The sequence below is a fragment of the Bacteroides caecimuris genome, from assembly GCF_001688725.2.
Lineage (GTDB): Bacteria > Bacteroidota > Bacteroidia > Bacteroidales > Bacteroidaceae > Bacteroides > Bacteroides caecimuris.
In genome coordinates, this window is the sequence record NZ_CP015401.2 from 288,357 (window position 1) to 403,699 (window position 115,343).

The following is a 115,343-nucleotide window of genomic DNA, read 5'->3' on the forward strand; positions in this document are numbered from 1 at the left end:
CCTATATGGTTGTCAGCACAGGATTATTGTATTGAAGGTGAGGCGCCGGGTATGGATGGTATGATGATATACCTCAAAGAATACAAAAAGGCACCGATTGATTCGGCAACTGTTGTCGACGGTAAGTTCAGACTTCAGAACAAACTCTTGGAAGTGAAACCGATGATAATCAGCGTGGGCAGGACGCTACAGCATATTTTGCTGGATGAAAATCCCATTTACATTACATGTACTACTGTTTCGCGGAAGGCGGGGGATAAGGTTATTCCTTCTGTCCTCCTTTCTGTGAAAGGAGATGCCGATCAGCATTTGCTGCAGCGAATGAATCAGGTATTGCAAAAGGAAATGCTTGTTATGCTGGCGTTGTCTCTTTCGGGTGAAGAAAAGGACAAGGCTACAAAGGAGACTTTGAATGCGTCTTTTATTCAGGCGAAAGAAGAAAGTAAACAGTTGTATGACAGCATTGTGAACCATAATAAAGATAGTTATGTGAGTGCATTGGTTATTCATGAACATCTATCTAAGGAACGTTCCATTGAAGAACTCGAAATGCTCTATCTACAACTTTCCGATCGTGTGAAGAATGCCGCTCCTGGACAAAAATTGCAACAAGCTTTGGTTTCGATGCGGACAACTGGTATAGGGCAGACTGCTTCTGATTTCACTTTGCAAACTCCTGACGGAAAGGAACTCACCCTTTCCTCTTTGCGCGGTAAGGCGGTATTGCTTGACTTCTGGGCTTCTTGGTGTGGTCCGTGCATTCGTGAAATTCCTGGTGTGAAAAGAGTCTATGAGAAGTATCACGACAAGGGATTTGAAATTCTTTCTGTTTCGTTGGATAATAAAAAGGAGAACTGGACGCAAGCTATTGAGAAGCATCAGTTGCCATGGCTTCATGTATGCTCTCTGAAGGGATGGCAATGTCCGGTAGCCAAGTTATATAATGTATCCGGTGTTCCCATGATGCTGCTTATTGATGCAGAAGGGAAGATTGTAGCGAATCAGTTGCGTGGAGAAAAGATGTTGGATGAGGCTGTCGGGAAAATTTGCAAATAATGTGAGTGCACGTTAAAAATATTGTTCTGGATTCGTGTTGGACGAGGACGGTCGACACGAATCTAGTTGTGATAGTTGGTGGGGATGTGATGTCTATAAGGAAAATACATACATGATGAGTGGGCTCCGCAAGAAACATTGTAAGGAAAAAAACGATGTAATTTTACATACTCTGTTGTGCTTTTCGTATATTTGCAACGAAATCTGATGCCGTTGACATCACTAACCTTTTAATATTACACAATTTATGAAACCAACTTTATTTTTATTGGCAGCCGGTATGGGTAGCCGTTATGGAGGCTTGAAGCAATTAGACGGACTGGGTCCTAATGGCGAAACTATTATGGATTACTCAATCTATGATGCTATCAATGCCGGATTTGGCAAACTTGTATTTGTAATCCGCAAAGATTTTGAACAAGATTTCCGTGATAAAATTATTTCCAAATACGAAGGTCACATTCCTTGCGAACTGGTATTTCAATCAATCAACGATCTTCCAGAAGGCTTTACTTGCCCGGCAGACCGTACCAAACCTTGGGGTACTAACCATGCAGTGATGATGGGCGCTGATGTGATTAAGGAACCGTTTGCAGTGATCAACTGCGATGACTTTTATGGTCGCGATTCTTTCCAGGTAATGGGTAAATTCCTTTCTGCTCTTCCTGAAAATTCAAAGAACGTTTATTCGATGGTAGGTTTCCGTGTAGGAAATACATTGAGTGAAAGCGGTACGGTATCTCGCGGTATCTGTAGTACAGACACTAAAGGATTGTTGACATCTGTAGTAGAACGTACAAAAATCCAACGTATGGACGGTGAAGTGAAGTACATTGATGACAATGGCGAATGGACAGCTACTCCTGACACTACTCCGGTTAGTATGAATTTCTGGGGATTCACTCCTGATTACTTCGCTTACAGCCAGGAATTCTTTAAGGCTTTCCTTAGCGATCCGAAGAATATGGAAAATCTGAAGAGCGAGTTCTTTATCCCATTGATGGTAGATAAATTGATTAATGACGGAACTGCAACGGTTGAGGTGCTCGATACTACCAGCAAGTGGTTCGGTGTTACTTATCCGGAAGACCGTCAGAGCGTAGTAGACAAGATTCAGGCATTGGTTGATGCCGGTGAATATCCTGCTAAGTTGTTCTAAAGAAGAGCTATTGATTAAGATAGAGAGCAGTCATTCATAAGAATGACTGCTTTTTTGTTTTTCATAACGTATCATACTAAGTAGTATCTAATAAATATTCAGTATCTTTGCAGTCCAAAATATTATAAATCAGAAGCAGAAGTGATTTCAGTAGAAGGATTATCAGTAGAATTTAATGCGACGCCGCTTTTTGAGGACGTCAGCTATGTAATTAATAAGAAAGACCGCATTGCGCTGGTCGGCAAAAATGGTGCCGGTAAATCAACCATGCTGAAGATATTGGCAGGTTTGCAGTCACCGACACACGGAGTGGTAGCTACTCCGAAAGATGTAACTATAGGATATTTGCCACAGGTCATGATTCTTTCCGACAACCGGACGGTGATGGGAGAGGCAGAACTGGCATTCGAACATATATTTGAGCTTCAGGCGAAGTTGGAACGGATGAATCAGGAATTGGCGGAACGGACAGACTATGATTCGGAAGAATATCACCAGTTGATAGACCGTTTCACGCATGAAAACGACCGCTTCCTGATGATGGGCGGTACGAACTTTCAGGCGGAAATCGAACGGACACTTCTCGGATTGGGATTCAGCCGGGAAGATTTGGAACGCCCTACTTCGGAATTCTCCGGTGGATGGCGTATGCGTATCGAATTGGCAAAATTGCTTTTACGACGCCCAGACGTGCTTCTGCTCGATGAGCCGACCAATCACCTCGATATAGAAAGTATCCAATGGCTGGAAAACTTTTTGTCTACACGTGCCAATGCTGTCGTATTAGTCAGCCACGATCGTGCGTTCCTGAATAACGTAACTACCCGTACCATCGAAATCACCTGCGGTCAGATTTACGACTACAAAGTGAAGTACGATGAGTTTGTAGTCCTGCGCAAAGAACGCCGTGAACAGCAACTCCGTGCTTACGAAAATCAGCAGAAACAAATACAGGATACGGAAGACTTTATCGAACGCTTCCGTTATAAGGCTACTAAAGCCGTGCAAGTACAAAGCCGTATCAAGCAACTGGAAAAGATAGACCGCATCGAAGTGGACGAAGAAGATAATTCCGCCTTGCGTTTAAAATTCCCTCCAGCCAGCCGTAGCGGAAACTATCCTGTAATTTGCGAAGATGTGCGCAAAGCGTATGGTAGCCATGTCGTTTTCCATGATGTCAACCTGACTATCAACAGGGGAGAGAAAGTGGCTTTCGTTGGGAAGAACGGAGAGGGTAAGTCTACCTTGGTGAAATGTATCATGGACGAGATTGATTTCGAAGGCAAACTAACGATCGGACATAATGTACAAATCGGTTATTTTGCGCAGAACCAAGCACAAATGTTGGATGAGAACCTGACTGTATTTGATACCATCGACCGTGTAGCCACAGGAGATATCCGTCTGAAGATACGTGATATACTGGGAGCTTTCATGTTTGGAGGCGAGGCTTCGGATAAAAAGGTGAAAGTCCTTTCCGGAGGAGAACGTACGCGATTGGCAATGATTAAACTTCTGCTGGAACCCGTAAACCTACTGATTTTGGACGAACCGACCAATCATTTGGATATGCGTTCGAAAGATGTTTTGAAGGAAGCTATCCGCGAATTTGACGGAACTGTGATTCTTGTCAGCCACGACCGTGATTTTCTGGATGGACTTGCGACTAAAGTATATGAGTTTGGTGGTGGACTTGTAAAAGAACACCTCGGAGGCATCTATGAATTCTTGCAAAAGAAAAAGATAGATAGCTTGAACGAGCTTCAGAAAGGAGCAGGATTGTCGGCTTCTCCTACGGCTTCAGCTAAAGGTAATCAACCCGAAACCGTTCAGCCTTCGGAGAATAAGCTCTCTTACGAAGCCCAGAAAGAACTAAATAAGAAGATCAAGAAACTCGAACGCCAGGTGGCGGACTGTGAGGCTTCGATAGAGGAAACCGAATCCGCGATTGCTATCGTAGAAGCGAAGATGGCAACCCCCGAAGGAGCTTCGGACATGCAACTCTATGAACAGCATCAGAAACTGAAGCAGCAGTTGGATGTCATTGTTGAAGAGTGGGAGCGGGTTTCTATGGAACTGGAAGAAGTGAAAAACTAAAATAAAATAATTATTATATTGAATATGAAAGTAACCAAGTATTTACCAATTCTTGCCGTATGCCTTATGACAACAGGATGTAACAGTAAGAAAGAGGCCGTGCTGACGTCCGGTATCGACCTTGCTAATCTGGATACCACGGCTATGCCGGGTACAAGTTTTTATCAATATGCCTGTGGAGGTTGGATAAAAGACCATCCGCTGACAGACGAATATTCACGTTTCGGAACATTCGACATGTTGCGCGAAAACAGCCGCGAGCAATTGAAAGCACTGATTGCCGAACTGGCTGCGAAGACAGATAACGCTCCGGGCAGTGCCGCTCAAAAAGTGGGCGACCTTTACAACATCGCAATGGATAGCGTGAAGCTGAACCAGGAAGGTGTAGCTCCGATTAAGGCTGAACTGGAAGCTATCGACGCACTCAAGGATAAGAACGAAATCTATGCATATATTGCTGAGAGCCAGAAGAAAGGCATCCGTCCTTACTTCACCATGTTTGTAAGTGCGGATGATATGAACAGTTCCATGAATATGGTGCAGACCTATCAGGGCGGTATCGGAATGGGACAGCGTGACTATTATCTGGAGGATGACGAGCAGACTAAAAATATCCGTAATAAATATCAGGAACATATCGCCAAAATGTTCCAGCTGGCAGGTTATGATGAGGCTACTGCACAGAAAGCTGTGAAAGCGGTGATGAATATCGAAACCCGCTTGGCGAAAGCCGCTCGTTCACAAGTGGAATTGCGTGACCCTCATGCCAACTATAACAAGATGGATAGGGCGACGTTGAAAAAGAACTTTCCTACTTTTGACTGGGATACTTATTTCACCGTTTCCGGTTTGAAAGATTTGGAAGAAGTAAACATTGGTCAGCCTGCTGCCATGAAGGAAGTAGCCGATGTGATTAATACCGTATCACTGGACGATCAGAAACTGTACCTCCAATGGGGATTGATAGATGCCGCCGCTTCTTATCTGAGCGACGATTTTGAAGCACAAAACTTCGACTTCTACAGCCGGACAATGTCTGGCAAGAAAGAAATGCAACCTCGCTGGAAACGTTCCGTGAGCACTGTAGATGGTGTACTTGGCGAAGTGGTAGGACAGATGTATGTAGAGAAGTACTTCCCGGCTGCCGCCAAAGAACGTATGGTTACATTGGTGAAGAACCTGCAAACTTCTTTAGGAGAACGTATCAAAGGTCTGGAATGGATGAGTGAGCCGACCAAGGAGAAAGCTTTGGAAAAACTGGCTACCTTCCATGTAAAGATAGGTTACCCGGATAAATGGAAAGATTACTCCGCACTGGAGATTAAAAACGATTCTTACTGGGCAAACATCGAACGTGCCAGCCAATGGGATTACAATGAAATGATTGCCAAAGCCGGCAAGCCGGTCGACAAGGACGAATGGTTGATGACTCCTCAAACAGTGAACGCTTATTATAACCCGACTACCAATGAAATCTGTTTCCCGGCAGCTATCCTGCAACCTCCGTTCTTCGATATGAATGCAGACGATGCTATGAACTACGGTGCAATCGGCGTAGTAATCGGTCATGAGATGACTCATGGATTTGACGATCAGGGACGTCAATATGACAAAGACGGAAACCTGAAAGACTGGTGGACAGAAGAAGATGCTAAAAAGTTTGAGGAACGGGCACAGGTGATGGTTAACTTCTTTGACAGTATTGAAGTGGCTCCGGGCGTACAGGCTAACGGTCAATTGACTTTGGGAGAAAACATTGCCGACCACGGCGGTCTGCAAGTTTCCTACCAGGCATTCAAGAACGCGACAGCTGCCGCTCCTCTCGAAACTGTTGACGGATTTACTCCCGAACAGCGTTTCTTCCTTGCCTACGCTAATGTATGGGCAGGAAATATCCGTCCGGAAGAAATTCTCCGGTTGACCAAACTCGACCCTCACTCGTTAGGCAAATGGCGTGTAGACGGTGCACTTCCTCAAATCGGAACATGGTATGAAGCATTTCATATTACCGAGCAAGACCCGATGTTCGTTCCTAAAGACAAACGTGTGTCTATCTGGTAATAGTTTTTGAATAGAAACCTGCTTTGCGAAGAAGCGTTGATTTTTCATATAGGAGAGTCAACGCTTTTTTTTATTAATTCACACCTTATTTATTACGTACGATAAACAATATTTCGTAACTTTGCACACCAAATACTTAATAAGCAATTCAATGTCAGAGTCTAAAAGAATAAAAACAGCATTGGTATCTGTATACCATAAAGAAGGTTTGGACGAAATTATTACCAAACTTCATGAAGAGGGAGTAGAGTTTTTGTCAACAGGCGGAACTCGTCAGTTTATTGAATCATTGGGATATCCTTGCAAGGCAGTGGAAGATTTGACCACTTATCCTTCTATTCTTGGTGGTAGAGTAAAGACGTTACATCCGAAAATTTTCGGAGGTATTCTTTGTCGTCGCGGTTTGGAACAGGATATGCAACAGATTGAAAAATATGAAATTCCCGAGATAGATCTGGTTATTGTTGATTTGTATCCGTTCGAAGCTACCGTAGCTTCCGGTGCATCTGAAGCAGACATTATTGAAAAAATCGATATAGGCGGAATCTCACTGATTCGTGCCGCTGCCAAGAACTATAACGATGTAATTATCGTAGCTTCTCAAGCTCAATACAAACCATTATTGGATATGTTGATGGAGCACGGCGCTACTTCTTCGCTTGAAGAACGTCGCTGGATGGCCAAAGAAGCATTTGCCGTTTCTTCTCACTACGATTCGGCTATTTTTAACTATTTCGATGCCGGCGAAGGTTCTGCTTTCCGTTGCTCTGTTAATAGCCAGAAGCAGCTTCGTTACGGTGAAAACCCACATCAGAAAGGTTATTTCTACGGAAATCTGGAAGCAATGTTCGACCAGATTCACGGAAAAGAGATCTCTTATAACAATCTTCTCGACATCAACGCAGCCGTTGATCTGATCGACGAATTCAATGATCCCACTTTCGCTATCCTGAAACATAACAACGCTTGCGGATTAGCTTCCCGTGCTACAGTTTTGGAAGCTTGGAAAGACGCATTGGCAGGTGATCCGGTTTCTGCTTTCGGTGGTGTGTTGATTACGAATGGTATCATCGACAAAGAAGCTGCCGAAGAAATCAACAAGATTTTCTTCGAAGTGATTATCGCGCCGGATTATGATGTGGATGCACTCGAAATCCTAGGACAGAAAAAGAACCGCATCATCCTCGTTCGTAAGGAAGCTAAATTGCCTAAGAAACAATTCCGCGCTTTGCTGAATGGCGTATTGGTGCAGGATAAAGATACTAATATTGAAACGGTAGCCAACCTGAAAACCGTGACAGACAAAGCTCCTACTCCGGAAGAAGTAGAAGATATGTTGTTTGCCAACAAAATTGTAAAGAACAGCAAATCCAACGCCATCGTATTGGCAAAAGACAAGCAACTTCTTGCAAGTGGTGTAGGACAGACTTCACGTGTAGATGCATTGAAACAAGCAATTGAAAAAGCCAAATCATTCGGTTTCGACCTGAATGGTGCAGTAATGGCTTCCGATGCCTTCTTCCCATTCCCCGACTGTGTGGAAATTGCAGATAAAGAAGGTATTACGGCGGTTATCCAACCGGGAGGCTCGGTAAAAGACGATTTATCATTTGCTTATTGCAATGAGCACGGTATGGCGATGGTGACTACCGGTATCCGTCATTTTAAACACTAAAGCGATTTACTATTTGACAATTTACAATTTACTATTCAGCCGTTCGGCAATATGGATTTGATTGTCAGATAGTAATAAGTATGTATCAAATAGTAAATAGTAAATTTTCAAATAGTAAATAAAAGAATGGGATTATTTTCTTTTACACAAGAGATAGCAATGGACTTGGGCACAGCCAATACTATCATCATCACGAACGGGAAAATCGTGGTGGATGAGCCTTCGGTTGTAGCTCTGGATCGCCGTACGGAAAAGATGATTGCCGTGGGGGAAAAGGCGAAGATGATGCATGAAAAAACCCACGAAAACATACGTACCATCCGTCCGTTGAGAGACGGAGTGATTGCCGACTTCTATGCCTGCGAGCAGATGATGCGCGGTTTGATAAAGCAGGTGAATACTCGCAACCATTTGTTTTCACCTTCTCTTCGCATGGTGATTGGTGTTCCTTCGGGAAGTACGGAAGTCGAACTCCGTGCTGTCCGTGACTCTGCGGAACATGCCGGCGGTCGTGATGTTTATTTGATTTTCGAACCGATGGCTGCGGCAATCGGTATCGGCATCGACGTGGAAGCTCCGGAAGGAAACATGATTGTTGATATAGGTGGTGGATCTACGGAAATTGCCGTTATCTCTTTGGGAGGTATCGTTTCCAACAACTCCATCCGTACAGCCGGTGATGACCTGACAGAGGATATTCGCGAATATATGAGCCGTCAGCACAATGTGAAAGTCAGCGAGCGTATGGCAGAGCGTATCAAAATCAATGTAGGCGCTGCTTTAACCGAACTGGGTGATGATGCTCCGGAAGATTATATCGTTCATGGTCCGAACCGTATCACAGCTCTTCCGATGGAAGTGCCTGTATGCTATCAGGAAGTAGCTCACTGTTTGGAGAAATCAATTTCAAAGATCGAGACTGCTATCTTGAGTGCATTGGAAAATACACCTCCTGAACTGTATGCCGATATTGTGCACAATGGTATCTATCTCTCTGGAGGTGGTGCATTGCTTCGTGGACTGGATAAGAGATTGACTGATAAGATCAACATTCCTTTCCATATTGCGGAAGATCCTTTGCATGCGGTTGCCAAAGGTACAGGAGTGGCATTGAAGAACGTAGACCGTTTCTCTTTCTTAATGAGATAAACTGGGGATGAGGAATTTATTAAACTTCCTTCTGAAATACAATTACTGGTTCCTCTTTATCTTATTGGAGGTAGCCAGTTTTGTTTTGTTATTTCGGTTCAATCGTTATCAGCAGAGTGCATTCTTCACTTCTGCCAATACGGTTGTGGGGGCGGTTTATGAAGTTTCGGGAGGGATTTCCTCTTATTTTCATCTGAAATCGGTCAACGAAGATCTGTTGGATCGCAACATGGTGCTCGAACAGCAGATTACTAATTTGGAAAAAGCATTAAGAGAGCAGCAGCTCGATTCTATGGCAATCAACAGCATCCGGCAGGTGCCGCAAACGGATTATCAGTTGTTTAAAGCGCATGTGATAAAGAACAGTTTGAATCTGGTTGATAATTATATTACGCTCGATAAAGGTTCCTCTTCCGGTATTCGCTCCGAAATGGGAGTGGTGGACGGTAATGGGATTGTAGGGATTGTTTATGAAACATCTCCTTCCTATTCGGTGGTGATTTCGGTACTGAACAGTAAGTCGAATATCAGTTGCAAGATTATCGGCAGTGATTATTTCGGCTACCTGAAATGGGAACATGGAGATTCGCGCTATGCTTATCTGAAAGACTTGCCTCGTCATGCAGAGTTTAATTTGGGAGATACAGTCGTTACCAGTGGTTTCTCCACCGTCTTTCCCGAAGGTATAATGGTGGGGACGGTAGATGATATGGCCGACTCTAATGACGGACTTTCCTATCTGTTGAAAATCAAGTTGGCTACTGATTTCGGTAAGTTGAGTGACGTTCGGGTGGTAGCCCGGACAGGTCAGGAAGAACAGAAGAAACTTGAAAACAAGGTGATGAAAGAATGATTATTACTTACATACATAGAATTGGATGGTTTATCGGCTTGGTACTTCTTCAGGTGCTAATCCTTAATAGTGTACATATTGCCGGTTATGCTACTCCTTTTCTTTACATCTATTTTATCCTGAAATTCAGCTCCGGCACTTCCCGGAATGAACTGATGTTGTGGGCTTTTTTCTTCGGGCTGACCATTGATATATTTTCCGATACTTCGGGAATGAATGCGGCAGCTACCGTGTTGCTAGCCTTTCTCCGTCCCTCTTTGCTTCGTCTGTTCATGCCCCGTGATAATCCGGACAGTCTTATTCCCTCTTTCAAGACGATGGGAATCAGTCCTTTCTTAAAATATACTACTGCAAGTGTTTTTGCACACAGTCTGGCATTACTCTCCATTGAGTTCTTCTCATTTACCAGCATCTGGCTGTTACTGCTGCGAGTGCTTCTTTGCACTATTCTGACTGTAACCTGTATCATAGCTATAGAAGTGATTAAGAAGTAACGATGGCAAAAGATTATATCTTAGAGAAGCGCAAATTTGTAATCGGAGGCATTGCTATCTCCATTGTTTTGATTTATCTGATACGTCTTTTTGTATTACAGATTACGACCGATGACTACAAAAAGAATGCTGACAGTAATGCTTTTCTGAATAAGATCCAGTACCCCTCGCGTGGCGCTATTTATGACCGGACCGGTAAACTATTGGTATTCAACCAGCCGGCATACGACATAACAATCGTGCCAAAGGAAGTAGAGAATCTAGATACACTTGATTTATGCCAATCGCTGAATATCACCCGTGCACAGTTCCTCAAAATAATGAGCGACATGAAAGACCGTCGCCGCAATCCGGGATATTCCCGCTATACCAACCAGTTATTTATGTCGCAACTTTCAGCGGAAGAATGTGGTGTCTTTCAGGAAAAGCTGTTTAAGTTTCGTGGCTTTTATATCCAACGGCGTACCATCCGTCAATATTCGTACAATGCTGCCGCTCATGCTTTGGGAGATATCGGAGAAGTCTCCGCAAAAGAAATGGAAGCGGATGAAGAAGGATACTACATTCGTGGGGATTATGTCGGCAAGTTAGGAGTCGAGAAATCGTATGAGAAGTATCTGCGTGGCGAGAAAGGGATTGAGATTCTGCTTCGCGATGCACACGGGCGTATCCAGGGACATTATATGGATGGTGAATATGACCGTCCTTCCGTTCCCGGCAAGAACCTGACATTGAGTCTGGATATTGACTTGCAGATGCTGGGCGAACGTTTATTAAAGAATAAGATTGGAAGTATCGTGGCTATCGAACCGGAGACCGGAGAAATCCTTTGTCTGGTATCCTCTCCCAATTATGACCCGCATTTGATGATTGGCCGCCAGCGTGGTAAGAACCATCTGGCCTTGCAACGTGATATAACCAAACCGCTTTTGAATCGTGCCCTGATGGGGGTGTATCCTCCGGGATCTACTTTCAAGACAGCGCAAGGACTGACATTCCTGCAAGAAGGAATCATAGCCGAACAGAGTCCGGCATTTCCTTGTTCACATGGATTCCATTATGGAAAACTGACAGTAGGCTGCCATACTCACGGATCTCCCTTGCCACTGATTCCGTCTATTGCCACATCGTGCAACTCCTATTTCTGTTGGGGACTGTTCCGTATGTTTGGCGACCGTAAATACGGTTCGCCGCAAAACGCCATTACGGTCTGGAAAGACCACATGGTTTCGCAAGGATTTGGCTACAAATTGGGAGTTGATTTGCCGGGAGAGAAACGGGGCTTGATTCCGAATGCGCAGTTCTATGATAAAGCCTATCGCGGACATTGGAACGGACTGACAGTAATCAGTATCTCTATCGGACAGGGGGAAATTCTATCCACTCCTCTTCAGATTGCTAACCTGGGGGCAACCATTGCTAACAGAGGGTATTTTGTAACACCGCATATTGTAAAGGAAATACAAGACAATCAGTTGGACAGCATCTATCGCGTACCACGCTATACCACTATTGAGAAAAGACATTATGAATCAGTCATACAAGGGATGCGTGACGCAGCTACCGGAGGAACTTGCCGTATGCTGTCAGGGATGGTTCCGGATTTGGAAGCCTGTGGAAAAACGGGTACTGCGCAGAACCGCGGACACGACCACTCGGTATTTATGGGCTTTGCACCGATGAACAAACCGAAGATAGCTATTGCCGTCTATGTAGAGAACGGCGGATGGGGGGCTACTTACGGGGTTCCTTTTGGCGCACTGATGATGGAACAGTATTTGAAAGGCAAGCTCTCGCCGGAGAATGAGTTGAGGGCGGAAGAATTTAGTAACAGAGTGATAGTATATGGTAACGAGGAACGATAGTTTGTGGAAAACGCTGGACTGGGTAACGATTTTTATTTATCTGCTCCTGATTGTTGGCGGATGGTTTAGCGTCTGCGGAGCCAGTTATGACTATGGTGAACGCGACTTCCTCGACTTCTCGACCCGTGCCGGCAAGCAGTTCGTGTGGATTATCTGTTCCTTCGGGCTCGGATTCGTGCTATTGATGCTGGAAGACCGTATGTATGATATGTTCGCGTACATTATATATGTGGGGATGATTCTCTTGCTCATTGTTACCATCTTCATAGCGCCGGACACTAAAGGATCACGCTCCTGGCTTGTCATGGGACCTGTGAGCCTGCAACCCGCCGAGTTTGCCAAGTTCGCTACTGCCTTGGCGTTGGCCAAATACATGAATTCATATTCATTCAGTATCAAGAAAGAAAAGTGTGCCTTTATCCTGGGATTCATCATTCTTCTCCCGATGTTATTGATTATCGGTCAGCGGGAGACTGGGTCTGCATTGGTTTATCTTGCTTTTTTTCTGGTTCTTTATCGTGAAGGAATGCCGGGAGTAGTGCTTTTTGCGGGCGTATGTGCGGTAATCTACTTTGTGGTCGGCATTCGTTTTGATGAGATTTTTATCGCCGATACTCCTACACCGCTTGGAGAATTTATCGTATTACTATTGATCTTATTATTTGCCGGTGGCATGGTGTGGGTGTATCGCAAGAAATGGTTTGCTACCCGCAATATCATTGGTGGAAGTTTGGCTATATTACTGATTGCTTATTTAATATCCGAATATTGGGTACATTTTAGCCTCGTTTGGGTGCAATGGGCGCTTTGTATTGTGGTGATAGGTTATCTGATTTATTTGGCATTAAGTGAGCGGAAACGTACTTATTTCCTGATTGCCTTGTTTACAATCGGTTCTATCGGCTTCCTGTATTCCAGTAATTATGTATTTGATAATGTGCTCGAACCGCATCAGCAAGTCCGTATCAAAGTAGTGCTCGGGCTGGAAGAAGATTTGACCGGTGCCGGATACAACGTGAATCAGTCCAAGATTGCCATCGGTTCCGGTGGGTTGACAGGAAAAGGGTTCCTGAATGGTACGCAAACAAAATTAAAGTACGTGCCCGAACAAGATACCGACTTTATATTCTGTACAGTGGGTGAGGAGCAAGGATTTGTCGGTTCGGCTGCTGTTCTGTTGGCTTTCCTTATTTTGATTTTACGATTAATCTTCCTGTCCGAACGGCAGACTTCCAACTTTGGGCGGGTTTATGGATATTCGGTCGTCAGTATTTTCCTTTTCCACTTATTTATCAATATTGGTATGGTGCTGGGGTTAACTCCAGTTATCGGTATTCCATTGCCTTTCTTCAGCTATGGAGGTTCCTCTTTATGGGGATTTACGATATTGCTGTTTATCTTCTTGCGCATTGATGCGGGACGTGGCAGAAGACTCTAATCTTACTGCCTCTCAATACGGATGCCTACATCGCTCAAGCCTTGTAACTTTTCATCTTTCATTCCGTTGATCACTTTAATCGTGTAATTTCCGGAGTGCAAGGGGAGGACGGACTTGATGAAAGTTTCCGATTGGAAAATGCTTCCCCATCCGTGTCCCATCCATCTTCCGGTAGAGTCAGCCAGGCTGAAAGCTATCGTGTCAGTGCGCCATACCGTAGAATCCTGTAGATTCTGACTGATAAATAAATGGAGGTCATGATAAGGATATCCGATACTGTTGCGGACTTCCGCAAAAAGCCGGAGAGTAGTCGGCACACTGTCAGTTATGGGAATCTGAAAAGAGAGTGTATCACTCTTTCCCCATCCCTCGTTGGGAAGGGATTGATAAGAGTGATACACCGTATGTTCGTTGCAGGCTGTCAGTAAGCAAGCACTGAATAGACTCAATATACTATTCTTGAGTAGACTTTTCATTAGTTGACTGTTTCTCCTGATTCTGATTTCTTTCCGGTCTGGAAGGACGCTCGTGGTTGGGACGACGTTCTTGACGTTCTTGACCTTGTTGTTCACGTTGACGGTCTTGTTGCTGCGGACGTTCCTGATTCGACCGTTCCTGTCCTTGTGGACGTTCCTGATTTGAACCTCTTTCCGGACGTCTGTTTTCGTTGTTCCGTCCCTGGTTCTGTCCTCTGTTCCGGTTGTTGTTATTGTTATTTCTCGGTCGGTTGTCTCTTTCCCCTCTGTTGCCGTTTTCTGACTGCTGCGGGCGGTTTTCATTCTCCCGTTGCGGTTGTTGCGGACGATTGCCACCTTCCGCTTGCTGTTGCGGGCGGTTCCCGTTATTATTGTTTCCTTTTTTCTTCTTTTTATTATTCCGGTTAGCGTTATTGCCGCCCTCTTTATTATTCCGGTTGCGGTCGAAGCGGGTAACACTTTCCTGTTCCAGCAAGTCAACTGGTTTTCTCGGTTCCGCTTTCTTTTCTTCTTCGAGCAAACTGTCCGGTTTCATCCCTTTCTTATTCATGGAGATTACTTCAAACGCACGTTTGCCGCTGATGGTGACCAGGTTGGCTGGGAAGTTTTTATCCGTAGAGTAAGAAACCTGATTACTTAGAATGTCCGCTTTGAAGAAATAGAAAGTACCATCTTTCGTTTCTAGCTCTATCTCTCTTGATGGGAGACGTTTTTGAGCTTCCACATAACAGTCCACTTCGTAGTTCAGACAGCATTTCAGTTTAGCGCATTGTCCGGCAAGTTTCTGCGGATTCAATGAGATATCCTGAAAACGGGCTGCACTGGTAGAAACAGAGACGAAGCTCGTCATCCACGTAGCGCAGCAGAGTTCGCGTCCACAAGGACCGATTCCGCCGATGCGTCCTGCTTCCTGACGGGCACCGATTTGTTTCATTTCGATACGTACGCGGAATGCTTCGGCCAATACTTTAATCAGCTGCCGGAAGTCTACCCGCTCATCGGCGATATAGTAGAAAATAGCTTTGTTGCCATCCCCCTGATACTCCACGTCTCCGATTTTCATATTCAGATTGAGATTCAACGCAATCTGACGCGCACGAATCATCGTAGCGTGTTCTTTGGCTTTGGCTTCGTTGAACTTTTCCATATCTACTGGCTTAGCTTTCCGATAGACACGCTTGATTTCCGTATCTGCCTTGAAGTTTGCTTTCTTCATTTGCAGCGGAACGAGCCGGTCGGTCAATGTAACCACTCCGATGTCATGACCGGGAGCCGCTTCAACGGCAACGATATCTCCTTTTTCCAGTTTAATCTTGTTGCTGTTCCGGAAATATCCCTTCCGGGTATTCTTGAATTGCACTTCCACCATGTCACTCTCTTCCGCATTGCCCGGAATGTCCGCCAGCCAATCGTAGGTGTTCAGCTTTTTATCTTGTCGGGAGCATCCTTTGCAGCAAAGGCCGCCGCTTCCATTATGAAGTTTATATTCCATAAGTTTATATATTTATTATTGCTTCAACAGTACAATCATTTTCAGCGAGAAGTCGAAGAATACCATTTTAGCATTTACGTTCTGTTCTATATGTAGTTGCGCTTCGCTTAATTCGTCCATGATGCCCATCACGTTTCGTTCGTTGACAAAAGGAGCAAAGCGGGTTGCAAAATTCTGTTCATTAATCGTCATATACGTCAGGTCGCGCTGGTGCAGGTTGAAGATAAAATTTTCCCGAATCATGCGTTGGCAATATTCCAGGAAGTTCTTCTGACGTTCACGTCCCATGCCCGCCACTTGCTCGCTCCACATTTTCATCTCCCTGATTTTCCGTTGGTAAGACAACCGCATCAGGCTGACAAACAAGTCAAAAAACAACTGGTTCTCTTCATTCAAATGAACCGTTTCGAGTGCCTTGATAAAATTCCCGTTTGCCAGATGGGCAATGGAAATACTGGCGGCAGGCAAAATGTTATATTTCGTCTGTAATACCCGGTCGATACTGGCTTCATCAATCTTCCGTACATTCATGCGCTGGGTACGGCTTAGGATAGTGGGCAGAATCATGTCCGGTGCTTCCGATACTAATAAGAAAACCGTTTTCTCGGGCGGTTCCTCAAGCAACTTCAGCAGTTTGTTGGCACATACCGGATGCATTTTTTCCGGCAACCATACAATCGTAATCTTAAATCCTCCTTCGCTGGATTTCAGGCTAAGTTTTTTTAGGATTTCGTCACTCTCTTTGGCGTAAATCAATGCCTGTGAGTTTTCCGCATCCATCTCTCCCAACCAGTGATTGAGGTTAAAGTAAGGATGATTGATAACAAACGACCGCCAGTCGGCAATATAATCATCGCATACTTCCTTTTTCCCTTTTGCGCTTTTCACGATAGGGAATACGAAATGTACGTCGGGATGCACCAATTTATTGAATTTCACGCAGGACGGACACGTTCCGCAGGCATCAGTCTTTCCCCGATTAGTGCAACTGATGTAACGTGCGTATGCAATAGCCAACGGCATTTTCCCGACCCCTTCCGGTCCGCAAATCAGCTGGGCATGTGGAATACGCCCCTCATTCACTTCCTGAATGAGCCGTTGCTTGATTTCTTCTTGTCCGATTACGTCTCTGAAAAACATATCAATAAATGATTTTGGCTACTTCTTTGATACTGTCTACTGCTCCGATAGAGTAGAAATGAATACTCGGCACTCCATGAGCCATCAACTCCTTGCATTGGGATACACACCATTCGATGCCTACCTGCTCGGCTTCCGCGTCATTCTTGCACTTCAACGCTTCTTTCACCAAGTCTTCCGGCAAGTCCACTTTGAAAGTCTTTGGAACCATGCTTAGTTGAGACAGTTTCTTGAACGGCTTGATTCCCGGAATGATAGGTATATTGATACCTGCCGCCTTCGCCTGCTCTACAAACTCAAAATATTTCCTGTTATCGTAGAACAACTGTGTCACGGCATATTCCGCTCCGTTCTCCACTTTTTTCTTCAGCCAGTAAAGGTCTGTCTCGATATTAGGCGCTTCTTCGTGTTTCTCCGGATAACAAGCCACCCCGTATGAAAACGGTGTATTGCTGACTTTCATCTCCGAACCATCCACAAAAATGCCTTTATTGAAATTATTGATTTGTTCCTGCAACTCGATAGCATGATGATAACCGTCGCCTTCCGGTGTAAATGCCGACTCATGTTTCGCTTTGTCACCACGCAATACCAGCAATTCTGTGATATTCAGAAATTGCAGGTCGAGTAGCACATACTCGGTTTCTTCACGTGTGAATCCGCTGCACAGAATATGCGGGACTACTGTAATATTGTATTTATTCTGGATGGCGGCAGCCACGGCAACCGTTCCCGGACGCCTTCTCAAGCGGTTTCTCTGAAACAATCCGTTACCGAGGTCTTTATACACGTATTCGCTGCGGTGGGTAGTGATATTGATATATTTCGGGTCAAATTCCCGAAGCGTATCGATTGTCTGATATAACTTTTCTATTCCCGTTCCTTTCAGCGGTGGAAGTATCTCGAAAGAAAAAGCGGTTTTCTTGTTGCTATGTATTAAATCAATTACTTTCATTCTTTTTTGCTAATGTTCGTTATCTATTTGGATTAAACGTGCATATTGGGACAAAAATACGAAAAAAGAAAGATTTCTTCTTGATTTACTCTAAAATAGTTTTGTTTTTATCGTACTATTATAGATAAAAGAGGAAATATCCCCTATAAGATATGCCTTCTCTTATCTAATCATTATATATCAGAATTTATTTTTCGATGCAGAAGTATTAATAACATGAGTGCTACCTTTGATATGGCAGAAAAGTTGATAGCAGCATTTTCTGTTTTCCTGCCATCATCTTCTCTAAATCCTATATTCAATACCTAATGCAGGTTATTTTCAACTTCCCAGTGTGACCTAACTGATTTGAGTATGGTAATTGGCTCAGGTTCCAATAAGCCTTATGAAGATGTAATACTTATTGGGCGTTTGCTCTGGTTATGGAGTTGCTTTCTTAATCCTCCCACAGGAATTATTTCCCTTTTTTGCCCTCATGCTCTCATATCTCCTCCCAATCCCTTTATTCATCGTGCTTTCCGCTATTAGGGCAAGTATGATAGCATAGTGAGGGCAGGCGTTTGCCCTCACTATCCGAATTTCCCTTTTTTGATTCAATCCGTTGATTGATAATGATATATGTCGTTTTTGCACCTCTGCAAGCACTCCTCTGTTTTTGGGGCATTTCGCGTTTTTTTTATCGCTTGAATGCCTGATATATGCCTCAATTGCCGGCTTTTGCCAAGTATAGTTATATCGTATCCGCCCTCTTCCTTTTGCTTGTTTCCATATACCGTGTATTAGTCCCACATATTGTGGGAAAATATTCCCGGGCGCTTGGGAAAAGTTTCCCTACTGCTTGGGAAAATATTCCCTATTAATTGGGAACAAATTCCCATAATATGCGGGAATACTTTCCCACAATATGTGGGACCACCGGAACTAACGGATCTCTTCAATCAACAATCCGTTGTCTTATCTACCTTTTTTCTCTTGTTTATCCCTTTCGCTCTATTCTTTTCATGTGTGCGATTCTTCGCATGCGCACGCGTGTACCCGCATGCAATATAATAATGTGCATTTCCTTTACCGCTTCCTATTCAATCCTTTTATGATAAAGAAAACATGTTCTACAACATCATTCTCTTTCAGCACTTTAGCAAAATCCTTCAAAAAAACTTCGAAAAAAGATCCTGATATATTTGGAGTATATGTGAAAAGGGCCTACTTTTGCACCCGCTTTCCAAGAGAAGAAAGCCTTGTAAGATTGACTTAGTGAAAAAGCGCGTCTTGGTCTTCAACATAAGAACAAAAAAACTTCGAAAAAGTTTTGGAGGATATAAAATAAAGTTCTTATCTTTGCAGTCCGATTCGTAAAGAAAGCGTCCTTTGTTTCTTTTCTTTTATACATTCTTTCCCTTTCGCAAAGAGAGCCTGAGAAATGAGTAAAAAGAAAAAATGAAAAAAACTTCCGAAAAAGTTTGGCGGTTAAAAATAAAGCGCTTACCTTTGCACCCGCTTTTGAAACGAAAGCGACAAGTTCTTTGAAATATTGATAAACAATACAAGTAGTACAAGTAAAAAATAGAACCGTCAATACTTGTCTTAATGTAGCAATGCATTATGAGACACAGGTACTTGAAAAGAGTCAATGAATTTACGGCGTCCTGAACAGAGCAAAAGACATCCTAACGGATGATTAAAGATACTTTTACAATGAAGAGTTTGATCCTGGCTCAGGATGAACGCTAGCTACAGGCTTAACACATGCAAGTCGAGGGGCAGCATGGGAGTTTGCTTGCAAACTTCCGATGGCGACCGGCGCACGGGTGAGTAACACGTATCCAACCTGCCGATAACTCGGGGATAGCCTTTCGAAAGAAAGATTAATATCCGATAGGATATCAAGGTCGCATGATCTTGATATTAAAGAATTTCGGTTATCGATGGGGATGCGTTCCATTAGTTAGTTGGCGGGGTAACGGCCCACCAAGACGACGATGGATAGGGGTTCTGAGAGGAAGGTCCCCCACATTGGAACTGAGACACGGTCCAAACTCCTACGGGAGGCAGCAGTGAGGAATATTGGTCAATGGACGAGAGTCTGAACCAGCCAAGTAGCGTGAAGGATGACTGCCCTATGGGTTGTAAACTTCTTTTATATGGGAATAAAACAGGGTATGCATACCCTCTTGTATGTACCATATGAATAAGGATCGGCTAACTCCGTGCCAGCAGCCGCGGTAATACGGAGGATCCGAGCGTTATCCGGATTTATTGGGTTTAAAGGGAGCGTAGGTGGATTGTTAAGTCAGTTGTGAAAGTTTGCGGCTCAACCGTAAAATTGCAGTTGAAACTGGCAGTCTTGAGTACAGTAGAGGTGGGCGGAATTCGTGGTGTAGCGGTGAAATGCTTAGATATCACGAAGAACTCCGATTGCGAAGGCAGCTCACTGGACTGCAACTGACACTGATGCTCGAAAGTGTGGGTATCAAACAGGATTAGATACCCTGGTAGTCCACACAGTAAACGATGAATACTCGCTGTTTGCGATATACGGTAAGCGGCCAAGCGAAAGCATTAAGTATTCCACCTGGGGAGTACGCCGGCAACGGTGAAACTCAAAGGAATTGACGGGGGCCCGCACAAGCGGAGGAACATGTGGTTTAATTCGATGATACGCGAGGAACCTTACCCGGGCTTAAATTGCACCTGAATAACGTGGAGACATGTTAGCCGCAAGGCAGGTGTGAAGGTGCTGCATGGTTGTCGTCAGCTCGTGCCGTGAGGTGTCGGCTTAAGTGCCATAACGAGCGCAACCCTTATCTTTAGTTACTAACAGGTTCTGCTGAGGACTCTAGAGAGACTGCCGTCGTAAGATGTGAGGAAGGTGGGGATGACGTCAAATCAGCACGGCCCTTACGTCCGGGGCTACACACGTGTTACAATGGGGGGTACAGAAGGCAGCTACCTGGCGACAGGATGCTAATCCCCAAAACCTCTCTCAGTTCGGATCGAAGTCTGCAACCCGACTTCGTGAAGCTGGATTCGCTAGTAATCGCGCATCAGCCATGGCGCGGTGAATACGTTCCCGGGCCTTGTACACACCGCCCGTCAAGCCATGAAAGCCGGGGGTACCTGAAGTACGTAACCGCGAGGAGCGTCCTAGGGTAAAACTGGTAATTGGGGCTAAGTCGTAACAAGGTAGCCGTACCGGAAGGTGCGGCTGGAACACCTCCTTTCTGGAGAGATGCCGTAATGATGGCTTTTTCAAGGTTCTGTTTTTGTACTACTGGTACTTGTTTATTTATAAGATATAGATCAACCATCTATAGAAGTATAGATAGAGATAAACAAGAGAAACAAGAAGCCGAGTCTAACGCACAGGTAGACAAGGTTGAACTAGTCCTATAGCTCAGTTGGTTAGAGCGCTACACTGATAATGTAGAGGTCGGCAGTTCAACTCTGCCTGGGACTACTCCGAAACTCTTTTGGGGGATTAGCTCAGCTGGCTAGAGCATCTGCCTTGCACGCAGAGGGTCAACGGTTCGAATCCGTTATTCTCCACAGTCTCTGAAAAGAGAAACGATCTTTGACATGATGTACAAGAAGTAAAATAAAAAGTAAGAGCTAAAAGTATATATCAAACCGTACGTGTCCGGGTATGCAATATTGGCGGCCGGAAGCGATTCCACACCAATACCAATACACGGACAGAACGTTTGAAAGAAAGTAAGCAAGGGCGCATGGCGGATGCCTTGGCTCTCGGAGGCGATGAAGGACGTGATAAGCTGCGATAAGCTCCGGGGAGGTGCAAATAACCTTTGATCCGGAGATTTCCGAATGGGACAACCCGGTGTTCTGAAGGAACATCATCCATCCTAGATGGAGGCTAACGCAGGGAACTGAAACATCTTAGTACCTGCAGGAAAAGAAAATAATAATGATTCCCCTAGTAGTGGCGAGCGAACGGGGATTAGCCCAAACCAATGTTGTTACGGCAATATTGGGGTTGTAGGACCACGATGTCGCAAGAAGTTTAGTGAGAAGAACCCTTTGGAAAATTGGACCATAGACGGTGATAGTCCTGTATTCGAAGCTAAACGAAGCGTAGTGGTATCCTGAGTAGCGCGGGACACGAGGAATCTTGCGTGAATCTGCCGGGACCATCCGGTAAGGCTAAATACTCCCGAGAGACCGATAGCGAACCAGTACTGTGAAGGAAAGGTGAAAAGCACTTCGAACAGAAGAGTGAAATAGTCCCTGAAACCGTGCGCCTACAAGCGGTCGGAGCTTCGTAAGAAGTGACGGCGTGCCTTTTGCATAATGAACCTACGAGTTACTTTTTCCGGCAAGGTTAAGCATCTTGAGATGCGCAGCCGAAGCGAAAGCGAGTCTGAACAGGGCGCCCAGTCGGAAGGAGTAGACGCGAAACCAAGTGATCTACCCTTGGTCAGGTTGAAGGTTAGGTAACACTAACTGGAGGACCGAACCGATAAGCGTTGAAAAGCTTCCGGATGAACTGAGGGTGGGGGTGAAAGGCTAATCAAACTTGGAGATAGCTCGTACTCCCCGAAATGCATTTAGGTGCAGCCTCGGGAATTACTACTGTGAGGTAGAGCGACTGATAAGATGCGAGGGCTTCACCGCCTATCAAGTCTTGATAAACTCCGAATGCGCAGTAGTCCTATCCCGGGAGTGAGGGCATGGGTGCTAAGGTCCATGTCCTAAAGGAGAAGAATCCGGACCATCAGCTAAGGTCCCGAAATAATTGCTAAGTTGAACTAACGAAGTCAGATTGCTAAGACAGCTAGGATGTTGGCTTGGAAGCAGCCATTCATTTAAAGAGTGCGTAACAGCTCACTAGTCGAGGAGTTTGGCGTGGATAATAATCGGGCATGAAGCAATTTACCGAAGCTATGGGATGTGCAAACATCGGTAGGGGAGCATTCCACTCCGCGTCGAAGGTGAAGCGTGAGCTTTGCTGGAGCGTGTGGAAAAGCAAATGTAGGTATAAGTAACGATAAAGGGGGTGGGAAACCCCCTCGCCGAAAGACTAAGGTTTCCTGATCAACGCTAATCGGATCAGGGTTAGTCGGGTCCTAAGGCTCAGCCGAACGGTGATGCCGATGGCAGAACAGGTTAATATTCCTGTACTACCTTTCAGAGTGACGTGGAGACGGAGCAGTGACAGCGCCGCGGACTGACGGAATAGTCCGTTGAAGGGTGTAGATTTTGATCTTTGCAGGCAAATCCACAAAGAGAGTCGAACCTGATAGTATACCAATTCCTCCGGGAAACGGTAATAGCGCGTGTAAACATACTCCCAAGAAAATCCGCTAAACTTAATCTTTAAGGTACCCGTACCGCAAACGGACACACGTAGTCGGGTTGAATATACTAAGGCGCTTGAGTGATTCACGGTTAAGGAACTAGGCAAACTGACCCTGTAACTTCGGGATAAAGGGTCCCAACGAGAGTTGGGCGCAGAGAATAGGTCCAGGCAACTGTTTAACAAAAACACAGGGCTGTGCCAAATTGAAAGATCACGTATACAGCCTGACACCTGCCCGGTGCTGGAAGGTTAAGAGGAGATGTCATCGCAAGAGAAGCATTGAATTGAAGCCCCAGTAAACGGCGGCCGTAACTATAACGGTCCTAAGGTAGCGAAATTCCTTGTCGGGTAAGTTCCGACCTGCACGAATGGTGTAATGATCTGGACACTGTCTCAACCGTGAGCTCAGTGAAATTGTAGTATCGGTGAAGATGCCGATTACCCGCGATGGGACGAAAAGACCCCGTGAACCTTTACTATAGCTTAACATTGAATTTGGGTAATTGATGTGTAGGATAGGCCGGAGACTTCGAAGCAGGTACGCCAGTATTTGTGGAGTCGCTGTTGAAATACGGCCCTTTGATTATTTGAGTTCTAACTCTTGGATAAGAGGACACTGTTTGGTGGGTAGTTTGACTGGGGTGGTCGCCTCCAAAAGTGTAACGGAGGCTTCTAAAGGTGCCCTCAGGACGATTGGTAACCGTCCGCAGAGTGTAATGGCATAAGGGCGCTTGACTGGGAGACAGACAGGTCGATCAGGTAGGAAACTAGAGCATAGTGATCCGGTGTTTCCGCATGGAAGGGACATCGCTCAAAGGATAAAAGGTACTCCGGGGATAACAGGCTGATCCCTCCCAAGAGCTCATATCGACGGAGGGGTTTGGCACCTCGATGTCGGCTCGTCACATCCTGGGGCTGGAGAAGGTCCCAAGGGTTGGGCTGTTCGCCCATTAAAGTGGCACGCGAGCTGGGTTCAGAACGTCGTGAGACAGTTCGGTCTCTATCTATCGTGGGCGTATGAAATTTGCGTGGCTCTGACACTAGTACGAGAGGACCGTGTTGGACTGACCTCTGGTTTACCAGTTGTGCCGCCAGGTGCATCGCTGGGTATCTAAGTCGGGATTGGATAAGTGCTGAAAGCATCTAAGTACGAAGCCAGCCACAAGATTAGATTTCTTAGGGTCGTCAAAGACGATGACGTTGATAGGATGCAGGTGTAAAGGTGGTAACATCATAGCCGAGCATTACTAATTGCCCGTCCACTTTCTTTCAAATATGTACCGGTTGGGTATATACGTTTAGCGGATTATTCTTTCGCGAATAATACTTTATATTTTACTTTTCATCATGTCATAACCTTATTCAGGTGGTTATAGCACGAGGGTTCCACCTCTTCCCATTCCGAACAGAGAAGTTAAGCCTCGTCACGCCGATGGTACTGCGTAACAGTGGGAGAGTAGGTAGCCGCCGTTTTAAAGAAGAATCCCCTTGATTCAGGAATGAGTCAAGGGGATTTCGGCGTTTATGCACTTTTCTGAAAGGCTGCTTTGGAGATGCAAAGCACATAATAGCTATTAAAAAAGTGAATATTTACTGATAATTTGTATGTTATGAGGATATTTATTTGTATCTTTGTCGCCCGAATTGTAAGCTAACGATTTAAAAAGAGAGAAGCTTTGGGAAAATTTGATAAATACAAAATTGACTTGAAAGGCATGCAAGCAGACTCTGCTAAGTATGAGTTTGTATTGGATAACCTTTACTTCGCTCACATTGATGGTCCTGAAGTTCAGAAAGGAAAGGTCAATGTTACATTGACTGTGAAAAGAACCTCTCGTGCTTTCGAACTGAGTTTCCAAACTGACGGTATGGTATGGGTACCATGCGACCGTTGTCTGGATGATATGGAGCTACCTATCAGTTCTTCTGATAAACTGATGGTAAAGTTTGGTCATGAATATGCAGAAGAAGGTGACAACCTGATTGTGATTCCCGAGGAAGAAGGGGAAATTAACGTTGCATGGTTCATGTATGAATTTATTGCACTGTCTATTCCGATGAAGCATGTACATGCTCCCGGTAAGTGTAATAAAACGGTAACTAGTAAATTGAACAAGCATTTGAAAACAAATGCGAATGAGGATAGCGATGATACTTTCGACACAGGTGGAGATGACATCGTAATTGAGGAAGAAGTGGAGGAACAAATTGATCCTCGCTGGAATGAATTAAAAAAAATATTAGATAATAATTAAAGTTTTAAGAAAATGGCACATCCTAAGAGAAGACAATCAAGTACGAGACAAGCGAAGAGAAGAACTCATGATAAGGCAGTAGCTCCTACATTGGCTATTTGTCCGAATTGCGGTGAATGGCACGTTTACCACACAGTATGTGGCGCTTGTGGCTATTACAGAGGTAAGCTTGCTATTGAGAAAGAAGCAGCTGTATAATTAGTACAGTTATACTGAAAACAGCCTGAGGGTAAAGCTCTCCGGCTGCTTTAAGTATTATAATATTGCTAATTTAAAATAGGTTTGATGGAAAAAATAAATGCAGTAATCACAGGAGTCGGCGGGTACGTTCCCGATTATATCTTAACTAACGACGAGATATCAAAAATGGTGGATACCAACGACGAATGGATTATGACTCGTATCGGAGTAAAGGAGAGACGTATTCTGAATGAGGAAGGATTAGGTAGTTCATACATGGCACGTAAAGCTGTCAAACAGTTGATGAAGAAAACTGGTGCTAATCCTGATGACATTGATTTGGTTGTTGTCGCTACCACTACTCCTGACTATCACTTCCCTTCTACAGCTTCTATTCTTTGTGATAAACTCGGACTGAAGAATGCGTTTGCTTTTGATTTGCAGGCTGCTTGTAGCGGTTTCCTGTATTTGATGGAGACAGCTGCTAATTTCATCCGTTCGGGAAGATATAAGAAAATTATCATTGTCGGTGCCGATAAGATGTCGTCAATGGTTAACTATACAGATCGTGCTACATGTCCTATCTTTGGTGACGGTGCTGCTGCCTTTATGGTGGAACCGACTACGGAAGATTACGGAATCATGGATTCGATACTGAGAACAGATGGCAAAGGATTGCCTTTCCTCCACATGAAAGCTGGTGGTTCGGTTTGTCCTCCCTCTTATTTCACGGTAGACAATAAAATGCACTATTTGCACCAGGAAGGAAGAACAGTGTTTAAATATGCTGTATCCAACATGTCGGATGTATCTGCTGCTATTGCAGAAAAGAATGGTCTGACAAAAGATAATATCAACTGGATTGTTCCGCATCAGGCGAATGTCCGTATTATCGAAGCCGTGGCTCACCGTATGGAGGTGCCAATGGATAAAGTGTTGGTAAATATTGAACATTACGGTAACACCAGTGCTGCTACTCTTCCTTTGTGTATCTGGGATTATGAAGATAAACTCAAGAAAGGTGATAATATCATTTTCACTGCATTCGGTGCCGGATTCACATGGGGCGCAGTTTACGTGAAATGGGGTTATGACGGAAAAAAGGAATCGTAACGTAAGTTACCGAACTATAATACTCAAAAACGCATCCTATTTCGATTCGATGCGTTTTTTTGTCTCAACCAATAAAATGAAGAGAAATGCATAAAGCAGGTTTTGTAAACATTGTAGGAAATCCGAATGTCGGAAAATCGACATTGATGAATGTCTTGGTGGGTGAACGTATTTCGATTGCTACCTTCAAGGCGCAGACAACTCGTCACCGGATTATGGGAATCTATAATACGGATGAAATGCAGATTGTTTTTTCCGATACTCCGGGAGTATTGAAGCCCAATTATAAACTACAGGAGTCGATGCTGAATTTCTCTACTTCGGCATTGACGGATGCGGATATCTTGCTTTATGTGACTGACGTGGTGGAGACACCGGATAAGAATAGTGAGTTTATGGAGAAGGTGCGTCAGATGACGGTGCCCGTGCTCTTGCTCATCAATAAGATAGATCTTACAGATCAGGAAAAACTGGTAAAACTGGTGGAAGATTGGAAAGAACTGCTTCCCCAAGCCGAAATTATTCCGATTTCTGCTACATCAAAGTTCAATGTGGACTATGTGATGAAACGAATCAAAGAACTGTTGCCCGATTCTCCTCCTTATTTTGGAAAGGATCAGTGGACAGACAAGCCTGCCCGTTTCTTCGTGAATGAGATTATCCGGGAAAAGATTTTGCTCTACTACGACAAGGAGATTCCTTATTCGGTAGAAGTGGTTGTAGAGGAGTTTAAGGAAGAGCCGAAGAAGATTCATATTCGTGCGGTGATTAACGTGGAACGTGATTCGCAGAAAGGAATTATTATCGGTAAACAGGGCAAGGCGTTGAAGAAGGTTGCTACTGAGGCTCGCCGCGAACTGGAACGTTTCTTTGGAAAAACTATTTTCCTTGAAACGTATGTGAAAGTGGATAAGGATTGGCGTAGCTCGGATAAGGAGCTGCGTAATTTTGGTTATCAGTTAGATTAAGAGTATTCATGCGACTGTGATAGTCGTGAAAAAACAAGGTATTGAACTATGGGTAATTTAGTTGCAATTGTAGGACGTCCGAATGTGGGCAAGTCTACCTTATTTAACCGTCTGACGAAGACTCGTCAGGCTATTGTGAATGAAGCAGCGGGTACAACCCGCGACAGACAATATGGCAAGTCCGAGTGGCTGGGTCGTGAGTTTTCCGTGGTGGATACCGGCGGATGGGTGGTCAATTCGGATGATATCTTTGAAGAGGAAATCCGCAAGCAAGTGTTATTGGCAGTGGATGAAGCGGACGTTATTTTGTTCGTTGTGGATGTGATGAACGGAGTGACTGATCTGGATATGCAGGTAGCGGCTATTCTGCGCCGTGCTAATAGTCCGGTGATTATAGTTGCCAATAAAACGGATAATCATGATTTACAGTATAACGCTCCTGAGTTTTATAAACTAGGATTGGGCGATCCGTATTGTGTTTCTGCCATGACAGGAAGTGGTACGGGTGATTTGATGGATTTGATTGTCAGCAATTTCAAGAAGGAGTCTTCTGAAATCTTGGATGATGATATTCCTCGTTTTGCTGTGGTAGGACGCCCGAATGCAGGAAAGTCTTCCATTGTAAATGCGTTTATTGGGGAAGAACGTAATATCGTGACAGAGATTGCAGGAACTACCCGTGACTCGATCTACACTCGTTACAATAAATTCGGATTTGATTTTTACCTGGTAGATACGGCAGGTATCCGTAAGAAAAACAAGGTAAATGAAGACTTGGAATATTATTCGGTGATTCGTTCGATTCGTGCTATCGAAGGTTCGGATGTTTGTATTCTGATGTTGGATGCAACGAGGGGTATTGAAAGCCAGGACCTGAATATCTTCTCTCTGATTCAGAAGAACCAGAAAGGATTGGTAGTCGTGATTAATAAATGGGACTTGGTGGAAGATAAATCAGTGAAAGTGCAGAAGACATTTGAAGAAGCTGTCCGTTCACGTTTTGCTCCGTTTGTCGATTTCCCGATCATTTTTGCTTCTGCATCGACCAAGCAACGTATTCTGAAAGTGCTGGAAGAAGCACGTAATGTATATGAGAACCGGACGACAAAGATTCCGACAGCTCGTTTGAATGAAGAAATGCTTCCGTTGATCGAGGCTTATCCGCCTCCCTCAAATAAAGGTAAGTATATCAAGATTAAATACATCACACAGCTGCCAAATACGCAAGTGCCTTCATTTGTCTATTTTGCCAACTTGCCGCAGTATGTGAAGGATCCGTACAAACGTTTCCTCGAAAATAAGATGCGTGAGAAATGGAATCTGACAGGTACTCCGGTTAATATTTATATTCGACAGAAGTAAAGTTCACCACAGATTAACACAGATTTCCACAGATTAAAAATAAAATACGGGCTAATCAATTTACAAGTTTTGTATCATTTGATTAGCCCGTATTCTTTATGAAATATCTGTGGAAATCTGTGTTAATCTGTGGTGAACCTATTTCTCCAACTGGAAATCTTTTCTGCGTAAAACGAAACTGTTACTCAAGTATTTTTCGCGCACAATCTGATTCTCCGATAATTCTTCCGGTGTTCCCTGGAAAAGAATCTTTCCTTCGAACAGTAGATAGGCGCGGTCGGTGATACTAAGTGTTTCCTGTACGTTGTGGTCGGTAATCAGGATTCCGATATTCTTGTCTTTCAACTTCCAAACAATTTGCTGGATATCTTCTACGGCAATCGGGTCTACACCGGCAAAAGGTTCGTCAAGCATGATGAATTTGGGGTCGATGGCAAGACAACGGGCAATCTCCGTACGGCGGCGTTCACCTCCGGACAACTGGTTACCTTTGTTTTTGCGTACCTTTTGCAGACGGAATTCTGCTATCAGGCTTTCGAGTTTCTCCTTTTGATATTCTTTGGGCTTGTTAGTCATTTCCAGTACGGCGGCGATATTATCTTCCACACTCATCTGGCGGAAAACGGAAGCTTCCTGTGCAAGGTAGCCGATTCCTGTTTGCGCCCGTTTGTAAACCGGATATTTGGTAATCTCCAGGTCGTCGAGGAAAATACGTCCTTCATTCGGAGTAATCAGCCCTACAGTCATATAGAATGAAGTTGTCTTACCGGCACCGTTCGGTCCCAGCAAACCTACAATCTCACCTTGCTTCACATTGATGGAAACGTGGCTCACAACGGTTCGTTTACCGTACTTCTTAACCAGGTCTTCCGTGCGGAGCACCATCTTGCTTTCTTCCATATTCTAGTTATTTTGCGGCAAATGTAGTAAAAATAAGCTGAAATAATGTACATTTGCAGACAAATAGTGTGAGTTATGATAAAAGCATTGAGAACCGTCGGAAGATATTTCATGCTGATGGGACGGACTTTTTCCCGTCCTGAACGTATGCGTATGTTCTTCCGGCAATACCTTAACGAGTTGGAGCAACTAGGTGTGAACTCCATCGGCATCGTGCTGCTGATTTCGTTTTTCATCGGCGCGGTTATTACCATCCAGATCAAGTTGAATATCGAAAGTCCGTGGATGCCTCGCTGGACAGTGGGGTATGTGACACGTGAAATTATGTTGCTGGAATTTTCTTCCTCCATCATGTGTTTGATTCTTGCGGGAAAAGTAGGATCGAATATTGCTTCGGAATTAGGAACGATGCGGGTGACGCAGCAGATTGACGCGCTCGAAATTATGGGTATCAATTCGGCAAACTATCTGATTCTGCCTAAGATTACGGCGATGGTAACTGTGATTCCTATTTTAGTGACGTTCAGTATCTTTGCCGGAATTATTGGTGCTTTTTGCACCTGTTGGTTTGCCGGGGTGATGAATGCGGTCGATCTGGAATATGGATTGCAATATATGTTTGTGGAGTGGTTTATTTGGGCTGGTATCATCAAATCCCTCTTTTTCGCGTTTATTATTGCAAGTGTGTCTGCTTTCTTCGGATATACGGTAGATGGTGGATCGATTGCTGTGGGAAAGGCTTCTACGGATGCCGTAGTATCCAGCAGTGTATTAATTCTGTTTGCGGACTTGATATTAACTAAACTTTTGATGGGATGATTGAGATTAAAGGACTTTATAAATCATTTGATGATAAAACGGTATTGAGTGATATCAATGCTGATTTTGAAAATGGAAAGACGAACTTGATTATCGGTCAGAGTGGCTCCGGTAAGACGGTATTGATGAAGTGTATTGTAGGATTGCTCACTCCAGAGAAAGGGGAAGTCTTGTATGACGGACGTAACCTTGTCTTGATGGGGAAGAAGGAGAAAAAGATGCTTCGCAAGGAGATGGGGATGATTTTCCAGAGTGCGGCTCTGTTTGACTCGATGACGGTGTTGGACAATGTGATGTTTCCGTTGAATATGTTTAGCAATGATACTTTGCGTGAGCGTACCAAACGGGCGATGTTCTGCTTGGATCGTGTGAATCTGGGGGAAGCGAAAGATAAGTTTCCGGGAGAAATCAGTGGGGGGATGCAGAAGCGTGTGGCTATTGCACGTGCGATTGCCCTGAATCCGCAATATTTGTTTTGTGATGAACCCAACTCGGGACTTGATCCGAAAACGTCATTGGTGATTGATGATCTTATCCACGATATTACTCAGGAATATAACATGACGACCATTATCAATACGCATGATATGAACTCTGTATTGGGAATTGGCGAGAAGGTGATTTATATTTATGAAGGACATAAAGAGTGGGAAGGAACAAAAGATGATATCTTTACCTCAACCAACGAACGGCTGAATAACTTTATCTTTGCTTCAGACTTGCTCCGTAAGGTAAAGGACGTGGAAGTGCAGGGAATGGAAGGGTAATAAAAAACTTCTGTCATCGGGTGACAGAAGTTTTTTTATTAGCTATATTAGCGTCGGCAATTAAGCTCTAGGTCTAGCTTCTTTAACTACCATTGTACGGCCCATGTATTCAGCTCCGTTTAATTCAGCAATAGCTTTTGCAGCTGCAGCGTCGTCTTCCATTTCGATGAAAGCGAATCCTTTCGATCTGCCTGTTTCGCGGTCCATAATAATTTTAACTGATGACACTGCTCCGTAATCCTCCATCACTTGTTGCAGATCTCCTTCCTTAACGCGGTAGTTAAGGTTTCCAACATAAATGTTCATAATGAAAATGATAAAAAATAAATAAATGAATAAATAAAACTCTCTGGACAGATGGTTACTAATAAAAAGATTAAAACGACAGAGAGTTTACAAATGCGTTTCGTAACGGAAGTAAAAACCTTGTAATCAAATCGAGAAACTAATGGTCCATCAATCCGCAGCAAAGAAAAGAATAATTTTTGGATTAATCATCTTTTTGGAAGGTTAATTTGCGGATTATCAGAAAAAAAAGTTCTGTCCTTTTCTCTTGAAAGAAAAGAAAGAACCAAATAATACTTCAAGAAAGTTCTCATATTGGGTATCTGCAAGTGAACTTGTAGTTACACTTGCTAAATCAGGCTTTTCAAGGCTGACTTTTATCTTCTACTTGCTTCCTTCACTATACTAAAGGGCAGAAACTTGCTAGGCTCAAACAGTCTGCCTTTTTGATGCTCCGTTATGGGCGCTCGCTTGACGGAGAAAAATGGACCGGGGAGCTGCAGCGTGGTTGTTGCTAATGGTTTAATGTTGTTTATATATGCGGAATGGATGAAATAATTAATAAGAGATGTGTGAAAGATGGGTGGTGTTGCTGAAAATAAATCTGCAATGTCTTTTGAAATTTGAAAGATTAGCACTAATTTTGCACCCTCTTTGAGTATAGAACAAAGTATAAATCAAATAAATAATTGTCAGAATGAACGTTTCATTACAAAACATTGACAAAGTAAGCGCAGAGCTTACTGTAAAGCTTGAGAAAGCAGATTATCAGGAGAAAGTAGACAAAGAGTTGAAATCACTCCGTCAGAAGGCACAGATTCCGGGATTCCGTAAAGGTATGGTGCCGACAAGTCTTATTAAAAAGATGTATGGTAAATCGGTGATTGCAGAAGTTGTCAATAAGACATTGCAAGAAGCTGTTTACAATTATATTAAAGAGAATAAGGTGAATATGTTGGGCGAGCCGTTGCCTAACGAAGAAAAGCAACAGAATATTGATTTCGATACAATGGAAGAGTTCGATTTCGTGTTCGATATCGCTTTGGCACCTGAATTTAAAGCAGAAGTAAGCGCTCAAGATAAAGTAGATTATTATTCTATCGAAGTTTCTGAAGAAATGGTCGACAACCAGGTGAAGATGTACACTCAACGCACTGGTAAGTATGATAAGGTAGACGCTTACGAAGATAATGATATGTTGAAAGGTCTGCTGGCACAGTTGGACGAAGAAGGCAATACAAAAGAAGGTGGTATTCAGGTAGAAGCTGCAGTATTGATGCCTGCTTATATGAAGAATGACGATCAGAAAGCTATTTTTGCTAACGCAAAAGTAAATGATGTATTGGTGTTCAATCCGAATGTTGCTTATGACGGACATGCTGCTGAACTAGGTTCTTTGTTGAAGATCGACAAGGAAATTGCGAAAGACGTTAAGTCTGACTTCAGCTTCCAGGTAGAAGAAATCACTCGTTTTATTCCGGGTGAATTGACTCAGGAAGTGTTCGACCAGGCGTTCGGCGAAGGTGTTGTGAAGACTGAAGAAGAATTCCGTGCTAAGATTAAAGAAGAAATCGCAGCAAGATTTGTTGCTGACAGCGATTATAAGTTCCTGATCGATATTCGCAAAGTGATGATGGAAAAAGTAGGTAAGTTGGAATTCTCTGACGCTCTGCTGAAACGTATCATGTTGTTGAACAACGAAGAAAAGGGCGAAGAATATGTTGCTGAAAACTATGATAAGAGTATTGAAGAACTGACTTGGCACCTGATTAAGGAACAGTTAGTTGAAGCAAACGATATCAAAGTTGAGCAGGAAGATGTTCTGAAGATGGCTAGAGAAACAACGAAGGCACAGTTTGCTCAATACGGTATGTTGTCTATCCCTGATGATGTGCTTGACAACTATGCACAGGAGATGTTGAAGAAGAAAGAAACTATCAATAACCTGGTAAGTCGTGTTGTAGAAGTGAAGTTGGCTGCTGCTCTGAAAGCGCAGGTTACTTTGGAAAACAAGAACGTTTCAATCGAAGAATTCAATAAGATGTTTGAATAATCATTCGGTTGAATAGAATATAAAGTCACAGAAACACAGAGTTTTTATAAAATTATAACTCTGTGTTTTTTTGTGTCTCTGTATTCTTTTTCGTTTCTTTGTACTTACGTTTATTTTAATTTATAAGAAAGGAACAATTAAATGGATGATTTTAGAAAATACGCAACCAAGCATTTAGGAATGAATGGCATGGTATTGGATGATGTGATTAAATCGCAGGCCGGGTATTTGAATCCCTATATTTTGGAAGAAAGACAGTTGAATGTTACTCAACTCGATGTTTTTTCCCGTTTGATGATGGACCGCATCATTTTCCTCGGTACACAAGTAGATGACTATACAGCGAATACGCTTCAGGCACAGTTGCTGTATTTGGATTCTGTTGATCCGAGTAAGGATATCTCTATCTATATCAACTCTCCGGGCGGAAGTGTATACGCCGGACTGGGTATTTATGATACGATGCAGTTTATTTCTAGTGATGTTGCTACAATCTGTACAGGTATGGCAGCTTCAATGGCGGCAGTATTGCTTGTTGCCGGTGCTGAAGGTAAACGTTCTGCGCTGCCTCACTCACGTGTGATGATTCACCAGCCGATGGGTGGTGCGCAAGGACAAGCATCGGACATTGAAATCACAGCTCGTGAGATTCAGAAATTGAAGAAAGAACTTTATACGATCATCGCCGATCATTCGCATACTGATTTTGATAAAGTATGGGCGGACTCTGACCGCGACTACTGGATGACAGCTCAGGAAGCGAAAGAATACGGTATGATTGATGAGGTATTGATTAAGAAATAAAAATGGCTGATTCAAAGACAAAGAAAAGGTGTAGCTTCTGTGGACGGTCGGAGAATGAAGTCGGATTCCTGATTACGGGAATGAATGGCTATATCTGCGACAGTTGTGCTACCCAGGCTTATGAGATCACTCAAGAAGCATTGGGCGAAGGCAAGAAAAGTGCGGGTGCTACCAAACTCAATTTAAAAGAACTGCCCAAACCGGTAGAAATCAAGAAATTCCTCGACCAGTATGTGATCGGACAGGATGATGCGAAACGCTTCCTTTCCGTATCGGTCTATAACCATTATAAGCGTCTGTTGCAAAAAGACAGCGGGGATGATGTGGAGATTGAAAAGTCGAACATTATTATGGTAGGTAGTACCGGAACTGGAAAGACGTTGCTTGCACGTACGATTGCCAAATTGCTACATGTGCCGTTTACTATTGTAGATGCTACGGTGCTGACAGAGGCTGGTTATGTAGGCGAAGATATCGAAAGTATTTTAACCCGTTTGCTTCAAGTGGCAGATTATAATGTGCCTGAAGCAGAGCAGGGTATTGTGTTTATCGACGAGATCGACAAGATTGCCCGCAAAGGAGATAACCCTTCTATCACTCGCGATGTGAGCGGTGAAGGTGTACAGCAGGGATTACTGAAATTACTCGAAGGTTCTGTTGTGAACGTACCTCCCCAGGGTGGTCGTAAGCATCCGGACCAGAAGATGATTCCGGTAAATACCAAAAATATTCTCTTTATCTGTGGCGGTGCTTTTGACGGTATCGAAAAGAAGATCGCCCAACGGTTGAATACACATGTCGTAGGTTATACGGCGTCGCAGAAAACAGCGACGGTGGACAAGAATAACATGATGCAGTACATCGCTCCGCAGGATTTGAAGTCATTCGGACTGATTCCCGAAATTATCGGTCGTCTTCCGGTACTGACCTATTTGAATCCGTTGGATCGGGATGCGCTTCGTGCTATCCTCACCGAACCGAAAAACTCTATCATCAAGCAGTACATCAAACTGTTTGAAATGGATGGTATCAAGCTCACATTTGAAGATGCTGTCTTCGAATATATCGTCGATAAGGCGGTAGAATATAAGCTGGGTGCCCGCGGTTTGCGCTCTATTGTGGAAACAATCATGATGGATGTCATGTTTGAAATCCCTTCAGAGGACAAAAAAGAGTATAAGGTGACGCTGGATTATGCAAAGATGCAACTGGAAAAAGCGAATATAGCACGACTGCAAACTGCTTAAAATCAGAGAGTAAGACAACGAAAGATGATCGTAACTGTATTTTCTTAAAAATATTAGTCGCATTTTGCTTGGTAATTACGAAGTTGTTTATAACTTTGTTTGGCTCTCTTGAAGGAGGGAGCCTACTAAAGTTAAACCATGAACTGAATAAAACAACCTAAGTTAAGATGGCAAGGAAGATTAATTTAACAGATGAACTGAAGAAGTATTTCGGATTTAACAAGTTCAAGGGAAACCAGGAAGCGATCATTAGCAACTTGCTCGATGGTAAAGATACCTTTGTACTGATGCCTACCGGTGGCGGGAAATCTTTATGCTATCAGCTACCTTCGCTCTTGATGGAAGGTACGGCAATTGTAATTTCTCCGCTTATTGCGTTGATGAAGAATCAAGTGGATGCAATGCGCAATTTCAGTGAAGAAGATGGCATCGCCCATTTTATCAATTCTTCATTAAACAAAGGAGCGATAGACCAAGTGAGGTCGGACATCCTTGCCGGAAAGACAAAATTGCTATATGTGGCGCCGGAATCGCTGACGAAAGAAGAAAATGTAGAATTTTTGCGTTCGGTGAAGATTTCGTTCTACGCAGTAGACGAAGCTCACTGTATTTCTGAATGGGGACATGACTTCCGACCGGAATACCGTCGAATTCGCCCTATTATCAACGAAATAGGAAAGGCTCCGTTGATTGCGTTGACCGCAACAGCGACACCAAAGGTACAGCATGATATCCAGAAAAATCTGGGAATGGTAGATGCTCAGGTCTTCAAATCTTCGTTCAATCGTCCAAACCTATATTATGAGGTACGCGCGAAAACCGCCAATATCGACCGGGATATAATCAAGTTCATCAAGAACAATCCGGAAAAATCAGGTATTATCTATTGTCTGAGCCGGAAAAGAGTGGAAGAACTTGCCGAAATCCTTCAGGCGAACGGCATTAATGCGCGCCCGTATCATGCGGGGATGGATTCGGTAGCGAGAACCAAGAATCAGGATGACTTCCTGATGGAAAAGGTGGATGTCATTGTGGCTACTATCGCTTTCGGTATGGGAATAGACAAACCCGATGTACGGTTTGTGATTCACTATGATATTCCGAAGAGCTTGGAAGGATATTACCAGGAGACAGGACGCGCCGGCAGAGATGGAGGCGAAGGTCAGTGCATAACCTTTTATACAAACAAAGACTTGCAGAAACTTGAGAAGTTCATGCAAGGAAAACCTGTGGCAGAGCAGGAAATTGGCAAGCAGCTTCTGTTGGAAACCGCTGCTTATGCCGAATCTTCCGTATGCCGGCGCAAGACGTTGCTGCATTATTTCGGCGAAGAATACACGGAGGAGAATTGTGGAAATTGTGACAACTGTTTAAACCCTAAGAAACAAGTGGAGGCTCAAGAATTATTGTGTACCGTGATTGAAGCGATTATCGCGGTGAAAGAAAATTTTAAAGCAGATTATATAATAGACATACTACAAGGCAAAGAAACTTCGGAAGTACAGGCGCATTTGCATGAAGACCTTGAGGTTTTCGGTTCCGGTATGGGTGAAGAAGACAAAACATGGAATGCGGTGATTCGCCAGGCTTTGATAGCGGGTTACTTGAGCAAGGATGTGGAGCATTACGGACTCCTGAAAGTGACAGAGGCAGGACATAAGTTCCTGAAAAAGCCGAAATCATTCAAGATTACCGAGGATAATGACTTTGAAGAGGTAGAGGAAGAGGCACCGGCACGTGGCGGGGGCTCTTGTGCGGTAGACCCGGCTCTCTACTCAATGTTGAAAGACCTGCGGAAGAAACTCTCGAAGAAACTGGAAGTTCCGCCTTATGTAATATTCCAGGATCCGTCTTTGGAGGCAATGGCTACTATCTATCCGGTAACACTGGACGAACTGCAAAATATCCCCGGCGTAGGTGCCGGAAAAGCAAAACGCTATGGTGAGGAGTTCTGTAAACTGATTAAGCGCCATTGCGAAGAGAATGAAATAGAGCGTCCTGAGGATTTGCGTGTACGTACCGTTGCCAATAAGTCAAAGATGAAGGTGGCTATTATTCAAGCTATTGACCGCAAAGTGGCGTTGGACGATATCGCTCTTTCCAAAGGTATCGAATTTGGTGAACTCTTGGACGAGGTAGAAGCTATCGTCTATTCGGGAACCAAACTGAATATTGATTATTTCCTGGAAGAAATTATGGATGAAGATCACATGCTCGATATCTACGATTATTTCAAGGAATCTACCACAGATAAGATTGATGATGCGCTTGATGAATTAGGCGATGACTTCACTGAAGAGGAAGTTCGCTTGGTACGTATTAAGTTCATCTCTGAAATGGCTAATTAAAAAAGCGAAAAAAACAGGCGTGCAGGTATGCAGTTTTGAATAAAAACTGTATATTTGCACGCAATAATTTTTAAACGCATAGCCCTATGTCATTTATTGCTGATAAGATTGTAATGGATGGGTTGACTTACGACGATGTATTGTTGATCCCCGCTTATTCTGAAGTTTTACCGCGCACTGTCGACCTCTCGACAAAGTTTTCAAAAAACATTGAGTTAAAAATTCCTTTTGTGACGGCTGCCATGGATACGGTTACCGAAGCGAAAATGGCTATTGCCATTGCTCGTGAAGGCGGTATCGGTGTGATTCACAAAAATATGTCTATCGAAGAACAGGCAAGACAAGTCGCTATCGTGAAGCGTGCCGAAAATGGTATGATTTATGACCCTGTGACGATTAAAAGAGGTTCTACTGTTCAGAATGCATTGGACATCATGGCGGAATACAAAATCGGCGGTATCCCTGTGGTGGATGATGAAGGTTACTTGGTGGGTATTGTCACTAACAGAGATTTGCGTTTTGAAAGAGATATGACAAAACATATCGACCTTGTCATGACGCCGAAAGAAAAATTGGTGACTACAAACCAGTCTACCGACTTGGAATCTGCTGCTCAGATTCTTCAGAAACACAAGATTGAGAAACTTCCGATTGTGGGAATGGATGGAAAGTTGATTGGCCTTGTCACTTATAAGGATATTACAAAAGCTAAAGATAAACCGATGGCTTGTAAAGATGCCAAAGGCCGTTTGCGTGTAGCTGCCGGTGTAGGTGTGACTGCCGATACGCTGGACCGTATGCAGGCTTTGGTGGATGCGGGTGCGGATGCCATCGTTATTGATACGGCTCACGGTCACTCTATGTTTGTTATTGAGAAACTGAGAGAAGCGAAGAAACGTTTCCCGAATATTGATATTGTAGTGGGTAATATTGCTACCGGAGCAGCAGCAAAAGCTTTGGTAGAAGCAGGAGCGGATGCTGTGAAAGTAGGTATCGGTCCGGGTTCTATCTGTACTACTCGTGTAGTTGCCGGTGTAGGTGTTCCACAGTTGTCTGCTGTATATGATGTGGCGAAAGCGCTGAAAGGTACAGGCATTCCTTTGATTGCCGATGGCGGTTTGCGTTATTCGGGCGATGTGGTAAAAGCGTTGGCTGCCGGTGGATATAGTGTTATGATCGGATCATTGGTTGCCGGAACAGAGGAATCTCCGGGCGACACAATCATTTTCAATGGTCGTAAATTCAAATCCTATCGCGGTATGGGATCGTTGGAAGCGATGGAGAACGGTTCGAAAGACCGCTACTTCCAGAGTGGAACAGCTGATGTGAAGAAGCTCGTTCCGGAAGGAATCGCAGCGCGTGTACCTTATAAAGGCACACTCTTCGAAGTGGTTTATCAGTTGTCAGGTGGTCTGCGTGCAGGTATGGGATACTGCGGTGCTGCTAATATTGAGAAACTTCACGACGCTAAGTTTACCCGTATTACCAATGCAGGTGTAATGGAAAGCCATCCGCACGATGTGACGATTACCAGTGAATCGCCTAATTATAGCCGTCCGGAATAACATATATAAACGGTGAACTGTTAATGCTAACGGTGAACGGTGAACACGCTGTGTCAATCAGCAGATGTTTGCTGCTCACCGTTCGTTGTTTTTTCACCACTCGCTGGTTTTGATGCTTGTTATTGTTGTTGGGAAAATAAGAATTGATGATGAAAAGAAGTCTGTTGTTTGGGTGTATTTGTTTCTTCGCAGTTTTGGTCTTTGCTCAGGAAGATCCTGTGTTGATGCGTGTCAACGGGAGAGACATATCCCGTTCGGAGTTCGAATATTCCTATCGGCACAATGCGGTTGGCGAAGACGGTAATCTTTCTCCAAAGGAGTATGCGGTGCTTTTTGCTCGATCCGTGCAGATGGTCGAAGCGGCAAAAGCTGTCGGACTTGATACGACTTCCGCTTTTCGCAAGCAACAGGAAGTTGCGCGTGCCAGACTGACGGAATCTTATCTGATAGATAAACCGACGTTGGATAGTTGTGCTCGTGTCTTGTATCAGAAGATGGGACTAAAAGCACGTCCCGGACAAGTACAGGTCATGCAGATTTTTAAATACTTGCCGCAAACGATTACCTCCCGTCATCTGGAAGAGCAAAAGACCCGTATGGACTCTATCTACCGGGCTATACAAAATCAACCCGGACTGGAGTTCTCCCGTTTGGTGGAAAAATATTCGGATGACAAGCAGTCCCGTTGGATAGAAAGTTTGCAGACCACCACCGAATTTGAAGATGTAGCTTTCGCTCTGTCGAAAGGCGAAATATCCCAGCCGTTCTTTACTCCTGCGGGAATTCATATCCTGAAAGTGACAGACCGGAAAGATATGCCTGCCTATGAGGAAGTTGCCGATAAACTGACAGAACGTATGCGGAGCAGGGAGATATTGGATAAAGCTACCGAGAAAGTGGTGGAACGGTTGAAAAAAGACTGGCGATATACTCCGAACCAGGCAGGTATGGAAGAACTGTTAGCAATAGGAAAGACAGGACAAACATTGTTCACCATTGACGGACAGAGCTATACCGGAAATTTGTTTAAGCGGTTTGCCGCTTCTCATCCGCAGGCTGTCAAACGCCGGCTCGATGCTTTTATTGCCAAATCGTTATTGGATTATGAAAGCAAAAACATAGATAAAAGGCATCCCGAAATCCGTTATGCCCTACAGAAATCCAATGGGGAGTATCTCATAAAAGAGGTGACACGGCAGAAAGTAGATTTGCCCGCTATGAATGACCGTGCCGGGTTAGCTACTTATTTCAAGTTTCACTCATCCGATTATCGTTGGGATAGCCCGCGTTATAAAGGAGTGGTTCTTCATTGTGCAGACAAAAAGACCGCTAAACAGGCGAAAAAAATGCTGAAGAAACTGCCGGAAAATGAATGGGTGGATAAACTTCGGCAAACATTTAATGCATCCGGTACGGAAAAGATACAGATTGAACAAGGGATTTTTGCCGACGGAGATAATAAATATGTAGATAAACTGGTTTTCAAGAAGGGCGGATATGAACCCGTGATGTCTTATCCTTTTACCATTGTGTGTGGCAAAAAACAGAAGGGGCCGGATGATTATCGGGAAGTAATAGACTGCGTCCGGAAGGATTATCGAATCTATCTTGACACGTACTGGACACGGGAATTGAGGGAGTCCGGTAAGGTTGAAATAAACCAAGAGGTTTTAAAAACAGTTAATAATAACTGATGTAACCGATTATTCACTATCTTCGTACCTTAAATAAGTAGATTTCAGTTGCCAATGCGAATATTAGTCCTCTTACTGATTACCCTTCTTACTTGTGGAGCGTGCAAGGAACAGCGCGACCACAAAGGAAAGACTCCTTTGGTAGAGGTGGACGGTAACTTTTTATATAAAGAAGATTTGATGTCCGTGCTTCCGGTCGGATTGTCAAAAGACGATAGTATTCTCTTCACCGAACACTATATTCGTAGTTGGGCGGAAGAGATTTTGTTGTATGAAAAAGCTGCGAACAATATTCCCGATAATGTGGATGTAGACAAATTGGTGGAGAATTACCGGAAGGCGTTGATTATGCATACGTATCAGCAGGAGTTGATTAATCAGAAATTGACGAGGGATATTCCCGAACAGGAGATTGCGGAGTATTACGGGAAGAACAAGGAACTGTTTAAATTGGAAAGCCCGTTGATAAAGGGACTGTTTATAAAAGTACCTCTGACGGCTCCACAGTTGAACAATGTCCGTAGATGGTATAAGTCGGATAAGCAGGATGCTGTGGAAAGCCTTGAGAAATATAGTTTGCAGAATGCGGTGAAATACGCATACTTCTACGACAAATGGGTGTCGGTGACAGATGTGCTGGACCTGATTCCGTTGAAAGTGGAAGCGCCGGAAGAATATGTGAACAAGCACCGGCAGGTAGAACTGAAAGATACGGCATTTTATTATTTCCTGAATGTGAGCGACTATCGCGGGGCAGGAGAGGAAAAACCGTATGAGTTTGCCCGGGCGGAAGTGAAAGACCTGCTGGTCAATCAGAAGCGGGTGAGCTTTATGGAACAAGTGAAGAGTGACCTGTATCAGCAAGCGGCAAGCAAGAAGAAGATTATATATAATTATTAAATACAAAGAATGAAGAAGTTTGTGAACTTTAGATTTGTTGTTACCCTTATCCTGGCAGTGTTTGCTAATGTGGCAACTTATGCACAGGACAATGTGGTTGATGAAGTAGTTTGGGTAGTAGGTGACGAAGCTATTTTAAAATCAGATGTAGAAGAGGCACGTATGGATGCCCTGTATAACGGACGCAGATTCGACGGCGACCCTTATTGTGTAATTCCCGAAGAAATTGCCGTGCAGAAGCTGTTCTTGCACCAGGCAAAGTTGGATAGTATCGAAGTTTCCGAAGCGGAAATCATACAGCGTGTAGATATGATGACCAATATGTATATCCAGCAGATTGGTTCTAAAGAAAAAATGGAAGAGTATTTCAACAAAACCGCGACACAAATTCGTGAGACATTGCGTGACAATGCACGTGACGGACTGACGGTGCAGAAGATGCAGCAGAAACTGGTAGGGGAAATCAAAGTGACTCCGGCAGAAGTGCGCCGTTACTTCAAAGACCTTCCGCTGGACAGTATCCCCTATATCCCGACACAGGTGGAAGTGCAGATTATCACTCTGCAACCTAAAATACCTATTGCGGAAATTGAAGATGTGAAGAAAAGGCTGCGTGGCTATACGGATCGTGTGACAAAGGGAGAAATCGACTTCTCTACATTGGCGCGTCTCTATTCGGAAGATAAAGCGTCTGCCATCAAAGGTGGTGAGTGCGGATTCATGGGCCGTGGCATGATGGACCCGTCTTATGCGAATGTGGCATTCAGCTTGCAGGACCCGAAGAAGGTATCCAAGATTGTAGAGTCGGAATTTGGTTACCACATCATCCAGTTGATTGAAAAACGTGGCGACCGTGTCAATACCCGCCATATCCTGTTGCGTCCGAAAGTGTCAGAAAAAGAACTGACCGAAGCTTGTGCACGTCTCGATTCTATCGCAGATGATATCCGTGCCAGCAAATTCACGTTCGATGAAGCGGCTGCTGTTATCTCACAAGATAAGGATACCCGCAACAACCATGGTATCATGGTGAATATCAACGAGAATTCAGGTGTTACTACTTCCAAGTTCCAGATGCAGGACCTTCCGCAGGACGTAGCTAAGGTGGTAGACAGGATGAACGTAGGCGAGATTTCAAAAGCCTTTACAATGATAAACGAAAAGGACGGAAGAGAGGTATGTGCTATCGTGAAATTGAAAGCGAAAATCAACGGTCATAAGGCTACCATTGCAGAAGACTATCAGGACTTGAAGGAAATCGTGATGGATAAACGCCGTGAAGAGATGCTGCAGAAGTGGATTCTGAACAAGCAGAAGAATACGTATGTACGTATCAATGAAAACTGGCAGAAATGTGACTTCAAATACCCGGGTTGGGTGAAGAAGGATTGATGTTTAACAGCTTGACTTTATATGCTGAGACAAAATAAGAAAGATAAACAACAAGACAGGCATAGATGGCTTCTTATAGGCTTTCTATGCCTGTTTGGTGTATGTCTCGTGGCGCAAAACCCCGGGAAACCATCGGATAACAAGAAGCAGCCGGAGAATAAAAAAACGAAAGTTTATTTGCTCCACGCTGACGAAGGTCAGGCGGACAAGTTGGCACGTCCTGATGTGCAAGTGCTGATTGGCAACGTGCAGATGCGTCACGACAGTATGTATATGTACTGCGACAGTGCCTTGATTTTCGAGAAAACCAACTCTGTGGAAGCCTTCAGTAACGTGCGTATGGAGCAGGGCGACACCTTATTTATATACGGTGATTACCTTTTCTACGACGGAATGGCGCAGATTGCGCAACTCCGTGGAAACGTGAAGATGATAAACCGCAATACAACTTTGCTGACGGATAGTCTGAACTACGACCGTCTCTATGACCTCGGCTATTACTTTGAGGGAGGAACCCTGATGGACGAGGAGAACGTATTGACTTCCGACTGGGGGGAATACAGTCCTGCGACGAAGCAGTCAGTGTTCAACCACGATGTGAAACTCGTTAATCCCAAGTTTGTATTGACTTCTGATACTTTGAGGTATAATACGGACAACAAAATTGCCGTTATCCTCGGTCCTTCAAACATTGTAAGCGATAATAACCACATCTATTCCGAACGTGGATTCTATAACACAATGACCGAACAAGCCGAACTGTTAGACCGTTCGGTACTGACCAACCAGGGGAAAAAACTGGTAGGTGACAGCTTGTTTTATGACCGTATCAACGGCTATGGCGAAGCGTTCGACAATGTGAAGATGATGGACACTATCAATAAGAATATGCTGACGGGCGATTACTGTTTCTATAACGAATTGACGGATTCCGCCTTTGCCACCAAACGGGCGGTTGCCATTGATTATTCGCAGGGAGACACTCTCTTTATGCATGGAGATACCTTGCAGATGGTATCCTACAATCTGAATACCGACTCTTTGTTCCGCCTGATGAAGGCTTACCATAAAGTACGTATGTACCGCACTGATGTGCAGGGCGTATGCGACTCGCTGGTTTATAACTCGAAAGACTCCTGTATGACCATGCACGTCGACCCTATTCTTTGGAATGACGGCCAGCAGCTATTGGGCGAGCAGATTAAGATTTATATGAACGACAGCACCATCGACTGGGCACATATCATCAACCAAGCGCTCACGGTGGAAATGAAAGATTCCATTCATTACAACCAAGTGTCCGGCAAGGAGATGAAAGCCTATTTCGTAGATGGCGATATGCGGCATATCGAGGTGGTGGGCAATGTCCAGACCGCTTTCTATCCGGAAGAGAAGGACAGTACGATGACCGGATTCAATTGTCTGGAAGGCAGTGTGCTCCATCTTTACATGAAAGACAAGAAGATGGAAAAGGGACTGTTTGTCGGCAAGTCCAACGGAACGATGTATCCGATGGATCAGATACCAGCCGACAAACTGCGTCTTCCTACCTTTGCGTGGTTCGACTATGTCCGTCCACTCAATAAAGACGATATTTTCAACTGGCGGAGCAAGCGGGTAGGGGAAACCCTGAAACCCACCACCGACCGGCGACCGAAAACAGAAAAGCGAAACTTAATTAATATGAAGTAGTATGGGAATGTTTAATTCGATGAGGAAACCTCGTGGCTTTAATCATCAATACATTTATGTAGACGAGCGCAAGGAAAAGCTCGCCAAGATGGAAGAGAAGGCAAGGCGAGACTTGGGCATGCTGCCGGAGAAAGAATTTAATCCGGAGGATATTCGTGGCAAGTTTATTGAAGGAACCACTCACCTGAAACGGAGAAAGGCAAGTGGACGCAAACCGGCCTCTTTCGGAATCATATTGATTATCATTGCTTTCCTTTTGTATTTGTGGCATTATTTGGCGACGGGAAGCTGGTCGTTTTAATTTTTTTACTGGACTATGAGCGATATTATTCATTTGTTACCTGATTCGGTAGCCAACCAGATTGCTGCCGGCGAAGTGATACAACGTCCGGCATCTGTTATCAAGGAGCTGGTGGAGAATGCGATTGATGCAGATGCGCGGAATATACATGTATTGGTGACTGATGCGGGTAAGACCAGCATCCAGGTCATCGACGACGGAAAGGGAATGTCCGAAACGGATGCCCGTCTTTCCTTCGAGCGCCATGCTACTTCCAAGATACGTGAGGCTGCCGATTTGTTTGCTTTGCGCACGATGGGCTTTCGCGGAGAAGCCTTGGCTTCCATTGCCGCAGTGGCTCAGGTGGAACTGAAGACACGCCCGGAATCGGAAGAATTGGGTACGAAACTGGTGATAGCAGGCTCTACGGTAGAGAGCCAGGAAGCTGTTTCCTGCTCTAAGGGAAGCAATTTCTCCGTGAAGAACTTATTCTTCAACGTGCCTGCCCGCCGTAAGTTCCTGAAAGCGAATTCGACCGAACTGAGTAATATCCTTGCTGAGTTTGAATGTATCGCCCTTGTCCATCCGGAAGTCGCTTTCTCGCTCTATAGCAATGATTCCGAGCTTTTCAATCTCCCGGTATCCCCATTGCGCCAGCGCATTATGGCTATTTTCGGTAAAAAGCTCAATCAGCAGTTGCTCAATATAGATGTGAATACCACTATGGTGAAAGTCTCCGGATATGTAGCCAAACCGGAAACGGCTCGTAAGAAAGGCTCCCATCAGTATTTCTTCGTCAACGGACGTTATATGCGCCATCCTTATTTCCATAAGGCAGTGATGGAAGCCTATGAGCAGTTGATTCCTGCCGGTGAGCAGATTTCCTACTTTATCTATTTTGAAGTAGATCCGGCTAACATTGATGTCAATATCCACCCGACTAAGACTGAGATCAAGTTTGAGAATGAACAAGCCATCTGGCAGATACTCTCAGCCTCGGTAAAAGAGTCACTGGGGAAGTTCAGCGCTATTCCTTCCATTGATTTTGATACGGAAGATATGCCCGATATTCCGGCATTTGAACAGAAGACAACTTCCGAGCCGCCCAAGGTGCATTATAATTCGGATTATAATCCGTTCAAAGTGTCTGCCGGAGGTAGTGCAGGCGGTGGTTCGTACAGCCGTTCAAAAGTGGAATGGGAAGACTTGTATGGCGGCCTGACGAAAGCCAGCAAGATGAATAACCCGATGCCGGAGCCTGAGATGGAGTGGGAGGATTCTGCCGTCAGTGAAGGAACGCCGGTTATGGAAGAAAAGGTGGAGATGGTGACCTCTATGGCTTCTCCCACTTTATACGCCAGCGAGCCTGTGATAGAAAAAGGAAACCAGCATTTGCAGTTCAAAGGACGTTTTATTCTGACTTCCGTAAAATCCGGTTTGATGCTTATTGACCAGCACAGGGCACATATTCGGGTGCTTTTCGACCGGTATATGATTCAGATTCAGCAGAAACAAGGCGTGTCGCAAGGCGTTCTTTTCCCCGAAATCTTGCAATTGCCGGCCTCGGAAGCGACTGTGTTGCAAAGCATTATGGAGGATTTATCCGCAGTAGGTTTCGACTTGAGCAATTTGGGTGGCGGAAGTTATGCTATCAATGGTATTCCGTCCGGTATCGAAGGGCTGAATCCGGTCGAATTGTTGCGTAATATGCTACATACGGCGATGGAAAAAGGGAACGATGTCAAGGAGGAAATACAGAATATATTGGCCTTAACGTTGGCGCGTGCGGCGGCAATCGTCTACGGGCAGGTGTTGGGCAACGAAGAGATGGTCAGTCTTGTAGATAATCTTTTTGCCTGTCCCTCACCGAATTATACTCCGGATGGGAAGACCGTTCTGACGACAATCAGGGAAGAAGATATCGAACGTTTATTCAAATAAAGCAAATAATTTCATCTTTTTCTAAAACCTTTTAGTTTGGTTCGTGTTATTTAATTAGTTCAACAAAGAAAAAGATTTAATAACCACTTAACTATTAGGTATATGAAAAAAATTCTGATGTTGCTGGCTTTTGCCGGTGTTACGTCTGTCGCTTCTGCGCAGCAGACTATGACGGTAACTGAATACGACGTGATTCAGGTACAAGATAAATATCAAGTGCTAACCAACCCGTTCTGGAGCAACTGGTTTTTCTCTGTAGGAGGCGGTGCCCAGGTGTTGTATGGCAATAATGACCATATCGGCAAGTTCAGAGACCGCGTGGCTCCTACATTCAACGTCTCTGTCGGCAAATGGCTAACTCCGGGATTCGGATTGCGTATGCAATACAGCGGATTGCAAGCCAAGGGGTTCACTATGAACGAAACGGCTAATTATGTAGTCGGCGGTTCGAGAGAAGACGGTTCTTACAAACAGAGATGGGACTATATGAACCTTCACGGTGATTTGATGATTAACCTGAACACGCTTTTCGGTGGATATAATCCGAACCGTGTATATGAAATTATCCCTTATATCGGTGCCGGCTGGGCTCATTCTTACTCACGTCCTCACACCGATGCCGCTACTTTCAACGCAGGTGTCATCAACCGTTTCCGTCTGTCGAATGCTGTTGACTTGAATATTGAATTGAGTGCAACAGGTTTGGAAGGTAAATTTGACGGCGAACATGGTGGCAAACGTGATTATGACGGTATCCTCGGTGCTACGATCGGTATAACTTATTATTTCCCGACCCGCGGATTCCAACGTCCTACGCCACAGATTATCTCTGAACTCGAATTGAATCAGATGCGTAACCGGATGAATGCGATGGCAGCCGCCAATATGCAGTTGCAACAGCAGTTGGCCAATGCACAACAGCCGGTCGAAGTAGAGGAGGCTGAAGCAGTAGTCGTCACAGATTCTAACATCGCTCCGCGTACCGTATTCTTTAAGATTGGTTCGGATAAATTGTCTCCGCAAGAAGAGATGAACTTGTCTTACCTTGCCGGCCGGATTAAAGAATTCCCGGGCACTACCTATACTATCAACGGATATGCAGACTCTGCAACAGGCAGTCCGGAATTCAATCAAAAATTGAGTTTGGAACGTGCACAGGCTGTTAAGGACTTGCTGGTTAAGAAGTATGGAATTCCTGCTGATAACTTGAAGGTTGCTGCCGGTGGTGGCGTCGATAAGTTCGGTCAGCCGATTCTGAACCGTGTTGTGCTAGTAGAAACTGCAAAGTGATAAAGTGATTTCAACATTCAGCGATTCTCTGTAATCGCTTGCTGTAAAGGAAAAGCGGCTGAAAGCAGACCTTAAAATAGATGGTCTTCGCTTTCAGCCGTCTTTTTTTTACTTTGTGCCAGCTTATCTGACAGGCTGGTAGTCTCTGGATTTTCCGTAAAATCCGGGAGCGGGCACATATATCGGTTGGTTGGATATGCCGATATTCAGTAGCTTGCCTTCCTTGCGGAGCCGGCGGATATGAATCATGGCTGTGGAGCGTACCATCCCTGTGATACCTTGAAAGTCGGAACGTTGCATAATCTGATGGTCGGTGAAATACTCTTTCAGTCGCATGTCTATCTCTACTTCCGATAATTTGGCGGAATGTTTGACCCGCTTCATTTGCTTTATTTTTACAGTTCCGACAGATTGTTTCAACCTTTTGTCAGAACGGAATTGTATCGCTTTCAGTCTCACTTTCGAATTCTTGCGGGGAGTATCTGCGGATATTTCTTCGGTGGCGGTCAACGTAGGGTAGAAATAACCGATACCGTTCAGGTGTACCTGTCTTCCTTCGTCAAGTTCTTCTCCCATTACTTGCGAGAGAGCGTCCAATACGGCAGTCACGCCTATTTCGTTCAGTGTGCATCGCGACTGAATTCTGCTTCTGGGTTCATCCGTATCTACCTGTCCGTTGGCGATGATGCGCGGATGGAATCTTTTCTACTTATCTCTGTGGGTACGCGGCTTTCATACATGGCTTTTGGGAGTTGCCGTCCAATGGTCGGGAAAAACAGGGATTCATGCCAATAGTGTAGCTCTCATCCTCGTAAGTTCGGAACAGGGGCGGTTGAAGTCTACTTTCTGCAAGTCGTTGATGCCTGCGGCTTTGCGGCATTACTATATGGATAATCTCCAACTGACTTCGGAAGGGAAGGCAGAGCGTCTGATGTCGGAGATGGGATTGATCAATCTTGATGAATTTGATAAATATGCTGCGAGTAAGATGCCCTTATTGAAAAATCTGATGCAAATGTCGAGCCTGCATATTTGTAAGGCGTATCAGAAAAACTATCGTGACTTGCCGCGTGTCGCTTCGTTTATAGGCACTTCCAACCGCTATGATTTGTTGACTGAGCCTACGGGCAGCCGTCGTTATCTTTGCGTGGAAGTCATAAAACCTATTGACTGTGAGGGTATCGAGCATGCGCAACTTTTTGCCCAACTGAAAGCTGAACTGGAACAGGGGATTCCTTATTGGTTCACTAAAGAACAGGAACGCGAACTGCAACGGCACAATGTGGATTTTTATCATGCTTGCCCTGCTGAGGATGTTTTTAACTGGAAGAAGAATGTTTATACCTATTCGCCGCTGACGGGTTTGTTTTCATAAGGCAAGCATCTCCATGAAACTGAAACGGCTGAAAACTGTATTTTTTAGAGCCTGTTTAAATTCTCTTCAGTCATAATTTTATAGCTGATATTTCAACTTACCCCGGCTCTTCTTGTCGCGTCCGTCTGTAGTTGTCGGAAGGGGTATTAACAGTTGCGCTCTTGGCTATTAATAGAAAACTTCCCGCCCATTAAGTCTAAAGTTCCTTCGGACAGGAAGGAAACTTTCTTTTCATTCGATGCAAACTATAAACGCAAGCTTTGATTATATAATTGCAAGCTTCGTTTTTATAATCAAAGCCTTTGTTTTTATAAACGAAGCTTGCGTTTATAGATTACGGTTAACGAAAAATAAGTTTATATGCTGATAATAAGAAGTTTACAATTAATGAAAGAGAACTTTTCTATTAATGAATGAAAAGTGGGTTATTAAGAGCCTGCTCCGAGTTTTGCCCGACACAGTTCTGAGAGTTGCTTTCGAGTATATTTTCTGTTGTTGTGAGCAGCATGACGGAGACTATGTGACGAATAAAAACTGGTCGGTAAAGCCTATCTAACATAATCTCAGGAAAATTTAAACAGGCTCTTACTTTTGCGGTTCGCTTTCAGCCGGAATGCCGATGAATAAGAGGTTTCAGAGCGCCTGAAGAGGCTGAAGGCGAAATCTTGCAGAAGAAGTCGTTTTCGGCCGCAACTATCATGCTTGTTGGAGAAAGGCAGTCCTGCCCGTACTATATGCTCACCTATTGGAGTGTTTCGGAACCTTCCGGATATGTACCTTTAGCTCTGGAACCGAAGATTAGGACTTTTTCCATGTTGGCATGTTGGCGAAACACACTAAATAAAATTTAAACAGGTTTTAAATGATTTTTTTGAAAAATATCCCTTAATTTGTATTGTGGTTAAAATATCTATATTTATATTTGCAAAATCAATATTGTTCACATAGGGATAGTTTTTATTTTAATGTGATGGATATTTTGAGAAGATATAGCTTTATTGTTAGATTAACTACAAGTTTATAGAATGAATTGTAAAGTTGCATTATACGTGAGTACAAGAGTGAAGGATTTATTTTATTCACGTTTATTAATTAAAAAGAGAGACTCTTTTTAATTAACCGGTAAATGCGGCTTGTCTCGGATTTCTTACCGAACTTCGATTTTTCCCCCTGTTAAAAACCCGACAGTCTTTGGTGTACAACCCAAGTATTGATTAATTATTAAATTTATTTCTTATGCAGAAAAAGAACTACAAAAAGGGCATGAAGTGCTATTCTTTGTTGCTGCTTGGAATGATGCTGTTTTTCGTAGGCAGTGTTGCTAATGCGCAAAAACAAGTGGATTATCAGACAACAAGAATCACTGTTAAGGCAACGAATGAAGCTGTGGAGCAAGTGCTTAATAAAGTAGGAAGCCTTGCTAATGTACGCTTCTTTTACAATCATTCGGAATTGGATTTTCTTAAGAACGTGACGATTGATGTGAAAGATATGGAGCTGAGGAATGTGATTTCTGTCATTTTTGCAGAACATCCCGTCAGCGTTGCTTACCAGCCTAACCGCACGATTGTGTTGCGTAAAGCTGTAAAGCAACAGAAGGACATGCAAAAAGTGTCAGGTGTAGTAATCGATGCCCAGACCGGCGAACCTCTTGCCGGCGCCAGTATTGTGCTGAAAGAGCAGAAGGGCGTAGGTGTGACTACCAATATAGACGGACAGTTCCATATCGAGATGCTTCCGGGCAGCGCCACTGCCTTGCTGTTCTCCTATGTGGGTTACCAGCAGGAGGAAGTGCGGCTTGCCAACCGTGACTTGAGCAAACTGAAGGTGAAACTGACACCGATGGCGAACGAGATAGAAGGTGTTGTGGTGACCGGTATGGCTCCCCGTAAGGCGGCGGGATTTACCGGACGTTATGTGACGGTGAAGGCGGACGATCTGAAACGCATAAATCCCAACAACCTGTTGGAAGCACTTCAGGTCTTCGACCCCAGCTTTCGCATCGTAGACCAAAACCAGTACGGCTCCGACCCGAACCGCTTGCCTGAGTTTAATTTGCGTGGTGACGTGCAGTTGGGTTCCAGCAGTGCCAGCTCTTTCAATATGATGATGGGCGACTATTCCAATCGTCCCAATATGCCGCTTTTTATCCTCGACGGTTTCGAGACTTCATTGCAACGTATCGTAGACATCGACCCTGAGCGTATCGAATCCATTACGATTCTGAAAGATGCGGCGGGTACTACCCTCTATGGCTCAAAGGCTTCCAACGGCGTTATCGTGTTTGAAACGAAGAAACCCGCTCCCGGAAAACTGAACATCAGCTACAGTGCCAATATCGGTATTTCCGTGCCTGACCTTTCGGACTACGATTTGATGAATGCTTCGGAAAAATTGGAGTATGAACGTGCTGCCGGACTCTTCAATTCGGTGAGCCTGATGAACTATTACAATGAAAAGAAAAAAGAAATTCTGCGCGGAGTAGATACATATTGGTTGTCGCAGCCGCTTCGTACGGCAGTGACACATCGCCACACGCTGCATCTCGAAGGCGGCGATGAAGCGGTTCGCTATAGCTTGGGTGTGAACTACGGCAATCAGTACGGTGTAATGAAAGCCTCCGACCGCGAGAATATGGGATTGTCTTTCAATCTGCAATACCGCTATAAGAACTTGAATATCAGCAATTCTCTTTCTATCGAAAACACCGAAGGAAACAACTCTCCTTACGGGGCTTTCTCAGCCTACAGCAAGATGAATCCCTATTATCGCCTGACCGACGAAAACGGTAAATACCAACGTATCATCGAGACGAAGCCCATGCCTTCGGGTACCGCGCAGCAGGTGATTACGAACCCGCTCTACGATACGCAGTTCCCATACAAGGACATGAACCGTAACTTTAGCGTGATTGACAATTTCTCTTTGGAATATTTCCTGTTGGAGAATCTGCGTGTGCAGGGACAACTCTCCTTTACCCGTTCAAACGGCCGTAACGAGCAGTTCCGTTCTGCCAACCATACCATGTTTGCTAAGGAAGAGGACATCACCAAGCGCGGTTCCTATGAACGCAACCTCGGCGAGTCCACCAGTTGGGACGCCAATGCTTCTGTCAACTACAACCTCGTTCGCGACAAGCACGGACTGTTTGTCAGTGTGCGCTGGAACGTATCCAACCGTGTGAGCGACGGTGTAGTGCTCTCGGCAAAAGGATTCCCCAACGACAACATGACCGACTTCTTGTATGCACATAAGATGGAAGACCGTGTATCCGGTAGCGAGAGTACACAACGCAGTGTGGGCGTACTCGGTTCGCTCAACTATATGTACGACCGTCGGTACTCCGTAGACGTGAATGTGCATGGCGACCTTTCCTCACAGTTTGGTAACGATACGGGAATGGCACCTTTCTGGTCTACCGGTTTGCGTTGGAATATGCACGAAGAGAAATGGCTGAAAGGCACCCCCGTCTCCAACTTGGCACTCTATGTCAACATCGGTACCACCGGTTCGCAAAGCTACTCGCCCTATCAGGCAAAAGAGACTTATTCCTACTCCGACCTGATGTTCCCTTATCCCTCCGGCGATACGTTGGGAGCGCAGCTTATGGGATTGGGCAATCCTTCTTTGGGATGGTCGAAAACCACCAGCAAGACAGCGAGTGCGGAATTGGGCTTGTGGAACGGCAGACTGAACTTTACAGGTTCTTACTACCATAATTATACGGATGCGATGTTGCTGGAGAACAACGTACAGCCTTCTACCGGTTTTGCTTCCGTTACCCGCAACGTGGGTGCCGTGTTGAATGAAGGCGTAGAGTTCTCTCTGAGCAGTCTGCTGATTAATGATTACAAGCGTCAGATTCAGTGGTCGGTAGGTATCAATGCTGCCCACAACCGCAACGTTATCAAGAAGCTATCCAACGAACTGAAGAAGATGAACGAGAAAAACCTGAGCGAACGCAACGGCACGCCGCCTGTCTATGAAGAAGGACAGTCTACCTCCGTGATTAAGTTGGTTCCTTCGTTGGGTATCGACCCTGCCACGGGTAAGGAGTTGTTCCTCACACGCGACGGAGAGAAAACCTTTGTGTGGGATCCCAAAGACAAGATTGCCGTAGGAGATACGGAACCGAAGATTCGTGGTGCCATCAGTTCTTCGCTCACCTGGAAACAACTGACAGCCGGATTGGCTTTCACCTACCAGTTGGGAGCCGACCGCGTGAACGAGACATTGATTAATAAAATCGAGAATGCCGAAATATCCAACAACGTAGACCGCCGTGCGGGGGGACCCGACCGTTGGAGCACGACAAACCGTTATGCCAAGTATAAAGGAATGGGGCTGTATAGCCAGAACACCCCGTCCAGCACACGTTTCTTGCAGAAATACAATGAATTTGCGTTGAACTCCATCTCTGTGGGGTATCGTCTGGACCCGAAACAAATCAAATTCCTGAAAACTTGCCGCGTGGCGAGTATGTCGCTCACGGCTTCCATGCAGGATATTTTCCATTTTTCTACAGTGAAACAGGAGCGAGGGCTGGATTACCCCTATGCAAGAAGTTTCAACCTGTCTGTGTCTTTATTGTTTAACTAATCGAGGGAGAAAATATGATAAAGAATATAATTATAGGGATGAGTATGGTACTCTTTGCTGCCGGCTTTGCCGGTTGTGCCGACTGGGTGAATGTGACCCCGAAAGACCAGGTGGAGAGCGATAAACTGTTCAATAGCGAACTTGGTTACAAGAGTGCCCTTATAGGTATCTACGCACGTATGACGCTGGACGAAACATACGGTAAGAGCATGACATACGGTTCGGTGGAATTCCTGGTGCAACGGTACGACAACTACGGAAGCAATATCCCCACCGAAGAACAACGCGCACAGCGCTACGACTACAAGAAGAATGAAAGTGCCAAGAATATGGTGAACGGTCTGTGGGTAAACCTCTTCTGCACCATCGGCAACATCAATAACCTGCTGCAAAACCTTGAAAACGGTGGCAGGAACATCGTCACCACCGACGGATACTGGACATTGATGAAAGGGGAAGCCTTAGGGCTTCGCGCGTTTCATTACTTCGACCTGCTCCGTCTCTACGGCCCTATCTATAGCGAAGACCCGGAAATGGCGTGTCTGCCCTGGCGTACGGAGTTTAACGACGAAGCCAAGTCATTGCTGCCCGCCAGTCGCATTGCCCAGAACATTCTGCACGATTTGGAGGAAGCGGAAGAACTGTTGAAAGACGACAACCTCCACTACCAGAACAATCTTGACGATGTATTCTTGGGATACCGCAAGCATCGCATGAACAAGATGGCGGTGAAAGCCTTGATGGCACGTGTCTATTTATGGATTGGCGACAAAGCCAATGCGGCGTTGAAGGCTAAGGAAGTGATTGACGGATGCGGCTTTACGCTTGCAATGGACAATACCAAAGATGTTTCTCTCTACGAAGAGACGATTTTCGGATTGGGACGCGACGATATGGAGACGAAAGTAAAGAACGACTGGGCGGAACTGACCAGATATGCCAACGAGCTTTATATATCCAACGACAACTGCGACCAGGTATTCAACAAGCAGAACATAGGTATTAATGACATCCGTTACAAAAACGGATACGGATTCATACATGGAGAAAACGGAAGAATGTGCCGCAAGTATCTGGGACGCGAAGTGGAATATAAAGAGAAGATTCCTTTGATTCGTTTGTCGGAAATGTACTACATCCTGGCCGAAAGTGTCAGTCTCGAAGAGAGTGTCACCTATATCAACCTGGTGCGCAACGCACGCGGAATCTCGCGTTCCAACAATCTGGTAGCCAATGACGCCTACGACGAACAGGCCCGCCGGGATGCATTGAACGAAGAGTATCAGAAAGAATTCTTCGCCGAGGGACAGTGGTTCTATTTCCTGAAACGTCACAACTACCGTACGTTCTGGCGTTGTCCCAGCACGATACCGTCTATGACAAAATATTATGTGTTGCCTACGCCCGACGACGAGATTGAATACGGAGTGGGAGCACAGGAATGATTTTGGTTTCATTAAAATGAATAAGCAATGAGAAAAAATATATATCTATTTTTATTGGCAGGACTGTTCACCGCTTGCGGAGAAGACGATTTGATTCGTTACAGTCTGGAAAAGGATGGCCTGCAATTCTACACGGGTGAAGACAGTAAACTGATTCCGGGTGATGCTTCGGATTTGGACCGCATTTTCAATTTCGCCACCGCCACCTATCAGGAAAGGAAAAAAGGCGACGAACGCGAAGAAACCTATTACTATGGTGACAATCTGGAGGCGTACACATACGAGAAAATCTATATGCAGATCCAGGGATTCCCTTCTCCCGATGAGCGCCCTTATAAGTTGAAAACGATAAAACTGGAAGATGAAGAGAGTGATTTTGTTCCCGAAGTAATCTTTGAGCCTTACTATAGCGTGGCTCCCGAACAGGTGAGGGATACCATCAAGTTCACCATTGTGCGCCCGAAGAACGAACGGGGCGAATTTATGCGCGGCACTTATCGTTTCGGTATTACGATTGATACGGAAGACAATCCCTTCTTTCAGGAAGGGGTGACGGAGCAGAACGTGCTCGAGGTAACACTGAAAGACATCTATGAGAAACCCGACGACTGGGATGCACGCGAAGAGTGGTTGGGAGCTTTCGATGAGGAGAAGTATGCGTTTATGCTGACCTATTCACAACGTCCGTTTGTGCGTAGCAACGATTATATGTGGAACAAGACCGATAAATACAACCAGGAGTTGGTTGCTTATCTGAAGGAGCATCCCGAAATGGCGACACGCTTTGCCACTGAGATTCCCGATATGCCTAAGACTGTGTGGTGGAAAGGAGATGTCGAAACAAACTTATTGGGAGCTTATTCCCGCGAGAAGTTTGACTTCATACGGAGCGTCATGGGCGAGGAAGAGTTGTTGGAAAACGATAAACTTGTCTATTGGAATCTTATTTTCCGCGAAAAAGTGGCGGCGGATGCCGGCTATGAGTTCCCGGTCAATCAAAGTCGTGCCGGATGGTGGAACAATCAGGCCTTGGGCGAATGGGCTGTTGACAAGCAGGAGTTTGTGACAAGAACAATTTTTGAAACTTGCAAGTTGAACAATGTGCCCGAAGATGCATGGGAATATGTGCCTTCCGTAATACGTTTGAATATAGATGCTTATAATACGGCTCATCCCGGTGCTCCGTTGGGCTTATCGTTTCCCGAAGATAATTTGGTGCCCGAATGGTGGGAAATGCGTCAGGAATTGTTTGGCGAATTTTCTTCAATCAAAAGAGATGTGATTGTAAAGGCACTGTTTGAATATAACAGAGATACTTCTTGGGAACCGGTGAAGGGTATTCCTCAGTTAAAGAATCCTCAACTTACCAATGCCAATTTCTCATTAGGTTATATGCCAAAGATTAAAAATGCGATTGCAGCTTACAACAAAACACATCCGGACACCATGATTGAATTGCCGATAGTAAAGCCTGCATGGTGGAATCAGTCGTTCTTGGGTGATGAATATAATGAGAAAAAAGAAAATTTTGTGAAGGGAGTTATGTCTCAGTATGGGTTTTCTGGTACTCCAAATCAACAGACAGTGTGGAATCAATGGAATATCATATTCCGGTATGAAGCGAAGCGGGGAGGAGATGAGGATATTGTATTCCCGGTACTGGACGAATCTCTAATTAAGCCTTCTTATTGGGATAAATATAAATATTTGGGTGAGTATTCCGAATCGAAATTAGTGTTTACATGGATGACGCTTTTACCAAAATGTTATGGTAGCGTAGATGAGTATGCACTACGTAATGGGTATTGGCACCCATATACTCAAGAAGGTGTATATAAAGTATTGGTAGAGGCTTATAATGCAAACTACACAACATTTATGAATCGTTATGCATCATCCAACCCCGAACCGTTTGAATATCCGGCAACTTTCCCCGGTAACTAATAAACTTGAATGATATGAAAAAAAATATTCAGATATGGCTATTGGCAGCCCTCCTCCTGATGGGGGGGCTTGCCGGATGTTACAATGATAAAGGTAACTACGACTATAAAGAAATCAACGAGGTGGAATGCTCCATCAAGGCAGCCATCAAAGGAGGAAATGAAATTGTGATTAACGAAATGGGGAGCAGCCGTTGCAAGCAATCTCCTATTGATGTAGTAGTTGTCTATACTCCTGTCATTTCGCAGACGATGGCTCAGAATGAGGAGAATCTCGTTTATGAGTGGAAAGTGACCAAAGCAGGCGAAAAGGCTGTTCTTATTACAGACAAAGTATTGGAATTGGAGTTTCCTGCCAATACAGCGACTTCTTACAGCATTGTGTTTAGCGTGACCGATGAACTTACCAATGTAAGTTTCTACAAATCTTTGAGTATCAGTACATCGCAACCTTATATCAACAGCTGGTTTGTATTGAATGAAAAAGAAGGTGTACAACAGTTGTCGGTAATAGAAGAACCCGATTCTGTGAATTCCATCATCTCTTTTGACGGATATGGCGATTTGGGTCTTTCCAAGTCGGAAGATATAAAAGTAATCCGCGATGCAACGCATTTGATTTACTCTCCTACGTTAGACCGCAAGAATGCCGTAAATCCGGAAATTCTGCAACTGATGTCAAAAAATGGTGTTTGGCGGACAAAACCCAGTACGCTCTCCATGACTGCTATGAAGTTGCCGAGTGTGGTAGAGGCCAACAAACTTTCGCTGGTGAATGGTATTGACGGAAGCGTGGCGTGTCTTTCTACCGTCATTGTGGACGAACGTGGACAAATGCACTATTGCTACGATGGTGAAACATATGAGATGATTGAACCTTACAAAACCCCTTATAGCACGGGAGTGCTTGGTCATAATTTGGGCGAATCCGGACAGATTGCCATATGGGACAATGAAGAAATGGCATTTGGATACGCAGACATCAGAGGTGGCAAGGCTGAATTGAATTTTATCTATCAGTATGTAGAAGGGCTTAATGACACGGAGATTGTGTGGATGGGACCTGAGTATGGTGATGGAGACGAGAGTAAGAATTCATTGGGTATCGCCATCGCCCGTCACAAGGATACGCAGGATTACGTCGTTTACCACTTAGGACGGAATGATGATAAAGAGTATGCAGTGACCCGCAGCGATGCTATCGGACAGTTGGTGGGCGGCAATGCGGTTTCTCAGTTTGCCACAGCACCGTATGCGTTCCTACAACAGTTCTTCTACATTTCAGGAAGCAAACTTTATCGTTGCAATGTCAGCAATGGTGAGTCGGTGGAGATTTATGATGCGGAAGGTACGATTTCAAAGATGAAATTCAGAATCTTGAATGAGAACATAGGGCGTCCTCACGAAATGCGTATGTTGGGTATGGCTGTAGAGAAAGAAGACGGCACATGGGAGTTGCATCAGATTGAACTTACCATTGCCGGAGACTTAAAGGAAGATAGCGTGAAGAAATTTGCAGGGTTCGGAGCCATCAAAGACTTCTGTTTCTCATTCCGTAATACAGCATCTAATTAAAAAGAATAAAATTTAGTGTGATTATGAAACGTACATTATTATATAGCTTACTGTTGCTTGCGTTGACTGCTTGTCAGGATTACATCACTCCGGAAGTGCCCAAAGATGATTTGTCTTCATGGATGAACGAGGAAGGGCTTGTGAAAGGAGAGGTCTATGTGAAGTTCAAGCAACTGGACAAAGATTTGCAAGTAGTGGCTACTCGTAGCGGTGAGGTGGAAACCGGCAACAAAGATTTGGATGCCGCCGCCGTGAATATAAAGATGCAGCAGATGGAACGCCTGTTTCCTGCCGGAAAGTATGAGAAGCGCACCAGAAAGGCAGGATTGCATCTGTGGTATAAAGTGAAGTTTGACGAAGCCGTCAATGTGGGACAGGCAGTGGATGCTTTTTCCGCATTAGACAATGTGGCTTGCGTGGAGCCTGTGGGCAAGTTGGTGCCTGTTGCGGTGAATCCGCCTAAGGATACTTATTTCGGTTCTCAGTGGTATTTGCACAATACAGGTCAGATTGGTATGATGGAAGGTGCGGATATCAAGATTCTGGATGCTTGGGAACTGACTTCGGGAAGCTCGGATGTGATTGTGGCTGTGATTGATCAGATTGTCGATTTTAGACACATGGAATTGAATCAGTGTATGTGGCGAAATGACGAGGAGGATGAAGATGGCTATGTAGACAACGATGGCAACGGCTATGTGGGCGACTACTATGGATTGGGAGTAAACAACAATACCATTCTCAGCGATGATAAAAGTCATGGAACACACGTAGCGGGAATAATCGGTGCATCTACAGTTACCAATAATTATTTCGATCCTAATGGTATTGCAGGTATAGCCGGCGGTGGTTATCCGATGTACAATCAGGGAGTCCGCATCATGACCTGTGACTTTTCTTATGGCCCTGCCGCCATTAAATATGCGGCGGATATGGGAGCGGTGATTTGCAATAACAGCTATCATGTCGGTACAGGGCAGGCAACCATACAGGCTTTTCAGGAGGCTGTCGACTATTTTGTGGAATATGCAGGTTGTGATGAAGACGGCAATCAGGTAGGTCCGATGAAAGGTGGCTTGGTGATTGCGGCTGTTGCCAACGACGGCGTGAAGAAGGATGCGGTAATTCCCGCCTCTTTGAATCATGTGATATCCGTAGCCAGTGTAAATCCCCGTTTTCAGAAGAGTAGTTTCTCCAACTACGGTTCGTGGGTGTCTATCTCGGCTCCCGGCGGTGGTGGTGATGAAGTTCCAGCCGAATACGATTGGAATACTTGGGCAATCTGGAGTACGGTGAACAATAACGCTGTCAAACCTATGGTCGGCACCTCTATGGCTTCGCCCGTAGTGGCGGGAGTAGCAGCGTTGGTGGTCTCTTACTTGAAAGACAAGGAAGGCGGACTCACTGCCGAAGAGGTGAAACATCGCCTGTTGCAGAATGTCACTCCCATTGCAGAATACAATCCCGAATACGAAGGAATGATTGGCACAGGTTGTGTCAATGCGTACGGTGCTTTGACGGGAGCCATGAACTGGCCGCCTGTTATCAAGCTGGTTTCGGAAGGACTGGATATAGAGACAGATAAAGTACTTTACTACGACGAAGAAGTGAACTACGTGTTTGAACTGAGCGACAAGGAAACCGATACAGCCGGCCTTACCTATGAGGTGGACGACCCTGCCGGTATCTTTAAGCAGACTTTCGCAGATGGAAAACTCACTCTTTCCCTGCACAACAAGGATATTCAGCCCGGTTCGTACAAAGTCTCCCTCTCCGTGACCGACCAGGGAGTCGGAGGAGAAGAGCACCTCAACGTACAGACTACCACTACCGCTTTCACCGTTCGCCTGTTACCCGAAGTACACAAGGAAACAAGCATCGAAAACACGAACACCGAACTGACGATTGGTGCAAGCGCCACCTTCAGTGGCAAGGTGACCGCACGGATATACGACACGCTCGGCAACTTGGTGCTCGAACAAGTGACGAATATCTCGCTCAGCTCTCCCGGCAAAATCGATATCTCCGGATTGAGTGGCGGTATGTATGTCGTGAAACTGACGTGCAACAATAAAACGATTACTAAGAATATCATAAAACTGTAAGAGTATGAAAAATATAAGATATGGCTTGATGATGTTGCTCTTGTGCGGAGCAACCGCTACCTTTGGACAGGGTGATAACGGAGCGGCTTTGTTTCCCGAACTGACGCCCGATGTGCGCGGTGTAGGAATGGGCAACAGTGGGGTGGCTTCTTCGGCAAACGCATTCTCCATTTGGAGAAACGCTGCCAAGAATGTTTTCTCGGACCGAAAGGCGGAAGTGGCCTACAGTTTTACGCCCTGGATGCGCGAATTGGCTTCAGGCAGCAATCTGCACGCTCTGGCAGGCTATTACGGGTTGGACGACAAGCAGGGAATCCAGGCGGGTTTCCGCTACATCAACCGTCCGGATGTGGAGCGTGCGGGTGCGGTCTATACTCCCAAAGACTGGAGTATTGACTTGGGATATGCACGCAAACTCACCGAAGGACTGTCCGTAGGTGCAACGGCACGCTTCGTACGTTCCGCTCTTTTCGACAATGCAGCGGCAAACGGAGTGGCTTTCGACCTTGGCGTCTATTACCAACAAGCATGGCGCAATAACGACGACGCCCGTTGGAGTTTGGGTTTGCAGGCTTCCAACTTCGGTACGAAAATGGATTACGGATACGGTAAGTATAAGCAGCCCGCCAAAGTGAATGCCGGAGGAGGTGTTGACTATGCATTCAACGACAACCACCGTCTGCAAGGCACGCTCGAAGTGGGCTACCGCGTATGGCCCGGCGGTTGTTGGGAGGGTGCCGTTGGAGCGGAATACACGGCGTTCAAGCTGTTTTCTGTACGCAGCGGATACCACTATGGAGAAGAAAACAACCGTATGCAACGCTACGGTACCATCGGCTGCGGCGTGCATTACAGTATGCTACGTGCCGACTTTGCCTTTATTATTCCTGAGAAAAACAGCTTCCTCAAGAATACATGGCAGGTGTCGTTGGGAGTAGCCTTCTGAACTGGAGTTGAACTAAGAAATAATGAATAGATTAATGTATATGATAAGAAGAATTTTAATAGGATGTGTTTGTCTGTTGTGCAGTGTCGCATGGGAGACAGTGCAAGCTAAAAAAACTGTGTTAAGTGCCGAAATCTACGGCTATCGGGCAGAGATGGTCTATTTTGACTGTTTCCAGACCCCGTTGCTCCGACAGGAGTTTCATACCAATCCGGGCGAGGAGCATATTTACTCGTTTGATACAGAACGGATGGTGACGTTTGCCATCAACGGCAAAACAACCGTTTTATTGATGCCGGGCGACAGCCTGCACGTCAACCTTCGTTACGAAGGCAAGCAGGTGCAGGCTGTGGAGTTCAGCGGAACGGCAGAAGCGGTAGCGCAAAACCGCCTGTTGCGCGACATCGCTCAGTTGAAACGCACCATGCGCTATAAATCACAGCTTCTTGCTTGCATCGCTGTAGATGTGAAGCCGAAAGAGCGTTTCGAAGCATCGCGGGTACTGTTGGAGCAGAGCCGCAAACTGTTGGAGAAAGCCGGCAAGGAGATTCGTCCCGAAGTGAGCAGCTACATCTTGGCAGACATTGAAGGAAGTGTATATAATTCGTTTATGGAATATCCGGTGATGTATGCCGAAACCCGTCGTTTGCCGATTGAGAAACAGGAAATCGGTGACTATTGGTCGGTAATGGACGGCTATAGCTTGCGCACGGACAAGAACGCCTTGCAGTCTCTGGATTATATCGGGATGCTGATGCGCTATATGTTCTTCGTTAATGAGAAGAAGGCGCACGAGTCGGGTACAACCTACACGCGTCCTACTTCCTTCGAAGAGGGATACCGCGCGTATGCCGCATTCTATACGGGCGATGTAAGGGATGTGGTGCTTTATACGATTATCTGCAACTTTATTCGTAACGGAAAGAATCTCGACCGCATAGATGATGTAGTGAAGGAGTATAAGAAGAAATACAACCGGAACAAGGAATATATACATATTATAGAAACACTTTTACAATAAATAGGGAATGAAAAATACATTAGTGGCAACGTTGCTTTTGGCAAGTTGCGGATATCTGTCGTATGCACAGAACAATGTGATTGTGAAAGGACAGATTAAAGGAGTGGAATCGGGGCGCCTGTATATGCTGGCGCCGGTTTCCGAAAACCGGGTGGATACGTTGGGCACTGCCCTTTTCCAAGCCCCCGATTTTGTATTGGAGGGTAGGTGTGACGAACCGGTGGTGGCACATATCGTTGTTGAGAACTATTCGGGGGGATTTCCATTCATGGCAGAGCCGGGCGGTTCGTACACTGCTTTGCTTACCAATGGGCGGGAGGCCTACATCCGAGGCGGTAAGTTGCAGGATGCTTGGACGGGATACTTGAAGTATTCCACCGAACAGCGTCAGAAGATAAGCGCTATGAAGCAAAGACACCAGACGTTGGTTGCCGAAAATAAATACAGAAGTGCCAGTGCGCTGAACGATTCGATTCTACTTTTGGAGCAACAGGCAAGAAAAGAGACTTACGACTTTTTGGGGCAGCATGATGACCTGATTACAGCGCATACTTACCTGGAGAATGCACAGATGCGCGATGCAGGCGCCGAGCAATGCCGTAAAATGTACGAATCATTGGGCGAAGGTGCCAAGCAGACGCCCAGTGCCCGTATCTTGAAAGAACGTTACGAACGGATGGAGCAGACGGAGAAGGGGAGACTTGCCCCCGACTTTACGCTGACTACTCCGGAAGGCATGGAAGTGACGCTGAGCAAGGTAGCTGGAAAGGTGAAGATTCTTGATTTCTGGGCTTCGTGGTGTGGACCGTGCCGCCTGAACAATCCCGCTCTGAAAAAGGCTTACGAGGAGTATCACGATAAGGGACTGGAGATTATCAGCGTATCGCTTGACAACAAGCCGGAACGTTGGAAGGATGCTATTGCCAAAGATGGACTGACGTGGATAAACGTCTCTTCATTGAAAGGATGGAAATGCGATGTGGCACGGCTTTACAGTGTGAGCGCCGTTCCCGCCATCTTTATTCTCAACGAAGAAAACCGTATTGTCGCTACCAATCTGAGAGGAGAAAAACTGGCTAAATATTTGGAGGATAACTTAAAGTAACCGTTTTTTCCGGTTACTTAGAAAAACAGATAAAGCATTTATTTTTATATGAGAAGAATAATAGTTTCGGTTGCCGTTGGAATGTTGGCAGGTGTTGGTTGCCTGGCACAAAACGGCGACAAGTATGTCATTACTGGTGAAATGACGCGTGATTCGTTACGTTTCACCCCGCAAGCGGTCCGCATGGTTTATCTGGCGTGCCAGTCCGACGGCAAGGAAGTCAGACTGGATTCTGCCGTTGTAAAGAATAAGACCTTCCGTTTCGAGGGTAAGGCTCCCCGCTTTGTGGAAGCTGCCTATCTTTCCGGATTCGATAACGGAAGCGTGCAATTATTGCTCGAACCGGGCAACATTACGGTGCAGCCTTTTGATGCCCACTATCCTGTGTCGGCAAAGGTAAGCGGTACGCCCAGCAACGATGTGATGAGCGGCTACTATGCGGTACGTGGGAAAGATGTGCAGGAATCGAAAGTCCGCATGAACAATCTGTTCAATTCGCTGCCCGAAGAGGTGAAGAACAATCCGGAGCAGCGGATGGACTATCATGGCTCTGTGTTCAATATAAACACCGTGATGCAGAAAGTGGTGGCGCTGGAATACCTACGCAGTCACCTCGACAGTGAAGCGGCTTTGTTTATCATCAAGTATGACATCTATCACCTGTTTCAACCGAAAACGATTGAACGTACGTTGATGCGTGCCGTCTCTTCACGGTTGAGGCAGCATCCTGTCTATCGTGAGTTGGAGAATAAAATCAAGGCAAGCAATCTCAAGGTAGGCTCGCCGGCGCCCGACATCGCAGGAGTGACGCCGGAAGGCAAGGAGATATCCCTTTCCGACTATAAAGGCAAGTATGTATTGTTGGATATCTGGGCTTCGTGGTGCGGACCGTGTCGTCGCGAATTTCCTTATTTGAAGCAGGCGATGACAGCTTCGGAGGCAAACGATAAATTTGTGATACTCAGCTACTCTATCGACAGCAAAGAGCCTGATTGGGTGAACAGCATCGAAAAGAATGAGTTGAAACACAAGAACTGGATTCACTTTTCTACCTTGAAAGGATGGTCGTCCGATGCCGTGTCGCTGTTCAACGTGCAGGGTGTTCCCCACACAGTTTTGCTGAATCCGAAAGGAGAAGTGGTGGCTTTCAATCTGCGTGGCGAAGAGATGCTCAACAAGGTGAAGCGAATTATTGAGGGAGTGGAAACGTATGAATAAAAAACGAATAAAAAGAGGAACGAGAATGTTACGCAAGTGCTATATAGCCGCAGCCTGCCTGATAGCTTGTATGGGTGGGGTGCAGGCACAAGAGAATACGTGTGTCATCAAAGGACGTATGCTGAAAGATTCGCTGCGCCATACGCCGCAACGGATACAGAAAATTTACCTGACGCAGATGGACGAGTACGAACGCATGATCAATGTCGATTCCGTGAAGCCGGTGAACGGTACTTTCACCTTTACACGTTCTCTGAAACAGGGCGAGCCGGAATTGCTTTATTTACTGACCGGCTTCGACAACGGCAACGTGCAACTGTTTGTGGAGCCGGGTACGGTGGAAGTGCGTATTCCGGATGCCGCTTTTCCCGCAGGAGGAATGGCAAAGGGAACACCGACTAACGACCTGTACAACCAGTATAAGGAAATCCGCCGACTTTGTATCAAGGAGCAGACCGACACCTTGAACGTGTGGCAGGAGAAGCATGGAGAGTCGTTCAATCAATGGATGAGCCGACCCGAAAATCAGGAAGAGTGGGTACGTGTCGGTGCGGCGGCAATGGTTGCCGCTTCCGCAGCGCAACTCCGTTTTCTGCTCGAACACAACGATTCGCCGTTGGTGCCTTTGATGCTGGAGAAAGAGGTTTACCCGACATTGAGCAAGGCCTACGTGCAGCGTATGCTGAAATCCTTGTCGCCTAAGTTGAAGAAGCACCCGTATTACCGTTCGTTCAGCAACGTAGTGCGTGCGCAGGAGTTGAAAGTAGGCGGCGAGTTGCCCGACATCACGCTTCCTCTTGTTGAAGGCGGACGCAAGACGCTGGAAGATTTCAAAGGAAAATATGTGTTGCTGGACTTTTGGGCTTCGTGGTGCGGTCCCTGTCGCCGGGAGATTCCCTACCTCATACAGTTGTACAATGAAACGCAGGCCGACCGTGACCGTTTTGTGATTGTCAGTTTCTCTTTGGACAACAAAGAGAAGGACTGGAAGAACGCTATCCGCACGCATCAGATGGACAAGGAGGAGTGGGCACACGCTTCCGATCTCTTGGGATGGGGTTCGCCCGCCGCCCGTATGCTGGGAGTGACGGCAGTGCCCAAGACCATCCTGATTGACCCCGAAGGAAGAGTCATTTCCTTCTCCCTGCGTGGCGAGGAAATGGTGAGCCGTGTGAAGCAGATTTTAGCAGGTGCCCCCGCTTTCGGCGAAGGTGACGGCAAGGAAGAGGAGAAGAAATAAGCATCTTCGTGCACACCCCAAAAGACAATTTCATGAAGAAAATAATTGCATATATATGTATTTGTTTGGCCTCACTGACCGTTGCACGCGCACAGTCGGCGGCGGTCGGCGGGCAAGAGACGCTGCCTGTCGACTCGGCGGTGCTCATAGGCAGGCTGCCTAACGGGATTACCTATTATATCCGCCACAACGGCGACCAGCCCTGCCGTGCAGGCTTTTACCTGATTCGCAATGCCGGTTCGCTGTTGGAGACGGACGAGCAGAACGGATTGGCGCATTTCCTGGAGCATATGGCTTTTCAGGGAACGAAGCATTTTCCCGGCAAAGGTATTATTTCGGGACTGGAGAAACACGGTGTGGCGTTCGGGAGCAATATCAACGCCTATACGTCGCACAATGAGACTGTTTACCAACTCACCGACGTGCCTACGCAAAGCGAATCTTTGCTGGACACCTGCCTGTTGATACTGCACGACTGGTCTTACTACCTGTCGTTGGAAGAGAAAGAGATTGACGCAGAACGCAAGGTGATTGTCGAAGAGTGGCGCACCCGCCGAACGTCAACGGTGCGGATGCAGGAAAAGACAAACCAGGTGCTCTATCAAGGCTCGCGGTATGCCGACAGGGATGTCATCGGAACACTGGACGTCATTCAGCACTTTGCTCCACAGGCATTGCGCGACTTCTATCACCGATGGTATCGCACCGATTTGGAAGCGATTGCCATTGTGGGCGATTTCGATGCGCGCCGGATGGAAGAAAAAGTGAAGAAGCTTTTTACTGCCATTCCTGCCGTGAAGAATCCGGAGCCGCGTCCGTTCTTTTCGATACCCGACAACGATACTCCCCGTTATGTGCTGGCAACGGACAATGAAGCTGCCCGCTCTTCGTTGGGGCTGTCCATCCGGATGAACGACACTCCGGCGTGCGAACGCAATCGCGTGGCTTATCTGCGCGAGAGTCTGATTATCTCGTTCTTTAATTCGATGATGCGGACGCGTATCGCGGAGCTGGCACGTCGTCCGGATACGCCGTTCCGTCATGCGGAGATTGCCTACGGAGATTTGGTGCGCGGATATTGTGCATACAACGTTAATGTATCTCCCCGTCCCGGACAGGAAGCCGCAGCATGGGAAGCGGCAATGACCGAGAATGAACGGGTGAAACGTTATGGCTTCACGCCCGAAGAACTGGAGCGTGCCAAGAAAGATATGCTCACAGCACTGGAGAACGGACGCAGGAAGGGCAAGGCAAACAGCCGTTATGCGCAAGAGATACAGGCCCATTTTCTGGAAGGACGACCGCTTCTCAGCCCCTCCGACTATTACCGTTGGGTGAAACGCCTTGTTGCCGACATCACGGTAGAGGAGGTTTCTGTCAGGGCGAAGAAGTGGAACAGCCCGAAAAACCGGACATTGCTGGTAGTGGGCTCAGCTAAAGAGAAACACTTGTCGCGCGAGGATATGACGGCTATCATGGAACGCGTGGAGCATTCCAGTCAGATTCGTCCTTATGCGGTGAATACCCCTTCGGGCGTTCAGCGCAAACTGCTGGATGATGCAGAGCTGCAGGGCGGACAGATTGTGAAGGTGCGTTCCCTGGAGCGTTTTGGTGCCGTGGAGTGGACTTTGCAGAATGGCGCCCGCGTGGTGTTCCGCCATAGTGCGAGCAATAAAATCCTTGTCTCCTCCTATAGCAACGGCGGAACCTCTGTCTACGAGGATACCGACCTGCTACCCGCAGCCGAGAATGCCGCAACGATGGTATCTTCGTTCGGCGTGGGCGACTTTACGCCCGACGAACTGCGGACACTGCTGACCGGTAAGCGGGTGGGATGCAAAGTGAACATCACTCCATGGGATGAGGCTATAGGAGGCTCCTCCGTTGCGGAAGATTTCGAGACGCTCATGCAGTTGATTTACCTGCGTTTCGAGAAACCCCGGTTCGACGAAGCATTGTTTGCTACGCTGATGCAGCGCAACTATGCAGCGTTGCAGCAGTATGCCGAACAGCCGCAGACGGTGATGAAGGACTCGCTCCAACAGATTTTGCACAATTACAGCTCCCGTTTCCCGGCTTTCAATAAAGCATACTTGGATAAGATTACGTTGGAAAGATTGAAATATGTCTATTCTGACCGTATCAAGGACGCCAGCGACTTCGTGTTCTTTATCATGGGCAATCTGAAAGAGGAGAACGCCCGACAGATGGTGGAGAAATACATCGGTTCTTTGCGCTCCGAACATCGCAAAGAGAAGCGTACTCTGCACCGCGAATTGCCGGCAAAGGGGAAGGTCGTGAAAAACGTCCGGCTCAACTGGGAGACCCCAAAAGCCACTGTCGTCACCAATTTTTCAACGAAGCTGAAAAATACGCCTTACCATAACATCTGCCAAAGCCTGTTGCGCGGCATCTTGCAGTTGCGCTATACGGAAAACATCCGCGAGAAGGAGGGGGGCACATATGGAATCAATATCAATGCTACTTCGTCCCGTCTCCCCGAATCGCGTTACTCTTTTACCATGATATTCGACTGTGCACCCGAGCGGGAAGCCCATTTGAAGTCGTTGGTACACGCCGAAACGGAACGTCTTGCCGAAGAGGCACCTGGGCAGGATGAGTTTGCAAAGGTGGTTGCCAATCTGCGGAAAAACGACGAACAGTCGAGAAACTCTGACGCATATTGGATGGCTGCCCTTGCCGCTTATTATACGGAAGGTATCGACATCACCGCCCCCGAAAATTTTGACAGGATATTGGAGCGGTTGACGCCTGCCGATATACATAAGTTCGCCAAGAAGATGTTTAAGGAGTCGTATGTGATAGACCTGACGTTCCAGTCAAAGTGAAAGATACAGCGCTATGGAAATAATATGAAGATGCGAATTTAGGGCAACATTCTAAAAAAAGAGGAGATTTTCTCCTCTTTTTTTGTAATCACTTACTTTATTCCATCCAAATCTCCCTGTATCTTGCGAATTCTTCGTATATTTGTGATATTGAATCAAATACAAAATACTATGGGCGATTTTAATAGTGTATATCCGTTACTCGGTATAGTGATACTTATTGTTTTGCTATGTCGGTTTGATGGTCGGTTCACGAAGATAGAGAAAGAGCTTGATGTAATAAAAAAGCAGATGGACGCTCTTCTGAAGGGGCAGGCGAAAATGGCTGCTGGTGATAGGGAATCAAGTGAGGAGACGCCTGAAAAAGTAGTAGCAGAAGTCCTGCCGGAAGAAAAATTGGTTGAAGAAGAGTTGGTTGTTCGCGAACCGAGTACAATGGTTGAGGCTGTGGTTGCCAATAAATTGCGAGATGCTTCGGAATCTGTTCAAGAATCTGTTCAGGAAGAAATTATTGAAAGTATCCCAGTGATGGATACGGTTCGGGAAGAGTCTGCAATGTCTCCAGAACCGATTCGTGTGGCACCGATTGCTCCGAAACTACCAAAGAAACAAGTCAACTACGAGAAGTTTATCGGTGAAAACCTGTTTGGAAAGATTGGTATTCTCATATTTGTGATAGGGGTGGGCTTCTTTGTGAAGTACGCTATTGACAAGAACTGGATAAACGAGACTTTCCGTACGGTGCTTGGTTTCCTGACCGGGGCGGCATTGCTGGTTGTTGCCGAACGCTTGCAGAAGAAATATCGTACATTCAGTTCATTGCTTGCCGGTGGAGCGTTCGCCGTGTTCTATCTCACGGTTGCTATCGCATTCCATTATTATCATATCTTTTCGCAGACTGTAGCGTTTATCATTCTGATAGCCACTACTATATTTATGTCTGTTCTTTCTGTGATATATGACAGGCGTGAGCTGGCAGTTATTGCGCTTGTAGGAGGATTTCTAGCACCTTTTATTGTAAGTAGCGGCGAAGGAAGTTATCAAGTTCTGTTTACTTATGTGAGTATATTGAATTTGGGAATGTTCGGGCTTTCCATCTACAAAAAGTGGAGCGAACTTCCGATAATCTCATTTGTCTTTACTTGTCTGATAATGGCTAGTTTCTTGTTGTTGAGCTATTCTTCCCGTTCTACGGTCATTTCGGGACATTTGCTGATGTTTGCCACTCTGTTCTATTTTACCTTTTTGCTTCCGGTGTTTTCCATTCTTCGTGGAGAGAAGATACAGGCTATGAGCCGCGGACTGGTATTTGTCATCATCACTAATAATTTTGTCTATCTGCTTTCGGGAATTCTTTTCCTAAAGAACATGGGACTGTCTTTTAAGGCGAGCGGTCTGTTGAGCCTGTTTATCGCATTCGTTAATCTGGGGCTGGTGCTTTGGTTATGGAAGGATAGGAAAGCATATAAATTCCTCGTGCATACCACATTGGGGCTTGTGCTGACATTTGTCTCCATTACAGTCCCGATTCAACTGGACGGAAACTATATTACTTTGCTTTGGGCATCGGAAATGGTATTGTTGTTGTGGCTTTATGTCAAGTCGAAAATCAGGGTATATGAGTCTGCGGCCAAAGTCCTGGTAGGACTCACTTTCGTTTCTTACTTGATGGATGTGTATAGCGTGATGTTTGAACATCATTCTTTGGATACAATTTTTCTGAATAGTTCATTTACCACCTCTTTGTTTGTGGGATTAGCTACAGGAGCATTCGCTTTATTAATGGAGCATTATCATTCCTTCTTCTCTACGGCACGCCGGCTGAAATACAGTTTCTGGAATCCTTTCATGCTTATACTTTCCGTAATCATACTTTATTATACATTTATGATGGAATTCAATTTGTATTTTGAAGGGGCAACGAGAAGCGGAGCGATGTTCTTGTTTACCGCCGTATTCATTTCGGGCATTTGCTATGCTTTCAGAAAACGATTCCCGATAACCAAGCACCTCACTTCCTATACTTTGGCTATCGGAATGAATACGCTTGTATATATTCTGAATATATGGTGTGACCAATGGGAGAACATGGCTTTCACTCCTGCCGTGTTGCGATGGCTGACGGCTGCTTTCGTGATAGCAAACATATATTACGTGGCACGTCTGTACTATACATCAATCGGCATAAAATCCCGCTTCACCGTATATCTGAATATTCTTGCCACACTCCTTTGGCTGACAATGGTACGTTCTTTCCTTTGGCAAGTAGGTGTAGACGATTTCAGTGCCGGACTATCACTCTCATTAAGCATTGCCGGTTTCGTTCAGATGGGATTGGGAATGCGCCTGCATCAGAAAGCGATGCGTATGGTAAGCCTTGCGACTTTCGGAATAGTTCTGCTCAAACTCGTATTAGACGATTTATGGGCAATGCCGACTATTGGCAAGATTATCGTATTTATCATTCTGGGATTGATATTGCTGATCCTTTCGTTCCTTTATCAGAAACTAAAGGATGTGTTGTTCAAGAATGACGAGGAAGAAACAAACTGAATCTTTGAAAATATTCGATAAGAAAGAGGCTGCCTAAAAAGTCGGTTCTATCTTCATTTTCCTCCTTCCCGAAGGAGGGGAGTTAGAGTTACTGACGACTTTTTAGACAGCCTCTTTACTTTAGCTCTTTATTATGTTTATTTCTAAACGAAATGTTTTACTCCTGAGAGAAACGCTTTACCTGCTCTTCAATCAATTCTTTATCATCAAAGTAATTAATCTTCATTGCTTTCTTTACGTCAGCCAACGTGTCTGCAGCAGTAGCTCTGGCTACTTCGCATCCTTTCTGAAGCATGTCATATATAGCTGGAATGTCTTTGCTGAACTCTTTACGACGGTTGCGAATCGGTTCGAGAATTTCTTGCATGATAGAGTTCAGGAAGCGTTTCACTTTTACGTCGCCCAGTCCGCCGCGTTGATAATGCGCTTTCAGTTCTGCCAGATTCGGATAATCCGGTAAATAACGTTCGAAATGTTCGGGGAGGCAGAAAGCATCCAGATAAGTAAATACCGTATTACCTTCAATCTTTCCCGGATCTTGTACGCGGAGATGTCCCGGGTCGGTATACATACTCATGATTTTCTTTTGGATTTCTTCCGGTTCTTCCGAAAGGTAGATGCAGTTTCCGAGCGATTTACTCATTTTAGCTTTACCGTCAGTTCCCGGAAGACGCAGACAAGCTGCATTGTCCGGCAACAGGATTTCCGGTTCTACCAATGTCTCACCATATATATAGTTGAAACGGCGAACGATCTCACGAGCCTGTTCGATCATTGGTTCCTGATCTTCACCCACGGGGACAGTCGTTGCGCGGAATGCTGTAATGTCCGCTGCCTGGCTGATGGGATAAGTGAAGAAACCTACGGGAATACTTGCTTCAAAGTTACGCATCTGGATTTCCGATTTCACAGTCGGGTTACGTTGCAGGCGGGATACGCTGACAAGGTCCATATAATAGAAACTAAGTTCGCATAGTTCCGGTATTTGCGACTGGATGAAAATCGTAGCTTTAGTCGGATCAATACCACAAGCCAGATAATCAAGAGCAACTTCGATTACATTCTGACGCACCTTTTCCGGATTGTCTATATTGTCTGTCAATGCCTGCGAATCGGCAATGAAGATAAACATCTTACTATAATCACCTGCGTTTTGCAGGTCAACTCTGCGTTTCAACGAACCTACATAGTGACCGATATGAAGTCTTCCGGTAGGACGGTCGCCCGTCAATATGATTTTTTCTTTTCCCATATTTATTACCTTATTATATAATGGCGACAAAGATAAGGATAAAAACTGAAAGAAACATCAAAATGCAGTTACTTCATGATTTGTGCCTGCTTCAGATAAGAATGTAATCATTAAAAGCCAATGGAAAAACGATTGTTTCATTAACACGGTAAATTATTTCAGTAAAAAAGTGAACGTATCTTTTTGTCATGTGCAAAATATGTCGTTAATTTGCACAAATTCTGAAGTCAACAATGAATCAACAGGAAATTAGAAGCAAGTATTATTTACATTCGGATGTTCTTCATCCCGAAACGAAAGTCTTCTTCTCTTATTTCCAAAAACGATATTTTAGTTCTTTGGTAATGCGTTAGTCCTTTTTTGAGGGTAACGCATTTTTTTTATAAACGAACTTAGGAATAACAACATATTATAACAACAAAAGAAATGGAAAAGGAAATCAAGAAAGTTCTCGTTTTGGGTTCTGGAGCACTCAAAATCGGACAAGCCGGAGAGTTCGACTACTCAGGCTCACAAGCACTGAAAGCTTTGAAAGAAGAAGGTATCAGCTCAGTATTGGTAAACCCGAACATCGCAACTATTCAGACTTCTGAAGGTATTGCCGATAAAGTGTATTTCCTTCCCGTGAATACTTATTTCGTTGAAGAAATTATCAAGAAAGAACGTCCCGATGGTATCCTTCTGGCATTCGGTGGACAGACTGCATTGAACTGTGGTGCTGAACTTTACACACAAGGTGTTCTTGATAAGTATGGAGTAAAAGTACTTGGAACTTCGGTAGAGGCTATCATGTATACAGAAGATCGTGATCTGTTTGTGAAGAAGCTGGACGAGATAGAAATGAAGACTCCGGTCAGCCAGGCAGTAGAAAACATGGAAGATGCCATTGCTGCTGCACGCAGAATTGGTTATCCGGTCATGGTGCGTTCTGCTTATGCGCTGGGTGGTCTTGGTAGCGGTATCTGTACCAATGAAGAAGAGTTCCTGAATTTGGCAGAGAGCTCATTTGCTTTCTCCAAACAAATTTTGGTAGAAGAGTCGTTGAAAGGCTGGAAAGAGATCGAGTTTGAAGTGATTCGTGACGCTAACGACCATTGCTTTACAGTAGCCAGCATGGAAAACTTCGATCCGCTGGGGATTCATACCGGCGAATCAATCGTGGTAGCTCCTACCTGCTCGCTGGATGATAAAGAACTGGCTTTGTTGAAAGAACTTTCTATCAAATGTATCCGTCACCTCGGTATCGTGGGTGAATGTAACATCCAGTATGCTTTCAACTCTGAAACGGATGATTACCGTGTGATTGAGGTGAATGCTCGTTTGAGCCGTTCTTCCGCTTTGGCTTCCAAGGCTACCGGTTATCCGTTGGCATTTGTTGCCGCTAAAATCGCTTTGGGTTACTCGCTCGACCAGATTGGTGAGATGGGAACCCCGAACTCTGCATACGTAGCTCCACAACTTGATTACTATATCTGTAAAATCCCCCGTTGGGACTTGACGAAGTTTGCCGGTGTGTCTCGTGAAATCGGTTCAAGCATGAAATCGGTGGGTGAAATCATGTCTATCGGCCGCTCTTTCGAAGAAATCATTCAGAAAGGCCTTCGTATGATCGGGCAGGGAATGCATGGCTTCGTAGGTAATGACGAATTGCACTTTGATGATCTTGATAAAGAACTTTCTTGTCCGACTGACTTGCGTGTCTTCGCTATCGCACAAGCAATGGAAGAGGGTTACACCATCGAACGTATCCATGACCTGACAAAGATCGACTCATGGTTCCTTGGCAAACTGAAAAATATCGTAGACTATAAAGCAAAACTGTCCACCTATAATAAGGTAGAAGATATACCTGCCGATGTAATGCGTGAAGCTAAAGTGTTAGGTTTCTCCGACTTCCAGATTGCCCGTTTTGTTCTGAATCCAACCGGAAACATGGAGAAAGAAAACCTTGCCGTACGTGCTCACCGCAAATCTATGGGTATCCTCCCGGCTGTGAAACGTATCAATACAGTTGCTTCCGAACATCCGGAACTGACCAACTATTTGTATATGACTTATGCGGTGGAAGGTTATGATGTGAATTATTATAAGAATGAAAAATCAGTAATAGTACTTGGCTCGGGTGCTTACCGTATCGGTAGCTCTGTAGAATTTGACTGGTGCTCGGTGAATGCGGTTCAGACTGCCCGCAAACTGGGTTACAAGTCTATTATGATTAACTACAACCCTGAAACGGTTTCTACTGACTACGATATGTGCGACCGTCTCTACTTTGACGAACTTTCGTTCGAACGTGTGCTTGACGTAATTGACCTCGAACAACCTCGCGGTGTGATTGTCTCGGTAGGCGGACAAATCCCGAACAACCTGGCTATGAAACTTTATCGCCAGTCGGTTCCTGTATTGGGTACTTCTCCGATTTCTATCGACCGTGCCGAAAACCGTAACAAGTTCTCTGCTATGCTTGACCAATTGGGTATCGACCAGCCGGCATGGATGGAACTTACCAGCCTTGAGGAAGTGAAGGGTTTTGTTGAGAAAGTTGGTTATCCGGTATTGGTTCGTCCTTCTTACGTTCTTTCGGGAGCTGCAATGAATGTTTGCTATGACGATGAAGAACTGGAGAACTTCCTGAAGATGGCGGCCGAAGTTTCTAAGGAATATCCGGTGGTTGTTTCCCAATTCCTTGAAAATACGAAAGAGATTGAATTTGATGCCGTTGCACAGAATGGTGAAGTGGTAGAATATGCAATCTCCGAACACGTAGAGTTTGCGGGCGTTCACTCCGGTGATGCTACGTTGGTATTCCCGGCACAGAAGATTTACTTTGCAACAGCTCGTCGTATCAAGAAGATCAGCCGTCAGATTGCCAAAGAACTCAATATCTCCGGTCCGTTCAATATCCAGTTCCTGGCCCGTAACAACGAGGTGAAGGTTATCGAGTGTAACTTGCGTGCTTCTCGTAGCTTCCCGTTTGTTTCTAAAGTACTGAAACGTAACTTTATCGAAACTGCTACTCGTATCATGCTGGACGCTCCATACTCACGCCCGGACAAGTCGGCGTTCGATATTGACTGGATTGGTGTGAAGGCTTCGCAGTTCTCTTTCTCGCGTCTGCACAAGGCTGACCCTGTATTGGGTGTAGATATGTCTTCTACTGGTGAAGTGGGATGTATCGGTGACGATTTCTCGGAAGCATTGTTGAATTCAATGATTGCTACCGGATTCAAGATTCCTGAAAAATCGGTGATGTTCTCTTCCGGTGCAATGAAGTCGAAAGTAGATTTGCTAGACGCCAGCCGTGTGCTGTATGCTAAGGGATATCGGATTTATGCAACTGCCGGAACAGCAGCTTTTTTGAACGCTCATGGGGTAGAAACGACTCCGGTTTACTGGCCGGATGAGAAGCCGGGTGCGGAGAACAACGTCATGAAGATGATTGCTGACCATAAGTTTGATTTGATCATAAACATTCCGAAGAATCACAGCAAGCGTGAGTTGACGAACGGTTACCGTATTCGTCGCGGTGCAATCGATCATAACATTCCGTTGATTACCAATGCTCGTTTGGCAAGCGCCTTTATCGAAGCATTCTGCGAATTGAAACTGAATGATATTCAGATTAAGAGCTGGCAGGAATATAAATAAAAACAGTTTTAGCTGTCTATTAGATAAGGAGAACTCCCTCTTTGGCTTGTCCAAAGAGGGAGTTTCTTTTTTATTAGTAAATATAGCACATCAGAGTGTGTGCTATATAGGGCGTGTTTTGGTTATTAATAAATGATTCAAGTTAATTATTGGTTGAAACTAAGTAGAATCTGTCTATCCATCAGCAAGAGAAGCGATTTATTTCTTTACTTTTGTTTCTTGAAAAGATAAAATCAGATAAAACAATGTTAGTACTTCTATCTTGTGCCAAGACTATGAGTGAGACTTCAAAGGTGAAAGTACCTTTGACGACAGTTCCACGATTTCAAAAAGAAGCTTCCGGGGTTGCTTTGCAGATGTCACAGTTTTCGGTGGATGAACTGGAACGCCTGTTGCGTATAAATGCCAGGATGGCGGTGGAGAATTATAAGCGTTATCAGGCTTTCCATGCAGAAGGCACATCGGAACTGCCCGCTTTGCTGGCTTATACCGGAATTGTATTCAAGCGACTGAATGCAAAAGATTTCTCGAAAGAAGAATTTGAATATGCGCAGGAACATCTGCGGTTGACTTCTTTCTGTTATGGGTTGTTGAGGCCTTTAGATGTCATTCGTTCCTACCGCTTGGAAGGAGATGTAGTGTTGCCGGAACCGGGTAATCAGACCATGTTCTCTTATTGGAAATCCCGTCTGACGGATGTCTTCATCGAAGATATAAAGAAAGCGGGAGGCATACTCTGCAATCTGGCTAGCGATGAGATGAAAAGTTTGTTCGATTGGAAGCGTGTGGAGAGAGAAGTACGTGTCGTTACTCCCGAATTTCAGGTGTGGAAGAACGGGAAATTAGCTTCGATAGTGATCTATATCAAGATGTCCCGTGGTGAAATGACGCGGTTCATTCTGAAGAACAGAATCGAAAATCCGGAGGATTTGAAAAGCTTCTCCTGGGAAGGATTCGAATTTAACGAATCTCTTTCGGATGAAAGGAAGTTTGTATTTACTAACGGTAAAGAAATATAAAGTATGACGGAAGTAGAAAAGATGCGTAGCAGCCAGTTGGCTGATATGGCTGCGCCGGAATTGCAGCTGCGTTTTGAACATGCCAAGAAGCTGCTGGCGCATATGCGGGGAATGAGCACTTGTGATGCGGGGCATCGGGAATTATAGGAAGATCTGGTACCGGAGATTCCTGAAACTTCAATAATCTGCCCGCCTTTCCATTGCGACCATGGAGACGGAATTAAATTGGGTGAACATGTATTTGTGAATGCCAATTGCACTTTCCTGGATGGAGGATATATTACGATAGGCGCCCATACGCTGGTTGGACCTTGTGTACAGATTTATACGCCGCATCATCCGATGGATTATCTGGAAAGAAGAGGCTCTAAGGAATATGCTTATCCGGTGACGATTGGCGAAGACTGCTGGATTGGTGGCGGTGTTATTATCTGTCCCGGTGTGACGATTGGCAATCGCTGTGTGATAGGGGCGGGGAGTGTTGTGACGAAAGATATTCCCGACGACAGTGTGGCAGTCGGGAATCCGGCACGTGTTGTTCGTAAACAGGTTGTTTAACGTTTGACCGGAAAAGTTATTTCCCGGATTTAAGCGTTCCTGCGTTACTATCTTTGTTGGGAATTCGTTTTCCTGGATCAGTCTAAAAATCGGGGGGCAGTTTGGAAGTCTGGATAGTGTGCTTCAGGGCGGTCTATATCACCATAATTTATTCATGTCTGCACGGTAATGAATTTCTTTGTATTCATTGCCAATGTTAAGAATCAGCCTTCTTATTGCCGATAAGCTAGCGTTTTCTTGTATACTTTATTTCTATTTATTAACCGCCGACTATAGTTGTCCGCTTGGCTGACTATAGTCGTCTGATAGGACAACAACCGTCGGCTAGGTGGACAACTCCAGTCGGCTTCTTAGATGCAAGCTGCTCTATTTGCTAAGATTGACAATACTGATGCGAAGGTTACGGGCTGTGCAAGTGCCAAACTGTGGGGATTGTGAAGGCGTGAAGGGCGTGAAGAAAAGACTTTTCTTTATTTGTTCACAGTAAACACCTATCAAACAGATATTTACTATCCGTGAAGAATGTGAAGGAGAAGTTGCAACAGAAATTTAACATGCCTACAGGGTTTCGGACTAACCCGTTTTCCTGCAGATTCTATTTTAATTATTAATGATAGAAAAAAGAGGTGCGGCTATCTTTATTTGGTTCTGTTTATTAAATGAACCGGAAGAAGTGAAAGTGGCAAGAAAAAAAGTTTTTATTATTATTTGTTGATAATCAGAGTGTTTCTTTGTTTGATAAAAACTTTCTTGAAAAATAATACGTGAAAAGTTTGCAGAATTCAAAAAAAGCCGTACCTTTGCATCGCTTTTGAAACGGAAGTGTACGGGCGTTTAGCTCAGCTGGTTCAGAGCATCTGCCTTACAAGCAGAGGGTCGGCGGTTCGAATCCGTCAACGCCCACACGAAAAAAACGAAACACTTCCGGCTCATTAACAAGGGCGTTTAGCTCAGCTGGTTCAGAGCATCTGCCTTACAAGCAGAGGGTCGGCGGTTCGAATCCGTCAACGCCCACTACAAAAAAAAGAGTCTTACGAAGAAATTCGTGAGACTTTTTTTATTTCTTACCTCTTTTATACAAACTTTCTTTCTCCTTTTACCTTATAACTCAGGAAAAAGAGTTAATTTTGCAACCTGATAATTATCTAAGAAAACGTATGGAACTTGATGTATTAACGGCCATATCCCCGATTGATGGTCGATATAGAGGCAAAACTAAAGCTTTGGCAGCTTATTTCTCTGAATTTGCACTGATTAAATACCGTGTACAGGTAGAGGTGGAGTATTTTATCACCTTGTGCGAACTTCCTTTGCCGCAATTGAAAGGAATCGATAGTAGCGTGTTTGAAACTTTACGGAATATCTACCGTAACTTCTCCGAAGCAGACGCACAACGCATTAAAGATATCGAAAGTGTAACTAACCACGATGTGAAAGCCGTAGAATACTTCCTGAAAGAAGAATTTGACAAGATGGGCGGAATGGATGACTACAAAGAGTTTATTCACTTCGGACTGACTTCTCAGGATATTAACAATACGTCTGTTCCTCTTTCTATCAAAGAGGCATTGGAGCAGGTTTATTACCCGTTGATTGAAGAGCTGATTGCACAGTTGAAAATGTATGCGACAGAATGGGCTAATATTCCGATGCTTGCTAAAACTCACGGTCAGCCGGCTTCTCCTACCCGTCTGGGCAAAGAAGTGATGGTATTCGTTTACCGTCTGGAACGCCAGTTGGCAATGTTGAAAGCCTGCCCGCTTACCGCTAAGTTTGGCGGTGCTACCGGAAACTACAATGCGCATCACGTGGCTTATCCTCAGTATGACTGGAAACAATTCGGCAACCGCTTTGTAGCGGAAAAACTGGGACTGGAGCGCGAGGAATATACTACGCAGATTTCGAACTATGATAACCTCTCTGCTGTTTTTGATGCTATGAAGCGCATCAATACCATTATGGTAGATATGAACCGTGACTTTTGGCAGTACATCTCTATGGAGTACTTCAAGCAGAAAATCAAAGCCGGAGAAGTGGGTTCAAGCGCCATGCCACACAAAGTGAATCCGATTGACTTTGAAAATGCAGAAGGTAACCTGGGTATTGCAACCTCTATTTTGGAGCATCTGGCTGTGAAACTTCCGGTTTCCCGTTTGCAGCGTGATTTAACCGACTCAACAGTGTTGCGTAATGTCGGTGTACCTTTCGGGCATATCGTGATTGCCATCCAAAGTTCTTTGAAGGGATTGCGTAAACTGTTATTGAACGAACCGGCTATTTATCGTGATTTGGATAATTGCTGGAGCGTGGTAGCAGAAGCTATTCAGACCATTTTGCGCCGTGAGGCTTATCCGCATCCGTATGAAGCTTTGAAGGCTTTGACCCGGACTAATCAGGCGATTACAGAAAGTTCTATTAAGGAATTTATCGAGGAACTGAATGTAAGCGAAGATATTAAAAAAGAGTTAAGAGCGATTACTCCCCATACTTATACGGGGCTTTAATTGTTTACTTATATAATAAACGTGTTTTTTTAATAGGCCGTGAGGCCAAAGTCTAATTTTATTCGAATAAAAAAATGAGCACAGAAAACGAAGAATGGCGCGAAAATTCTTTCAATGAAGAGAATTTAGGTGCCGGCCGTGATGGTAACAGGTCTTACAACAGAGAAGGTGGTGACCGTCCGTATCGCCCTTCTTACAACCGTGAAGGCGGGGATCGTCCGTATCGCCCGCGATTTAATGTCAACAATGAAGGAGGTGAACGCCCGCAGCGTTCATACGGTGACCGCTCTTATGGCGACCGTCCCCAACGTCCTTCTTACAATCGTGAAGGTGGAGATCGTCCGTATCGCCCGCGATTTAATGTCAACAATGAAGGAGGTGAACGCCCGCAACGTCCTTACAGCCGCGAAGGTGGTTCTTATGACCGTCCTCAACGTCCTTCTTACAACCGTGAAGGTGGTGACCGTCCTTACCGTCCCCGCTTCAATAGCAGCGAAGGTGGTGAACGTCCGTCTTATGGCGATCGTCCTCAACGTCCTTCCTACAACCGTGAAGGTGGCGACCGTCCTTACCGTCCTCGCTTTAATAACGGCGAAGGTGGTTCTTATGACCGTCCCCAACGTCCTTCTTACAACCGTGAAGGTGGTGACCGTCCGTATCGTCCCCGTTTTAATAGCGGCGAAGGTGGCGGCTATCGCAGCAACAACGGTGGTGGAGGTTATCGTCCGAGATATAATAACGATCGTCAAGGAGGATATCGTCCTCGTCCGCGTACCGGCGATTATGATCCGAACGCTAAGTATAGCTTGAAGAAACAGATCGAGTACAAGGAACAGTTCATTGATCCGAATGAACCGATTCGTCTGAATAAGTTCCTGGCTAACGCAGGTGTTTGCTCCCGTCGTGAGGCTGATGAATTTATCACAGCAGGTGTGGTTTCTGTAAACGGTGAAGTGGTAACGGAATTGGGTACGAAGATCAAACGTTCGGATGTGGTTAAGTTCCATGACGAACCGGTAAGCATCGAACGCAAGGTATATGTATTGCTGAATAAACCGAAAGATACCGTTACTACATCGGACGATCCGCAGGAACGCCGTACAGTAATGGATTTGGTGAAAGGCGCTTGCAACGAACGTATTTATCCGGTAGGACGTCTGGACCGTAACACGACTGGTGTACTGTTACTGACGAATGACGGTGATCTGGCTTCCAAGCTGACACACCCGAGATTCCTGAAGAAGAAAATTTATCATGTTCATCTGGACAAGAACCTGACTAAAGCAGATATGGAGCAGATTGCAGCTGGTATCCAGTTGGAAGATGGCGAAATCCATGCAGATGCAATCAGCTATACAGATGATTTCAAGAAAGACCAGGTAGGTATCGAAATTCACTCCGGTAAGAACCGTATCGTTCGCCGTATTTTCGAATCACTGGGTTATAAAGTAGTAAAACTCGACCGTGTGTTCTTCGCCGGACTGACCAAAAAAGGTCTGCGTCGCGGAGACTGGCGTTACCTGTCGGAAGCAGAAGTAAACTACCTCCGCATGGGTTCGTTTGAGTAATAAGTCAATAAATAACAACTTGACAGAGGACGGGGAAAGAAAGCAGGAAAGAATTCATCCTGTATTTGAGACCTCGTCTTCTTGTATCTAAAAAGAAAAAGTTAAATGGAAAAGATTGGTAGAACAAAAATTGTTGATCTGTTGAAGCGCACGGATATCGGCGCTATGGTCAATGTGAAAGGATGGGTTCGCACCCGTAGAGGTAGCAAACAAGTAAACTTTATCGCACTGAATGACGGTTCTACAATAAATAATTTGCAGATCGTAGTAGATTTGGCTAATTTCGATGAAGAGATGCTGAAACTGATTACCACCGGCGCTTGTATCAGCGTGAACGGAGAAATGGTAGAATCAGTGGGTTCCGGACAGAAAGTGGAAGTTCAGGCTCGTGAAATCGAAGTGCTGGGTATTTGTGATAATACATATCCATTACAGAAGAAAGGCCACTCTATGGAATTCTTGCGCGAGATTGCTCACTTGCGTCCGCGTACCAATACATTCGGTGCAGTGTTCCGCATCCGTCACAACATGGCGATTGCTATTCACAAGTTCTTCCATGAAAAGGGCTTCTTCTATTTCCATACGCCGATCATTACGGCTTCCGATTGTGAAGGTGCCGGACAGATGTTTCAGGTGACTACCATGAACCTGTATGACTTGAAGAAAGACGAGGGAGGTTCTATCTCATACGAAAATGATTTCTTCGGTAAGCAGGCGAGTCTGACTGTTTCCGGTCAGCTGGAAGGTGAATTGGCAGCTACTGCCTTGGGAGCTATCTACACATTCGGTCCTACGTTCCGTGCCGAAAACTCCAACACTCCCCGCCACTTGGCAGAGTTCTGGATGATTGAGCCGGAAGTGGCTTTCAACGACATTACAGATAACATGGACTTGGCAGAAGAGTTCATCAAATATTGTGTGAAATGGGCGTTGGATAACTGTGCGGACGATGTGAAGTTCCTGAACGATATGTTCGATAAAGGCTTGATTGAACGTCTGCAAGGTGTATTGAAAGATGATTTCGTACGTTTATCTTATACAGACGGTATCAAGATTCTTGAAGAAGCTGTTGCGAAAGGGCATAAGTTTGAATTCCCGGTTTATTGGGGCGTCGACTTGGCTTCCGAACACGAACGTTTCTTAGTGGAAGAACACTTCAAACGTCCGGTGATTCTGACTGATTATCCGAAGGAAATCAAGGCCTTCTATATGAAGCAGAACGAAGACGGTAAGACAGTGCGTGCCATGGACGTTCTTTTCCCGAAAATTGGTGAAATTATCGGTGGTTCCGAACGTGAAGCCGACTATAACAAGCTGATGACCCGTATCGAAGAAATGCATATCCCGATGAAGGATATGTGGTGGTATCTGGATACCCGTAAGTTTGGTACTTGTCCTCACTCTGGTTTCGGATTAGGATTCGAACGTCTGTTATTGTTTGTAACAGGTATGGCAAATATCCGTGACGTGATACCGTTCCCACGTACACCAAGAAATGCTGATTTCTAATATTTCGGTATATTTATGTAAAACTCGCATAATCTTCAGGTTATGCGAGTTTTTTTATGCTCTGAATTGCTGTATTCTCAAAATAAATCTTTATATTTGGAAATACGCATTCGAGAGTGTTAACTAAAATAATACAACAATGAAAAAGCTCTATTTCTTTACCATGCTTTCAATAATGTTGTTAGCGGTAACAGGTGCGACGGCCCAGAAGAAAACCAAATTCAAAGTGGCCGATTTGAAAGGTATTTGGCAGCTCTGCCATTATGTATCCGAGTCTCCCGATGTTCCGGGAGCGTTGAAACCCAGTAATACATTTAAAGTATTGAGTGATGACGGACAAATCGTTAACTTTACCATTATTCCCGGTGCGGATGCGATTATTACTGGATATGGTACTTATAAACAACTCACGGACGATTCTTATAAGGAAAGTATCGAGAAGAACATTCATCTCCCGATGTTGGACAATCAGGACAATATTTTGGAATTTGAGATTAAAGACAATGATTATCTTCATCTGAAATATTTTATCAAAAATGATTTGAATGGAAATGAGTTGAACACCTGGTATTATGAAACCTGGAAGAGGGTGGAGATGCCGGCTAAATTTCCGGAAGATATTGTGAGATAATTTCCAACGCACATGTGAAGGAAGGGTGTAAAATCGATATATAGAGGGGTGGCAGATAGATATTACTATGTAAATATCCACCTGCCACCTGTTCTTTTAGTATGTGAGGTAGGAGCTATCGAGAAAAAGGTAGCCGCTCAAACTGACGAATCCATTGCGGTATAATGTTTTTAGGATAGAACCTTTGTATGCTGGCAAATGAATTCTTTTGAAGTTCGGTTCTAAGATTGTCATTCTGCATTAACTCTACCAGGCGGTTAGCGTATTCTTCTTGGCGAAAAGTAGGAATAAGGACGCCGTTATTCATGATGATGTCCGTAACTCCGGCGCTACAATTATAGGCAATTGGAACACAACCGTAGCTCCATGGTAGAGAGAAGTCCGTGCACAATGAATTTGCCGGGCGAACTCTGCATAACTGATACCGCGTTCATCTACTTTCTGCTGTATGAGTTTTCCAATATAGATGTCTTTAAATTTAGATTCCACAGTTTTTGTGCTTGTAATGTGCCTGCACCAGTTTCCCTGTGGCAGCGGGCTTTCCATTGTTAAAAAGCGTGAGGAACTCTATACTGTTCATCAAGAAACGTGGTATCGCCAAACACCAGACTGATAAATGAACTGAATAAACACCCCACGCTGATAGTATATATGTGTGCACCCTTGCAAAAGGGTGCAGATACATACAACAACGGAAGCATCATACTGTTCCATCCTTTATCAGTCGAAATTTTGGCGATTTTCGTTTTTTAGGATGAAGCTGATAACGCTTTCTTTTCTTATTATAATAATGTATGCCTGTCCGGGAAGTTTGTCGCTTTTCCGTTCAGACTCTGCAAATATATAAAAGAAAACTGAACAGTATGATATAAAAGGGCGTTTATTCGTGCAAAAGGTATTGAGAAGACTCTCAATAAAATAGGCGACTGGAAAAATATACAAAAATAGTTTGCCAATTCAAAGAAAAGCCGTACTTTTGCAAGCCGATTATTATCACAAAATGATAAGAGATTAATTCATAGCAAGTTAGTATTCCTTTGTCCGGGGAAGACTAATGAGTGGTGAAGAATTTTTAGTAGTAACATTTAAAAACAAAATTAGAGTGGATACTTTAAGTTACAAGACCATTTCTGCAAACAAAGCGACTGTAACCAAAGAATGGGTTATCGTTGACGCTACAGACCAAACATTAGGCCGTCTGGGAGCAAAAGTTGCAAAATTGCTGAGAGGAAAGTACAAACCAAACTTTACTCCTCACGTAGACTGCGGTGATAACGTTATCATCATCAATGCAGACAAAGTAAAACTGACTGGTAACAAATGGAATGACAGAGTTTATTTGTCATATACTGGTTATCCTGGTGGTCAGAGAGAAATGACTCCTGCCCGTTTGATTGCAAAACCGAACGGAGAAGAGAGATTACTGAAAAAAGTAGTGAAGGGCATGCTTCCTAAAAATATCCTGGGAGCTAAATTGCTGAACAACTTGTATGTTTACGCTGGTAGCGAACACAAACATGCTGCACAGAACCCGAAAATGATTGATATTAATTCATATAAATAAGATATAATGGAAGTAGTAAATGCATTAGGCAGACGTAAACGTGCTATTGCACGCATATTCGTAAGCGAAGGTACAGGAAAGATTACTATTAACAAGAGAGACCTTGCAGAGTACTTTCCATCAACTATTCTTCAGTATGTTGTAAAACAACCATTGAACAAGCTGGGTGCTGCTGAGAAGTATGACATCAAGGTGAACTTGTGTGGTGGTGGTTTCACTGGTCAGTCTCAGGCATTGCGTTTGGCAATCGCTCGTGCACTGGTTAAGATGAACGCTGAAGATAAAGCCGCTCTTCGTGCAGAAGGCTTCATGACTCGTGACCCTCGTTCTGTTGAACGTAAGAAACCGGGACAGCCGAAAGCTCGTAGAAGATTCCAGTTCAGCAAGCGTTAATGTGCTGCCTGATAGAGGAATATGTTTAGTATCTAAACTACTGGGACTCTGCTCGTAAGACTACCCAGCGGTTGGTTTAGAAAAAACAAAAAAGAAAGTAAACGATTTAAAGAAAAAACAAGATGTCAAGAACAAATTTTGATACATTATTGGAGGCTGGTTGCCACTTCGGACACCTTAAGAGAAAGTGGAACCCTGCAATGGCTCCTTATATTTTCATGGAACGCAATGGTATTCATATCATTGACCTCCACAAAACAGTTGCAAAAGTAGACGAAGCTGCTGAAGCTTTGAAACAGATTGCCAAATCTGGCAAGAAAGTTCTTTTTGTTGCTACTAAAAAACAAGCTAAACAAGTTGTAGCTGAGAAAGCTCAATCTGTTAATATGCCTTATGTAATCGAACGCTGGCCGGGTGGTATGTTGACTAACTTCCCGACTATCCGTAAGGCTGTGAAGAAAATGGCTACTATCGATAAATTGACTAACGATGGTACTTATTCTAACCTTTCTAAGAGAGAAATTCTTCAGATTTCACGTCAACGTGCGAAATTGGATAAGACTTTGGGCTCTATCGCTGACCTGACTCGTCTGCCGTCTGCATTGTTCGTTATCGACGTAATGAAAGAAAATATCGCAGTTCGCGAAGCTAACCGTTTGGGTATCCCTGTATTCGGTATCGTTGATACTAACTCTGATCCTTCAAACGTAGATTTCGTAATTCCTGCTAACGATGACGCTACTAAATCTGTAGAAGTTATCTTGGATGCTTGCTGCGCTGCAATGATCGAAGGTTTGGAAGAAAGAAAAGCTGAAAAGATCGATATGGAAGCTGCTGGTGAAGCTCCTGCTAACAAAGGCAAGAAGAAATCAGTGAAAGCTAGACTCGACAAGTCTGACGAAGAAGCTATTAACGCAGCTAAAGCTGCTGCTTTCATCAAGGAAGACGAAGAGGCTTAATATATAAAATGTGCCAATTTGCTAATGTGCAAGAGTATATTTATACGCTTGTATCTTGATTGGCAGATTGGCACATTTTTTTGTTTCGAAAATTATTATTCATTTAAATAAAGGAAATTATTATGGCTGTAAGTATGGCTGATATTACCAAGCTGCGCAAAATGACCGGAGCTGGTATGATGGATTGCAAAAATGCGTTGACTGAAGCTGAAGGCGATTTCGACAAGGCAATGGAAATTATCCGTAAGAAAGGACAAGCTGTTGCTGCTAAGCGTTCGGAACGTGAAGCTTCTGAAGGTTGCGTTTTGGCTAAAACTACTGGTGACCGTGCTGTTATCGTTGCTTTGAAGTGTGAAACTGACTTTGTGGCTCAGAATGCTGATTTTGTGAAACTGACTCAGGATATTCTTGATCTGGCCGTGGCTAACAAATGCACTACTTTGGATGAAGTAAAAGCATTGCCGATGGGTAACGGTACTGTACAGGATGCAGTGACTGACCGTAGCGGTATCACAGGTGAGAAGATGGAACTGGATGGTTACATGACTGTAGAAGGTGTATGCACTGCTGTTTACAATCACATGAACAGAAATGGTCTTTGCACGATTGTTGCTTTCAACAAGGAAGTGAACGAGCAGTTGGCTAAGCAAATAGCTATGCAGATTGCTGCCATGAACCCGATTGCAATTGATGAAGATGGCGTTTCTGAAGAAGTAAAACAGAAAGAAATTGAAGTTGCTATTGAGAAGACAAAAGTAGAACAGGTACAGAAAGCTGTAGAAGCTGCTCTGAAGAAAGCTAACATCAACCCGGCTCATGTGGACAGCGAAGAACACATGGAAAGCAACATGGCTAAAGGATGGATTACAGCTGAAGATGTAGCTAAAGCAAAAGAAATCATTGCTACTGTTTCTGCAGAGAAGGCTGCACACTTGCCTGAACAAATGATTCAGAACATCGCGAAAGGTCGTCTGGGCAAGTTCTTGAAAGAAGTTTGCTTGCTGAACCAAGAAGATATCATGGACGGTAAGAAAACTGTAAGAGAAGTGTTGGCTGCTGCTGATCCTGAACTGAAAATTGTTGATTTCAAGCGTTTCACTTTGAAAGCTGAATAATCAATCAGATTTAAATTCTATGATGTGTCCTTAAAAACGGAACACGTTTAACTTAATAGAGATATTTAATAAGACTCTCTATTGGAAGATACAAAAAAGGCAACTAATTCATAACGATTTAGTTGCCTTTCCTTTTTATATTTTGGGATATTCCTCAAGAAATTGCCATGTATAACATAACGCACATCTTTAAAATATTTAGTTACAAAATGCTGTTTTGTTTAACCGCCTATACCTTTTGTTTTAGAGTATCCTTCTTTGATGAGCAGCTCTATGATTTTGGTTTTGAAATCTCCTTGCACCATAATCTCTCCGTCTTTAGCCGATCCGCCTACTCCGCATTTGCTTTTCAGTAGCTTGCCCAACTCTTTCAAGTCGTTTTCCGTACCTATAAATCCGGTAATTAATGTGACCACTTTACCGCCCCGGTTCTTTTTGTCAATGGAAACTCGCAGGTTTTGTTTGTTTTTGTCGAGAGTAACTTGCTCTTCATCGTTATCCATTTCATAGCCGAAGTCTGGATTCGTAGAATATACTACGTTTAGTCTATCTTTCCAATCATTATTTTTCATACTCGTCATTTTTTATCCTTTTCAAAAGTATTAAACTTATGGAAAAGAGCAAAATTTGAACCTCTTTTCATTGTTTTGTTTAATCTCTATTAAGGTTTTCTGTTATAGGATTGTCAGTCTCAAAAAAGATTGTACTTTTGCAAAATACCAAACTTAGTAAGAAGTATGAGCACATCTATACGAAAAGAGGCGGATAAAGTGCCGGAGCCTACCTTGCGCAGACTTCCCTGGTATCTGTCTAATATAAAACTAATGAAAGAAAAAGGAGAGCAGTACGTCTCTTCTACACAAATCTCTAAGGAAATAAATATTGACGCTTCTCAAATCGCCAAAGACTTGTCCTACGTCAATATCTCAGGGCGCACAAGAGTAGGGTATAACATTGATGCGCTGATTGAGGTGTTAGAGAGCTTTCTTGGATTTACCAATATGCACAAAGCCTTCTTGTTTGGTGTAGGTAGCCTGGGGGCTGCCTTGCTTCGGGATTCAGGTTTACATCATTTCGGGCTGGAGATTGTGGCAGCTTTTGATGTGAATCCGGAATTGGTGGGAAAAGACCTGAATGGTATTCCTATTTTTCACTCCGATGACTTTGAGGCAAAGATGAAAGAATACGATGTAAATATCGGTGTGTTGACCGTGCCTATTAATATTGCTCAGGAAATTACAGATAAGATGGTAGACGGAGGCATAAAAGCCGTATGGAACTTTACTCCTTTCCGAATCCGTGTACCCGAGAATATTGTGGTGCAGAATACGTCTTTATATGCTCATTTGGCTGTTATGTTTAACCGATTGAATTTTAACGAGAAATAATGAAGATTATTGCAGTAGGCATGAACTACGCCCAGCATAACAAAGAACTGGGACATACACAAGTAAATACGGAGCCGGTGATTTTTATGAAGCCTGATTCTGCTATTCTGAAAGATGGCAAACCGTTTTTCATCCCCGACTTTTCCAGCGAGATACATTATGAAACGGAATTGGTAGTCCGTATCAACCGATTGGGGAAAAATATCGCTCCCCGTTTTGCTAACCGCTATTATGATGCTGTGACAGTCGGTATCGACTTTACAGCCCGTGACCTTCAACGAAAGTTCCGTGAGCAGGGGAACCCCTGGGAGCTTTGTAAAGGTTTTGATTCATCGGCTGCTATTGGGACTTTTGTTCCGGTAGAGCATTATAAAGATATTCAAAATTTGAACTTCAATCTGTTGATCGACGGTAAAGAAGTACAGCGTGGCTGTACAGCAGATATGCTTTTCAAGATAGATGATATTATCGCTTATGTCAGTCAGTATGTAACGTTGAAAATCGGTGATCTACTCTTTACGGGGACTCCAGTCGGTGTAGGTCCTGTTAGTATCGGACAGCATTTGCAAGGTTATCTGGAAGAGGAAAAACTGTTGGATTTCTATATTCGTTGATCTTTTTTATTCAATTAGTACTCATTAGTTATACAAAATATGAAGATAAGAGTAGGCTTTGGCTTCGATGTACACCAGCTGGTCGAAGGGCGTGAATTATGGCTGGGCGGTATTCTTTTGGAACATACCAAAGGATTGTTGGGACATTCGGATGCTGATGTATTGTTGCATGCGGTTTGCGATGCTTTGTTAGGGGCAGCGAATATGCGTGATATCGGCTATCACTTTCCCGATACGGCTGGAGAATTTAAAAACATAGATAGCAAAATACTGCTGAAGAAAACAGTGGAATTGATTGCTACCAAAGGATATAAAGTGGGTAATATCGATGCAACCATTTGTGCCGAACGCCCGAAGTTAAAGGCACACATTCCTTTGATGCAAGAGACGATGGCAACTGTCATGGGAATTGATGCGGATGATATTTCCATTAAGGCGACTACTACTGAAAAACTGGGTTTTACGGGTCGCGAAGAAGGTATATCAGCCTACGCTACCGTATTGATAGAGAAGATTTCTTAACCCCTAAAACAAATAAATATGATTCGGCTCTTAAAAATTTACTTAACACTTGTCTTTTTGTTGGTAACGACTTTTTGTATGGCTCAAAAGAGTGAACTGAAATTTAGTAAAGATGGTAAATTCAAAATTGTGCAATTTACCGATGTGCATTTTAAATACGGCAACTGGGCTTCTGATATCGCTTTGGAACGCATAAATCAGGTGCTTGATGATGAACGCCCGGATTTGGTGATTTTTACCGGCGATGTTGTTTATTCTGCTCCGGCAGATTCCGGAATGTTGCAGGTATTGGAACCGGTAGTTAAACGCAAACTGCCTTTCGTGGTCACTTTTGGTAATCATGACAATGAACAGGGAATGACACGGGAACAGTTATATGATATTATCCGTAAAGTTCCCGGAAATTTATTGCCTGACCGGGGAACAGTCTTATCGCCGGACTATGTATTAACCGTGAAATCGTCTTCTAATGTTAAGAAGGATGCAGCTTTGCTTTATTGCATGGATTCTCATTCCTATTCTCCTTTGAAAGATGTGAAGGGATATGCATGGCTTACATTCGATCAGATAAATTGGTATCGCCAGCAGAGTGCAGCTTATAAAGCGCAAAATGGTGGACAGCCTTTGCCGGCTCTTGCCTTTTTCCATATTCCTCTTCCTGAATACAATGAAGCTGCCCGTTCAGAAAATGCGATTCTTCGCGGAACTCGTATGGAGGAAGCTTGTGCACCTAAATTGAATACGGGAATGTTTGCGGCAATGAAAGAAGCGGGTGATGTGATGGGTATGTTTGTAGGACACGATCATGATAATGATTATGCAGTGATGTGGAAAGGTATTCTTCTGGCTTATGGACGCTTCACCGGTGGAAATACGGAATATAATCATTTGCCTAACGGGGCCCGTATCATCGTATTAGATGAGGGGGCTCGTACATTTACGTCCTGGATTCGTCAGAAAGACGGAGTGGTGGATAAAATTTCTTATCCAGCAAGTTTTGTCAAGGACGATTGGACTAAACGTTGAGGCTTGCGAACTTCACATGGCTAAGGCGCGTGTACTTTGAACCATAGCTTTCGTATTGGCGTGATACTTTCGCCGATGCAATGTAGATAATATCCCCCAGTCGGTATTCATGTTCTATCCCTGATAGAGTGCATGAAACCGCACTGGGATTTTTTGATGGAATACTTATAATAACCAGGTTTCCACTGGCATTGGTTAAAGTCAGTATTTGCTTGACAAAAAACTGTGGGGTAGTGCCGTTCACTCTTGTTTTGTACGGATCATCTTCCAGTCGTACGCGTGTGACTTTTAATTTTAAGTCAGTCAGTTTTTCCCCTAATTCTCCTAGATAGCGGCTTGATGAACGTTTCTCTCTTGACTTTCTGATCATGATATCCAAATGTATGGAATGATAAGCCTGTGCTATCTTAACGAAACGTTCCTGTTTCGGTATTTTAGGGATGAACTTGTAAGCTACCCAACTTAAATAGGCAGGATCTATCTTCAAAATTTCATGAAGAAAATGTCCGCGATATTTTCCGAAGAAGATGAGGTCGTCACCGTTACTCTGCATTCTTTTCTCATTGTAATCCATGAGAATAAGACAACGCCTTGAATAATAAAACATTGTACTGGCGATCCGGAGGGATTCGTTAATGTCCGGTGACAGGTCATGTATATAAAGAATGGATTGCTTTTCGGGCAGGGGAGAGTACAGCCAAAGGGAATAGTTTGGTTTCCCCGGTCGGGGCAACACCACTAAGTAGACTCCTGCCTCTTTAAAAGGGGCTCTGCCTCGGTTGTACTCATTCAATTTGGCATACAATAAGGCTTCTTCGTTTTCGGAAATGCCCGGTAATCTAGGGTTAGCCATAATTGTTCTCGCTTTTGGTTATTTCAAATATAAGGATTTTCTTTCAGAAAAGCAACTTTTCTCTTTGAAATCTCGTACATTTGTAACCATGTAAATTTTCAAAATTCGAATGAAAGAACGAAATAAGAGAGTATTGGTAGGTATGAGTGGTGGTATAGACAGCACCGCTACTTGCTTGATGCTGCAAGAACAAGGATATGAGATTGTAGGAGTTACCATGCGTGTGTGGGGAGATGAACCGCAGGATGCCAGGGAGTTAGCAAAACGGATGGGGATTGAACATTATGTGGCAGATGAGCGTATTCCTTTTAAAGAGACCATCGTCAAAAACTTCATAGACGAATATAAGCAGGGGCGTACACCAAATCCGTGCGTGATGTGCAATCCGTTGTTTAAGTTCCGGGTTCTGACGGAGTGGGCGGATAAGTTGAATTGTGCATGGATAGCTACCGGGCATTATTCGCGATTGGAAGAGAAAAACGGAAATATTTATATAGTAACCGGAGACGATGATAAGAAAGACCAGTCGTATTTTCTTTGGAGATTGGGGCAGGATGTGCTGAAACGTTGCATTTTCCCGTTGGGAGATTATACGAAGGTGAAGGTTCGTGAGTATCTTGCGGAGAAAGGGTATGAGGCAAAGTCGAAAGAAGGAGAAAGTATGGAAGTCTGCTTTATTAAGGGAGATTACCGTGATTTTCTTCGTGAGCAGTGCCCCGAACTGGATAGTGAAATCGGACCGGGATGGTTTGTAAACTCTGAAGGAGTAAAACTGGGGAAACACAAAGGAGCACCTTATTATACGATTGGTCAACGAAAAGGACTGGAGATTGCTTTAGGAAAGCCAGCTTATGTGTTGAAAATCAATCCGCAGAAAAATACAGTAATGCTTGGAGATGCCGACCAATTGAAAACTGAATACATGTTGGCGGAGCAGGATAAGATTGTGGATGAACGGGAACTGCTCGGGTGTGAGAATCTGACGGTGCGGATTCGTTATCGCAGTCGTCCGATTCCCTGTCAGGTGAAAAGATTGGAAGACGGACGTTTGTTGGTACGTTTCCTCGAAACGGCTTCGGCCATTGCTCCCGGACAATCAGCTGTGTTTTATGATGGAAGACGGGTGCTGGGAGGAGCTTTCATCGCGTCCCAAAGAGGAATCGGGCTGGTGATTATAGAAAATGAAGAATTATGATTGATTAAAATAGAAAGATAACTTATGAAGAAGTTTATAGTATTGATTCTCGCTCTAAATATGTATTTGGGGGTATCTGCCCAATTTACTCCGGGAGATACCTTAAAATACCGGATTAGTCTGAAAGACAAAGCGGCTACGGACTATTCTTTGCAGAAACCGGAAAAGTATTTGTCTAAGAAATCTATAGAACGGAGAAAGAAACAGGGATTGCCCATTGATTCTACAGACTTACCGGTTTGCAGGGAGTATGTAGATGCCATACGAAAAACAGGTGTTCATGTACTTGTGACTGGGAAATGGGATAATTTCGTCACTGTTTCTTGTAATGACAGTACGTTAATCAGCGAAATAGCCGGATTCCTTTTTGTACGTTCTACGGAAAGAGTGTGGAAAGGTGTCACACAAAGAGCGTTTAAAAGAGACTCATTGATAAATAAACCGTTGCGCACCGATAGCCTTTACGGTCCTGCAATCACGCAAGCGGCTATGAGCCGCGTCGATCTCCTGCATGATGCCGGCTTTAAGGGGCAGGGAATGACCATTGCCGTGATTGATGCCGGCTTCCATAATGTGGATAAGATTGATGCCATGAAAAATATCCGTATCCTCGGTGTGCGTGACTTTGTGAATCCGGAGGCAGATATTTATGCAGAAAGCAGTCATGGAATGTCTGTATTGTCCTGTATGGCTATGAACCAGCCGCATGTGATGATTGGCACTGCTCCTGAAGCTTCTTATTGGTTGCTGCGTAGTGAAGACGAATATTCGGAAAATTTGGTAGAGCAGGATTATTGGGCGGCAGCTATCGAGTTTGCTGATAGTGTAGGAGTGGATTTGGTGAATACATCGCTTGGTTACTACTCATTTGATGATTCTACGAAGAATTATAGACACCGTGACTTGAATGGTCATTATGCGCTGATGTCCCGGGAAGCTGCGAAGGCTGCCGATAAAGGAATGGTAGTTGTGTGCAGTGCCGGAAATTCGGGTGCCGATTCGTGGAAGAAGATTACTCCTCCGGGAGATGCGGAGAATATCATAACTGTAGGAGCTGTAACAAAAAGAGGAGAACTGGCGCCGTTTTCTTCGGTCGGAAATACGGCTGACGGACGTGTGAAGCCGGACGTAGTGGCTGTCGGTTTAAATTCGGATGTGATGGGAACGGATGGAAATCTTCGTCGCGCCAATGGAACCTCTTTTGCTTCTCCGATTATGTGCGGTATGGTAGCTTGCTTATGGCAAGCTTGTCCGAAGCTGACGGCAAAGCAGATTATTGATTTGGTACGTCAGTCAGGTGACAGAGCTGATTTTCCAGATAATATATATGGATATGGTATTCCCGATTTGTGGAAGGCATATCAATCAACTCAACGTTAACTGTTCTTTTTTATGGATTCTCTTTCCCTTTTAGAACTGAATTCACTCATCCGCCGTAGTCTGGAGCAATGCCTGCCCGATGAATATTGGATACAGGCAGAGTTGAGCGATGTCCGTTCCAATACGACAGGGCATTGTTATCTGGAATTTGTGCAGAAAGATCCTCGTAGTAATAATCTCGTAGCCAAAGCACGGGGAATGATTTGGAATACTATCTACCGCCTACTGAAACCCTACTTTGAGGAAAGCACCGGACAACTATTTACCTCCGGTATTAAAGTGCTGGTGAAAGTAACTGTTCAGTTTCATGAATTATACGGTTACAGTTTGACGGTGCTTGATATTGATCCTGCTTACACGTTGGGAGATATGGCTCGCCGTCGTCGGGAAATATTATTGCAGTTGGAAGAGGAGGGAGTTTTGACGTTGAATAAAGAACTTGAAATGCCGATTCTTCCTCAACGTGTTGCTGTTATTTCTTCGGCTACTGCAGCCGGATATGGAGACTTCTGCCATCAGTTACAGCGCAATCCGGGCGGATTCTATTTTTATACAGAACTTTTTCCGGCTTTAATGCAAGGCAATCAAGTTGAAGAATCTGTATTGGCAGCTTTAGACCGTATCAATACCCGCATCAATGAATTTGACGTAGTGGTCATTATTCGTGGCGGTGGGGCTACTTCCGATTTATCCGGTTTTGATACTTATCTACTAGCAGCTGCATGTGCGCAATTTCCATTACCTATCATTACCGGTATTGGTCATGAACGCGATGATACAGTGCTTGACTCTGTGGCTCATACCCGGGTAAAGACTCCTACGGCTGCTGCCGAACTTCTGATTCATCAGGTAACGGAAGTTGCAGAGCATCTGGAAGAATTATCTGTACGTCTTCAACAGGGAACTTATATGCTTCTTGATCAGGAACAACGAAGGTTGGAGGCACTCCAAATCCGTATTCCCAATCTTGTTCACCGCAAACTTGCGGATGCTCGTTTTTCTTTGCTGGCAGCAAAGAAGGATTTATCACAAGTAGCGAAAGCATTGTTGGCCCGTCAGTCTCACCGATTGGAACTTTTGCAACAGCGAATAGCAGACGCCTCTCCGGATAAACTCTTGAGCCGGGGATACAGTATTACAATCAAAGACGGGAAAGTGGTGACGGATGCATCTTCGCTGAAACCGGGAGATTGCTTGACAACCCGGTTGCTGAAAGGAGAAGTACAATCTGTGGTGGAAAAGTAACTATCCGTTGACTGTGTATTTGTAAGAACATTCATTATTAACCATTAAATATCAATCATCGTGGCAGGAAAAAAAGAAACATATTCCCAAGCAATGGAACGTCTCGAAAAGATCGTTCGCCAGATAGATAATAACGAACTGGATATTGACATTTTGAGTGAGAAAATAAAAGAAGCCAATGAAATTATTGCCTTTTGCAAGGATAAATTGACAAAAGCTGACCAGGAAGTCGAAAAATTATTGCAAGAAAAGAGGCTATCTGAAGAATAAAAGTTATTTTTGCGTTTCAATGCAATAGAAAAGAAATTAATACATAAAATATGAAAGAAATAGACTGGGCGAATCTGTCATTCGGATACATGAAGACAGATTACAATGTGAGAATTAACTTCCGTAATGGTGCATGGGGAGAATTAGAGGTTAGTAGTGACGAACACCTCAATTTGCACATGGCGGCAACCTGTTTGCACTATGGTCAGGAAGCCTTTGAAGGACTGAAAGCATTCCGTGGAAAGGATGGTAAAGTGCGTATTTTCCGTTTGGAAGAAAACGCTGCCCGTCTGCAATCTACTTGCCAAGGAATTCTGATGGCAGAACTTCCGACAGAACGATTCAAAGAAGCAATTTTGAAGGTTGTAAAATTGAATGAACGTTTTATCCCTCCTTATGAAACCGGTGCTTCTCTTTACATTCGTCCGCTGTTGATCGGAACAAGTGCTCAGGTAGGTGTACATCCTGCTGAAGAGTATATGTTTGTTGTGTTCGTAACTCCGGTAGGTCCGTATTTCAAAGGTGGTTTCTCTACCAATCCGTACGTTATCATTCGTGAGTTCGATCGTGCCGCTCCTCATGGAACAGGTATTTATAAAGTAGGTGGCAACTATGCAGCCAGCCTTCGTGCTAACAAGAAAGCACACGATCTGGGTTATTCCTGCGAGTTCTATCTTGATGCGAAAGAAAAGAAATATATCGATGAATGTGGTGCTGCCAACTTCTTCGGTATTAAAGATAATACTTATATCACTCCAAAATCGACTTCTATTCTGCCTTCTATTACCAATAAGAGTTTGATGCAGTTGGCAGAAGATATGGGTATCAAGGTGGAACGCCGTCCGATACCGGAAGAAGAATTGGAAACATTTGAAGAAGCAGGTGCTTGTGGTACTGCCGCAGTAATCAGCCCGATTCAGCGTATTGATGATTTGGAAAACGGAAAATCATACGTTATCTCTAAAGACGGTAAGCCGGGACCTATCTGTACGAAATTGTACAATAAACTGCGTGGAATCCAGTATGGTGACGAACCGGATACACATGGCTGGGTGACGATTGTGGAATAACCGTATATAATGAAATAACACATTTATTAATAAATTAATATTATTCACTATGTTAAAACAAAATTCAGAACTACGTGCTGAGGCACGTCAGGCACTTCAAGGTAAGTGGCCTATGGCAGCTGTTGCTGCGCTTATTTATTCAGTTATTGCTGGTGGACTTTCCGCTATTCCTTTTATCGGTGGATTGTGTTCTTTGTTTGTCGGCCTGCCGCTTGCATACGGTTTGGCCATTGTGATGTTTAGCGTGTTCAAAAACAGAGAAAAGGACATCGATTTTGGAATACTGTTCGAAGGCTTCCAGGATTACAGCCGTATCTTTGTAACTAAGTTTCTCCAGCAACTTTACACAGCATTGTGGGCTTTGTTGTTGGTTGTTCCTGGTATCATCAAGTATTATTCTTATGCAATGACGGACTATATCTTGAAGGAAGAGCCGGAAATGAAAAACAACGCAGCTATCGAGAAGAGTATGGCTATGATGGAAAACAACAAGATGAAACTGTTTATGCTTGATTTGAGCTTTATCGGTTGGGCAATTCTTTGTTGCATCACTCTCGGTATCGGCTTCTTTTTCCTAATACCTTACATGCAATCAGCGCGTGCTGCTTTCTATGAAGATCTGAAAGCACAACAGGGAGGAAATGTTGAAGCAAAGGTTGAAATGTAATCGACAAATAAATTCAGCTATATGTAAGAATGGAGCATGGAGAAATCTGTGCTCCATTTCTTTTTGTGGGTTACGTCAAAATCAGTACCTTTGCGACCTAATCAGGATTGATATGGGAAAGAATAAATTAGAAAAGTTTGCCGATATGGCGAGTTATCCACATGTGTTCGAATATCCTTATTCGGCAGTAGATAACGTGCCTTTTGACATGAAAGGGAAATGGCACAAGGAGTTCTTTAAAAATGACCATCCGATAGTGCTTGAACTGGGCTGTGGACGTGGTGAATATACCGTCGGACTTGGTAAGATGTTTCCCGAAAAGAACTTTATAGCAGTAGATATTAAAGGTGCCCGCATGTGGACGGGGGCAACGGAATCATTGCAGGCAGGAATGAAGAATGTAGCTTTTCTGCGCACGAATATCGAAATCATCGAACGTTTTTTTGCGGAAGGCGAAGTTAGCGAGATATGGCTGACTTTCTCCGACCCACAGATGAAGAAAGCGACCAAACGACTGACTTCCACTTATTTCATGGAAAGATACCGCAAGTTTCTGCAACCGAACGGTATTATCCACCTGAAAACGGACAGCAACTTCATGTTTACCTATACAAAATACATGATTGAGGCAAACCGTCTTCCCGTTGAATTTATGACCGAAGATTTATATCATTCCGATTTGGTAGATGATATTCTCAGTATCAAGACTTATTATGAACAACAATGGCTCGATCGTGGTTTAGCGATTAAGTATATCAAATTCCGTCTTCCGCAGGAAGGTCTACTGCAAGAACCGGATGTAGAAATAGAACTCGATTCTTATCGTAGCTACAATCGTAGCAAACGTAGCGGATTAAGTACAAGTAAATAGTTTTGTGCAGAAACATCGCCCTAAAAGTGAACTGACGCTTCATCGAATGGTGATTTTAAATTGTAAATAGTAAATTGTCAAATAGTAAATAAAATGACTCTCTATCCTAAATTGATATTAGATGCATTGGCAACGGTGCGTTATCCCGGTACGGGAAAGAATCTGGTGGAAGCGGAGATGGTTGCCGATAATCTCCGTATTGATGGCATGACTGTCAGCTTCTCATTGATCTTTGAGAAACCGACTGATCCGTTTATGAAATCAATGTTGAAGGCTGCGGAAACAGCTATCCATGCATATGTCTCTCCTGATGTGCAGGTAACGATTACAGCGGAAAGTAAACAAGCTGCCCGCCCGGAAGTTGGCAAGCTCCTTCCGCAGGTGAAGAATATAGTCGGCATATCTTCCGGTAAAGGTGGAGTTGGCAAGTCTACGGTGTCCGCGAATCTGGCTGTCGCTTTGGCTAAATTAGGTTATAAAGTAGGTTTGCTTGATGCTGATATTTTTGGTCCTTCTATGCCGAAGATGTTTCAGGTGGAAGATGCACGCCCTTATGCTGAACGTATCGACGGTCGTGACATGATTATTCCGGTAGAAAAATATGGGGTGAAATTATTATCTATCGGTTTCTTTGTCGATCCGGATCAGGCAACTTTGTGGCGTGGTGGAATGGCTAGTAATGCGTTGAAACAGTTGATTGCTGATGCAGCTTGGGGAGAGTTGGATTATTTTCTGATAGATCTTCCTCCCGGAACCAGTGATATTCATTTGACAGTTGTTCAAACACTGGCCATGACGGGGGCGATTGTTGTCAGCACTCCGCAGGCAGTGGCTTTGGCAGATGCCCGTAAGGGAATCAATATGTTTACCAATGATAAGGTGAATGTACCTATTCTTGGTCTGGTTGAGAATATGGCATGGTTTACTCCTGCCGAACTTCCCGAAAACAAATACTATCTCTTCGGTAAAGAAGGAGCCAAGAAGCTGGCTGAAGAGATGAATGTTCCTTTGTTGGGACAGATACCTATCGTACAAAGCATTTGCGAAGGGGGAGATAATGGTACACCTGTTGCATTGGACGAGGATTCTGTTACTGGACGTGCTTTCTTATCATTGGCTGCGAGTGTTGTCCGCCAGGTAGATCGCCGTAATGTTGAGATGGCTCCGACTCAGATTGTGGAAATGCATAAATAGGTTAAGTCTGGCGTCATTAAAATTAGGCACGGCTAACACGGATTTTACAGTTCCAATTAACTAAAAAACGTGAAATCCATGTTAGCCGTGCCTAAATAATATAAAGATGATGATTGAATTGTTTTGACGTCTTATATAAATATATTATTTCTTCAACGCTTCCATCAATTTCTTTTTCATTGTATCTGTGCCTGGGAATCCTGTTTGTTTGAAGGTTGTATTCCCTTCGGCATCTATTACGAAATAAGTCGGTACTCCTTGGATATTGAATTTGTCCATTAAATATTTCCATTGATCGTTGGTCACACGGAAATGTTCTCCGTGGATATCGGGTATCATATTCTCCCAAGTTCCTTTAGGCGAATTTTCTCCTGCTACGTATAAATAAAGAATATCTTTATCTTTCAATTCTTCTTTCATCGGAATCATAGCTTTGTTAGCCATTCTGCAGGGACCACACCAAGTTGCCCAAAAGTCCACTAACAATACATGTCCTTTGAATTTGGAAATAATGGTGGAAAATAGCTCCTCGTTGCTTACTTCACCTACTTCATTGATTTGGTATCCGGTTTTCTGTTTGTTCAGTTCTATCTTCTTGAGCAATTTCCTGTTAAAATCTGTCAGCATCTCTTTGTAGGCAGGTGAGGGCAATGCTTCAAGTGCCGCTGTTTGTTCGGTGGTTAGCGGTGTGAAATCTTCAATGGAGCGGTAGTACCTGCATGCTTCCGCCATCTGAAATAGAATTCCCTGATTAGTACCTAGATGTTGCTCTAAAAGATCTTTTCTGGAAGCGAACACACCTATCCCGTATGCATATTCCGGTGCGTATAAATCTGCCGGTGAGTTAAGAACAAGTTCTTTGAATACATCGAAATAATTATCCGGAAATTCTATTTTGGTATTCATGTAGTATTCTTTTGTCTGCTCCTTGTTTAGCTTCTGGCTGGCGACATGTGCACGCATCAGTATATCCTTGGCCATAAAAATTCCGATGCCTGTGGTTATATCCGTATTGGCTTTTAGAACTTCTTTTGCAGCAAGGCTGAGGGGGGGCTTCTTCTATTTGTTTATGAATGTCACGTCGTTTCTCTACAAAATAGTTTTTTACTCCGTCAATGTCTTTTCCGATTACCTCGTTCACAGTTTCTCGCGGGTTGCTAACCAAATTGGTTTGGATGGAATTGTCCATCAGTTCTTGTTGCAATTCAGCCAGATAACCACTGTAATAAGCCTTTTTCCCATACGGTTTGCTGTCTTTTTGCAAGTGTGATTGTTGGCGTGTACATTCGGCTGTATTGATGATAATCGAAATTTCTTTACCGGGAGCCAGGAGACATGGAATTTGGGCAAACGGGAAAACAAGTGTAGCCGGAGTTATCGTAATCACATCTGTTTGAACTTGAAAAGTTCCATCTTCATTGATGTTCACTTCTTCTGCGAAGTTCAACCATCTGACCGGGTCATTCAGATGCAATTTGCCTGATGCCGGCATATCTGCCTTAAAGTCGAGCACTCTTCCTTTTAATGTGGCTTTGGCATATGTGAGTTCCGGTGTCGGCAATTGAGCTTTCTTGTTGATTTTGTGGATTATCGCATCTTTGGGTAGTGGAGTTTTGCGGAAATTTTTCTCATTGAGTTGTATTCCCCATATCTTGTATGCTCCGTCAAAATCTCCTTCGGAGAAATCCAGGCTGGTCACATTTTCCGGTATTGGCGGAAATAGGAGCTGAAACTCCGCTTCTCCTGATTCCGGCATCCAGAATTCCTTGTCGAGTGTAATTCCAACTCCCTTTCGGATAGGGTAAAGCGTTCCATTATTGTCTTTCAGGAAACTCCCGGTTGCTATTTTTATCCAGTATTTGGGTCGATAGTAAGCTTTCACATATACAGTGGTCACTGTGTCACTCATGACAATTTTGTCAACTTCGATACTGTTGGAACTCCAGGCAAGAAGAGGAGGACGTTCGATAACTCTGTCTTTGGCTTGTACAGTGCATACTGTGCAGAGTACCAAACCGATAATCCATGCGAATCTTTTCATATGAATAGTGTTTTGTTGCTAACAAATATAAGGATATTTTTGTAACTATCTTTACGGAAAGAGAAAAAAATGCTTTTTTTCCGGTATTGATGAAAGAAATGTCCGGCACCGGGGAAGGGTGTGTTCGGCACCGGGGAACGCCCCTTTCCCCACCGATGAGGAAAGGGTACGGCACTGGGGGATAAATTTACTGTAGCCGGAATACAATAGGAAGGGTATATTCTACGGCAACTGCTTGTCCGCGTTGCTGTCCCGGTTCCCATTTTGGCATATTACCCACTACACGAATGGCTTCTGCATCCAAAGAAGGAGAAACGCTACGTAGTACTTTTATATCTGACAAGCTGCCATCTTTTCCGACAACCATCTTTATGATGACTCTGCCTTGCTCCTTGTTCTTTTGTGCAATAGTCGGATATTTAATGCTTCTGGCAAGATACTTCATCAGCCCGGCTGTTCCGCCAGGGAATTTGGGCATTGTTTCTACTACCTTGAAAGTAGGTTCCGTATCTCCTGTTTCAATACCTACTGCATCGGGAGTTGAATCCTCTTTTAAGCCATAGCCTACTACGACTACTTCTTCCAAATCAGACTGCTTTATTTCTTCTGCTTTAGCGGGTTCGGGATCGGTTAGTCTGAAGGCAACGGGAACTGTGAATCTGACATTTACTGCTTGTCCTCTCTGCTTGCCGGGTTTCCATTTTGGCATGGCAGTAATTACACGTATGGCTTCCTTATCTAAATAGGGGTCTACACTCCGAACTACTTTTATGTTATCTATACTTCCGTCTTTTTTTACTACGAAACATACAATCACACGTCCTTGTGTGCCTTTTGCGTGTGCTTCAGCCGGATATTTGATGTTTTGTGAAAGATATTCCATCAAGGCTTTCATTCCTCCGGGGAAATCCGGCATTTCTTCTACAACTTCAAATATGACGGAATCCGGTACAATCTTGCTATGAGTCTCCAGTGTCTCTTGTGCCTTTTTCTCCTGCGGGAGAATGATTTTTTGAATTTCTTCTGCAGGAAGTTCGGGAATAGTCGCTATTTCGGGTTTCGAAGTGACTTGTGTCGTCGCCTGTCCCATTACTTCCTTGGCGAATTTCTCTGTGGTACGTGCCACCATTTCGATGTTGCTGACAATCATCAACAGGGCAGCCAAGGGGAGAAACATCAGATATTTAGTTCTCCCTATTTCTTTTGTTCTTCGTTTATTCATCATTTTAATACGATTTTTGAGTGGTAAAACATTGAAACTATTTGATAAATTTGCTGCAGCCTTGTGATGTGCCAGTCCCAACAAATGGTACTGGTATGATTTACTATCATGTCCTGTCTCCAATACCCGGTGGTCTGCCATGTATTCGAGATTACTTCTGACTTCACGTTTCATCAGCCAGATAAACGGGTTGAACCAGCAGAATGTACACATTAGTTCACTGATTAATACGTCTACCGAATGATATTGGCGGGCGTGTGTTTCCTCATGGGTAATGATTTCGCTGATTTCGGACTCCGTATGCGACTGTGGATAAATGAATATCCATCGGAAGAAAGAGAATGGACCGTTTACTTTCTTTAAAAGATGTACGCGTGTCCCTTGTATAGTGCTTTTTGAACACTGGATGTGCAATCGTATGATACTGCCTAACTGTAGAAGGAAACGTGTTGCCAGGAATAATACCCCGCTCCAATAGATGATTTTCATAAAGAGTATGGTTAATTCTTGCCAATTCATCGTAGGTTCTTGTTGTGGGGTAACAGTTTGCTCTGGAAGTATTATTGTCGCATAAAGATCTGCCATTGCCACCATTGGCTCATGAGTCTTGATCCATCCTTGAATATTCAATAAAGGATAAAGCAAGGAGATGGCAAAGAAGCTCAGCAAAGCTATCCGACGCCAATGGAAGAAGGTGTCTTTATGGAAAAACAGCCGATAGAATGCGTAGAATAGAGCTATCGCTACATTTATCTTTAGAAAATAGGTTAATTCCGGAGTCATAGTAATGAATATTTTCTATTAATCTTCTTTTCCTTTTTCAATCAGGTCGATGATGTCTTTGAGATCATCGGTCGAAATCTTTTGGTCCTTAGCAAAGAATGAAACCATTTCTTTGTAAGAGTTCTCAAAGTAGTTACGAACTACGCCGCTCATAAAATGGCGTTTATACTCATTTTCGCGAATGGCGGGAGTGTATTGGTAGGTATTACCCACACGTTTCGGTGTGATGTATCCTTTTCGCTCGAGGTTCTTCACGATGGATGCCACTGTGGTATAGGGAGGTGCCGGTTGCGTATATTTTGCAACAATGTCTTTTACGAAACAGCATTGTAACTCCCAAATGTAGATCATTACTTCTTCTTCTTGTATAGTCAACTTTTCCATGGATATGTTGTTTAATTACGAATACTTCGCAAATCTACGAATATTTCGTAAATATACAATAATTAGTGTATTAATAAATGTAAATGCATGATTATTGTAAGAATGTTTTGATTTAATATTTATGCTGAGAATAGTTAAACACAAAAAATGCTCGGATAAGCACTATTTTTGCTTTAATAGTCACATTTTAATAACCTTTATGCTAAAACCAGATAGTTGTTCGTTTTTTTATTTAAAATAAATGAAATATATTTGCCTGTACAAAACAGACGTTAAATGTGATATGGTGCGTTTCGATACGCTGGTAAAGTTCGGAAAATTCCCCGCACCTGGTAACAAAACTATTACCTAACAATGCTGACCGTAGGGAAGAGGGAGGCAAATTAAAAAAATAAATGATATGAAAAAAGGTTTGATTTTTGTGCTATTCGCACTTGTTTCTATCGTTTCTTATTCTCAGATTTCTTGGAATGCCAAAGTTGGTATGAACATGAGTAACTTTACCGGAGACTCTGAGACTGATATGAGAATTGGGTTTAATGTTGGTATTGGTATGGAATACCAATTTACTGGTATGTGGTCTATTCAACCTTCTCTGATGTTTACTCAGAAAGGAGCTAAAATGGATGAATTGAAAGCTAATCCAATGTATTTGGAAATTCCAGTAATGGCTGCTGCAAGATTTGAAATTGCTGACAATCAGAATATTGTGGTGAAAGCAGGTCCTTATTTCGGATTTGGTATTGCTGGTAAATATAAAGCAGGCGGTGAAAAAATTGATTTCTTTAAAGATACTAAAGATGAAGATGGAGATATCTTGATGGAAGGTGCAAAGAAATTTGATGCTGGACTTGGTGTAGGTGTCGCTTATGAAATTAATAAATTCTTTATTGATTTGACTGGAGAATTTGGTTTGGCTAAAATTTATGATGGCGATGGTGCTCCGAAAAACATGAACTTCTCTATCGGTGTAGGTTATAAATTCTAATCGAATTACACTCTCTTTATAATATCTCTTTAAAATCCCTCGTCCTATACTCTCTTTGGACGGGGGATTTATATCTATCAATCACTTACCTGCTTGGATAAGTTTTCTTTCTCTTTTAATTCTTTATACCTCTCTATCGCATGTTTGCGGCTCATAAGTATTTGCCAACGATATACCCAACAAGTTGTGAGGAAGTAGATACCCGCCTGTAGCCATAAAGCTTTATATTCAAAAGCCACTTCACTCAAAGTTGCTCCCATATTATTGATTTTCACAAAACCATTGATTCCGAAAGTAGACGGGAATATGTAAGATACATACTTCCAGAACGGAGGAATCGCAGCCCCCGGCCAGGAGATTCCTGAGATAAATAGCAAAGGAACAGATGTGAATACAAAAATCAGCATACACGTTTCCCGGTTACGGATGGCAATGGATGTTGTCATAGCAAAGAAAATGCAAGCTGCCAAGTAGGGCACAACGAATAATGCCAATGAACCTGGTTGTCCGATTTGGTTGAGGCTAAACAATCTTGGAACCACAAAAAGTACATAGAAAGCTACCAATATATAAACCAAGAAATAACTCAATCCTTTTCCTAATACAATCCGTAGCGTTCCGTTATAATGCCGGTTGATAGGAACAAGGTCTTTGAATCGGTTATTTTCACGGGCAGTTCCGGCAGCAAGACCGATGCCGAGCAATAACGTTTGCTGAATGATTAATACCAGTACCGCAGGAATCAGGAAAGCGGCGAATCCGGCAGTAGGATTGAATATCGAGATCTCCTCATATTCTATCGGATAAGCAGTTATCTCATCCTGCCGGTCGGTTGTGTTTCCGCTACGGGCAATCTTGATGTCCTTGTTCATATCCAGAGAAACGGCGGTATTGGCTATCAGCATGGATTTATAATAAAGTAATCCGCTCATATCACAATAGATGCTGACTTGCGTCTGCTTTCCTTTGGCAATGTTATCACAGAAATCCGAAGGAATGTAAATGATGCCATACGCACGCCTGTTCTTCAGCATTTGTCTGGCTTCTTCCATATCGGCACAGTAGGAGACGATTTGAATATCGGGCGTAGCATCTACCTTGCGGAGATATTCGCGGCTGAGAGATGAATGGGAATCGTCCACCACAACAGCGGGAACTTCACGCACTACTTCATTGTCGTAGATGAAGCTATACAGCAATGGATAGCCCAATGGGACGAGTATGAAGAATATCAGTACCCCCTGGTCGCGGAAAGTTGTCTGAAACTCCCGCTTCCAAATATAAAACAGGTCATTGATGCCTTGGGCTATCTTGTCTTTTAATTTTATATCTTTCATTTAGGGTATGTATTTATAGTAAACCAATGCTTCTTTCAAGCGGTGAACCACCAGGAAAGGAAGCATCATGAATATTAATAATGCCATATAATTGCTCCACGAGTAAGCCATACCGTATCCGTTGAGTGCCTGGTCTACATAAATCAGGAAATAATGGCGCAACGGGAACAGGTTGCTTAAAGCCTGCAAGACAGGGTGCATGGCCATCACCGGAAAAGAAAAACCGGAAATGGAGAACGATATAACTCCCCATAGTGAGGCGAAACTCAATCCGAGTCGCAGCGTGGGCAGAGTTCCTATCATGACGATGCCGCAACACTGTGATGCCAGTACAAGGCATAGCGTGGCGAATATCATAGGAAAGATACCGCTATTGCAAGGGAAATGCAGGAGTCTGTATAGATATACATTATAAAATATACCCATAATGAAAAAGACTACCGTATGCGGAAGTAATTTTCCTGCCAATGCAATATAAATAGAGTTATTACTCATGCGCAGCCATTCACGGGCGGTGCGGTCTTTGATTTCCACACCGATAGAGTAAACAGTGACCATGAATATGAGCAACATGAGCACTCCCGGTATCAGCGTGTTGCATAGATATACCGAATAATTCAACCACGGATTGTTCAACGGGTGCGTGTCTATCACGATAGGTTGCAGAAATCCCATCGCCTGGTCCTCGGTCGCTCCTTTGGCATATAGGGCGGTACGTGCGGCCGATCCGGCTGTAAGTTCTCCCATCATTTTCATATCTCTGAAAAGCAGGGAGCCTGCAATCAGGTAGGAATAATTGGTGTAGAACGAAATTTTGGGTTGCCGCTGGCTCTGTGCTTCCGACGACAAGCCTTTGGGGATATAAAAGAACCCGTAGATTTTTCCTTCCTGCACGGCAATCCGTGCATCCGCGACATTGCTATAATGGGCGACGACACCTGTCTGCGAAAAAGCATCCAGGTTGCGCACGATATTGCGTGACGTAGACGAATTATCCATATCCACCACACCGGCAGGAAGATTCTTCGGCAGTCCCGTGTCCATTAAAGTTGTGAAAAAGATATAGCAGAAAAGAGGAGCGATAACCATACAGAAGAGATAAAGCGGTCGTGATGTCAACCGCAGGCACTCCCTGTGCATGACCTGCCACAATGCTATATATTTCTTTTCTTTCTCTTTCATGATTACTTATCAATGACAACCGACATCCCCGGGCGGAGATTCTCTACTTTTTGCATCGGCGATGCTTTCACCTCGAATGTTTTCAAGTCAAACTGACCGGTCGTTTTAGTAGCCTTCCAGGCTGCGTAGCTGCCCAGGTCTTTCATATAATATACTTTCAGTTTGATTGCTTTATTATCCAGTGCAGGAACGATTGCTTCAAATTCCGTTCCCATAGTCAGATTTTTAAGCAGATCCTCGCGTACATTGAATGTTACCCACATATCATTAAGTTCGGCAATATTCATGATAGGGGCACCTGTGCCTACCAGTTCTCCTACTTTCGGGAAAATCTCGGAAACCTCTCCGGCAGCCGGAGCGATAAGATACGTTTCCTTAATGTAAGATTCTACTTCGGCAACAGCTCCCTTGGCACGGTTCACAAGAGCTTCCGCAGCCATTTTGTCTTCACGCTCGGCTCCGTTCTTAGCCATGGTGTATTGTGCTTTTGCCGCTTTTTCGGTTGCGATGGCGGCATCCCGTTGCGCGGTTACTTCGTCCAGTTTTTGTGCAGGCATCACTCCCTGTTCATACAGATTCTTCACTCTTTTGTATGATTTTTCGGCGATGGTGACTCCGGCTTGTGCCTTCTGCCACATCTCATAAGCGGCCTGAATCTGTTCCTGGCGTGCTCCTTTGATAGCTTTCTCGTTCTGTGCTTGGGCAGCAGCTTCGGCGGCGCGTGCCTGTTCCATCTTCGCCACTACATCCGGCGCTTCCAGAATAGCCAGTGTGTCGCCGGCATTAACTTGTTGCCCCTCCTTTACGCGGAATTCCAGAATACGTCCCGGGACTTTACTTGAAACACGATATTCGGTAACTTCCGCCTGTCCTTGAATGATTTCGGGACCTTTACGAAGCATGAAGAAGCCAACGACTGCAACGATTGCAATAACTCCAAGTAGAGTAAGGAATGCAAGCAGCATATTGCTGTTTTGTGATTTTATAGGTGCCATATGATTTATGAATTATGAATTATGATTTATGGATTGTGAGTTGGTTAGGGATTGGGTTGTTTCTGATTGGGTTCTTTACTTTATTTTTCTGCTTTTTATTTATTTCAGTGTTCCCAGAGATTTCTTCAGATAGATTTCTGTTAACTTCACATCTATTTGTGCGTCAATCTTTTCTGAATGAGCGGACAGCCATGCTGTTTGTGCTTCAAGAACATTGCTGGTGGCAATCACTCCCTCTTTAAAACCAAGCGTTGCATAGCGCAGATTCTCTTCCGCTTTTTCCATGTTTTTGGAAGACATAACCAGTTTCTTACCTGCTTCCTTTACCTTGAAAGCGGCTTGATTGACTTGCAACTCTATTTTTTCGCGTGCGTCCTGAAGCTGGTATTGTGCAATGCGGGCTTCGGCTTTTGCTGCTTTGGTTTTATAAATACCTTCTCCCCAGTGCCATATAGGTATCTGTACCATCACTCCCACATTCCACATGCCTTTGAATTTGTTTTCAAAGCTATTGAAGACAGAAGGATTGGTTACCATATAATTCCCCATCAATGCGATGGAGGGAAGATGTTCGGCGCGGGTTACGTTTACTTTCTGTTTGTAAATCTGTGTTGCTAATTCGAGACTACGTATTTCCGGACGATTCTCATAAGCGGTAGACAAATCGAAATGAAGGTCTGTTGTCAGTAATGGAATATCTTCCATATTTTCATCTGCCAGCGTGATGGGGGAGCTAAGATCAATGCCACATAGTTGACACAACAGCATTCGGGCAAGGCTCAATCCGTCTTCCACTTTGGTGAGTGTCATTTCCGCTTCATTAACCTTGACGCGTACAGACAGACCGTCCGCTTTGGTGGCTACTCCTTCATGAATCATTTTTTCTACATCACTGTCCAGCTGTTGCAAAAGCTTTAAATAACCTTCCGCCAGCTTCTTCTTATTAACCAGTGAAATAACTTGCCAGTAAGCTTGGTCTGTACTCATGATTACTTCCTGCATACCGCCATGGTGTTGTTGTTGAGCCAATTCTTCGGCATACTTTGTTATTTTGTTGTACGCCCGGATTTTTCCACCCATGTATAAAGGCTGTGTCAATGTAATGGCACCTGCATAGACATTTCTCGTATCTGTACGGAGCGCATCCACTAAAGAGTTTCCCGCTTGGTCGAGAGCCGGCAGAGCCGCTCCTAGTTTTCCGCTTAGGGAAGCAATAAGTGGTGCCAATTTTGGATGTGCTGTTGCAATCTCGGTTGCAGCTTGTTGGATAGGACCTGCCAGATTAGTTCCTAATCCAGAAAGCACAGCTTTTTGGTCATTATTTAATAATGAAAACTCTTTCTGGTTTCTCATGTAAGCTCCGGTTGCCGAGAAATTGGGCAGATAATTCGTAAATGCGGCTTTCCGTTGATAATGGGAGGCATTTATTTTCTCATTTCTAATCAACAAATCTTTGTTGTTGGCAAGAGCTAATGCGCGGCAACTATCCAGACTTAGAAAGTTTTGCGCTTTTCCTATGAAAGTGAGGCTTAGCAGAATTGTCAGAAGAAATACTTTTTTCATCGCATCTTGCATATTAATAAGGTGATACTTCTTTTTTAATAACCCGCTTCTTATGTAAATTGTTTATTGAAGGAGTCTTTTTTTGAACTTGTTTACTTAAACAATAATTGCATAAACAACGATGCAAAAGTAGTGCTTTCTTTGAAAATGCAAAAAGAATTAGCTTTTTTTTAATGCTTCTGTTTGAAAAATATGTTATACTTGCATTCGGAAATATGATAAACATACCGTAATGTTATTAAATCTGACAGAAGAACAAATTGCCCAATTGGCGCCGGATGCGGCTTCAGTGAAGGCAGGAAAAGGTTTGGCGAGCCGGGCCAAATGGTTGCTTTTGGAGTATAGTGACCGTGCCATCTGGGGGCATTGTCAAGGAAGTGGACAAACACCTTATCAAACAGTTGTTGATATAAAGGATATTGCATTTAGATGTTCTTGCCCCAGCCGTAAGTTTCCATGTAAACATGCTTTGGGACTTTTATATATGTATGCGTCTTATTCCGAATCTTTCAAGCAGGCAGAGGAACCGGATTGGGTGGAAACATGGCTTTCCAAACGTAAAGAGAAGGAAGAAAAGAAAGAGCGGAAAGAAAAAAAGACGGCAGCTCCGATAGATGAGGCGGCGCAGGCCAAGAGACAGGCTGTGCGTCATCAAAAAGTGTTGGGAGGGATTGAAGACCTTCAGATATGGATGAAAGACTTGTTGCGCAACGGGTTACTCAACGTTCCGGAGAGAGCCTGCACCTTGTTTGAAGCTATCTCGCGGAGAATGGTTGACGCACAGGCATCAGGGCTGGCAGGCAGGCTGAGGGGACTTCGGGAGTTGAATTACTATTCGGAGGACTGGAAATTCAAACTGACAGACAAACTGAGTAAAATATATCTGCTTGCGGAAAGCTATAAACATTTGGATAATCTTCCGGCTGACTGGCAATTCGAAATTCGTACTCAAATAGGATATCCGCAATCAAAGGAAGAGGTGATGGCGGGAGAACCTGTCGAAGATCAGTGGATGGTACTGCATACAAGAAGTAATAAGGTGAACGATTTGCGAACCGATGTTTTCTGGTTGTATGGAAAGGCGAGTCGCCGGATGGCGGTGTATGTTTATTTTATGGTTCCGGGAACGCTGCCGGAGTTTACGATTCTGTCCGGTGGTACGTATCAGGGCCCATTGTACTTTTACAAAGGAGTTGCCGCTTTACGTGCATTGCCCAAAGAACTGCAACGGTCGGACGAAAAATTCCAGCCTTCTTGTTGTCCCGACTTGGAAACTGCCACACAATATTATAGAACGATCGTCCGGACCAATCCTTTTGTGGAGGAAGTCCCTTTATTGGTAGATAATGTCAGATTGATGACAGCCGGCAATGCACAATACCTGCAAGATGCCGAAGGACGTGTCATGCCGGTACATGTGGACGAAAACATTCGTATTGATATTCTTGCTACTACCGGTGGAAAGCCTTTTGCTGCTTTCCTGCTGGCGGATGTTACTTTTTGGGAATTGAAAACTATTTGGTATCAATCTGAATATTATTTTTGGAAAGATGAACGTAACTGACCAACTGATTAATATAGCATTATTAGGGACTGCTACTCGTGAACTGATAGCAACGGATTTGCCCGAAGAATTGCAAGACAGCTTGCGTGACATTCAAGAGAAAGCGGAAGATGCGGAGACAGCTTTTTATCAACTGTCGGCTTTAGGTTTCGCTTTCAGACGTGCCGGATTGAAGGCATACTTGTTGAAAGACCCCGTGTCCGTATCGGAAGCTCCCGAAGAGAGTAAAGCCTGCTTCTCCCGCGAAGTGGGAGAACTGTTGACTTCCCTGCATAGTAACCGGAACTCATATCTCTTATTATATGCATATCGTAAAGCGATAGCTTTCGATAAGTTGTTGCCGCCGGTTTATCTGCCAGCTTTATTGCAAAGGGCTTTTGACCGAAACAATCCTAAGCGGCACGAAGAGCAACGTTGGTTGTCGGAATTGTCGGGGCGTAGAGGGCGTTGGCTGCTTTCGGAAATGGGACTTCCCGCATGGGGAGAACCGGGAAATGAAAGTTGGGAGACGGCTTCCCACGAAGAACGGAAACGGATGTTGTGTCGTTTGCGGCAGGAACAGCCCGAACAAGGACTGGCTTTATTGCAGACAGAGTTGAAGAATGAATCAGCCGCTCATCGCGAGGAGTTGATTCGGTGTCTGCGTATAGGATTGACCAAAGCGGACGAGGCTTTCTTGCAGGAACTTCTTTTGAAGGACAGAAGTGGCAGTGTCAAAGAGACTGCCCGCCGATTGTTGTGCAGCTTGCCGGATTCGGAACTGGTGAAAACCTATCAGGAGTTGTTGCGTGGGAAATTGCATTTTAATTTTCTTTCAGGGTGGTCGTACGATAAGATTGAATATACGCCGGAAATGAAGAAATTAGGATTTGAAGAGGTCAGTGCCAATAAAGACGAAAAAGATGATCGCTTCTTGTTGAGGCAATTGGCAGAACGGGTGCCACTAAGTTTTTGGAGTGAGTTCTACGACTGTACACCGGAAAAGGCAGCGGGTAAATTGGCGAAGAAACCTCCTTTTCAGAAATTGTTTGATCTTTCAAGTCCGATTCTGAATTTCGGAGATTCCGTATGGGCTTATTACACATTGAAAGAAAATGCGGAAGAAGATATGAGCCTTGCGTTAGCGGGGTTGCTTTCTCCTTCTCAGCGTGAAGAAATAGCATTTCAGACAATCAAAGGCGGACTGATTCCGGATAGTTGGTTTAATGAAGACGGC

The 115,343-nt window shown here is 44.3% G+C and carries 83 protein-coding genes, 4 tRNA genes, 3 rRNA genes and 5 pseudogenes (2 of these 95 cut by a window edge); 75 read left to right on the forward strand and 20 right to left on the reverse strand.

The window, feature by feature from the left end; genetic code table 11:
* The 10 genes from A4V03_RS01035 to rodA form a co-directional block, all read left to right on the forward strand.
* Positions 1–1,056, forward strand: the 3' portion of a protein-coding gene (locus tag A4V03_RS01035; protein ID WP_158213964.1) for a TlpA disulfide reductase family protein. The gene continues 36 nt to the left of window position 1, outside the view; only the last 1,056 of its 1,092 coding nucleotides appear in the window; its start codon lies off the left edge, out of view; the stop codon is at positions 1,054–1,056.
* A 247-nt stretch (positions 1,057–1,303) separates the two neighbouring features.
* Positions 1,304–2,215: a nucleotidyltransferase family protein gene (locus tag A4V03_RS01040; protein ID WP_065537618.1), complete on the forward strand. Its 912-nt coding sequence runs from the start codon at positions 1,304–1,306 to the stop codon at positions 2,213–2,215.
* Positions 2,216–2,356: 141 nt separating this feature from the next.
* Positions 2,357–4,312, forward strand: a complete 1,956-nt coding sequence (locus tag A4V03_RS01045; protein WP_065537619.1) for an ABC-F family ATP-binding cassette domain-containing protein — start codon at positions 2,357–2,359, stop codon at positions 4,310–4,312.
* 24 nt (positions 4,313–4,336) lie between these two features.
* On the forward strand, positions 4,337–6,373 hold the full coding sequence (locus A4V03_RS01050; protein WP_065537620.1) for a M13 family metallopeptidase: 2,037 nt from the start codon (positions 4,337–4,339) through the stop codon (positions 6,371–6,373).
* A gap of 151 nt (positions 6,374–6,524) precedes the next feature.
* Entirely contained in the window at positions 6,525–8,048 is a 1,524-nt protein-coding gene (gene purH / locus A4V03_RS01055; RefSeq protein ID WP_065537621.1) for a bifunctional phosphoribosylaminoimidazolecarboxamide formyltransferase/IMP cyclohydrolase, read from the forward strand.
* A 126-nt stretch (positions 8,049–8,174) separates the two neighbouring features.
* The gene (locus A4V03_RS01060) at positions 8,175–9,197 is read left to right on the forward strand and encodes a rod shape-determining protein (protein ID WP_065537622.1); all 1,023 of its coding nucleotides are present in this window, start codon (positions 8,175–8,177) and stop codon (positions 9,195–9,197) included.
* A 7-nt stretch (positions 9,198–9,204) separates the two neighbouring features.
* Complete coding sequence (mreC, locus tag A4V03_RS01065; protein ID WP_065537623.1) at positions 9,205–10,050, forward strand: rod shape-determining protein MreC; 846 nt, start codon at positions 9,205–9,207, stop codon at positions 10,048–10,050.
* Positions 10,047–10,544 (forward strand): rod shape-determining protein MreD, encoded by a 498-nt coding sequence (gene mreD / locus A4V03_RS01070; RefSeq protein ID WP_065537624.1) that lies wholly within the window; start codon positions 10,047–10,049, stop codon positions 10,542–10,544. The genes mreC and mreD overlap by 4 nt, the downstream gene beginning before the upstream one ends.
* Positions 10,545–10,546: 2 nt before the next feature.
* Positions 10,547–12,409 carry a penicillin-binding transpeptidase domain-containing protein gene (locus A4V03_RS01075; protein WP_065537625.1) on the forward strand — a complete coding sequence of 621 codons (1,863 nt, stop codon included), beginning with the start codon at positions 10,547–10,549 and terminating at the stop codon, positions 12,407–12,409.
* On the forward strand, positions 12,390–13,847 hold the full coding sequence (gene rodA, locus A4V03_RS01080; RefSeq protein ID WP_065537626.1) for a rod shape-determining protein RodA: 1,458 nt from the start codon (positions 12,390–12,392) through the stop codon (positions 13,845–13,847). Before A4V03_RS01075 ends, rodA begins: the two co-directional genes overlap by 20 nt.
* A 2-nt stretch (positions 13,848–13,849) precedes the next feature.
* On the opposite strand, the gene gldH is transcribed toward rodA, so the two are convergent.
* The 6 genes and pseudogenes from gldH to A4V03_RS01105 form a co-directional block, all read right to left on the reverse strand.
* Entirely contained in the window at positions 13,850–14,323 is a 474-nt protein-coding gene (gene gldH, locus A4V03_RS01085; protein WP_065537627.1) for a gliding motility lipoprotein GldH, read from the reverse strand.
* Positions 14,301–15,815: a PSP1 domain-containing protein gene (locus tag A4V03_RS01090; RefSeq protein WP_065537628.1), complete on the reverse strand. Its 1,515-nt coding sequence runs from the start codon at positions 15,813–15,815 to the stop codon at positions 14,301–14,303. The genes gldH and A4V03_RS01090 overlap by 23 nt, the downstream gene beginning before the upstream one ends.
* 15 nt (positions 15,816–15,830) lie before the next feature.
* On the reverse strand, positions 15,831–16,955 hold the full coding sequence (locus tag A4V03_RS01095) for a DNA polymerase III subunit (RefSeq protein WP_065537629.1): 1,125 nt from the start codon (positions 16,953–16,955) through the stop codon (positions 15,831–15,833).
* A 1-nt stretch (position 16,956) separates the two neighbouring features.
* A complete protein-coding gene (gene metF / locus A4V03_RS01100; RefSeq protein WP_065537630.1) occupies positions 16,957–17,910 on the reverse strand; it encodes a methylenetetrahydrofolate reductase [NAD(P)H] in 954 nt (317 codons plus the stop codon).
* Positions 17,911–18,119: 209 nt separating this feature from the next.
* A pseudogene (locus A4V03_RS20585) lies at positions 18,120–18,287 on the reverse strand (ISAs1 family transposase); the annotation flags it as partial.
* A 43-nt stretch (positions 18,288–18,330) separates the two neighbouring features.
* On the reverse strand, positions 18,331–18,699 hold the full coding sequence (locus A4V03_RS01105) for a hypothetical protein (protein WP_065537631.1): 369 nt from the start codon (positions 18,697–18,699) through the stop codon (positions 18,331–18,333).
* Between the two features lie 903 nt (positions 18,700–19,602).
* Here A4V03_RS01105 and A4V03_RS01120 point away from each other — a divergent pair.
* The 10 genes from A4V03_RS01120 (at position 19,603) to der (ending at position 29,102) form a co-directional block, all read left to right on the forward strand.
* Positions 19,603–21,131, forward strand: a 16S ribosomal RNA gene (locus tag A4V03_RS01120).
* Between the two features lie 162 nt (positions 21,132–21,293).
* A tRNA-Ile gene (locus A4V03_RS01125) sits at positions 21,294–21,367 on the forward strand.
* 15 nt (positions 21,368–21,382) lie between these two features.
* Positions 21,383–21,456, forward strand: a tRNA-Ala gene (locus A4V03_RS01130).
* A 159-nt stretch (positions 21,457–21,615) separates the two neighbouring features.
* Positions 21,616–24,495 (forward strand): 23S ribosomal RNA (locus A4V03_RS01135).
* Between the two features lie 91 nt (positions 24,496–24,586).
* Positions 24,587–24,697: ribosomal RNA gene (rrf, locus tag A4V03_RS01140) — 5S ribosomal RNA — on the forward strand.
* The 16S, 23S and 5S rRNA genes sit together here with 2 tRNA genes alongside, the layout of an rRNA operon.
* A 203-nt stretch (positions 24,698–24,900) precedes the next feature.
* Positions 24,901–25,479, forward strand: coding sequence for a YceD family protein (locus A4V03_RS01145; protein WP_065537633.1), 579 nt, complete (start codon positions 24,901–24,903; stop codon positions 25,477–25,479).
* A gap of 12 nt (positions 25,480–25,491) precedes the next feature.
* Positions 25,492–25,677, forward strand: a complete 186-nt coding sequence (gene rpmF / locus A4V03_RS01150; protein WP_004296852.1) for a 50S ribosomal protein L32 — start codon at positions 25,492–25,494, stop codon at positions 25,675–25,677.
* An 87-nt stretch (positions 25,678–25,764) separates the two neighbouring features.
* The gene (locus tag A4V03_RS01155) at positions 25,765–26,772 is read left to right on the forward strand and encodes a beta-ketoacyl-ACP synthase III (protein WP_065537634.1); all 1,008 of its coding nucleotides are present in this window, start codon (positions 25,765–25,767) and stop codon (positions 26,770–26,772) included.
* A gap of 86 nt (positions 26,773–26,858) precedes the next feature.
* Entirely contained in the window at positions 26,859–27,740 is an 882-nt protein-coding gene (era, locus tag A4V03_RS01160) for a GTPase Era (protein WP_065537635.1), read from the forward strand.
* 48 nt (positions 27,741–27,788) lie between these two features.
* Positions 27,789–29,102 (forward strand): ribosome biogenesis GTPase Der, encoded by a 1,314-nt coding sequence (gene der, locus A4V03_RS01165; protein WP_065537636.1) that lies wholly within the window; start codon positions 27,789–27,791, stop codon positions 29,100–29,102.
* 138 nt (positions 29,103–29,240) lie between these two features.
* Here der and lptB read toward each other — a convergent pair whose 3' ends face one another.
* The gene (gene lptB, locus A4V03_RS01170; RefSeq protein WP_004308626.1) at positions 29,241–30,002 is read right to left on the reverse strand and encodes an LPS export ABC transporter ATP-binding protein; all 762 of its coding nucleotides are present in this window, start codon (positions 30,000–30,002) and stop codon (positions 29,241–29,243) included.
* Between the two features lie 75 nt (positions 30,003–30,077).
* Here lptB and A4V03_RS01175 point away from each other — a divergent pair, with 75 nt between their 5' ends.
* Both A4V03_RS01175 and A4V03_RS01180 read left to right on the forward strand, forming a co-directional pair.
* The gene (locus A4V03_RS01175; RefSeq protein ID WP_004308627.1) at positions 30,078–30,821 is read left to right on the forward strand and encodes an MlaE family ABC transporter permease; all 744 of its coding nucleotides are present in this window, start codon (positions 30,078–30,080) and stop codon (positions 30,819–30,821) included.
* Positions 30,818–31,588 (forward strand): ABC transporter ATP-binding protein, encoded by a 771-nt coding sequence (locus A4V03_RS01180; RefSeq protein ID WP_065537637.1) that lies wholly within the window; start codon positions 30,818–30,820, stop codon positions 31,586–31,588. Before A4V03_RS01175 ends, A4V03_RS01180 begins: the two co-directional genes overlap by 4 nt.
* Positions 31,589–31,648: 60 nt before the next feature.
* On the opposite strand, the gene A4V03_RS01185 is transcribed toward A4V03_RS01180, so the two are convergent.
* Positions 31,649–31,894, reverse strand: coding sequence for an RNA recognition motif domain-containing protein (locus A4V03_RS01185; RefSeq protein WP_065537638.1), 246 nt, complete (start codon positions 31,892–31,894; stop codon positions 31,649–31,651).
* A 676-nt stretch (positions 31,895–32,570) separates the two neighbouring features.
* On the opposite strand from A4V03_RS01185, the gene tig reads away from it, so the two are divergent.
* The 12 genes from tig (at position 32,571) to A4V03_RS01245 (ending at position 49,079) form a co-directional block, all read left to right on the forward strand.
* Positions 32,571–33,926 carry a trigger factor gene (gene tig / locus A4V03_RS01190; protein ID WP_065537639.1) on the forward strand — a complete coding sequence of 452 codons (1,356 nt, stop codon included), beginning with the start codon at positions 32,571–32,573 and terminating at the stop codon, positions 33,924–33,926.
* Between the two features lie 141 nt (positions 33,927–34,067).
* Positions 34,068–34,730, forward strand: a complete 663-nt coding sequence (clpP, locus tag A4V03_RS01195; RefSeq protein ID WP_065537640.1) for an ATP-dependent Clp endopeptidase proteolytic subunit ClpP — start codon at positions 34,068–34,070, stop codon at positions 34,728–34,730.
* Between the two features lie 2 nt (positions 34,731–34,732).
* Positions 34,733–35,977, forward strand: coding sequence for an ATP-dependent Clp protease ATP-binding subunit ClpX (clpX, locus tag A4V03_RS01200; protein ID WP_065537641.1), 1,245 nt, complete (start codon positions 34,733–34,735; stop codon positions 35,975–35,977).
* Between the two features lie 167 nt (positions 35,978–36,144).
* The gene (gene recQ / locus A4V03_RS01205) at positions 36,145–38,325 is read left to right on the forward strand and encodes a DNA helicase RecQ (RefSeq protein WP_065537642.1); all 2,181 of its coding nucleotides are present in this window, start codon (positions 36,145–36,147) and stop codon (positions 38,323–38,325) included.
* An 86-nt stretch (positions 38,326–38,411) separates the two neighbouring features.
* A complete protein-coding gene (guaB, locus tag A4V03_RS01210; RefSeq protein WP_065537643.1) occupies positions 38,412–39,890 on the forward strand; it encodes an IMP dehydrogenase in 1,479 nt (492 codons plus the stop codon).
* A 149-nt stretch (positions 39,891–40,039) separates the two neighbouring features.
* Positions 40,040–41,584: a peptidylprolyl isomerase gene (locus A4V03_RS01215; protein WP_084081193.1), complete on the forward strand. Its 1,545-nt coding sequence runs from the start codon at positions 40,040–40,042 to the stop codon at positions 41,582–41,584.
* Positions 41,585–41,638: 54 nt separating this feature from the next.
* Complete coding sequence (locus tag A4V03_RS01220) at positions 41,639–42,484, forward strand: hypothetical protein (protein WP_065537645.1); 846 nt, start codon at positions 41,639–41,641, stop codon at positions 42,482–42,484.
* 9 nt (positions 42,485–42,493) lie between these two features.
* Positions 42,494–43,876 (forward strand): peptidylprolyl isomerase, encoded by a 1,383-nt coding sequence (locus A4V03_RS01225; RefSeq protein WP_024987104.1) that lies wholly within the window; start codon positions 42,494–42,496, stop codon positions 43,874–43,876.
* Between the two features lie 21 nt (positions 43,877–43,897).
* Complete coding sequence (locus A4V03_RS01230) at positions 43,898–45,568, forward strand: OstA-like protein (RefSeq protein WP_065537646.1); 1,671 nt, start codon at positions 43,898–43,900, stop codon at positions 45,566–45,568.
* Between the two features lies 1 nt (position 45,569).
* Positions 45,570–45,869 (forward strand): hypothetical protein, encoded by a 300-nt coding sequence (locus A4V03_RS01235; protein WP_024987105.1) that lies wholly within the window; start codon positions 45,570–45,572, stop codon positions 45,867–45,869.
* Between the two features lie 15 nt (positions 45,870–45,884).
* The gene (mutL, locus tag A4V03_RS01240) at positions 45,885–47,789 is read left to right on the forward strand and encodes a DNA mismatch repair endonuclease MutL (RefSeq protein WP_065537647.1); all 1,905 of its coding nucleotides are present in this window, start codon (positions 45,885–45,887) and stop codon (positions 47,787–47,789) included.
* Positions 47,790–47,891: 102 nt separating this feature from the next.
* On the forward strand, positions 47,892–49,079 hold the full coding sequence (locus A4V03_RS01245; protein WP_065537648.1) for an OmpA family protein: 1,188 nt from the start codon (positions 47,892–47,894) through the stop codon (positions 49,077–49,079).
* Between the two features lie 123 nt (positions 49,080–49,202).
* On the opposite strand, the pseudogene A4V03_RS01250 reads toward A4V03_RS01245, so the two are convergent.
* Positions 49,203–49,784 (reverse strand): annotated as a pseudogene (locus A4V03_RS01250) (HU family DNA-binding protein); the annotation flags it as partial.
* A gap of 10 nt (positions 49,785–49,794) precedes the next feature.
* Here A4V03_RS01250 and A4V03_RS01255 point away from each other — a divergent pair.
* From A4V03_RS01255 to A4V03_RS01315, 13 genes and pseudogenes are all read left to right on the forward strand, one after another.
* A pseudogene (locus A4V03_RS01255) lies at positions 49,795–50,403 on the forward strand (VapE domain-containing protein); the annotation flags it as partial.
* A gap of 1,287 nt (positions 50,404–51,690) precedes the next feature.
* Positions 51,691–55,053 carry a SusC/RagA family TonB-linked outer membrane protein gene (locus A4V03_RS01260; protein ID WP_065537649.1) on the forward strand — a complete coding sequence of 1,121 codons (3,363 nt, stop codon included), beginning with the start codon at positions 51,691–51,693 and terminating at the stop codon, positions 55,051–55,053.
* Positions 55,054–55,067: 14 nt separating this feature from the next.
* Positions 55,068–56,498, forward strand: coding sequence for a RagB/SusD family nutrient uptake outer membrane protein (locus A4V03_RS01265; RefSeq protein WP_228099440.1), 1,431 nt, complete (start codon positions 55,068–55,070; stop codon positions 56,496–56,498).
* Between the two features lie 27 nt (positions 56,499–56,525).
* Positions 56,526–58,442, forward strand: coding sequence for a DUF4843 domain-containing protein (locus A4V03_RS01270; RefSeq protein ID WP_065537650.1), 1,917 nt, complete (start codon positions 56,526–56,528; stop codon positions 58,440–58,442).
* 14 nt (positions 58,443–58,456) lie between these two features.
* Positions 58,457–60,016 carry a PKD-like family lipoprotein gene (locus tag A4V03_RS01275; RefSeq protein ID WP_065537651.1) on the forward strand — a complete coding sequence of 520 codons (1,560 nt, stop codon included), beginning with the start codon at positions 58,457–58,459 and terminating at the stop codon, positions 60,014–60,016.
* A 23-nt stretch (positions 60,017–60,039) separates the two neighbouring features.
* Positions 60,040–62,121 (forward strand): S8 family serine peptidase, encoded by a 2,082-nt coding sequence (locus A4V03_RS01280; RefSeq protein WP_065537652.1) that lies wholly within the window; start codon positions 60,040–60,042, stop codon positions 62,119–62,121.
* 4 nt (positions 62,122–62,125) lie between these two features.
* Positions 62,126–63,067 carry a PorV/PorQ family protein gene (locus tag A4V03_RS01285; RefSeq protein WP_065537653.1) on the forward strand — a complete coding sequence of 314 codons (942 nt, stop codon included), beginning with the start codon at positions 62,126–62,128 and terminating at the stop codon, positions 63,065–63,067.
* 40 nt (positions 63,068–63,107) lie between these two features.
* Positions 63,108–64,088, forward strand: a complete 981-nt coding sequence (locus A4V03_RS01290; protein ID WP_228099439.1) for a hypothetical protein — start codon at positions 63,108–63,110, stop codon at positions 64,086–64,088.
* A gap of 7 nt (positions 64,089–64,095) precedes the next feature.
* Complete coding sequence (locus A4V03_RS01295) at positions 64,096–65,193, forward strand: TlpA disulfide reductase family protein (protein WP_065537655.1); 1,098 nt, start codon at positions 64,096–64,098, stop codon at positions 65,191–65,193.
* Between the two features lie 48 nt (positions 65,194–65,241).
* On the forward strand, positions 65,242–66,411 hold the full coding sequence (locus tag A4V03_RS01300) for a TlpA disulfide reductase family protein (RefSeq protein WP_084081093.1): 1,170 nt from the start codon (positions 65,242–65,244) through the stop codon (positions 66,409–66,411).
* 25 nt (positions 66,412–66,436) lie between these two features.
* Positions 66,437–67,651, forward strand: coding sequence for a TlpA disulfide reductase family protein (locus A4V03_RS01305; RefSeq protein ID WP_158213971.1), 1,215 nt, complete (start codon positions 66,437–66,439; stop codon positions 67,649–67,651).
* A 32-nt stretch (positions 67,652–67,683) separates the two neighbouring features.
* Positions 67,684–70,500, forward strand: a complete 2,817-nt coding sequence (locus tag A4V03_RS01310) for a M16 family metallopeptidase (protein ID WP_065537657.1) — start codon at positions 67,684–67,686, stop codon at positions 70,498–70,500.
* A gap of 171 nt (positions 70,501–70,671) precedes the next feature.
* Positions 70,672–73,053, forward strand: coding sequence for a DUF2339 domain-containing protein (locus tag A4V03_RS01315; RefSeq protein ID WP_065537658.1), 2,382 nt, complete (start codon positions 70,672–70,674; stop codon positions 73,051–73,053).
* Between the two features lie 157 nt (positions 73,054–73,210).
* On the opposite strand, the gene trpS is transcribed toward A4V03_RS01315, so the two are convergent.
* A complete protein-coding gene (gene trpS, locus A4V03_RS01320) occupies positions 73,211–74,305 on the reverse strand; it encodes a tryptophan--tRNA ligase (RefSeq protein ID WP_065537659.1) in 1,095 nt (364 codons plus the stop codon).
* Between the two features lie 426 nt (positions 74,306–74,731).
* Between trpS and carB the strand changes: the two genes are divergently transcribed.
* The 9 genes and pseudogenes from carB to A4V03_RS01370 all read left to right on the forward strand — a co-directional run bounded on the left by carB (position 74,732) and on the right by A4V03_RS01370 (position 85,742).
* Positions 74,732–77,953, forward strand: coding sequence for a carbamoyl-phosphate synthase (glutamine-hydrolyzing) large subunit (gene carB / locus A4V03_RS01330; RefSeq protein WP_065537660.1), 3,222 nt, complete (start codon positions 74,732–74,734; stop codon positions 77,951–77,953).
* 245 nt (positions 77,954–78,198) lie between these two features.
* A complete protein-coding gene (gene yaaA, locus A4V03_RS01335; protein WP_065537661.1) occupies positions 78,199–78,972 on the forward strand; it encodes a peroxide stress protein YaaA in 774 nt (257 codons plus the stop codon).
* Positions 78,973–78,975: 3 nt separating this feature from the next.
* Positions 78,976–79,530: pseudogene (locus A4V03_RS21500) on the forward strand (sugar O-acetyltransferase).
* Positions 79,531–80,358: 828 nt separating this feature from the next.
* Positions 80,359–80,433: transfer RNA gene (locus tag A4V03_RS01345), tRNA-Val, on the forward strand.
* 36 nt (positions 80,434–80,469) lie between these two features.
* Positions 80,470–80,544: transfer RNA gene (locus tag A4V03_RS01350), tRNA-Val, on the forward strand.
* Between the two features lie 143 nt (positions 80,545–80,687).
* A complete protein-coding gene (gene purB / locus A4V03_RS01355; protein WP_024988634.1) occupies positions 80,688–82,034 on the forward strand; it encodes an adenylosuccinate lyase in 1,347 nt (448 codons plus the stop codon).
* Between the two features lie 74 nt (positions 82,035–82,108).
* The gene (locus A4V03_RS01360) at positions 82,109–83,602 is read left to right on the forward strand and encodes a pseudouridine synthase (RefSeq protein ID WP_065537662.1); all 1,494 of its coding nucleotides are present in this window, start codon (positions 82,109–82,111) and stop codon (positions 83,600–83,602) included.
* A 105-nt stretch (positions 83,603–83,707) separates the two neighbouring features.
* The gene (gene asnS / locus A4V03_RS01365; RefSeq protein WP_065537663.1) at positions 83,708–85,111 is read left to right on the forward strand and encodes an asparagine--tRNA ligase; all 1,404 of its coding nucleotides are present in this window, start codon (positions 83,708–83,710) and stop codon (positions 85,109–85,111) included.
* A gap of 139 nt (positions 85,112–85,250) precedes the next feature.
* Positions 85,251–85,742 (forward strand): DUF4488 domain-containing protein, encoded by a 492-nt coding sequence (locus tag A4V03_RS01370; protein WP_065537664.1) that lies wholly within the window; start codon positions 85,251–85,253, stop codon positions 85,740–85,742.
* 303 nt (positions 85,743–86,045) lie between these two features.
* On the opposite strand, the gene A4V03_RS01380 is transcribed toward A4V03_RS01370, so the two are convergent.
* Positions 86,046–86,231, reverse strand: coding sequence for a hypothetical protein (locus A4V03_RS01380; RefSeq protein WP_141243591.1), 186 nt, complete (start codon positions 86,229–86,231; stop codon positions 86,046–86,048).
* 613 nt (positions 86,232–86,844) lie between these two features.
* Here A4V03_RS01380 and rplM point away from each other — a divergent pair.
* The 4 genes from rplM (at position 86,845) to tsf (ending at position 89,773) form a co-directional block, all read left to right on the forward strand.
* On the forward strand, positions 86,845–87,306 hold the full coding sequence (gene rplM / locus A4V03_RS01385; RefSeq protein ID WP_024987602.1) for a 50S ribosomal protein L13: 462 nt from the start codon (positions 86,845–86,847) through the stop codon (positions 87,304–87,306).
* Positions 87,307–87,312: 6 nt separating this feature from the next.
* The gene (rpsI, locus tag A4V03_RS01390; protein ID WP_004297203.1) at positions 87,313–87,699 is read left to right on the forward strand and encodes a 30S ribosomal protein S9; all 387 of its coding nucleotides are present in this window, start codon (positions 87,313–87,315) and stop codon (positions 87,697–87,699) included.
* A 122-nt stretch (positions 87,700–87,821) separates the two neighbouring features.
* Complete coding sequence (gene rpsB, locus A4V03_RS01395; protein WP_024987603.1) at positions 87,822–88,658, forward strand: 30S ribosomal protein S2; 837 nt, start codon at positions 87,822–87,824, stop codon at positions 88,656–88,658.
* Between the two features lie 122 nt (positions 88,659–88,780).
* The gene (tsf, locus tag A4V03_RS01400) at positions 88,781–89,773 is read left to right on the forward strand and encodes a translation elongation factor Ts (RefSeq protein WP_065537667.1); all 993 of its coding nucleotides are present in this window, start codon (positions 88,781–88,783) and stop codon (positions 89,771–89,773) included.
* A 221-nt stretch (positions 89,774–89,994) separates the two neighbouring features.
* On the opposite strand, the gene A4V03_RS01405 is transcribed toward tsf, so the two are convergent.
* The gene (locus A4V03_RS01405) at positions 89,995–90,345 is read right to left on the reverse strand and encodes a translation initiation factor (protein ID WP_008020449.1); all 351 of its coding nucleotides are present in this window, start codon (positions 90,343–90,345) and stop codon (positions 89,995–89,997) included.
* Between the two features lie 165 nt (positions 90,346–90,510).
* Here A4V03_RS01405 and A4V03_RS01410 point away from each other — a divergent pair, with 165 nt between their 5' ends.
* The 4 genes from A4V03_RS01410 to A4V03_RS01425 are packed head-to-tail and all read left to right on the forward strand — an operon-like array spanning position 90,511 to position 93,323.
* On the forward strand, positions 90,511–91,161 hold the full coding sequence (locus A4V03_RS01410) for a redox-sensing transcriptional repressor Rex (protein ID WP_004297208.1): 651 nt from the start codon (positions 90,511–90,513) through the stop codon (positions 91,159–91,161).
* The gene (locus A4V03_RS01415; RefSeq protein ID WP_065537668.1) at positions 91,161–91,775 is read left to right on the forward strand and encodes a fumarylacetoacetate hydrolase family protein; all 615 of its coding nucleotides are present in this window, start codon (positions 91,161–91,163) and stop codon (positions 91,773–91,775) included. Before A4V03_RS01410 ends, A4V03_RS01415 begins: the two co-directional genes overlap by 1 nt.
* Positions 91,776–91,814: 39 nt before the next feature.
* The gene (gene ispF / locus A4V03_RS01420) at positions 91,815–92,297 is read left to right on the forward strand and encodes a 2-C-methyl-D-erythritol 2,4-cyclodiphosphate synthase (protein WP_004308656.1); all 483 of its coding nucleotides are present in this window, start codon (positions 91,815–91,817) and stop codon (positions 92,295–92,297) included.
* Between the two features lie 18 nt (positions 92,298–92,315).
* The gene (locus A4V03_RS01425; protein WP_065537669.1) at positions 92,316–93,323 is read left to right on the forward strand and encodes a metallophosphoesterase family protein; all 1,008 of its coding nucleotides are present in this window, start codon (positions 92,316–92,318) and stop codon (positions 93,321–93,323) included.
* On the opposite strand, the gene A4V03_RS01430 is transcribed toward A4V03_RS01425, so the two are convergent.
* Positions 93,313–94,176 (reverse strand): exodeoxyribonuclease X C-terminal domain-containing protein, encoded by an 864-nt coding sequence (locus A4V03_RS01430; RefSeq protein WP_065537670.1) that lies wholly within the window; start codon positions 94,174–94,176, stop codon positions 93,313–93,315. The two genes, A4V03_RS01425 and A4V03_RS01430, sit on opposite strands and share 11 nt — an antisense overlap.
* Positions 94,177–94,285: 109 nt before the next feature.
* Here A4V03_RS01430 and mnmA point away from each other — a divergent pair, with 109 nt between their 5' ends.
* The 8 genes from mnmA to A4V03_RS01470 all read left to right on the forward strand — a co-directional run bounded on the left by mnmA (position 94,286) and on the right by A4V03_RS01470 (position 102,068).
* Positions 94,286–95,371 carry a tRNA 2-thiouridine(34) synthase MnmA gene (mnmA, locus tag A4V03_RS01435; RefSeq protein ID WP_065537671.1) on the forward strand — a complete coding sequence of 362 codons (1,086 nt, stop codon included), beginning with the start codon at positions 94,286–94,288 and terminating at the stop codon, positions 95,369–95,371.
* 24 nt (positions 95,372–95,395) lie between these two features.
* The gene (locus A4V03_RS01440; RefSeq protein ID WP_065537672.1) at positions 95,396–96,751 is read left to right on the forward strand and encodes a S8 family peptidase; all 1,356 of its coding nucleotides are present in this window, start codon (positions 95,396–95,398) and stop codon (positions 96,749–96,751) included.
* 12 nt (positions 96,752–96,763) lie between these two features.
* Complete coding sequence (gene xseA / locus A4V03_RS01445) at positions 96,764–97,996, forward strand: exodeoxyribonuclease VII large subunit (protein WP_065537673.1); 1,233 nt, start codon at positions 96,764–96,766, stop codon at positions 97,994–97,996.
* Between the two features lie 60 nt (positions 97,997–98,056).
* A complete protein-coding gene (xseB, locus tag A4V03_RS01450) occupies positions 98,057–98,266 on the forward strand; it encodes an exodeoxyribonuclease VII small subunit (RefSeq protein ID WP_065537674.1) in 210 nt (69 codons plus the stop codon).
* 50 nt (positions 98,267–98,316) lie between these two features.
* Positions 98,317–99,336 carry a branched-chain amino acid aminotransferase gene (locus A4V03_RS01455; protein ID WP_004309384.1) on the forward strand — a complete coding sequence of 340 codons (1,020 nt, stop codon included), beginning with the start codon at positions 98,317–98,319 and terminating at the stop codon, positions 99,334–99,336.
* 49 nt (positions 99,337–99,385) lie between these two features.
* Complete coding sequence (locus A4V03_RS01460; protein ID WP_065537675.1) at positions 99,386–100,003, forward strand: DUF975 family protein; 618 nt, start codon at positions 99,386–99,388, stop codon at positions 100,001–100,003.
* Between the two features lie 112 nt (positions 100,004–100,115).
* On the forward strand, positions 100,116–100,874 hold the full coding sequence (gene trmB, locus A4V03_RS01465) for a tRNA (guanosine(46)-N7)-methyltransferase TrmB (protein WP_065537676.1): 759 nt from the start codon (positions 100,116–100,118) through the stop codon (positions 100,872–100,874).
* A 93-nt stretch (positions 100,875–100,967) separates the two neighbouring features.
* Positions 100,968–102,068 carry an Mrp/NBP35 family ATP-binding protein gene (locus A4V03_RS01470; RefSeq protein ID WP_065537677.1) on the forward strand — a complete coding sequence of 367 codons (1,101 nt, stop codon included), beginning with the start codon at positions 100,968–100,970 and terminating at the stop codon, positions 102,066–102,068.
* A 144-nt stretch (positions 102,069–102,212) separates the two neighbouring features.
* On the opposite strand, the pseudogene A4V03_RS01475 reads toward A4V03_RS01470, so the two are convergent.
* From A4V03_RS01475 to A4V03_RS01485, 3 genes and pseudogenes are all read right to left on the reverse strand, one after another.
* Positions 102,213–104,109 (reverse strand): annotated as a pseudogene (locus A4V03_RS01475) (TlpA family protein disulfide reductase).
* Between the two features lie 187 nt (positions 104,110–104,296).
* Complete coding sequence (locus tag A4V03_RS01480; protein ID WP_065537678.1) at positions 104,297–106,114, reverse strand: M56 family metallopeptidase; 1,818 nt, start codon at positions 106,112–106,114, stop codon at positions 104,297–104,299.
* 18 nt (positions 106,115–106,132) lie between these two features.
* Positions 106,133–106,498 carry a BlaI/MecI/CopY family transcriptional regulator gene (locus tag A4V03_RS01485; protein WP_024987332.1) on the reverse strand — a complete coding sequence of 122 codons (366 nt, stop codon included), beginning with the start codon at positions 106,496–106,498 and terminating at the stop codon, positions 106,133–106,135.
* A gap of 400 nt (positions 106,499–106,898) precedes the next feature.
* Here A4V03_RS01485 and A4V03_RS01490 point away from each other — a divergent pair, with 400 nt between their 5' ends.
* A complete protein-coding gene (locus A4V03_RS01490; RefSeq protein ID WP_024987333.1) occupies positions 106,899–107,486 on the forward strand; it encodes a porin family protein in 588 nt (195 codons plus the stop codon).
* Between the two features lie 77 nt (positions 107,487–107,563).
* On the opposite strand, the gene A4V03_RS01495 is transcribed toward A4V03_RS01490, so the two are convergent.
* From A4V03_RS01495 to A4V03_RS01510, 4 genes are all read right to left on the reverse strand, one after another.
* Positions 107,564–108,823 (reverse strand): ABC transporter permease, encoded by a 1,260-nt coding sequence (locus tag A4V03_RS01495; RefSeq protein WP_065537679.1) that lies wholly within the window; start codon positions 108,821–108,823, stop codon positions 107,564–107,566.
* Positions 108,824–110,005: an ABC transporter permease gene (locus A4V03_RS01500; protein ID WP_065537680.1), complete on the reverse strand. Its 1,182-nt coding sequence runs from the start codon at positions 110,003–110,005 to the stop codon at positions 108,824–108,826.
* Between the two features lie 2 nt (positions 110,006–110,007).
* A complete protein-coding gene (locus A4V03_RS01505) occupies positions 110,008–111,000 on the reverse strand; it encodes an HlyD family secretion protein (protein WP_065537681.1) in 993 nt (330 codons plus the stop codon).
* A 99-nt stretch (positions 111,001–111,099) separates the two neighbouring features.
* Positions 111,100–112,563 carry a TolC family protein gene (locus A4V03_RS01510; protein ID WP_065540232.1) on the reverse strand — a complete coding sequence of 488 codons (1,464 nt, stop codon included), beginning with the start codon at positions 112,561–112,563 and terminating at the stop codon, positions 111,100–111,102.
* A gap of 232 nt (positions 112,564–112,795) precedes the next feature.
* Between A4V03_RS01510 and A4V03_RS01515 the strand changes: the two genes are divergently transcribed.
* The gene (locus A4V03_RS01515) at positions 112,796–114,127 is read left to right on the forward strand and encodes an SWIM zinc finger family protein (protein ID WP_065537682.1); all 1,332 of its coding nucleotides are present in this window, start codon (positions 112,796–112,798) and stop codon (positions 114,125–114,127) included.
* A protein-coding gene (locus A4V03_RS01520) for a DUF5691 domain-containing protein (RefSeq protein ID WP_065537683.1) crosses the window boundary here: on the forward strand, positions 114,114–115,343 show its 5' portion. The gene runs 240 nt beyond the window's last position; only the first 1,230 of its 1,470 coding nucleotides appear in the window; it begins with the start codon at positions 114,114–114,116; its stop codon lies off the right edge, out of view. Before A4V03_RS01515 ends, A4V03_RS01520 begins: the two co-directional genes overlap by 14 nt.

Bases quoted from the DNA above. Each gene is read 5' to 3' on its own strand.
- A4V03_RS01290 (WP_228099439.1), top strand. From the start codon at position 63,108: ATGATAAGAAGAATTTTAATAGGATGTGTTTGTCTGTTGTGCAGTGTC.
- clpX (WP_065537641.1), top strand. From the start codon at position 34,733: ATGGCTGATTCAAAGACAAAGAAAAGGTGTAGCTTCTGTGGACGGTCG.
- A4V03_RS01260 (WP_065537649.1), top strand. From the start codon at position 51,691: ATGCAGAAAAAGAACTACAAAAAGGGCATGAAGTGCTATTCTTTGTTG.
- trmB (WP_065537676.1), top strand. From the start codon at position 100,116: ATGGGAAAGAATAAATTAGAAAAGTTTGCCGATATGGCGAGTTATCCA.
- purH (WP_065537621.1), top strand. From the start codon at position 6,525: ATGTCAGAGTCTAAAAGAATAAAAACAGCATTGGTATCTGTATACCAT.
- mreD (WP_065537624.1), top strand. From the start codon at position 10,047: ATGATTATTACTTACATACATAGAATTGGATGGTTTATCGGCTTGGTA.
- A4V03_RS01175 (WP_004308627.1), top strand. From the start codon at position 30,078: ATGATAAAAGCATTGAGAACCGTCGGAAGATATTTCATGCTGATGGGA.
- der (WP_065537636.1), top strand. From the start codon at position 27,789: ATGGGTAATTTAGTTGCAATTGTAGGACGTCCGAATGTGGGCAAGTCT.
- A4V03_RS01050 (WP_065537620.1), top strand. From the start codon at position 4,337: ATGAAAGTAACCAAGTATTTACCAATTCTTGCCGTATGCCTTATGACA.
- A4V03_RS01280 (WP_065537652.1), top strand. From the start codon at position 60,040: ATGAAACGTACATTATTATATAGCTTACTGTTGCTTGCGTTGACTGCT.
- A4V03_RS01220 (WP_065537645.1), top strand. From the start codon at position 41,639: ATGCGAATATTAGTCCTCTTACTGATTACCCTTCTTACTTGTGGAGCG.
- A4V03_RS01300 (WP_084081093.1), top strand. From the start codon at position 65,242: ATGAGAAGAATAATAGTTTCGGTTGCCGTTGGAATGTTGGCAGGTGTT.
- A4V03_RS01235 (WP_024987105.1), top strand. From the start codon at position 45,570: ATGGGAATGTTTAATTCGATGAGGAAACCTCGTGGCTTTAATCATCAA.
- ispF (WP_004308656.1), top strand. From the start codon at position 91,815: ATGAAGATAAGAGTAGGCTTTGGCTTCGATGTACACCAGCTGGTCGAA.
- A4V03_RS01505 (WP_065537681.1), bottom strand. From the start codon at position 111,000: ATGGCACCTATAAAATCACAAAACAGCAATATGCTGCTTGCATTCCTT.
- A4V03_RS01230 (WP_065537646.1), top strand. From the start codon at position 43,898: ATGCTGAGACAAAATAAGAAAGATAAACAACAAGACAGGCATAGATGG.
- A4V03_RS01060 (WP_065537622.1), top strand. From the start codon at position 8,175: ATGGGATTATTTTCTTTTACACAAGAGATAGCAATGGACTTGGGCACA.
- mnmA (WP_065537671.1), top strand. From the start codon at position 94,286: ATGAAAGAACGAAATAAGAGAGTATTGGTAGGTATGAGTGGTGGTATA.
- rpmF (WP_004296852.1), top strand. From the start codon at position 25,492: ATGGCACATCCTAAGAGAAGACAATCAAGTACGAGACAAGCGAAGAGA.
- A4V03_RS01155 (WP_065537634.1), top strand. From the start codon at position 25,765: ATGGAAAAAATAAATGCAGTAATCACAGGAGTCGGCGGGTACGTTCCC.
- A4V03_RS01185 (WP_065537638.1), bottom strand. From the start codon at position 31,894: ATGAACATTTATGTTGGAAACCTTAACTACCGCGTTAAGGAAGGAGAT.
- A4V03_RS01270 (WP_065537650.1), top strand. From the start codon at position 56,526: ATGAGAAAAAATATATATCTATTTTTATTGGCAGGACTGTTCACCGCT.
- A4V03_RS01180 (WP_065537637.1), top strand. From the start codon at position 30,818: ATGATTGAGATTAAAGGACTTTATAAATCATTTGATGATAAAACGGTA.
- purB (WP_024988634.1), top strand. From the start codon at position 80,688: ATGGAACTTGATGTATTAACGGCCATATCCCCGATTGATGGTCGATAT.
- asnS (WP_065537663.1), top strand. From the start codon at position 83,708: ATGGAAAAGATTGGTAGAACAAAAATTGTTGATCTGTTGAAGCGCACG.
- trpS (WP_065537659.1), bottom strand. From the start codon at position 74,305: ATGGGAAAAGAAAAAATCATATTGACGGGCGACCGTCCTACCGGAAGA.
- A4V03_RS01245 (WP_065537648.1), top strand. From the start codon at position 47,892: ATGAAAAAAATTCTGATGTTGCTGGCTTTTGCCGGTGTTACGTCTGTC.
- A4V03_RS01515 (WP_065537682.1), top strand. From the start codon at position 112,796: ATGTTATTAAATCTGACAGAAGAACAAATTGCCCAATTGGCGCCGGAT.
- A4V03_RS01440 (WP_065537672.1), top strand. From the start codon at position 95,396: ATGAAGAAGTTTATAGTATTGATTCTCGCTCTAAATATGTATTTGGGG.
- era (WP_065537635.1), top strand. From the start codon at position 26,859: ATGCATAAAGCAGGTTTTGTAAACATTGTAGGAAATCCGAATGTCGGA.
- A4V03_RS01405 (WP_008020449.1), bottom strand. From the start codon at position 90,345: ATGAAAAATAATGATTGGAAAGATAGACTAAACGTAGTATATTCTACG.
- A4V03_RS01315 (WP_065537658.1), top strand. From the start codon at position 70,672: ATGGGCGATTTTAATAGTGTATATCCGTTACTCGGTATAGTGATACTT.
- clpP (WP_065537640.1), top strand. From the start codon at position 34,068: ATGGATGATTTTAGAAAATACGCAACCAAGCATTTAGGAATGAATGGC.
- guaB (WP_065537643.1), top strand. From the start codon at position 38,412: ATGTCATTTATTGCTGATAAGATTGTAATGGATGGGTTGACTTACGAC.
- A4V03_RS01215 (WP_084081193.1), top strand. From the start codon at position 40,040: ATGAAAAGAAGTCTGTTGTTTGGGTGTATTTGTTTCTTCGCAGTTTTG.
- tsf (WP_065537667.1), top strand. From the start codon at position 88,781: ATGGCTGTAAGTATGGCTGATATTACCAAGCTGCGCAAAATGACCGGA.
- A4V03_RS01455 (WP_004309384.1), top strand. From the start codon at position 98,317: ATGAAAGAAATAGACTGGGCGAATCTGTCATTCGGATACATGAAGACA.
- mutL (WP_065537647.1), top strand. From the start codon at position 45,885: ATGAGCGATATTATTCATTTGTTACCTGATTCGGTAGCCAACCAGATT.
- A4V03_RS01495 (WP_065537679.1), bottom strand. From the start codon at position 108,823: ATGAAAGATATAAAATTAAAAGACAAGATAGCCCAAGGCATCAATGAC.
- A4V03_RS01410 (WP_004297208.1), top strand. From the start codon at position 90,511: ATGAGCACATCTATACGAAAAGAGGCGGATAAAGTGCCGGAGCCTACC.
- carB (WP_065537660.1), top strand. From the start codon at position 74,732: ATGGAAAAGGAAATCAAGAAAGTTCTCGTTTTGGGTTCTGGAGCACTC.
- A4V03_RS01090 (WP_065537628.1), bottom strand. From the start codon at position 15,815: ATGGAATATAAACTTCATAATGGAAGCGGCGGCCTTTGCTGCAAAGGA.
- yaaA (WP_065537661.1), top strand. From the start codon at position 78,199: ATGTTAGTACTTCTATCTTGTGCCAAGACTATGAGTGAGACTTCAAAG.
- A4V03_RS01310 (WP_065537657.1), top strand. From the start codon at position 67,684: ATGAAGAAAATAATTGCATATATATGTATTTGTTTGGCCTCACTGACC.
- A4V03_RS01225 (WP_024987104.1), top strand. From the start codon at position 42,494: ATGAAGAAGTTTGTGAACTTTAGATTTGTTGTTACCCTTATCCTGGCA.
- A4V03_RS01510 (WP_065540232.1), bottom strand. From the start codon at position 112,563: ATGAAAAAAGTATTTCTTCTGACAATTCTGCTAAGCCTCACTTTCATA.
- A4V03_RS01460 (WP_065537675.1), top strand. From the start codon at position 99,386: ATGTTAAAACAAAATTCAGAACTACGTGCTGAGGCACGTCAGGCACTT.
- A4V03_RS01370 (WP_065537664.1), top strand. From the start codon at position 85,251: ATGAAAAAGCTCTATTTCTTTACCATGCTTTCAATAATGTTGTTAGCG.
- A4V03_RS01040 (WP_065537618.1), top strand. From the start codon at position 1,304: ATGAAACCAACTTTATTTTTATTGGCAGCCGGTATGGGTAGCCGTTAT.
- A4V03_RS01430 (WP_065537670.1), bottom strand. From the start codon at position 94,176: ATGGCTAACCCTAGATTACCGGGCATTTCCGAAAACGAAGAAGCCTTA.
- gldH (WP_065537627.1), bottom strand. From the start codon at position 14,323: ATGAAAAGTCTACTCAAGAATAGTATATTGAGTCTATTCAGTGCTTGC.
- recQ (WP_065537642.1), top strand. From the start codon at position 36,145: ATGGCAAGGAAGATTAATTTAACAGATGAACTGAAGAAGTATTTCGGA.
- A4V03_RS01425 (WP_065537669.1), top strand. From the start codon at position 92,316: ATGATTCGGCTCTTAAAAATTTACTTAACACTTGTCTTTTTGTTGGTA.
- A4V03_RS01485 (WP_024987332.1), bottom strand. From the start codon at position 106,498: ATGGAAAAGTTGACTATACAAGAAGAAGAAGTAATGATCTACATTTGG.
- xseA (WP_065537673.1), top strand. From the start codon at position 96,764: ATGGATTCTCTTTCCCTTTTAGAACTGAATTCACTCATCCGCCGTAGT.
- A4V03_RS01075 (WP_065537625.1), top strand. From the start codon at position 10,547: ATGGCAAAAGATTATATCTTAGAGAAGCGCAAATTTGTAATCGGAGGC.
- A4V03_RS01305 (WP_158213971.1), top strand. From the start codon at position 66,437: ATGTTACGCAAGTGCTATATAGCCGCAGCCTGCCTGATAGCTTGTATG.
- A4V03_RS01095 (WP_065537629.1), bottom strand. From the start codon at position 16,955: ATGTTTTTCAGAGACGTAATCGGACAAGAAGAAATCAAGCAACGGCTC.
- A4V03_RS01490 (WP_024987333.1), top strand. From the start codon at position 106,899: ATGAAAAAAGGTTTGATTTTTGTGCTATTCGCACTTGTTTCTATCGTT.
- A4V03_RS01265 (WP_228099440.1), top strand. From the start codon at position 55,068: ATGATAAAGAATATAATTATAGGGATGAGTATGGTACTCTTTGCTGCC.
- rodA (WP_065537626.1), top strand. From the start codon at position 12,390: ATGGTAACGAGGAACGATAGTTTGTGGAAAACGCTGGACTGGGTAACG.
- A4V03_RS01415 (WP_065537668.1), top strand. From the start codon at position 91,161: ATGAAGATTATTGCAGTAGGCATGAACTACGCCCAGCATAACAAAGAA.
- A4V03_RS01470 (WP_065537677.1), top strand. From the start codon at position 100,968: ATGACTCTCTATCCTAAATTGATATTAGATGCATTGGCAACGGTGCGT.
- mreC (WP_065537623.1), top strand. From the start codon at position 9,205: ATGAGGAATTTATTAAACTTCCTTCTGAAATACAATTACTGGTTCCTC.
- rpsB (WP_024987603.1), top strand. From the start codon at position 87,822: ATGTCAAGAACAAATTTTGATACATTATTGGAGGCTGGTTGCCACTTC.
- tig (WP_065537639.1), top strand. From the start codon at position 32,571: ATGAACGTTTCATTACAAAACATTGACAAAGTAAGCGCAGAGCTTACT.
- A4V03_RS01285 (WP_065537653.1), top strand. From the start codon at position 62,126: ATGAAAAATATAAGATATGGCTTGATGATGTTGCTCTTGTGCGGAGCA.
- lptB (WP_004308626.1), bottom strand. From the start codon at position 30,002: ATGGAAGAAAGCAAGATGGTGCTCCGCACGGAAGACCTGGTTAAGAAG.
- A4V03_RS01275 (WP_065537651.1), top strand. From the start codon at position 58,457: ATGAAAAAAAATATTCAGATATGGCTATTGGCAGCCCTCCTCCTGATG.
- A4V03_RS01295 (WP_065537655.1), top strand. From the start codon at position 64,096: ATGAAAAATACATTAGTGGCAACGTTGCTTTTGGCAAGTTGCGGATAT.
- A4V03_RS01360 (WP_065537662.1), top strand. From the start codon at position 82,109: ATGAGCACAGAAAACGAAGAATGGCGCGAAAATTCTTTCAATGAAGAG.
- A4V03_RS01480 (WP_065537678.1), bottom strand. From the start codon at position 106,114: ATGACTCCGGAATTAACCTATTTTCTAAAGATAAATGTAGCGATAGCT.
- metF (WP_065537630.1), bottom strand. From the start codon at position 17,910: ATGAAAGTAATTGATTTAATACATAGCAACAAGAAAACCGCTTTTTCT.
- rpsI (WP_004297203.1), top strand. From the start codon at position 87,313: ATGGAAGTAGTAAATGCATTAGGCAGACGTAAACGTGCTATTGCACGC.
- A4V03_RS01500 (WP_065537680.1), bottom strand. From the start codon at position 110,005: ATGAAAGAGAAAGAAAAGAAATATATAGCATTGTGGCAGGTCATGCAC.